Origin of the sequence: Marinobacter koreensis (assembly GCF_023156285.1) — a bacterium.
In the GTDB taxonomy this organism is placed as follows: Bacteria; Pseudomonadota; Gammaproteobacteria; order Pseudomonadales; family Oleiphilaceae; genus Marinobacter; species Marinobacter koreensis.
The window spans coordinates 55,934-171,276 of record NZ_JAKZAJ010000007.1 but is presented as its reverse complement, the minus strand read 5'-3'; the positions used below and the strand labels follow the sequence as shown (position 1 = coordinate 171,276).

The 115,343-nt window shown below is 57.0% G+C and carries 99 protein-coding genes and 1 riboswitch (2 of these 100 running past the window's edge); of the genes, 35 read left to right on the top strand and 64 right to left on the bottom strand.

Translation table 11 applies throughout. The features are described from left to right. The 10 genes from MLD04_RS17530 to MLD04_RS17485 all read left to right on the top strand — a co-directional run. Window positions 1–1,283, top strand: the 3' portion of a protein-coding gene (locus MLD04_RS17530; RefSeq protein WP_248160689.1) for a sensor histidine kinase. The gene continues 355 nt to the left of window position 1, outside the view; only the last 1,283 of its 1,638 coding nucleotides appear in the window; its start codon lies beyond the left edge, outside the window; the stop codon is at window positions 1,281–1,283. Between the two features lie 58 nt (window positions 1,284–1,341). After that, window positions 1,342–2,730, top strand: a complete 1,389-nt coding sequence (locus MLD04_RS17525; protein ID WP_248160688.1) for a sigma-54-dependent transcriptional regulator — start codon at window positions 1,342–1,344, stop codon at window positions 2,728–2,730. Between the two features lie 123 nt (window positions 2,731–2,853). Further along, on the top strand, window positions 2,854–3,426 hold the full coding sequence (locus MLD04_RS17520) for a GspH/FimT family pseudopilin (RefSeq protein WP_248160687.1): 573 nt from the start codon (window positions 2,854–2,856) through the stop codon (window positions 3,424–3,426). A 124-nt stretch (window positions 3,427–3,550) separates the two neighbouring features. Further along, entirely contained in the window at window positions 3,551–4,033 is a 483-nt protein-coding gene (locus MLD04_RS17515) for a GspH/FimT family pseudopilin (protein ID WP_248160686.1), read from the top strand. Next, entirely contained in the window at window positions 4,030–4,509 is a 480-nt protein-coding gene (pilV, locus tag MLD04_RS17510) for a type IV pilus modification protein PilV (RefSeq protein ID WP_248160685.1), read from the top strand. The genes MLD04_RS17515 and pilV overlap by 4 nt, the downstream gene beginning before the upstream one ends. 11 nt (window positions 4,510–4,520) lie before the next feature. Then, a complete protein-coding gene (locus tag MLD04_RS17505) occupies window positions 4,521–5,642 on the top strand; it encodes a PilW family protein (RefSeq protein WP_248160684.1) in 1,122 nt (373 codons plus the stop codon). After that, window positions 5,639–6,148, top strand: coding sequence for a pilus assembly PilX family protein (locus MLD04_RS17500; protein WP_248160683.1), 510 nt, complete (start codon window positions 5,639–5,641; stop codon window positions 6,146–6,148). Before MLD04_RS17505 ends, MLD04_RS17500 begins: the two co-directional genes overlap by 4 nt. A 71-nt stretch (window positions 6,149–6,219) precedes the next feature. Further along, a complete protein-coding gene (locus MLD04_RS17495; RefSeq protein WP_248160682.1) occupies window positions 6,220–9,627 on the top strand; it encodes a pilus assembly protein in 3,408 nt (1,135 codons plus the stop codon). 55 nt (window positions 9,628–9,682) lie between these two features. Next, complete coding sequence (locus MLD04_RS17490) at window positions 9,683–10,057, top strand: hypothetical protein (RefSeq protein WP_248160681.1); 375 nt, start codon at window positions 9,683–9,685, stop codon at window positions 10,055–10,057. Between the two features lie 2 nt (window positions 10,058–10,059). After that, window positions 10,060–10,539, top strand: a complete 480-nt coding sequence (locus tag MLD04_RS17485) for a type IV pilin protein (protein ID WP_282452002.1) — start codon at window positions 10,060–10,062, stop codon at window positions 10,537–10,539. A gap of 13 nt (window positions 10,540–10,552) precedes the next feature. Here MLD04_RS17485 and ispH read toward each other — a convergent pair whose 3' ends face one another. The 6 genes from ispH to murJ all read right to left on the bottom strand — a co-directional run bounded on the left by ispH (window position 10,553) and on the right by murJ (window position 18,012). After that, window positions 10,553–11,506 (bottom strand): 4-hydroxy-3-methylbut-2-enyl diphosphate reductase, encoded by a 954-nt coding sequence (gene ispH, locus MLD04_RS17480; protein WP_248160680.1) that lies wholly within the window; start codon window positions 11,504–11,506, stop codon window positions 10,553–10,555. Between the two features lie 2 nt (window positions 11,507–11,508). Next, window positions 11,509–11,961 carry an FKBP-type peptidyl-prolyl cis-trans isomerase gene (gene fkpB, locus MLD04_RS17475; protein ID WP_008940804.1) on the bottom strand — a complete coding sequence of 151 codons (453 nt, stop codon included), beginning with the start codon at window positions 11,959–11,961 and terminating at the stop codon, window positions 11,509–11,511. 4 nt (window positions 11,962–11,965) lie between these two features. After that, window positions 11,966–12,490, bottom strand: a complete 525-nt coding sequence (lspA, locus tag MLD04_RS17470) for a signal peptidase II (protein ID WP_248160679.1) — start codon at window positions 12,488–12,490, stop codon at window positions 11,966–11,968. Beyond that, window positions 12,490–15,309, bottom strand: coding sequence for an isoleucine--tRNA ligase (gene ileS / locus MLD04_RS17465; protein WP_248160678.1), 2,820 nt, complete (start codon window positions 15,307–15,309; stop codon window positions 12,490–12,492). The genes lspA and ileS overlap by 1 nt, the downstream gene beginning before the upstream one ends. 68 nt (window positions 15,310–15,377) lie before the next feature. Beyond that, window positions 15,378–16,349, bottom strand: coding sequence for a bifunctional riboflavin kinase/FAD synthetase (ribF, locus tag MLD04_RS17460; protein ID WP_248160677.1), 972 nt, complete (start codon window positions 16,347–16,349; stop codon window positions 15,378–15,380). Between the two features lie 82 nt (window positions 16,350–16,431). Further along, window positions 16,432–18,012 (bottom strand): murein biosynthesis integral membrane protein MurJ, encoded by a 1,581-nt coding sequence (murJ, locus tag MLD04_RS17455; protein ID WP_248160676.1) that lies wholly within the window; start codon window positions 18,010–18,012, stop codon window positions 16,432–16,434. A gap of 266 nt (window positions 18,013–18,278) precedes the next feature. On the opposite strand from murJ, the gene rpsT reads away from it, so the two are divergent. Further along, a complete protein-coding gene (rpsT, locus tag MLD04_RS17450) occupies window positions 18,279–18,548 on the top strand; it encodes a 30S ribosomal protein S20 (protein WP_008940799.1) in 270 nt (89 codons plus the stop codon). Window positions 18,549–18,639: 91 nt separating this feature from the next. Here rpsT and proB read toward each other — a convergent pair whose 3' ends face one another. The 4 genes from proB to rplU form a co-directional block, all read right to left on the bottom strand. After that, a complete protein-coding gene (gene proB, locus MLD04_RS17445) occupies window positions 18,640–19,764 on the bottom strand; it encodes a glutamate 5-kinase (protein WP_008940798.1) in 1,125 nt (374 codons plus the stop codon). 35 nt (window positions 19,765–19,799) lie between these two features. Further along, window positions 19,800–20,996, bottom strand: coding sequence for an Obg family GTPase CgtA (gene cgtA, locus MLD04_RS17440; RefSeq protein ID WP_248160675.1), 1,197 nt, complete (start codon window positions 20,994–20,996; stop codon window positions 19,800–19,802). Between the two features lie 141 nt (window positions 20,997–21,137). Next, window positions 21,138–21,398, bottom strand: coding sequence for a 50S ribosomal protein L27 (gene rpmA, locus MLD04_RS17435; RefSeq protein WP_008940796.1), 261 nt, complete (start codon window positions 21,396–21,398; stop codon window positions 21,138–21,140). 35 nt (window positions 21,399–21,433) lie between these two features. Beyond that, entirely contained in the window at window positions 21,434–21,745 is a 312-nt protein-coding gene (gene rplU, locus MLD04_RS17430) for a 50S ribosomal protein L21 (RefSeq protein WP_008940795.1), read from the bottom strand. Between the two features lie 242 nt (window positions 21,746–21,987). On the opposite strand from rplU, the gene ispB reads away from it, so the two are divergent. After that, complete coding sequence (ispB, locus tag MLD04_RS17425) at window positions 21,988–22,956, top strand: octaprenyl diphosphate synthase (protein WP_248160674.1); 969 nt, start codon at window positions 21,988–21,990, stop codon at window positions 22,954–22,956. Here the strand turns inward: ispB and MLD04_RS17420 are convergent. Further along, a complete protein-coding gene (locus MLD04_RS17420) occupies window positions 22,949–23,935 on the bottom strand; it encodes a glutathione S-transferase family protein (protein WP_248160673.1) in 987 nt (328 codons plus the stop codon). The two genes, ispB and MLD04_RS17420, sit on opposite strands and share 8 nt — an antisense overlap. Before the next feature lie 271 nt (window positions 23,936–24,206). On the opposite strand from MLD04_RS17420, the gene MLD04_RS17415 reads away from it, so the two are divergent. Both MLD04_RS17415 and MLD04_RS17410 read left to right on the top strand, forming a co-directional pair. After that, window positions 24,207–25,118, top strand: a complete 912-nt coding sequence (locus tag MLD04_RS17415; protein WP_248160672.1) for a LysR substrate-binding domain-containing protein — start codon at window positions 24,207–24,209, stop codon at window positions 25,116–25,118. Window positions 25,119–25,232: 114 nt separating this feature from the next. Further along, entirely contained in the window at window positions 25,233–26,765 is a 1,533-nt protein-coding gene (locus MLD04_RS17410; RefSeq protein ID WP_248160711.1) for a WS/DGAT/MGAT family O-acyltransferase, read from the top strand. Between the two features lie 28 nt (window positions 26,766–26,793). Here MLD04_RS17410 and MLD04_RS17405 read toward each other — a convergent pair whose 3' ends face one another. Then, window positions 26,794–27,444: a DUF2057 family protein gene (locus MLD04_RS17405; protein ID WP_248160671.1), complete on the bottom strand. Its 651-nt coding sequence runs from the start codon at window positions 27,442–27,444 to the stop codon at window positions 26,794–26,796. Between the two features lie 256 nt (window positions 27,445–27,700). Between MLD04_RS17405 and MLD04_RS17400 the strand changes: the two genes are divergently transcribed. Next, the gene (locus MLD04_RS17400) at window positions 27,701–27,904 is read left to right on the top strand and encodes a DUF6316 family protein (protein ID WP_008940789.1); all 204 of its coding nucleotides are present in this window, start codon (window positions 27,701–27,703) and stop codon (window positions 27,902–27,904) included. Between the two features lie 18 nt (window positions 27,905–27,922). On the opposite strand, the gene MLD04_RS17395 is transcribed toward MLD04_RS17400, so the two are convergent. From MLD04_RS17395 to glyA, 8 genes are all read right to left on the bottom strand, one after another. Then, window positions 27,923–28,450: a phosphatidylglycerophosphatase A family protein gene (locus tag MLD04_RS17395; protein ID WP_248160670.1), complete on the bottom strand. Its 528-nt coding sequence runs from the start codon at window positions 28,448–28,450 to the stop codon at window positions 27,923–27,925. Further along, window positions 28,447–29,403, bottom strand: coding sequence for a thiamine-phosphate kinase (gene thiL, locus MLD04_RS17390; RefSeq protein WP_248160669.1), 957 nt, complete (start codon window positions 29,401–29,403; stop codon window positions 28,447–28,449). The genes MLD04_RS17395 and thiL overlap by 4 nt, the downstream gene beginning before the upstream one ends. Window positions 29,404–29,406: 3 nt before the next feature. After that, complete coding sequence (nusB, locus tag MLD04_RS17385) at window positions 29,407–29,883, bottom strand: transcription antitermination factor NusB (RefSeq protein WP_248160709.1); 477 nt, start codon at window positions 29,881–29,883, stop codon at window positions 29,407–29,409. Beyond that, window positions 29,883–30,359 carry a 6,7-dimethyl-8-ribityllumazine synthase gene (ribH, locus tag MLD04_RS17380; RefSeq protein WP_248160668.1) on the bottom strand — a complete coding sequence of 159 codons (477 nt, stop codon included), beginning with the start codon at window positions 30,357–30,359 and terminating at the stop codon, window positions 29,883–29,885. Before ribH ends, nusB begins: the two co-directional genes overlap by 1 nt. Before the next feature lie 45 nt (window positions 30,360–30,404). Continuing rightward, entirely contained in the window at window positions 30,405–31,520 is a 1,116-nt protein-coding gene (ribBA, locus tag MLD04_RS17375; protein ID WP_008940784.1) for a bifunctional 3,4-dihydroxy-2-butanone-4-phosphate synthase/GTP cyclohydrolase II, read from the bottom strand. Between the two features lie 62 nt (window positions 31,521–31,582). Continuing rightward, entirely contained in the window at window positions 31,583–32,698 is a 1,116-nt protein-coding gene (gene ribD / locus MLD04_RS17370) for a bifunctional diaminohydroxyphosphoribosylaminopyrimidine deaminase/5-amino-6-(5-phosphoribosylamino)uracil reductase RibD (protein WP_248160667.1), read from the bottom strand. Continuing rightward, a complete protein-coding gene (nrdR, locus tag MLD04_RS17365; RefSeq protein ID WP_008940782.1) occupies window positions 32,695–33,213 on the bottom strand; it encodes a transcriptional regulator NrdR in 519 nt (172 codons plus the stop codon). Before nrdR ends, ribD begins: the two co-directional genes overlap by 4 nt. 69 nt (window positions 33,214–33,282) lie before the next feature. Next, window positions 33,283–34,536 (bottom strand): serine hydroxymethyltransferase, encoded by a 1,254-nt coding sequence (gene glyA, locus MLD04_RS17360; protein ID WP_248160666.1) that lies wholly within the window; start codon window positions 34,534–34,536, stop codon window positions 33,283–33,285. Between the two features lie 264 nt (window positions 34,537–34,800). Between glyA and ettA the strand changes: the two genes are divergently transcribed. Continuing rightward, a complete protein-coding gene (ettA, locus tag MLD04_RS17355; protein WP_248160665.1) occupies window positions 34,801–36,462 on the top strand; it encodes an energy-dependent translational throttle protein EttA in 1,662 nt (553 codons plus the stop codon). A gap of 70 nt (window positions 36,463–36,532) precedes the next feature. After that, entirely contained in the window at window positions 36,533–37,909 is a 1,377-nt protein-coding gene (gene radA / locus MLD04_RS17350; protein ID WP_248160664.1) for a DNA repair protein RadA, read from the top strand. 8 nt (window positions 37,910–37,917) lie between these two features. Here radA and MLD04_RS17345 read toward each other — a convergent pair whose 3' ends face one another. The 12 genes from MLD04_RS17345 to MLD04_RS17290 form a co-directional block, all read right to left on the bottom strand. Then, window positions 37,918–38,286, bottom strand: coding sequence for a PilZ domain-containing protein (locus tag MLD04_RS17345; RefSeq protein WP_248160663.1), 369 nt, complete (start codon window positions 38,284–38,286; stop codon window positions 37,918–37,920). 84 nt (window positions 38,287–38,370) lie between these two features. After that, window positions 38,371–39,435, bottom strand: a complete 1,065-nt coding sequence (gene hemE / locus MLD04_RS17340) for a uroporphyrinogen decarboxylase (RefSeq protein ID WP_248160662.1) — start codon at window positions 39,433–39,435, stop codon at window positions 38,371–38,373. Between the two features lie 122 nt (window positions 39,436–39,557). Beyond that, window positions 39,558–40,976: an FAD-dependent oxidoreductase gene (locus MLD04_RS17335; RefSeq protein WP_248160708.1), complete on the bottom strand. Its 1,419-nt coding sequence runs from the start codon at window positions 40,974–40,976 to the stop codon at window positions 39,558–39,560. 83 nt (window positions 40,977–41,059) lie between these two features. Then, window positions 41,060–45,508 carry a glutamate synthase large subunit gene (gene gltB / locus MLD04_RS17330; RefSeq protein ID WP_248160661.1) on the bottom strand — a complete coding sequence of 1,483 codons (4,449 nt, stop codon included), beginning with the start codon at window positions 45,506–45,508 and terminating at the stop codon, window positions 41,060–41,062. Between the two features lie 210 nt (window positions 45,509–45,718). Then, a complete protein-coding gene (locus tag MLD04_RS17325; RefSeq protein ID WP_248160660.1) occupies window positions 45,719–47,296 on the bottom strand; it encodes an AAA family ATPase in 1,578 nt (525 codons plus the stop codon). A 26-nt stretch (window positions 47,297–47,322) separates the two neighbouring features. Continuing rightward, window positions 47,323–48,405, bottom strand: a complete 1,083-nt coding sequence (gene aroB, locus MLD04_RS17320) for a 3-dehydroquinate synthase (RefSeq protein ID WP_248160707.1) — start codon at window positions 48,403–48,405, stop codon at window positions 47,323–47,325. A gap of 4 nt (window positions 48,406–48,409) precedes the next feature. Next, window positions 48,410–48,976, bottom strand: a complete 567-nt coding sequence (aroK, locus tag MLD04_RS17315; protein WP_248160659.1) for a shikimate kinase AroK — start codon at window positions 48,974–48,976, stop codon at window positions 48,410–48,412. Window positions 48,977–49,063: 87 nt separating this feature from the next. Then, window positions 49,064–51,133 (bottom strand): type IV pilus secretin PilQ, encoded by a 2,070-nt coding sequence (locus tag MLD04_RS17310; protein ID WP_248160658.1) that lies wholly within the window; start codon window positions 51,131–51,133, stop codon window positions 49,064–49,066. A gap of 65 nt (window positions 51,134–51,198) precedes the next feature. Then, window positions 51,199–51,747 (bottom strand): pilus assembly protein PilP, encoded by a 549-nt coding sequence (locus MLD04_RS17305; RefSeq protein WP_008940770.1) that lies wholly within the window; start codon window positions 51,745–51,747, stop codon window positions 51,199–51,201. A 2-nt stretch (window positions 51,748–51,749) separates the two neighbouring features. After that, window positions 51,750–52,361: a type IV pilus inner membrane component PilO gene (locus MLD04_RS17300; protein ID WP_248160657.1), complete on the bottom strand. Its 612-nt coding sequence runs from the start codon at window positions 52,359–52,361 to the stop codon at window positions 51,750–51,752. Then, entirely contained in the window at window positions 52,361–52,924 is a 564-nt protein-coding gene (locus tag MLD04_RS17295) for a PilN domain-containing protein (protein WP_248160656.1), read from the bottom strand. The genes MLD04_RS17300 and MLD04_RS17295 overlap by 1 nt, the downstream gene beginning before the upstream one ends. Then, on the bottom strand, window positions 52,924–53,988 hold the full coding sequence (locus MLD04_RS17290) for a type IV pilus assembly protein PilM (protein ID WP_248160655.1): 1,065 nt from the start codon (window positions 53,986–53,988) through the stop codon (window positions 52,924–52,926). The genes MLD04_RS17295 and MLD04_RS17290 overlap by 1 nt, the downstream gene beginning before the upstream one ends. A 196-nt stretch (window positions 53,989–54,184) precedes the next feature. Here MLD04_RS17290 and MLD04_RS17285 point away from each other — a divergent pair, with 196 nt between their 5' ends. Next, window positions 54,185–56,644, top strand: a complete 2,460-nt coding sequence (locus MLD04_RS17285; RefSeq protein WP_248160654.1) for a penicillin-binding protein 1A — start codon at window positions 54,185–54,187, stop codon at window positions 56,642–56,644. 73 nt (window positions 56,645–56,717) lie between these two features. Here MLD04_RS17285 and MLD04_RS17280 read toward each other — a convergent pair whose 3' ends face one another. Both MLD04_RS17280 and rpmE read right to left on the bottom strand, forming a co-directional pair. Continuing rightward, on the bottom strand, window positions 56,718–57,983 hold the full coding sequence (locus MLD04_RS17280) for a malic enzyme-like NAD(P)-binding protein (protein ID WP_248160653.1): 1,266 nt from the start codon (window positions 57,981–57,983) through the stop codon (window positions 56,718–56,720). Window positions 57,984–58,201: 218 nt separating this feature from the next. Then, window positions 58,202–58,423 (bottom strand): 50S ribosomal protein L31, encoded by a 222-nt coding sequence (rpmE, locus tag MLD04_RS17275; protein ID WP_008940764.1) that lies wholly within the window; start codon window positions 58,421–58,423, stop codon window positions 58,202–58,204. Window positions 58,424–58,642: 219 nt separating this feature from the next. Here rpmE and MLD04_RS17270 point away from each other — a divergent pair, with 219 nt between their 5' ends. From MLD04_RS17270 to hslU, 6 genes are all read left to right on the top strand, one after another. Next, window positions 58,643–60,808 carry a primosomal protein N' gene (locus MLD04_RS17270; protein ID WP_248160652.1) on the top strand — a complete coding sequence of 722 codons (2,166 nt, stop codon included), beginning with the start codon at window positions 58,643–58,645 and terminating at the stop codon, window positions 60,806–60,808. Window positions 60,809–61,015: 207 nt separating this feature from the next. Further along, window positions 61,016–62,506, top strand: a complete 1,491-nt coding sequence (locus MLD04_RS17265) for a hypothetical protein (RefSeq protein WP_248160651.1) — start codon at window positions 61,016–61,018, stop codon at window positions 62,504–62,506. Window positions 62,507–62,648: 142 nt separating this feature from the next. Further along, window positions 62,649–64,334 carry an arginine--tRNA ligase gene (argS, locus tag MLD04_RS17260; RefSeq protein WP_248160650.1) on the top strand — a complete coding sequence of 562 codons (1,686 nt, stop codon included), beginning with the start codon at window positions 62,649–62,651 and terminating at the stop codon, window positions 64,332–64,334. Between the two features lie 9 nt (window positions 64,335–64,343). Then, window positions 64,344–64,976, top strand: a complete 633-nt coding sequence (locus MLD04_RS17255; RefSeq protein ID WP_248160649.1) for an SPOR domain-containing protein — start codon at window positions 64,344–64,346, stop codon at window positions 64,974–64,976. Window positions 64,977–65,069: 93 nt separating this feature from the next. Beyond that, complete coding sequence (hslV, locus tag MLD04_RS17250; RefSeq protein ID WP_248160648.1) at window positions 65,070–65,600, top strand: ATP-dependent protease subunit HslV; 531 nt, start codon at window positions 65,070–65,072, stop codon at window positions 65,598–65,600. Window positions 65,601–65,619: 19 nt separating this feature from the next. Beyond that, window positions 65,620–66,951, top strand: a complete 1,332-nt coding sequence (hslU, locus tag MLD04_RS17245) for an ATP-dependent protease ATPase subunit HslU (RefSeq protein WP_248160647.1) — start codon at window positions 65,620–65,622, stop codon at window positions 66,949–66,951. Between the two features lie 55 nt (window positions 66,952–67,006). Here the strand turns inward: hslU and MLD04_RS17240 are convergent, their stop codons facing one another. The 3 genes from MLD04_RS17240 to MLD04_RS17230 are packed head-to-tail and all read right to left on the bottom strand — an operon-like array spanning window position 67,007 to window position 71,108. Next, on the bottom strand, window positions 67,007–68,248 hold the full coding sequence (locus MLD04_RS17240; RefSeq protein ID WP_248160646.1) for a patatin-like phospholipase family protein: 1,242 nt from the start codon (window positions 68,246–68,248) through the stop codon (window positions 67,007–67,009). A gap of 10 nt (window positions 68,249–68,258) precedes the next feature. Next, the gene (ptsP, locus tag MLD04_RS17235; protein WP_248160645.1) at window positions 68,259–70,562 is read right to left on the bottom strand and encodes a phosphoenolpyruvate--protein phosphotransferase; all 2,304 of its coding nucleotides are present in this window, start codon (window positions 70,560–70,562) and stop codon (window positions 68,259–68,261) included. Window positions 70,563–70,577: 15 nt separating this feature from the next. Further along, window positions 70,578–71,108, bottom strand: a complete 531-nt coding sequence (locus MLD04_RS17230; RefSeq protein ID WP_008940756.1) for an RNA pyrophosphohydrolase — start codon at window positions 71,106–71,108, stop codon at window positions 70,578–70,580. Between the two features lie 168 nt (window positions 71,109–71,276). Here MLD04_RS17230 and MLD04_RS17225 point away from each other — a divergent pair, with 168 nt between their 5' ends. Next, a complete protein-coding gene (locus MLD04_RS17225) occupies window positions 71,277–71,933 on the top strand; it encodes a histidinol-phosphatase (RefSeq protein WP_248160644.1) in 657 nt (218 codons plus the stop codon). A gap of 10 nt (window positions 71,934–71,943) precedes the next feature. On the opposite strand, the gene MLD04_RS17220 is transcribed toward MLD04_RS17225, so the two are convergent. The 3 genes from MLD04_RS17220 to MLD04_RS17210 are packed head-to-tail and all read right to left on the bottom strand — an operon-like array spanning window position 71,944 to window position 74,475. Beyond that, window positions 71,944–73,140: a class I SAM-dependent rRNA methyltransferase gene (locus MLD04_RS17220; protein ID WP_248160643.1), complete on the bottom strand. Its 1,197-nt coding sequence runs from the start codon at window positions 73,138–73,140 to the stop codon at window positions 71,944–71,946. A gap of 5 nt (window positions 73,141–73,145) precedes the next feature. Beyond that, the gene (gene gcvH / locus MLD04_RS17215) at window positions 73,146–73,538 is read right to left on the bottom strand and encodes a glycine cleavage system protein GcvH (RefSeq protein ID WP_248160642.1); all 393 of its coding nucleotides are present in this window, start codon (window positions 73,536–73,538) and stop codon (window positions 73,146–73,148) included. Window positions 73,539–73,584: 46 nt separating this feature from the next. Further along, on the bottom strand, window positions 73,585–74,475 hold the full coding sequence (locus MLD04_RS17210; RefSeq protein WP_248160641.1) for a LysR family transcriptional regulator: 891 nt from the start codon (window positions 74,473–74,475) through the stop codon (window positions 73,585–73,587). Window positions 74,476–74,594: 119 nt separating this feature from the next. Between MLD04_RS17210 and metE the strand changes: the two genes are divergently transcribed. Beyond that, the gene (metE, locus tag MLD04_RS17205) at window positions 74,595–76,910 is read left to right on the top strand and encodes a 5-methyltetrahydropteroyltriglutamate--homocysteine S-methyltransferase (protein ID WP_248160640.1); all 2,316 of its coding nucleotides are present in this window, start codon (window positions 74,595–74,597) and stop codon (window positions 76,908–76,910) included. Here metE and cpdA read toward each other — a convergent pair. From cpdA to thiC, 4 genes are all read right to left on the bottom strand, one after another. Beyond that, complete coding sequence (cpdA, locus tag MLD04_RS17200) at window positions 76,904–77,710, bottom strand: 3',5'-cyclic-AMP phosphodiesterase (RefSeq protein ID WP_248160639.1); 807 nt, start codon at window positions 77,708–77,710, stop codon at window positions 76,904–76,906. The genes metE and cpdA overlap by 7 nt on opposite strands. 162 nt (window positions 77,711–77,872) lie before the next feature. Then, window positions 77,873–78,358 carry a DUF1249 domain-containing protein gene (locus MLD04_RS17195; RefSeq protein ID WP_248160638.1) on the bottom strand — a complete coding sequence of 162 codons (486 nt, stop codon included), beginning with the start codon at window positions 78,356–78,358 and terminating at the stop codon, window positions 77,873–77,875. Further along, the gene (locus MLD04_RS17190; protein ID WP_248160637.1) at window positions 78,355–78,975 is read right to left on the bottom strand and encodes an NUDIX domain-containing protein; all 621 of its coding nucleotides are present in this window, start codon (window positions 78,973–78,975) and stop codon (window positions 78,355–78,357) included. The genes MLD04_RS17195 and MLD04_RS17190 overlap by 4 nt, the downstream gene beginning before the upstream one ends. Window positions 78,976–79,154: 179 nt before the next feature. Beyond that, window positions 79,155–81,032, bottom strand: a complete 1,878-nt coding sequence (gene thiC, locus MLD04_RS17185) for a phosphomethylpyrimidine synthase ThiC (RefSeq protein WP_248160706.1) — start codon at window positions 81,030–81,032, stop codon at window positions 79,155–79,157. 86 nt (window positions 81,033–81,118) lie between these two features. Further along, window positions 81,119–81,234, bottom strand: a riboswitch (TPP riboswitch). 171 nt (window positions 81,235–81,405) lie between these two features. On the opposite strand from thiC, the gene MLD04_RS17180 reads away from it, so the two are divergent. Then, window positions 81,406–82,764, top strand: coding sequence for a TolC family outer membrane protein (locus MLD04_RS17180; RefSeq protein ID WP_248160636.1), 1,359 nt, complete (start codon window positions 81,406–81,408; stop codon window positions 82,762–82,764). Window positions 82,765–82,805: 41 nt separating this feature from the next. Here the strand turns inward: MLD04_RS17180 and waaA are convergent, their stop codons facing one another. Then, the gene (gene waaA, locus MLD04_RS17175; protein WP_248160635.1) at window positions 82,806–84,059 is read right to left on the bottom strand and encodes a lipid IV(A) 3-deoxy-D-manno-octulosonic acid transferase; all 1,254 of its coding nucleotides are present in this window, start codon (window positions 84,057–84,059) and stop codon (window positions 82,806–82,808) included. Window positions 84,060–84,158: 99 nt separating this feature from the next. Between waaA and lpxL the strand changes: the two genes are divergently transcribed. Together lpxL and MLD04_RS17165 are read left to right on the top strand one after the other, a co-directional pair. Then, a complete protein-coding gene (lpxL, locus tag MLD04_RS17170; protein ID WP_248160634.1) occupies window positions 84,159–85,121 on the top strand; it encodes an LpxL/LpxP family Kdo(2)-lipid IV(A) lauroyl/palmitoleoyl acyltransferase in 963 nt (320 codons plus the stop codon). A 196-nt stretch (window positions 85,122–85,317) separates the two neighbouring features. Then, on the top strand, window positions 85,318–86,430 hold the full coding sequence (locus MLD04_RS17165) for an O-antigen ligase family protein (RefSeq protein ID WP_248160633.1): 1,113 nt from the start codon (window positions 85,318–85,320) through the stop codon (window positions 86,428–86,430). An 85-nt stretch (window positions 86,431–86,515) separates the two neighbouring features. Here the strand turns inward: MLD04_RS17165 and MLD04_RS17160 are convergent, their stop codons facing one another. From MLD04_RS17160 to MLD04_RS17135, 6 genes are all read right to left on the bottom strand, one after another. Next, on the bottom strand, window positions 86,516–87,493 hold the full coding sequence (locus tag MLD04_RS17160; RefSeq protein WP_248160632.1) for a hypothetical protein: 978 nt from the start codon (window positions 87,491–87,493) through the stop codon (window positions 86,516–86,518). Between the two features lie 56 nt (window positions 87,494–87,549). After that, the gene (locus tag MLD04_RS17155) at window positions 87,550–88,584 is read right to left on the bottom strand and encodes an ELM1/GtrOC1 family putative glycosyltransferase (protein WP_248160631.1); all 1,035 of its coding nucleotides are present in this window, start codon (window positions 88,582–88,584) and stop codon (window positions 87,550–87,552) included. Continuing rightward, window positions 88,581–89,603, bottom strand: coding sequence for a glycosyltransferase (locus MLD04_RS17150; RefSeq protein ID WP_248160630.1), 1,023 nt, complete (start codon window positions 89,601–89,603; stop codon window positions 88,581–88,583). Before MLD04_RS17150 ends, MLD04_RS17155 begins: the two co-directional genes overlap by 4 nt. A gap of 3 nt (window positions 89,604–89,606) precedes the next feature. Then, window positions 89,607–90,413, bottom strand: coding sequence for a polysaccharide deacetylase family protein (locus MLD04_RS17145; RefSeq protein ID WP_248160629.1), 807 nt, complete (start codon window positions 90,411–90,413; stop codon window positions 89,607–89,609). After that, entirely contained in the window at window positions 90,410–91,510 is a 1,101-nt protein-coding gene (locus MLD04_RS17140; RefSeq protein ID WP_248160628.1) for a glycosyltransferase family 4 protein, read from the bottom strand. Before MLD04_RS17140 ends, MLD04_RS17145 begins: the two co-directional genes overlap by 4 nt. A 128-nt stretch (window positions 91,511–91,638) precedes the next feature. After that, a complete protein-coding gene (locus tag MLD04_RS17135) occupies window positions 91,639–92,628 on the bottom strand; it encodes a mitochondrial fission ELM1 family protein (protein WP_248160627.1) in 990 nt (329 codons plus the stop codon). Window positions 92,629–92,722: 94 nt separating this feature from the next. Between MLD04_RS17135 and MLD04_RS17130 the strand changes: the two genes are divergently transcribed. After that, window positions 92,723–93,601, top strand: coding sequence for a lysophospholipid acyltransferase family protein (locus MLD04_RS17130; protein WP_248160626.1), 879 nt, complete (start codon window positions 92,723–92,725; stop codon window positions 93,599–93,601). A gap of 46 nt (window positions 93,602–93,647) precedes the next feature. Here MLD04_RS17130 and MLD04_RS17125 read toward each other — a convergent pair whose 3' ends face one another. From MLD04_RS17125 to typA, 7 genes are all read right to left on the bottom strand, one after another. Continuing rightward, window positions 93,648–94,571, bottom strand: coding sequence for a branched-chain amino acid transaminase (locus MLD04_RS17125; RefSeq protein ID WP_248160625.1), 924 nt, complete (start codon window positions 94,569–94,571; stop codon window positions 93,648–93,650). 79 nt (window positions 94,572–94,650) lie between these two features. After that, complete coding sequence (gene glnE / locus MLD04_RS17120) at window positions 94,651–97,554, bottom strand: bifunctional [glutamate--ammonia ligase]-adenylyl-L-tyrosine phosphorylase/[glutamate--ammonia-ligase] adenylyltransferase (protein WP_248160624.1); 2,904 nt, start codon at window positions 97,552–97,554, stop codon at window positions 94,651–94,653. Between the two features lie 70 nt (window positions 97,555–97,624). Further along, window positions 97,625–98,479 (bottom strand): CYTH domain-containing protein, encoded by an 855-nt coding sequence (locus tag MLD04_RS17115; protein ID WP_248160623.1) that lies wholly within the window; start codon window positions 98,477–98,479, stop codon window positions 97,625–97,627. A 109-nt stretch (window positions 98,480–98,588) separates the two neighbouring features. Continuing rightward, on the bottom strand, window positions 98,589–99,674 hold the full coding sequence (locus MLD04_RS17110; protein ID WP_248160622.1) for a porin: 1,086 nt from the start codon (window positions 99,672–99,674) through the stop codon (window positions 98,589–98,591). Between the two features lie 501 nt (window positions 99,675–100,175). Beyond that, entirely contained in the window at window positions 100,176–100,634 is a 459-nt protein-coding gene (gene dtd / locus MLD04_RS17105) for a D-aminoacyl-tRNA deacylase (RefSeq protein ID WP_248160621.1), read from the bottom strand. Between the two features lie 84 nt (window positions 100,635–100,718). Beyond that, the gene (pip, locus tag MLD04_RS17100; RefSeq protein WP_248160620.1) at window positions 100,719–101,681 is read right to left on the bottom strand and encodes a prolyl aminopeptidase; all 963 of its coding nucleotides are present in this window, start codon (window positions 101,679–101,681) and stop codon (window positions 100,719–100,721) included. A gap of 133 nt (window positions 101,682–101,814) precedes the next feature. Then, window positions 101,815–103,632, bottom strand: a complete 1,818-nt coding sequence (gene typA, locus MLD04_RS17095; RefSeq protein ID WP_248160619.1) for a translational GTPase TypA — start codon at window positions 103,630–103,632, stop codon at window positions 101,815–101,817. Window positions 103,633–103,650: 18 nt separating this feature from the next. Between typA and MLD04_RS17090 the strand changes: the two genes are divergently transcribed. The 5 genes from MLD04_RS17090 (at window position 103,651) to ntrC (ending at window position 109,529) form a co-directional block, all read left to right on the top strand. Then, a complete protein-coding gene (locus MLD04_RS17090; RefSeq protein ID WP_248160618.1) occupies window positions 103,651–104,541 on the top strand; it encodes a GGDEF domain-containing protein in 891 nt (296 codons plus the stop codon). Window positions 104,542–104,650: 109 nt separating this feature from the next. Further along, window positions 104,651–106,054, top strand: a complete 1,404-nt coding sequence (gene glnA, locus MLD04_RS17085; protein ID WP_248160617.1) for a glutamate--ammonia ligase — start codon at window positions 104,651–104,653, stop codon at window positions 106,052–106,054. Window positions 106,055–106,234: 180 nt separating this feature from the next. Continuing rightward, window positions 106,235–106,762 (top strand): DUF4124 domain-containing protein, encoded by a 528-nt coding sequence (locus tag MLD04_RS17080; RefSeq protein WP_248160616.1) that lies wholly within the window; start codon window positions 106,235–106,237, stop codon window positions 106,760–106,762. 242 nt (window positions 106,763–107,004) lie between these two features. After that, window positions 107,005–108,099: a nitrogen regulation protein NR(II) gene (gene glnL, locus MLD04_RS17075; protein ID WP_248160615.1), complete on the top strand. Its 1,095-nt coding sequence runs from the start codon at window positions 107,005–107,007 to the stop codon at window positions 108,097–108,099. Continuing rightward, window positions 108,096–109,529: a nitrogen regulation protein NR(I) gene (gene ntrC, locus MLD04_RS17070; RefSeq protein ID WP_248160614.1), complete on the top strand. Its 1,434-nt coding sequence runs from the start codon at window positions 108,096–108,098 to the stop codon at window positions 109,527–109,529. Before glnL ends, ntrC begins: the two co-directional genes overlap by 4 nt. Before the next feature lie 50 nt (window positions 109,530–109,579). Here ntrC and MLD04_RS17065 read toward each other — a convergent pair whose 3' ends face one another. The 6 genes from MLD04_RS17065 to MLD04_RS17690 all read right to left on the bottom strand — a co-directional run. Further along, window positions 109,580–112,276: a DUF6701 domain-containing protein gene (locus tag MLD04_RS17065; RefSeq protein WP_248160613.1), complete on the bottom strand. Its 2,697-nt coding sequence runs from the start codon at window positions 112,274–112,276 to the stop codon at window positions 109,580–109,582. Window positions 112,277–112,761: 485 nt separating this feature from the next. After that, window positions 112,762–113,184, bottom strand: a complete 423-nt coding sequence (locus tag MLD04_RS17060) for a hypothetical protein (protein WP_248160612.1) — start codon at window positions 113,182–113,184, stop codon at window positions 112,762–112,764. Then, complete coding sequence (locus MLD04_RS17055; protein ID WP_248160611.1) at window positions 113,174–113,944, bottom strand: PulJ/GspJ family protein; 771 nt, start codon at window positions 113,942–113,944, stop codon at window positions 113,174–113,176. The genes MLD04_RS17060 and MLD04_RS17055 overlap by 11 nt, the downstream gene beginning before the upstream one ends. Then, a complete protein-coding gene (locus tag MLD04_RS17050; RefSeq protein ID WP_248160610.1) occupies window positions 113,944–114,438 on the bottom strand; it encodes a prepilin-type N-terminal cleavage/methylation domain-containing protein in 495 nt (164 codons plus the stop codon). The genes MLD04_RS17055 and MLD04_RS17050 overlap by 1 nt, the downstream gene beginning before the upstream one ends. After that, the gene (locus tag MLD04_RS17045) at window positions 114,435–114,890 is read right to left on the bottom strand and encodes a prepilin-type N-terminal cleavage/methylation domain-containing protein (RefSeq protein WP_248160609.1); all 456 of its coding nucleotides are present in this window, start codon (window positions 114,888–114,890) and stop codon (window positions 114,435–114,437) included. The genes MLD04_RS17050 and MLD04_RS17045 overlap by 4 nt, the downstream gene beginning before the upstream one ends. 126 nt (window positions 114,891–115,016) lie before the next feature. Then, on the bottom strand, window positions 115,017–115,343 hold the 3' portion of the coding sequence (locus MLD04_RS17690; protein WP_282451998.1) for a type II secretion system protein. It continues 159 nt past the right edge of the window; only the last 327 of its 486 coding nucleotides appear in the window; the start codon falls outside the window, past its right edge — the gene reads right to left on this strand; the stop codon is at window positions 115,017–115,019.

Here is a 115,343-nt window from a genome sequence, read left to right as displayed (position 1 = left end):
TGTCCGTGGCGGCGGGCAACATCCTGACGCCAAGCCGCCTCGGCATCTTTTACGCTGCGCTCGCCGCCATCTGCTCCCTGGGAATTTCCGGGTGGGCGGTCCTCTCTCTGAACGGCCATGCGGATGACATTGTCCGGGCTGGCTCCCTTGGCATCCTTTACTTCGCCGCCGCCTTCGTACTCCAGAACATTTCCCGGCGCATGATTCGAAGCGAAGCCCTGGCGAATTCCCGCGCCCGAAGCATTGCAGAGCTCGAACAGATCAATCGTCAGATCATCCAGCGGATGAGAACCGGTATCCTGGTGCTGGACCGTTACGGCCAGGTTCGCCTGGCCAACGCCGCTGCGGAAGAACTTCTGTTCGGCACCACCAGTGCGGATACGGACCTGCCCCGCTCACGTACCCTGCCCCAACCGCTCAAACTGGGCCTTGATGCCTGGCTGAAAGATCCACGAATGCGGGTAGCGCCGTTCCAGTCTGCGCCCACCTCTCCACTCCTGCAGGCGAACTTCACACAGCTGGACCAGGAACGGGGCGATCACATTCTGGTGTTTATCGAGGACATGAGCAAAGTAACCCAGCAGGCACAGCAGATGAAACTGGCCTCACTGGGACGCCTCACCGCCGGCATTGCCCATGAGATCCGCAATCCACTCGGGGCCATCAGCCATGCAGCACAACTGATGGAGGAGTCCCCACACCTTGATGACGGTGACAAGCAGATGCTGGATATTATCCGGCGCCATTCAAAACGGGTGAACGGCATTATCGAGAATGTCCTGGACCTCTCCAGGCGCAAGACCGCCGACGCCGAACTGGTGGATCTGCCCATCTGGCTACAGGAGTTTCGCAGGGATTATCTGCAGACCCAGGACGAGCAGGCCGGCCCCTCGTCCATCGAACTGGAAATCGACCCGGACCTGCCTGCCGCGCGCTTTGACAAGAGCCAGATCGAGCAGGTGCTGGTCAACCTTTGCGACAATGGTCTGAGGTACAGTGAACAGCAGACCGGCTCGCGGAAGCTGTCGCTGCATGCCGGGTCCACCGAGGACCGCCAAAGGGCCTACCTGGATGTCCGCGACTTCGGGCCGGGCATTGCCCCCGAAGACCGGAGTTCGGTATTCGAGCCGTTTTTTACCACGGACAAAAGCGGGACCGGACTCGGCCTTTATCTGGCCAGGGAACTGTGCGAGGCTAATCAGGCCCACCTGTCCCTGGTCGAGGATGGACACCAAGGCTGCTGTTTCCGAATTACGTTTGCACATCCCGGGCGGATGATCTGATTTTCGGGCCCGAACACGGGCGGGCGTCTGAAACACGACATGGAACCGATTAGAGACAATGACAACCCACACTGCACTGATCGTTGATGACGAACCGGATATCCGGGATCTTCTGGAAATCACCCTGACCCGCATGGGCATCGAGACATTGACGGCGCCGGACCTCGCCTCCGCCCGCGTTCTGCTCGAAAAACACCGGCCTCATCTCTGCCTGACCGACATGAACCTGCCGGACGGCAACGGCATCGACCTGGTGGGCTGGATACAGCAACACCTGCCCGCAACGCCGGTTGCGGTGATCACGGCTTACGGCAACATGGACACGGCCATCGAATCCCTGAAGGCGGGCGCCTTCGACTTCGTCTCCAAGCCAGTCGAACTGCCTCGTTTGCGGGAATTGGTAAACAGTGCACTCAGACTTTCCGAGCCACAAAAAGAAGATGAAGAATCCCGGGACGAACCCGGCCTGTTGCTGGGCAACTCTCCCGAGATCCGGAAACTCCGTAACCAGACCCGGAAACTGGCCCGCAGCCAGGCGCCGGTGTTCATCAGCGGCGAGTCGGGGAGCGGTAAGGAACTGGTTGCCCGCATGATCCATTTGCAGGGGCCTCGCCGGGGTGGGCCTTTCATTGCGGTTAACTGTGGCGCCATCCCCTCGGAGCTGATGGAGAGTGAGTTCTTCGGTCACAAGAAGGGCAGCTTCACCGGTGCAGTCGAGAACAAGGCCGGGCTGTTCCGCTCGGCTGACGGCGGCACCCTGTTCCTTGACGAAGTGGCCGATCTGCCACTGGCTATGCAAGTGAAACTGCTCCGCGCCATTCAGGAGAAAGCCGTTCGACCGGTGGGCGACACAAAGGAAGTTCCGGTGGACATCCGGGTCCTGAGTGCCACCCACAAGAATCTTCCCGAACTGGTTCAGGAGGGCAGTTTTCGACAGGACCTCTTCTACCGGATCAACGTTATCGAACTCGCCGTTCCGCCCTTACGGGCGCGCCCGGACGACATTCCCCTGTTGGCGGATCACATCCTGGGGCGTATCGCCCGGGAATACGAGTGCGATCCGGCCACCCTGACCGCCGCGGCTATTGAACGCCTCAAACACTACGACTTCCCGGGCAACGTCCGGGAACTGGAGAATATCCTCGAACGGGCATTCACCCTGTGTGACGATGACCGTATCGATGCGGAAGACCTGCATCTTGGCAACGGAGTAGTGCCCACTCCCTCAGGCCAGCCCACAGTCGCGCCTGGCGATGCCGGAGAGCCCGACGGCGCGCCGGTACCAGAGGGTGAGATTGACCTCGAAGGCTATCTGGAATCCATCGAACGACAGGCCATCGAGAAGGCACTGGAGGCTACACGGTGGAACAAGACAGCCGCAGCCAAGCGCTTGGGCATCAGTTTCCGGGCACTACGATATAGGCTGAAGAAGCTGGGGATGGAGTAAGCATTCCCTCGCCGGGATTGAGAAACCGGTTCCGGAGTAGGGTTCCGCAATAATGTAGGATGATCCGCGGTCTGTGGCAGGAAGCCAAGACTAACCGATGCAGAATTGACAAGGACCGTTCGTATGACTGCTTCAAAATCGAAGGCAGGTTTTACCCTGCTTGAATTATTGATTGTTATTTGTATTGTCGCCTTGCTGGCAGGCTTTGCCTCACCTTTATGGACTGAACTCTCCGAATCTAGCTCTCACCGACAAGTCGTCAACAGCACGCACAGAATGTTTGCAACGGCTCGTTCGTACGCGGTAACTCACCATACTCTTATTACCATTTGCCCACTATCTCCGAAACAAACTTGCACCGATCAATGGAACAACCTCATTTCAATCTTCCCGGACCAAGACAACGATAAACAACCGGACGACTCGAGAGTACTTCATGTATTTGATCTGAGCAGTCAAAACACGAGCGTGACCTCCAGAACAGCCGGCAGGGGATATTTTCAGATCGCGCCCAGCGGCATGAGCCATGGAACGATGGGAAGCCTTATTGTTTGTACTACCGCTGACAAACAGTCTTTTTTAATGACGTACTTGGCGCTGAATATTGGGGGGCGCCTACGAAGTATCAGAGATGACGACGACAATGGCGTCATCCGCTTGCCTTGGGGAACAAAGATCCACTGCCCCAAAACGTGAACGGAGTCACAGCCTGAAAGACTAGATACCGTTCATTCCCTCTCTTCTACCGCTTATCTATAACCACATGCTCGGGGTTGCAGCATTTGATTAAATACCATTAAGTTTGCGGGCGAGAGACAGTATGTTCAGAAAAAATTCCGGATTCACCATTATTGAGCTTCTTATTACGCTCGTGGTTTTAGCGATCGTTGCTGCAGTAGCTATTCCTGGATTCGGGAGGCTTATCGATGGCAATCGATTGGTGACCAGCACCAACCTTTTGATGTCATCCATCAGGTTTGCCAGGACCGAAGCGATCAAGCGAGGCACCACAGTCACATTCAGCACCGACGGTGGACTAGCGACTGGCTGGTGCGTTCACTCTGGAGATGCTTCAGGCGACTGTACCAACAACCAGATTCGATCATTTTCTTCTCCGTCAAATGTAACCTTTACCTCTTCGACAACAGACCTCGTCTTTGATCGTCGCGGTTTTCTGGTGCCACAAACTTCGCAAAATTTCACCATTGCCCCCAACAATTGCGCATCCGGAGAACCCAACCTTCGGAGAATACGCGTCAGTCCTGTTGGACGAACTGAAATAGACGATGAGGCCTGCCCATGATTCTGCAGAAGCCCGAGGCCGTCCGGATGGCCTCAATTTTCCATAAACAAGGTGGACTGGGCCTTATTGAAATCCTGGTAACCGTACTTGTACTCGGCATTGGCATCCTTGGCGTGGCATCAACCCAAGTTGTTTCGCTCAAGATGAATGCGCAATCCCAGAGCCGCAGCCAAGCAGTGCTTTTGGCAGATGACATGCTGGATCGTATCAGAGCCAACCCTTCCAATGTCGGTAGCTATGCGCTAACAAATGGTTCAGCTCAGGGCGCCGATAATGGGCAATGTGATACGTCATTTTCTCCAAACAACGGAAGTGTTGCCGCAGATGACATTGCAGCCTGGGACAATAGTCTTGCATGCCTGTTACCCGCAGCTGAACGGACGATTGCGGTCAACGGAAACACAATAACCATTACCATAGACTGGGATCAGGATGATCAATCAATGAATCCGGTCGTCGTAACGACTCAGATATAGGGGGCAGGATTTTGAATATTTTTAAGAAGTTATCAATGCCCACTATGTCGAAGCAACATGGCCTCTCACTAATAGAGCTGATAATAGCGCTTGCTCTGGGATTGTTGTTGACACTAGGTGTTACCCAAATCTATCTCAGCGGGAACCAGACGTACAGACAAACCGAGAGTCTGGCGCGTGCTCAGGAGAGCGCTCGTTTCGTCTCCGCAATTATTCAACCAGATCTTCGATCCGCAGGGAGCTTTGGCTGTTTGGCCCAAATGGGACGTCCATTTGACCAAGTGGTAGACAACAGGCTCAACGGTGGTCTTCCGATCCCCATAACCCAGGCGGTCCAAGGCTGGGAATTTAACAACACGGGCCCCGGAGATACGCTTGCCTTATCTTCGACGCCGTCCACACCGGCGGCCAACAAATGGTCCTCTGGAACCGTGGGCACAGCATTGCCTGCATCACTGACCGGCTCGGTCTTATCCAACTCCGACGTACTGATCATTAACTCCCTTGCCCCGATCAGTGTTCCAGTGAACGCTACCAATCCTCAAAATGGCAATAGCATTAATCTTTCAAGTAACTCAGGCCTGCCGGCGAATCGAGTAGTATTAGCGACTCTCGGAGATTGTTCGGAAGGAGAGCTGTTCCAGAAAAGCAACAACGCAAACTCCAGCTCCATTACTATGGCCGGAGGCAATATTTCTCCCGGTAACAATGGCAACAATTTTAACCTCAACTACGACGCTCAAACTCGCGTTTATGAATTCACGTCGACCGCCTTCTACATTGGCACTGGGACGAATGGCGAGCCAGCCCTTTTTCGACGACTGATGGTCCCTCTGCAAACTCCTCAAGAACTGGTTTCCGGGGTGGAGTCACTGCAGTTTCTTTACGGAGTCAACACATCGGGAAATGAAGCCGCAGATAGCTATCTGCCAGCCGACCAGGTTCAAAATTGGGACAGAGTAGTAAGCGTGAGGTTTTCGGTTATGACCAGAGGTCGTGATGAGGTACTTGAGGCCGCGAATAGCCGGAGCTTTGACATGCTCGGAAGTGAGGTATCTCAAGGCAACAACGGCGATCGCAGGGTTCGCCTTGTGACCGTGGGAACGACCGCAATAAGAGGGAGAATGCAGTGAAAAAGCATCAACTCACATCACCGCGTTTACCTGAATCCAATCCGCCTGCCCGCCAACACGGAGCTACGCTAATCGTCGCTCTGGTTATGCTGCTCCTGATTTCTCTGCTTGCTGTTGGCGGAATGCAAGGCTCTATTCTTCAAGAACGAATGGCTAGCAACACACAGGATGGCGCCATGTCATTTCAGGCGGCTGAAGCAGGTTTGCGCCAGGCCGAAGCCGACCTAATCAACACTCTTGCAACCAGACAGACTGCTTTTAACACCACACTCATTACCCAGCCGTGGAATTGGGATGGTAGCTCACCAACGCCCTCAGGCACCGGAAGCGCTGGAACACATGTAAGTGCTCAGCCAGTCTATCATCAGGCGAGATTGGCAGATGTATGCCCCATTGAACCCGGACAGCCCTGCTTCGAGCGTTTCGAAGTAACTTCTCGCGGCCAGGGCGGCAGCACAACCGCTGTGAGCATCCTTCAGTCAACTGTCCTGTTACCGCCCGAGTAATCGATGGTTACCGTATTCAGTATTCAGCATTCTGATGTTAAAGAATTGAGACTCCGCCGGGAGATATGGTCATGAATAAACTGCTCAGAAAAACCTATAAAAATATCAAAATGTCAAAGCTCGCAGCTTTTACAGTAGGCCTCGCCTTGTCACTCGGCACGAGCCAAGCGGCTTTTGCTCAAGTTAATATCGCTTCTGTTCCACTTTTCCTGAAGGAATCGGTCGACCCGAACCTAATGTTTGTATTCGATGACTCAGGGTCAATGGCGTGGCGATTCATGCCTGACAGTCTCAACGGAGAATCTTACGGGTATTGGTACTACTCCAGTTACGTTAATAAAATTTACTACGACCCGACTGTGACCTATCTCCCCCCGTATAAGCCCGACGGAAGCGGACGGTACCCCAACTCTGATTATTATGATGCCTGGGTCAACGGCTTCGATCACTCTGATGGTAAGGATAACCTAAGCACTTATATTCGATTCGACTCGATTGGCTCTATTGAGGAAGGCTTTTATATGGACTTCAAGGGCACCTCAGGCTGTATCGCCAATCCCAAACAAAACAGTTGCTACACGACGGTACTGCTGAACAATGCGAGCGCAGCGGTCAAGCAGAATTACGCCAACTGGTTTTCTTACTACAGCACTCGGGACAAGGCCGCCAAGTCCGGCATAACGGAGGCTTTTTTCGATCTTCCGGAAAATATACGGCTGGGATACGGTGCAATTAACGTCAACAACAATACCATCGATGGTGTATCAAACACCGATACGATTGTCAGTGGAGTCCGTCCCTACACAAGCTCTAGGCGCCAGCAGTTCCTCAATTGGTTACAAACCAAATATATCAACGGCGGCACGCCCTTGAGAACGGCACTCAAAGATGTAGGGAAATATTACTCCCGGTCAGATAATCGGGGACCTTGGGGCGAAACGCCAGGTACAAACGACACTACTGCGCACATAGAGTGTCGCCAAAGCTTCTCCATTCTCATGACTGACGGCATCTGGAATGGAAGCAACCCAAATGTCGGAAATGTTGACAGCGTATCAGGGCCATCCCACACAAATCCTGATCCGAATGGACAAGACTTCCGCTATTCGGCAGTTTCGCCATTTTCAGACAAACACTCGAACACACTCGCAGATGTCGCCATGCAATATTGGAAAAACGATCTGCGGACCGACTTGGCGGATAAGGTTCCAACCGATGGTAGCGACCCCGCATTCTGGCAGCATATGACAACCTTCACTATCGGTCTCGGAGTTCAGGGTAGCGTCTCGCCAACTGATGCGCTTAATGCAATAAAAACAGGTGACCAGATTAACTGGCCGGAACCCGACGATGATCGCAGTCCTGAGAACATCGACGATCTTCTGCACGCCGCAATAAATGGTCGGGGAGGATTCGCAAGCGCTCAAAACCCGCAGGATTTTTCACAACAAATCCAAGGCTTTTTGGGCGATGTCATCGCTCGCTCCCAAACGTCCGCATCCTCAGCAGCAGTTAGTTCCGCCGTTTTGAGGACCGAGTCACTTGGATTTTTCGCTGGCTTTAGAAGTGAAGACTGGTCGGGAACATTAATGGGATACAGTTTTGATCAAGGAAAAGAGATCTGGAATGCGGAAACGAAACTGGCCAATACGGCTCCCGCCGATCGTACTTTAATCACCTTTAATCAATCGGAAGGCGTAAAGCTTAAGTTCGCAAGTAGTGGCTCTCTTTCAAACCTTTCCACTGCACAACAAGATGCGTTGAATGCAGATCCGACACTATCCTCTTCCCAGGATAACCTCGGGTATCAGAGGCTGGCATGGCTCCATGGCGACACGAACGCCAATACAGCGTTCCGTTCCCGGAAAACCAAAGACAAGTCCGGTGCGTCAGTGACGCGGTTGCTTGGCGACATTATCAATGCGAATCCCCAGTTCGTTGGCAAAACGAACTATGGCTTCGCAAGATTACCCGGTACCGAGGGCAGCTCTTATGGCTCATTCAGGTCCACGACAGATTACCAAAACCGCATTGACGCTCTCTACGTTCCAGCCAACGATGGAATTCTTCACGTCTTCAATAGCGAAACCGGTTCGGAACTTTTCGGCTACATACCTGGTGAGCTTTTGCTTCCCAGAGGGTCCAACACTTATGCCAGAATCTCTGAACTGATGAAACCATCCTACAGTCACAAGTACTTTATGGACGGAACACCGCGAGTTCAGGACGCTTACATTGATAAAGACGGCAATGGTTCCCCAGAATGGCGAACCATTCTGGTCGGCACTATGGGTGCTGGAGGAAGGACCGTTTTTGCACTTGACGTGACAGACCCCGGTTCCTTCTCACCCGCAGATGATGTTCTCTGGGAGTTCACAAACAATAACCTTGGCTATGGAGTTTCCGAACCTCAGATCGCCCGACTGGAAAACGGCCAGTGGGTCGCGATTTTCGGAAATGGCTACAACGGAGCAAGCAATCAATCCAGTCTGTTTGTAGTTGATCTTGCTGACGGATCCCTGGTTAAAGAGATCCAGACCGGCACCGGATCGTCGACCAGTCCTAATGGACTGGCTGCTCCAACGATTACTAGCTTTCCAGAAACTGATGCAATCACCCGGTATGCCTATGCAGGTGATTTACTGGGTAATGTCTGGCGTTTCGATCTGACGGGAACGAAAAATAATAATAACTGGTCCGCAACAAAAGTATTTTCTGCAACCTCACCAAACGGAGACACCCAGCCCATAACGGTAGCCCCACGCGTAGCCCTGAACCCTTCGGCGAATGATGAACTTGTAATAGCCTTCGGCACAGGCAGCTTTATGCGAAGTGGAGACGAGGGAGACTACGGAATTCAGAGTCTCTATGCTATTCAGGATGACCTCTCGGCATCCAATCTCGACAGAGGCGACCTGTTAGAGCAGACAATCACCAAACAAGAAGATATTACTGTCAACAAAGCCTCGGGCAATGGAACCAATAGTTTTACAGTGAGACAAACTTCAAGTAACAAACTCACCAAGGAATCCGGCTGGTATCTGGATCTTGTCTACAGCAACTACAAAGAAGGGGAGCGGGTCATTAGCCGAGCAACCTTCCCCTTCGGAGTCAATCCAGACCGGGTACGTTTTACAAGCGTCATTCCGGACGATGATCCCTGTGGCAGTGGCAGGACTGGTTTCATCATGGATTTGAAGCTGTCGTCTGGGGAACCATCAGACACACCTACCTTCGATTTAAATAGTGACGGAATTTTCAACTCGGGAGATATTACTGGAGGTTACGCTCCAAGCGGGATTCAACAAGGCTATGGCGGCGAAAATCGAACAATCGCGACCGGCAACGGGGACGCAGAAGTTCTGATCCCAGGCCTGGATCCAACCAAATTGAATGGTGGAAATCCATGTGAAGATGGACTTTGCACCCGGTCACTGGATTCCAATATTGGCCGACAGACATGGGAGCAGCTCCGCTAAGGAGCTGCTTCAGTGCAATTATAAGCGATCGTTATTTTCATATTGGAGTTGCATTATGGCGTTATTCTCTATGATCCATCGATATTCAGTTGCACATATTGCCTTCTCAGCACTGCTATTGATCTCGATATTAAATACGCCTTCACTGCGTGCTGAGGAACGCCCTGACTCGGAGATCACCTCGCTAACGCCGGGACAGACTTACGTGGGAACCGTTAACTCCGTGAACCAGGATCAATCTTTACTGATCATAGATGATCAGGCATTTGTTCTGAACAGAGTTGTCCATTTTGAGGGTAGCAGCTGGTCCAGAGAGCAAGTTTTATTGCGCCTGAAACCTGGCAGCACGGTCAGTATCGTGGTAGGTGAAATTGTTGATGAGAGCCGTGGAGCGCGTTCCGTCAGCAGCATTAAGGTTAAAAAGGACTAACTATGGCCGTACGAACAAATAGCTTGAAAATGGCCGAGAGCCAATGCATCAATTATGGGCACAAAATGGAACGTAAAGATGTAAAAGACACCCAGAACGGGTTTACTCTAATTGAATTAATAATTGCGGTTGCGATTATCGGCATCCTAACTGCGATCGCAATTCCAATCTACCAAAATCAGATTGAACAAACTCGAAGAACGACCGCCCAGTCGGATCTGCTTGAACTGGCTCAGTGGATGGAGCGTCAGTACTCCAACGGCTTCGACTATCGAGACAGCGGGAACGACCCGACACTGCCATATACGCAGTCTCCTCAAAATGGCACTGCATTTTACAACATAAGCTTTTCGGGCAACGTGACGCGAGACACCTTCACTTTGCAAGCCATACCGACAGGTGGTCAGGCAAACGATGATTGTGGAACACTGACACTCGACGAACAGGGAAACCGCGGCGCCGCTCAAGCGAACTGTTGGTAATCAACTTAAAAGATCAATTCACCTCGACCACGTCGATCCGCAGCTCCCGGGGCATGGAGAAAACAATATTCTCTTCCCGGCCTGCGATCTCCCGAGGCTCTTCGCCGCCGAGGGCCTTGAGCCTGGCCACCACGTCGTTGACCAGAACCTCTGGCGCCGATGCCCCGGCAGTCACGCCAATCACTCCGACACCCTTTAGCCAGGCCGGGTCGATTTGTGATGCCTCATCGATCAGGTAGGCAGGGGTACCCATTCTCTCGGCAAGCTCCCGCAAGCGGTTGGAATTGGAGCTGTTGGGTGAGCCTACCACCAGCATCAGATCACAGTCGTCTGCCAATTGCTTGACTGCATCCTGACGATTCTGCGTGGCGTAACAGATGTCGTCCTTGCGCGGCCCCTCTATGCTCGGGAAACGCGCGCGAAGGGCATCGATCACACGGGCGGTATCGTCCATCGACAGCGTGGTCTGGGTGACGTAGGACAGACGCTCCGGATCCTTCACCTGCAGTCGCTCGACGTCCTGCTCGTCCTCGACGAGGTAGATATCGCCGCCGTTACTCCGGTCATACTGTCCCATGGTCCCTTCCACTTCCGGATGGCCATGGTGCCCGATCAGGATGCACTCGCGCCCGCCACGGGAATAGCGCATGACTTCCATGTGCACTTTGGTCACCAGGGGACAGGTCGCGTCGAATACCTTGAGGCCACGACGCTCAGCCTCATTCTGCACCGCCTGGGAAACGCCGTGGGCGCTGAATATCACCAGGGTATCATCGGGAACTTCGTCGAGTTCATCGACGAACACGGCACCCCGGTTCCGGAGGTTGTCGACCACAAATTTGTTGTGCACGACCTCGTGTCGTACATAGATCGGGGCGCCAAATACGTCCAGCGCACGGTTGACGATTTCAATGGCGCGGTCCACGCCTGCACAGAAGCCACGGGGGTTAGCGAGTCGAATTTGCATAGTCAGTGCGCCGGTCCAACAGGTTCCACATCCAGAATTTCCACATCGAATTCCAGTGTACGCCCCGCCAGCGGATGGTTGAAGTCCACTTCGACTTCGTCGCCTTCCACCCGACTGATAACACCGGGCAATTCCTGCTGACGCGCATCCGCAAACGACACCACCACGCCCTGCTCCAGCACCATATCGGCACTGAACTCATGACGTTTGAACGTCTGGAGGTTGCTCGGGTTGTGCTGACCAAAGCCTTTTTCCGGAGGCACCTCATAGGTTCTCCGATCTCCGGCTTTCATTCCCATCAGGTAGGCTTCGAAGTTTTCCGGCAGATTGTCATCACCGATTTCCAGCGTGGCCGGCTCCTTTTCGAAGGTGGAGTCCACCACATCGCCATCCTTGATCTTCAGGGCGAAATGAAGAGTGACACGCGTCCCTTTGTCTACGGGCAAGTCTTTCATCGGGTTACTCACTCCTGTCGGCATCCTCGGCCTTATGGGCAGAGTTGCGGAACATGTCGAGAATCATGATACCGGCGCCAATGGTGATGGCGGTATCGGCAAGGTTGAACGCGGGAAAATGCCAGTCATGCCAGTAAAAGTGCAGGAAATCGACCACATAGCCGTGCACCACACGATCATAGACATTGCCAAGCGCCCCTCCGAGAATCAGCGCAATCGCCACGGCCGTCCAGGTTTCATGGCGCTCCAGCTTGCGTAACCAGCCAATCAGAACAACGCTGACCGCCAGCGCAAGGGCGACAAAAAACCACCGTTGCCAGCCATCCGCTTCGGCAAGGAAGCTGAACGCCGCACCGGTATTATGAAGCAGCGTCAGATTGAATACGGGCAGAATCGGCACCGGATCGCCGTAGGACAGCATTGAAGAGGCCAGCGCCTTGGTGCCCAGATCCACCGCGATGACCAGCAGCGCCAGCCAGAGCCATTTCAGATTGGATGCCGGCGCTTTTTCCATCATCGCTGCATCCATCAGGCGAAGGCCCGGCTTTCGCCAGCGCCATCAACGTTGGTAACGCAACGCCCGCACAGATCTGGGTAGTGTTCGTTGGCTCCCACATCTTCCCGATGATGCCAGCAACGTTCGCACTTCGGATTGGCCGCTGGCGTCACCTTTACGAGCAGCCCCTCGTGTGCCGTCTGCTCTGCGCCGTCGGCTTGCGACACCGGCCGAACGGAAGCTTCAGAGGTAATCAGCACAAAGCGCAGCTCCTCACCCAACTGCTTCAGGCGGCTTGCCAGTTCACCCTCGCAGTACAGGGTGACTTCGGCACTCAGGGAGCCCTTGATTTCACCACGCCCGCGGGCTTCTTCCAGACACTTGTTCACCGCTTCCTTGACGCTGTACAACTCGCGCCAGTAATCGCGACCCAGTTCGAAATCCTGCGGCAGCTCAGCCAGCCCCTGGTACCAGGTTTCGTAGAACACGGTGTCACCACGCTCGCCCGGCAGATGCTGCCAGATTTCGTCAGCGGTGAAGCTCAGGATCGGTGCAATCCAGCGAACCAGCGCCTCGGCAACATGGTACAGCGCGGTCTGGCAGGAACGCCGGGCCAGGCTGTCAGCCTGGGTGGTGTACTGCCGGTCCTTGATGATGTCGAGGTAGAAACCACCCAGCGTCGCCTCACAGAAGTTGTACACCTTCTGATAAATCCGCAGGAAGGCGTAGTTCTGGTAGTCCTCGTTGAGCTCATTCTGCAGTTGCAGTGCCCGATCCACCATCCAGCGGTCCAGGGCAATCATATCCGCCGGTTCAACCATGTGTTGGGCTGGATCAAAACCGTTCAGGTTGCTGAGCAGGAACCTTGCGGTATTCCGGATACGGCGGTACCCGTCGGCGGTCTGCCTAAGGATGTCCTTGGAGACGGTCATCTCGCCGCTGTAATCGGTGGCGGCCACCCACAGACGCAGGATATCGGCACCGAGCTCGTTCATGACCTCCTGGGGCGCAATCACGTTGCCCAGGGACTTGGACATCTTCCGGCCTTTGCCGTCCACCGTGAAACCGTGGGTCAGCACCTGCCTGTAGGGCGCCACGCCATTCATGGCGATGGAGGTCTTGAGCGACGACTGGAACCAGCCACGATGCTGGTCCGAGCCCTCAAGGTACATGTCGGCCGGGAACTGGCCCAACTCCTCACGGACGCGCAAAACGGATTCGTGCGTGACGCCGGAATCGAACCAGACATCGAGGGTGTCGAGCACCTTTTCATACTGGTCGGCATCATCACCCAGCAGTTCGTTCTGATTGAGTTCGTACCAAGCATCGATACCACCGACTTCGATCGCCTGGGCGACCTTCTCGATGAGTCCCTGGGTGTCCGGATGCAGCTCCTGGGTTTCCTTGTGGATAAACAGGGTGATGGGCACCCCCCAGGTGCGCTGGCGGGAGATACACCAGTCCGGGCTCTGCTCGAACATCGCTTCGATCCGGTTCTGGCCCCAGGCCGGAATCCAACGAACACCTTTGATGGCTTCCAGCGCATTCGCCCGGAGGTGGTGCTTGTCCATGCTGATGAACCACTGGGGCGTGGCCCGATAGATCAACGGAGTCTTGGTCCGCCAGCAGTGCGGATAACTGTGGCTGAACTTCTCGGAGCGCACCAGCTTACCCTCGCGCTCGAGGGCGGCGCAGACCGGCTCGTCCGCCTTGTACACATGGACTCCGGCAAATTCTCCGGCCGCTTCGGTATAGGTGCCGTCGGCCTTGACCAGATTCAGGGTGCCGATGCCGTATTCCTTGCCTACCTCAAAGTCTTCCATACCATGATCAGGCGCGGTATGAACCGCACCGGTACCAGCGTCGGTGGATACGTGGTCGCCCAGGATCAGCGGCACCTGCTTGTCGTAGATCGGGTGGTTCAGCTGCAGATTTTCCAGCGCTGAACCGGCAACATTCGCCAGGACTTCGTAATGCTCCACGCCCCAGCGGGCCATGATGCCTTCGACCATATCGGTCGCCAGGATCAGCCGCTCCGGGCCCTGCCCCACATCCACCTGGACCAGGGCATATTCCAGATCCGCACCAAGCGATACCGCCTGGTTGGCCGGGATGGTCCAGGGGGTGGTGGTCCAGATCACGACAGACACATCGCCCTCACCCTGGTCGGTGCCGAACAGCGACAGCGCTTTTGCCTGATCAACCGCCGTAAACCGGACATCGATCTGGGTAGACGTCTTGTCCTGGTACTCGACCTCTGCCTCGGCGAGTGCAGACTGACCTACCACACTCCAGTAGACAGGCTTGTAACCGCGAACCAGGTGACCCTTGGCGACAATCTTGCCGAGAGCACGAACGATGCCAGCCTCTACCTTCGGATCCATGGTGAGATAGGGCTTGTCCCACTCGCCCATCACACCCAGGCGGATGAAATCGGCCTTCTGGCCCTCGATCTGCTTGGCGGCGTAGTCGCGACAGGCCTGACGGAAGGTCTTGTAGTCCACTTTGAGCCCGGCCTTGCCAATCTCCTGTTCAACCTTGTGCTCAATAGGCAGACCGTGGCAGTCCCAACCCGGCACGTAGGGTGCGTCGTAACCCATGAAGCTGTGGGATTTGACGATCATGTCCTTGAGGATCTTGTTGACCGCATGACCAATATGAATGCTGCCGTTGGCATAGGGAGGGCCGTCGTGCAGGATGAACTTGTCCCGACCGTCACGCTGCTTGCGCAGGGTGCCGTAGACGTCGAGATCCTGCCAGCGCTTGAGCATGTCAGGCTCGCGCTTGGCCAGGTTACCGCGCATGGGGAAGGCGGTTTCCGGCAGATTCAGGGTATGCTTGTAGTCGCTCATGGTCTCTGTGCGTACTCTCTGGTCAGTGTTGGTCAGTAACTGTGTCTTGGGGGTTCCGACCGGGGCTTTCAACGGGCCCCGGCGGCCGACCCATGGGTACGGAGCCAGGCCCTGGCGTTCTCCATATCCCGTGCGATCTGTGCCTTGAGGGCATCAACCGATTCAAATTTTTCTTCATCCCGGAGGCCATGGCGGAACACCACCTCCAGATGCTGGCCATAAAGTGTGCCAGCAAAGTCAAACAGGTGCACTTCCAGCGACGGCCGCTTGCCATCCACGGTGGGCCGCACACCGATATTGGCGACGCCGTCGAAGGCCCGGCCATCATCCAGCACCGCCTTGACCACGTATACGCCCCGCAAGGCCGGCATGCGATGGAGCAGGAGATTTGCCGTGGGCGCGCCGATCTGGCGACCCAGTTGCCGACCGTAGACCACCCGTCCACGAATACGATAGGGATGGCCAAGAAGCGCTTCCGCCTGTTCCAGACCGTTGACGTTCAACAGATCCCGTACTCGCGTACTGCTCACCCGCTCGCCATCCACCGTCACCGTGCGCGTGTTCTCGACGGTATAGCCCGCGGTTTCACCGACCGTACGAAGCAATGAAAAATCACCGGCCCGGTCACAACCGAAACGGAAATCGTCTCCCACCACCAGATGCCGAATGCGCAGGCCGCGGATCAGAACATCCTCTATAAAACCCATGGCGGAATAGCTCCGGAAGGCCTGATCAAAGCGCAGGCAGAGCACGATGTCGACGCCCTCCGCCAGCAGGGCCTCGAATTTCTGCCGGAATCCCATGAGTCGTGGCGGTGCGTCCGTGCCCTGGAAAAATTCACGGGGCTGGGGTTCAAACACCATCACGAGGGAGGGAACTCCCAGCTGCCGGGCCTTGGTTCTCACCTGATCGATAATGGTTTTGTGCCCGAGATGCACACCATCGAAATTACCAATGGTCGCCACGCACCCCTGCGCAAGCGGAGAATCGGCTTGGCGCGAGAGCCGCTTCAGGTTGGTCAGGCCTCGAATCAGACGCATGCAATGCGAACCTTGTGTTGCCAGCTGGCTTTCAACGCTCCTGCGCCGCAGGAGCACTGGTGAGAAAACGCGCGATTATACCTTACCTCTGCCGGAAATGTCTTATCCGGACCCCGGCCAGCGCGAGCGCGGAAAAATAGACGGCCACTCCCACGCCAACCAGAATCGCCATATCCATCGCCCGGTCCACACCGCTGGCAGCCAGCCATTCCGTCGCCGGCGCTCGTAGCCAGAGGATGGCGGCGGCCAGCGCACCGTTTGCAATCAACAACCGCACCAGGAAGAGAGGCCAGCCAGGCTGGCTGACCCAGGCACCCTCTTTTTTCAGCCCGCGCCAGAGCAGGAAACCGTTCAGCCAGGCCGAAAGAGACGTCGCAAGTGCCAGACCCGCGTGTGCCAGGGGAAGAATCAGCGCCAGATTGAAGACCATATTGGCCACCATCGCGATCACACCGATCTTGACCGGAGTTGATGTATCCTCGCGGGCAAAGAAGCCGGGAGCGAGCACCTTGATCAGCATGAACGCGAGCAATCCCAACGAATAGGCCCGCAGGCTTTGGGCCGACATGGAGACATCGCGCCCGGTCACCTCGCCATAGCCGAACAGGGTGGCGATCAACGGCTCGGCCAGCAGCAATAACGCAAGCGCCGCTGGAAGCCCGATGAGCAGCACGGCCCGGACGGCCCAGTCCAGGGTCGCTGCGAACTGATCGGCCGAGGCCGCAGCGTGTTTGCGGGACAGGCTCGGCAGAATCACGGTGGCGATGGCAATACCGAACACGCCCAGGGGCAGTTCCGATAGCCGGTCCGAGTAATACAGCCAGGACACACTTCCCGTCTGGAGGAACGATGCCAATACTGTGTCCAGCAACAGATTGATCTGACTGACGGACACCCCGAACAACGCCGGCGTCATCAGCTTCAGGATCCGGATCACGCCCTCATGCCGGTAATCGACCTTCGGCCGGGGCAACAGACCAAGCCGCATGAGAAACGGCAACTGGAAAAACAGCTGCAATGCTCCGGCAATCAACACCCCCCAGGCCAGGGCCATTACCTTTTCTGTCATCAGCGGTGCCAGCCAGATCGCGGCAGCAATCATGGAGAGATTGAGCAATACCGGTGTAAAGGCGGGAACGGCAAACCGGTCGTAACTGTTGAGGATGCCCCCGGCGAACGCCGTCAGCGAGATCAGCAACAGATAGGGAAAGGTGATGCGAAGCATCTCGCTGGTCAGCGCAAACTTCACATCGTTGTCCAGAAAGCCCGGGGCAAACACCGCTGTCAGCAGGGGCGACCCAAGGATCGCAGCCAGGGTGACCCCGAGCAGCACAAGCCCCAGTGAGCCCGACACGGCATTGACCAGACGCCGCACTTCCGAGATGTCCTGCCCTTCTCGGTAGGATGACAGCACCGGCACGAAGGCCTGGGAGAAAGCGCCCTCGGCGAAAAGTCGCCGGAGAAAATTCGGAATCTTGAAGGCAACGAAGAAGGCATCCGCTCCGGTTCCGGCGCCGAAATAGCGGGCAATGACCATATCCCGAACCAGGCCCAGCACCCGGGAGAGCATGGTCATCATGCCGACAACGCCGGATGAACGGAGCAGGCCCGGCGCTTGGGCGCGTGGCGTTTTCGGGTTGGAGGAATCCGGTTCCGACGACATTCTGGCTCTGGTCTTTGACTTGGGATATGGACACCGGAATTTACCCACACACGCGGGAGGCGGTGGGGTTCCGGCCGGCGAGCGGCGAGTTTAGCACAGGCCCGCTGTACGGGCGCATGAAATGGGTTTTAGTCTTGACATTTCGGGCGTTGAGCGGCATAGTTCCGCGTCATTTATTTCGACGCGCTGGTGTTTGGCGCGCCCGCGATGTACGAATTCACCAGAATTCATTCAGTAACGAATTTCAGATTTTCAGGAGTTTTACGGTGGCAAATTCCCCGCAAGCCAAAAAGCGCGCTCGTCAGAACGAGAAGAACCGCAAGCACAACGCAAGCCTGCGCTCCATGGCGCGCACCTACGTGAAAAAAGTTCAGGCCAAAATCGAGGCTGGCAACTACGAAGAAGCCCAGGCCGCTTTCCAGAAGGCCCAGCCGGTCATGGACAGCATGGTCAACAAAGGCATCTTCGCGAAAAACAAGGTTGCTCGCCAGAAGAGCCGCCTGAGCGCCAAGATCAAGGCTCTGAAAAGCGCATAAGCGTTTTCCAGAATCAGAAAAACCGGCTTTCGAGCCGGTTTTTTTGTATCTTCGCAAAAGGTAGCGGCGAGCAAGGAAAAAGTTCGCCCGCTCAGATGATGACCAGATTATCCCGGTGAATCATTTCCTCGTCGGAAATGTAGCCAAGCACCTCGGTAATCCGGTGACTGGATCGACCGGCAATGGCTCGGGCCTCGTCGGCGTCGTAATTCACCAATCCCCTGGCAATCTCGCGGCCACTCTCATCGATACAGGAGACCATTTCTCCGCGACGGAACTGTCCTGCCACACTCTTCACCCCAACCGGAAGCAAACTTCGCCCACCAAGGCAAAGCACCTTTACGGCCCCGGCATCCAGGGTCAGCGTGCCTCGCGTCTGAAGATGCCCGGCAATCCACTGCTTGCGCGCAGCCACCCGACCCTGCTCGGGGAGCAGCAACGTACCGATCACCTCCCCCTGACGCAGACGTGTTATCGCTCGCTCTACCCGTCCACCGACGATCACGGTAAAGGCGCCTGACCGGGCGGCCAGACGGGCCGCTCTCACCTTGGTCTGCATGCCACCACGCCCGAGAACACCGGCACCACCTCCGGCCATGGCGTCGAGCTCCCGATCGCTCGCCTTACGCTCGGTGACAAGCCTGGCATCAGCGTGCTTTCTCGGATCCCGGTCAAACAACCCCAGCTGGTCAGTGAGAATGATCAGTCCATCTGCCTCGATCAGGTTGGCCACCAGAGCGCCGAGGGTATCGTTATCACCAAAGCGGATTTCGTCGGTGACCACCGTATCGTTTTCATTGACGATGGGAACCACGCCGACATCCAATAGCGCCCGTAACGTACTACGGCCATTCAGGTAACGCTTGCGATCGGACAAGTCGTCATGGGTCAGGAGAATCTGTGCAGTGTGAACATCGTGGCGCTTGAACTGGGCTTCCCAGGACTGCACCAGCCCCATCTGCCCTACAGCTGCCGCAGCCTGCAGCTCGTGCAGCTGATCCGGCCGACTTACCCAGCCCAGCCGACTCATCCCCACCGCCACGGCACCGGACGAGACAACGACCACCTCGACGCCTTCATCAATGAGCCCGGCAATCTGGTCCACCCACAAGCTCAGGGCGGCCTCATCCAGACCTTTGCCATCATTGGTCAGCAGGGCGCTTCCGATCTTGATGACCAGACGGCGGGCCTGGCGCAACTGGCTGCGTGTACTCATGATTCCGGAATCAATCCATCAGTGGCGTTATCGGTTTATTCGGGGGCGTAAACGACTTCCACGTCCCCGTCGTCATCATCATCAAAATCGTCATCGTCATCGTCAGTCCGGGCCGCCCGGCGAGCCTGGCGATCGGCCTCGATCTTCGCGCGAGCCTCTTCATCCATGCGCTGGCGACGAACGGCTTCCTCCTCGGCAAACTCCGGATTCTGCGCTTCCTCTTCCGCCTGCTCTTCAATCCAGCGCATGACCGCCTGGGTCAGAGCCTTGGTACCTTCACCACTGAGGGCCGATATGCGGAACACAGGCCCATCCCAGCCAAGCTCATCCACAATGGCCTGACAGTGGGCATCACGATCCTGCTCGGGAATCATATCCACCTTGTTCAGTATCAGCCAGCGCGGACGATTGGCCAGCGTCTCACTGAACTTTTCCAGCTCGTGCACGATGGAACGGACGGACTCAGCGGGAGACGAGCCGTCAAAGGGCGCCACGTCCACCAGGTGCAACAACAGCCGGGTGCGGACGAGGTGCTTCAGGAAGCGGATACCCAGGCCAGCTCCCTCTGCCGCCCCCTCAATCAGGCCGGGGATGTCGGCGATCACGAAACTCTGGTGCGCCTGGACACTGACCACCCCGAGATTGGGCACCAGCGTGGTAAAGGGATAATCGGCGACTTTGGGCCGGGCCGCCGACACCGAACGGATGAACGTGGACTTGCCCGCATTGGGCAACCCTAACAACCCCACATCCGCCAGAACCTTGAGCTCCAGCCGCAGGTTACGGGCCTCACCCACCGATCCTTTGGTGGTCTGGCGTGGCGCACGATTCACCGACGACTTGAAACGGGTATTGCCGAGGCCGTGAAAGCCGCCCTGAGCCACTTTCAGGCGCTGACCCGGATGGGTCAGATCCCCCAGCACCTCGTGGGTGTCCATGTCTACGACCGTGGTACCCACAGGCACGGGCAGAGCCAGATCCTCACCCTTGGTGCCGGTACAGTTGCGGCCGGAGCCCGGCTCGCCGTTCTGAGCCTTGAATTTACGCTGGAAGCGATAATCGATCAGCGTGTTCAGCGATTCATCCGCCTCCAGATAGACGGAGCCACCGTCCCCGCCGTCACCGCCGTCGGGGCCACCTTTGGGGACGTATTTTTCACGACGGAAGCTCAGACAGCCGTGACCGCCCTTGCCGGCTTCCACAATGATGGTGGCTTCATCCACAAATTTCATGATTCAACCCTTTGCGCCTTGCGCATAAACTAAAAAGCCCCGCAGCCTCGAGGAAGCTTTGCGGGGCTCTGGATGCTCCGGCACTGAGCCTGTCAGCAACCGGACAACATCCGAGGTTCGAAAGAACCGGCTCGCCGCTGCTTACGCAGCCGGAACGATGCTCACGAACTTGCGATTCTGCGGGCCTTTGGTTTCGAACTTCACCTGGCCGTCCGCTTTCGCAAACAGAGTGTGGTCCTTGCCAATACCAACGTTGGAACCGGCGTGGAAACGGGTGCCACGCTGGCGAACGATGATGCTGCCTGCAGATACGGTCTGACCGCCGAAGCGCTTCACACCAAGTCGTTTCGACTCGGAATCGCGACCGTTACGGGTACTACCTGCTGCCTTTTTATGAGCCATTACAAGCCTCCTTAACTAAGGGGTTACTCAGGGGCTTAGCCCTTGATACCCGTGATCTTGACTTCAGTAAACCACTGACGGTGGCCCTGACGCTTCATGTGGTGCTTACGACGACGGAACTTGATGATCTGAACCTTGTCGTGACGACCGTGGCTGACCACTTCGGCAGTGACCTTGGCACCGTCTACAACCGGAGCACCGACCTTCACGTCGTCGCCATCAGCAACCAGCAGGACGCGATCGAACTCGACGGCACCGCCGGTCTCGACTTCCAGCTTTTCCAGCTTCAGGGTTTCGCCTTCTTTTACGCGGTGCTGCTTGCCACCGCTCACAATTACTGCGTACATTCTCTTGTCTCCGCGATTGACCCATCCCTGCTCTTATCCACCTGGTTCTAAGGGAAGCGCTCTGGCAACCCTATAGCAGGGAGCGCAGGTTGGGATGAGTTGGGCGCGTGATTGTACGAAAAGCCGCCGTATAACACAAGCCAAGTTGACACTGTCTGCGGCAATACCTAGCATTGCCGCGACCTGCCCGAATTATCAACAGAAACAGCAACGAAACCACCAGCAAGGGATCCTTGAGCCGCATGACAGCCCAGCGAATCTACGACACCGTGGCGGACGACTTCAGCCGCGTTAATGACCTGATCGTCCAGCGGCTCGCCTCGGACGTTCCCCTGGTGGAAAAGATCGCCCACTACATCATTGAAAGTGGGGGCAAACGCCTTCGCCCCCTGCTGGTTCTTCTGGCCAGCCGGGCGGTGGGCTACGACCGGCAGGACCACCTGAAACTCGCAGCGGTCATTGAGTTTTTGCACACAGCCACCCTGCTCCACGATGATGTGGTCGACACCTCGGACCTTCGCCGCGGGCGCAGTACCGCCAATGCCAAGTGGGGCAACGCACCCAGTGTGCTGGTAGGGGATTTCCTCTACGCAAGGGCCTTCGAGATGATGGTCGAGCTTGAAAGCCTGCCGATCATGAACGTGCTCTCCCACGCCACGGCGGTCATCGCCGAAGGCGAGGTCATGCAGCTGATGAACGTGAAGAACCCGGACCTGACCGAAGAGCAGTACATGACGGTCATCCACAACAAGACCGCCATGCTGTTCGAAGCCGCTTCACACACCGGAGCCCAGCTGGCGGGCGCCAGCGCTGTCCAGGAGCAGGGTCTGAAGGACTATGGCAAACACCTCGGCCTGGCCTTCCAGCTGGTGGACGACGTACTGGATTACCGGGGCGATGCAGAGGCCATGGGCAAAAACGTGGGCGACGATCTCGCCGAAGGCAAAACTACCCTCCCCCTGATTCACGCCATGGCACACAGCTCAGACGAAGAAAGCCAGCTGATCCGCCAGGCCATCCGCAAGGGCGGCCTGGACGACCTGGACCCGATTCTTGAGATTGTGGAACGCTCCGGAGCAATTGAATACACCATGACCAGGGCCCGGGAGCAGGCGGAAAAGGCCAGATCGTGCCTGGAAGCCCTGCCCGCCTCGGATCACAAAGAGGCCATGGAACTGCTGACCGAGGTCGCTGTCGCCCGGGTCAGCTGAGGGTTTCGCGTCCGTGAGGGGCGCTGAAGTCCAGCTCCGGGCCCACCGGTACAATCTGGGTGGGATTCACCGTCCTCTGGCTGACGTAGTAGTGACGCTTGATCTGAGCAATATCGACAGTGCCTGAGACCCCGGGCACCTGATAGAGATCCCGCAGGTACGCGGACAACGCGGGAAAATCACCGATTCGCTGCCGATTGCACTTGAAGTGACTGAAATAGACGGCGTCGAACCGAATCAGCGTGGTAAACAGACGCCAGTCCGCCTCCGTCAAATGACCACCCACCAGATACCGCTGTCCCGACAAACGCTCCTCAAGCCAGTCGAGCGATTCGAACAACGCCTCATAGGCCTGCTCATACTTATCCTGGGCGGTGGCGAAACCGGCCTTGTAGACCCCATTGTTGACCGTGTTGTAGACCCGCTCGTTCACCTCATCAATCTCGCCCTGCAGGGCGTCCGGATAAAAATCCAGATCCTCACGAACACCGTCGAGCCCGTTGAAGGCGGAGTTGAACATCCGGATGATTTCAGCAGACTCGTTGCTGACAATGGTCTCCCGCTGCTTGTCCCAGAGCGTCGGAACCGTCACCCGCCCGGAATAATCCGGGGCCGCCTTGGTGTAGATCTGGTGCATGAACTGGAAACCATAGAGGTGATCCCGGTGCTGCTCACTGTCCGGACGAAACTCCCAGCCATTTTCCACCATGTCCGGGTGCACCACGGACACAGAGATATGCTTTTCCAGCCCCTTGAGCTTCCGGAAAATCAACGTGCGATGCGCCCAGGGACAGGCCATGGATACATAGAGATGATAACGCCCGGACTCCGCCTTGAAACCGCCCTCGCCGGCGGGTCCCGCCGAGCCGTCGGCCGTCACCCAGTTCCGGAAACGCGCCGCCTCCCGCTCAAACTTGCCACCGGTCTTGTCGGTGTCATACCACTGGTCATGCCATTTGCCGTCGATTAAAAGACCCATAGAAAGCTCCTCAGAAAATCTGAATCATGAAAATCCTGCCCTCAAGGGTATTACGCAAAGGTAGGCGTGGAGGTCGGGGCAACCCTCTGCAAACCGTGCATTGCCAGGGATGGCAATGCCGAGCCCCCATGGATGGGTCCACGGCGTGTTTGCAGAGGGTTGCCCCGAACTCCACCTCCCCCAGGACAAACTAATTAACAGGCAGAATACCGGCGACCCTGCTACCCTCTCAAACAAGCATTTCTGGCCAACAACCTCAGATATTTCGAACATGCACACTGCCATCACCATCGACGCCCTTAAGGTTCTTGACGCTATCGATCGAAAGGGAAGCTTTGCCGGAGCCGCCGCTGAGCTGTTCCGGGTACCCTCTGCCATCAGCTACACCGTCCAGAAACTAGAAGAGGACCTGGATGTCGAGCTCTACGATCGGTCCGGGCATCGGGCGTCCCTGACCCCGGCAGGACGTTATCTGCTTGAAGAGGGACGCGCCCTGCTGGAGGCGGCGGAAAACCTCGCCCACACAACCAAACAGGTAGCCCAGGGCTGGGAAACCCGCCTTCGGATCGGCTTTAACTCCCTGCTACCGGCGGAGTGTTTGTTCCCGGCAATCCGGGACTTTTACGAACTCGGTGTACCGGTCGACGTTCAAGTGGTGGAGGAAGTCTTTGCAGGTGCCTGGGATGCGCTCCAGAGCCGGCGGGTGGACCTGATTATCGGCGCCGACCAGTCAAGCAAACCCGCCGGGCAGTTCACAACCCACGCCCTGGGGGACATCGCCTTCGTGTTCGCAGTATCGCCGGACCATCCCCTGGCGGCGACAGAGGCCCCGCTATCGGAGTCCGATATCTCCCGCTATCCGGCAGCCGTAGCCGCCGACACGTCACGATCCCTGCCCCCGGGGCACGCGGGGATCTTCAGGCGCCAACGGACATTGACGGTCACCAACATCGACCAGAAAATTGCCCTCCAGGCCGCCGGTCTTGGTGTAGGCTGGCTGCCGCGGTCGCGGATACGGGACCACCTGGCACAGGGCACCCTCATCGAAAAGCCGGTGCATGAACCCCGCCCCCCCATCATTCTTCACCTGGCCCGCCACGCCGAGGACCAGGGCAAGGCATTGACCTGGTTCTGGGATCGACTGAAACAGGATAGTGCCATCCAGTCCTGGCTAAGCGATTGAGAAAGCGAGAAAACATCATGCCCCATCGACGGCGGCCCTGGTGACAAATGGGTCAACCCGCTGCAGACCGGGTTCGTATATACTGCAGAAAATCCCGCGCAATGGAGTTCAATGATGCGGCAGCTGTCGGAACTGGATGCCTCGTTCCTGTACCTCGAATCGGACACCAGCCCCATGCACATCGGGGGAATCTACCTTTTCGACGCGAGCAAACGGGAAAAGCCTCTGGCTTTCAGCACCTTCGTCGCCTATCTCCGCTCCCGACTGCATGTGGTGCCTGTTTTCCGGCAGCGGCTCAAGGAAATCCCGCTCCGGCTGGGCCGGCCGTACTGGATCGACGATCCGGATTTCAGTATCGAACGCCATCTCGCCTACGTCAGCCTGGGTGAGCAAGGCACCCAGTCCGGGCTCATGTCCCTGGCCTCCAGAATCCTCGAAGAGCCTCTGAAACGGGACCGGCCTCTCTGGCACATTACCTTTGTCGACGGATTCACACTGGATGAAGACGGGGAGTCTGGCAAAAATGCCTTTGCCCTGATTGTGAAATTGCACCACGCTGCCATTGATGCGTTCAGCGGCGAGGAAATCATGGGGAAACTGCTGGAGTATACTCCGGAGCCCAGACCCATTACCGCGCCCAGGCCCTGGCAACCCTGTCCGGAACCGTCCGAGGAGCGGGTGATGCTGCAGGCAGGCGCCAACCTGCTCCGAACACCGCTGCAGTTTACTTCTCTGGCGGTCAATGCCGCCGAGGCAACGGCACGGGGCCTGATTCACAAGCAGCTGAGAAAGCTGCCACTGCCTTTTCCGCTCTTTTCGGCGCCCAACAGCCCTCTCAACCGACAAATCACGGCGAATCGACAGATCGTTGCCAAGACCGTGGATCTGTCTCGTCTGAAAGCGATCAAGGCGACACTCGGGGACGTCACGCTTAACGATGTGGTGCTGGGGGTATGCGCCGAGACCCTGAGGCGCTACCTGGCATCGCAGGGCACCAATATGGACCGCTCTCTGGTGGCCATGACGCCAATTTCGGTGCGATCAAACAGCCTGCGCCTCGCGACCGGCAATCAGATGTCTGCCATGCTGCTGGATCTGGCGACCAATGAGCCCGATCCAGCCATGCGGATTCGCCGGATCCATCGCAACGCCGTGGCCTCTGAGCCTTACCGGGAGGCGATTGCAGCAGATCGCCTGACCGAGCTTCTGCCATCGACCATGCTTGCCCTGTCGGCAAGACTGTATTCCGAATTACAGATCGCCCAGCGCTATCAGCCAGTGTTCAACCTGCCAATCACCAACGTGCCGGGGCCCCAGGTACCGCTTTACCTGCAAGGCGCGCGACTGGTGCGCCAATACAACACGGCACCGCTGTTCGACACCATGGGACTGGTGATTGTGGCAGTCAGCTACCAGGGACGGCTAACCCTGAACTTTACCCTTTGCCCGGATGTGGCCGCCAACGGTGACTCTCTGACCGAGCTTGTGGAAAGCAGTCTGGCCAGTATTGAGGAATGCGCCTTGAAGCTCCCGGCCTGCGAACCGGATGAGCTGCCCGAAGCGACGTCCGGGCACACGCTGGGTGACGAGCTGCTGACAGCCCTGGAGGGAATCATGCAGAAGACCCTGAAGCGCTTCCGGCACTGATCAGGGCCTTATCGGTGTAGGGCTTAGCTTACTCGAACGCCCAGCGAAGGAAGGCCCGCTTCTCTTCCTCGGTTGCAGTCGGCCAGATGGCCTTCAGACGGTCCAGGGCTGAACCTGATTCTGCATCAGCGGCGTTTCCGGTCGCAGAAGGCACCGGCGTTCTGGCCGCCTGCGCCTGCTTCTCCGTCCAGACCTGGGAACGGGCAACTTCCTGACCGGTATCGGAAACAATCGCAGCGGAGAAATTTTCCATCTGTGCCTGAGCTTCGGTTCGGGAGGCCGGTTTCTCGAATGCGAATCGATAAACGGAATCGGGCTTCACCTCAAAGCGCACCACCTGGGGCTTGCTCTCGACCACGTGTACCTTGGACTCCCCATTATCCACGACGCCCTTCTTGGCCCAGATAGTCTTATAGGTAAATACCACCTGGTTCTCGCCCGGCAGCAGCGCGTAGTCGAGTGCAATATCGTCCATCAGGAAATTGGTCATGGATCGGCCATTCACCTTCAACACGCGAATTGCTCCCGGTGCTTTCAGGGTTGCAGCCTGCGCAGCCTCGTCAGGATTGCCCTCCCAGGTCGTCACCCTGCTCATGGTCGAAGCACAGCCGGTAATGGCAAGGGCCATTACACACGCGAGCGCGAACTTGAAAATGGCAACTACGCGACAGTCACTCATGTCATCTCCTCTGGCACAAACAGAAAAAAGGGTAGGCATTCCTTATGAGGTCCCGGCATTCTGACCGGCACCCGTTACAAGCGCAAGACACACCAATCCCACGGATTCGGAGCGTCGTAGACTATATTCTGCGACTCACCACAAATAAATGTAAAAAAATGTTGAATTTGTTGGCAGTTGGATTAGTTTTAAACCTATCGGCTGAATGAACTTGGCGCCCAAGAACGAAAACCATAATCGGGCTCAGGAGAATCCCATGGATACCCATCGCAGGTACGGAGAAGAAGGCCCCATACCCTTTCGCAGCAGTCGCTTTTTCTGCGTCGGCAGCAAATGGTATTTCACCACGCGTGAAGGCTTTGACAGCGGCCCGTTCGATTCAAAAGCGCGGGCGGAAGTCGGACTGAAGCGATTCCTGCACGTGGTTCGCTTGCTACCGGAAGAGCAACGGGTCCACTGATCCAGAAAGCCGGATGAGTCAGACAATGACCGGCATCAGCCAGGCATCAATGACGTAAAGACTCGCCAGGGCAAGGAAGCCCGCCACCACATCATCCACCATGATGCCCAGCCCACCCGGCAAGTGCTGGTCAAGCCAGCCAATCGGCCAGGGCTTTGCGATATCAAACAGTCGAAAGAGCGCGAACGCCATCAGAACACCGTAGATCTGATCCGGAAACAGCCCCAACGCGATCCACATCCCGACGAACTCATCCCAGACAATGCCACCGTGGTCATGCACCTTCAGGTCGCGAGCCGTTTTGCCGCACAGCCAGACCCCCACCAGGAAAGCCAGTCCCACGACCAGCCAGTAGGCCGCCCCGGGCAACCACGCAAAGGCGTACCAGATCGGGATAGCCGCCAGACTTCCCCAGGTTCCCGGTGCGCGGGCCGCGGCGCCACTGCCAAACCCGAAGGCCAGTAAATGAACGGGATTGCGCAGAAAACCCGGAGGCAGGATGGCCCGCGGGATCTCAGGTTCATCGGTGTCCTGATCGTGGTTCATAGATCCTTTCCAAAGTGATCGTATCCCTGCGAGGCGCCATCCTCGCGACCGTTGCCATCACTCAGGCGCAATCCGGCGCCCTCTTCTATGCAACCGATGGCTGTCAGCTGGTCCCGAACGGATCCGGGAAGATCCTGCCAGCGTTGCCTGGGGATCGTCACACACAACTCGTAATCGTCACCTGCATGCAGCGCCAGCTGGACGGCATTCGCGCCCTTGAGCTGTTTGAGAGCACCAGACAGAGGAATCCGGTCAAGATCGATAGACGCGCCCACGCCAGACGCTTCGAGGATGTGCCCCAGATCGCTCGTCAGACCATCGGAGATATCGATGGCACTGGACGCAACTCCAGCCAGCGCCTGACCCAGCTCAAGACGGGGTGCCGGATAATGATAGCGGGCCAGCAAGGCGTCCTCCAAAGGACCCGGCGACGGGACATCAAGATAGTCCAGTGCCGCGCCGGCATCCCCCAGCGTACCGGAGACCGCCACGATGTCGCCGGGCCTGGCCCCGGACCGACGCAGCGCCCTGTCCCTCGCCACGGTTCCGTGCACCTGAATCGTAATCGACAGCGGCCCCCGGGTTGTATCCCCGCCGGCAAGAGCCAGCTCGAAACGGTTGGCGGTCTCCGCGAGGCCCTTGGCAAATTCCGATAGCCAGGTGGACTCAGCCTGAGGCAACGTCAGAGCCAGGGTAAAACATACCGGGGTTGCCCCCATCGCTGCCAGGTCACTGGTAGCGGCCGCCAGGGCACGCCCGGCGATCCGCCGGGGCGCATAGTGATGCGGAAAATGGACACCTTCGATCTGGGTGTCGATCGAGAACACCAGGTCTCGATCGTGAGGCACCCGTTCGATCGCACAGTCATCGCCAATCGCCAGCAGCAGGTCGGGGTGGCCCCGACGCTGCGACAAGGGCGCAAAGAAACGACGGATCAGATCGAACTCGCCCATTCCTTAGCGGGAACGTGTCTCGGCCAGGCGCAGCCGGCCACTGAGCTTGTCGAGGATGCTGTTCACGAACTTGTGACCCTCGGTGCCGCCAAAGCGCTTCGCCAACTCGATACCTTCATTGATAACGACCCGATAGGGCACGTCCAGGCGATTCTTGAGCTCATAGGCCCCGAGACGGACAATCGCAAGCTCAATTGGATCCACTTCATCGAGAGGACGGTCGAGATACGGTTCCAGCAACGCGTCAAGCTCGCCCTGTTCCCGATGGATACCGCGTAGCAGGTCGCGGAAGTACAGCACATCTACCTTGGTCATGTCGTTATCGACCATGAACTCGGCTTCAATGTCGGAAACAGCGCTTCGACTGAAATGCCGCTGATACAGAGCCTGCATCACCAGAACCCGGGCCCGGCGACGATCACCGGCCTTGGGCTGACCGGAGGAAGGAGGCTGCGGGGATGTGTCGTCAGTTGATGTCATCACTCACCCAGTTTCTTGAACAAACTGACCATTTCCAGGGCAGTGATGGCGGCTTCCGCGCCCTTGTTGCCAGCCTTTGTGCCGGAACGCTCGATGGCCTGCTCAATGGAGTCCACTGTCAGCACCCCAAAGGTGACAGGAACATCTGTCTCCAGGCTGACGGCACCAAGGCCACTGGACGCTTCGCCTGCCACATATTCGAAGTGTGGCGTCCCACCGCGAATAACGGCGCCCAGAGCAATAATCGCGTCGTAATTGCTGGTCTCTGCGACGCGCTTGACCGCCAGCGGCATCTCATAGGCGCCCGGTACCCGGATAATGACAATGTCATCGTCGGAAATGCCATGCCGACGCAGGGTATCGACCGCGCCTTCAACGAGGCTCTCTACCACGAAACCGTTAAACCGCCCCACAACAAGCGCGTATCGACCGCTGCACTGGGTAAAATCACCTTCAATCACTTTAATCTCTGCCATTGGTGGCTCCTTCGCTGGCCGCCTGATTATGGGCGACCGGGGTTCTCATTCAGGGGTATAGGGTACGTACTCCACCACTTCCAGGTTGAAACCCGAAATGGCGGAAAACTTGATGGGCGGGCTCAACAGGCGCATTTTGCAGACGCCGATGTCCCGAAGGATCTGGGAGCCGGTTCCAACCGTGAAGTACACGCCAGAGCTGCCTTTGCCCGCCGAGGCCTGACCCTGGTCGAAGAACTCGTGAATCCGGTCTTCCAGGTTGTAGCTGTCTTCGGCGCTGTTCAGCAACACCACCACGCCGCGACCTTCCTCGGCCACCTTCTCCAGCGCATGGTGCAATGGCCAGCTGCGGGAGTCCTTGCGCCGCGCACCCAGCAGGTCACGCAGGGTGTCTGTGATGTGCACGCGCACATAGACGGGATCATCCGGAGTAATATCCCCCATCACCATGGCTAGATGGGTTGCGCCCTGGATGTTGTCCCGATAGGTCCGCAAATTGAAGACGCCGTATTCGGTGTCCAGTTCGTTTTCTTCCACACACTCGATGGTGCGCTCATTCATGGTGCGGTAGTGAATAAGATCGGCGATTGTACCGATCTTCAGATCATGCTCCTGCGCAAACCGCTCCAGGTCCTCCCGGCGCGCCATGGACCCGTCATCATTCATGATTTCACAGATCACACCCGCCGGTTCACAACCGGCCAGCGCGGCAAGGTCGCAGGACGCTTCGGTATGACCGGCACGACTGAGAACACCGCCCGGATCCGCCATCAATGGAAAGATGTGGCCAGGCTGGACCAGGTCCGATGCCGTGGCATTGCGGGCAACGGCCGCCTGAACGGTGCGGGCGCGATCCGCCGCTGAAATGCCGGTGGTTACACCCTCCCTGGCCTCGATGGACAGGGTGAACTTGGTACCGAATCCGGACGCATTCTGCTGAACCATCAGAGGCAGACCGAGCTGCTCGCAGCGGTCGCGGGTCATCGGCATACAGATCAGACCGCGACCGAACCGCGCCATGAAGTTGATTGCCTCAGGCGTGCAGTGTTCCGCTGCCATGACAAGATCGCCCTCGTTTTCGCGATCCTCGTCATCCATGAGGATGACCATCTTGCCCTGCCGGATATCTTCGATAATGTCTTCAATACTGTTCAGTGCCATACGGTATCGCACCCTTTTGGCCGGCACAGAGACGGGTCGTGTGCGGGCCGTGAATTTAAACGTCAGCGGCGAGCCAGAATCAGGCGCTGGTCCTCACCCACCTGACGCCGATCCAGCACTTTCCATTGCACTTTGTCCGCCATGGTTTCCAGAGGCAGCTTGGCAGTCGGCCGGCCGGTACTGCCCAGAAAAACCGGCGCCTGGTACAGCCACAATTCGTCCACAAGGTCTTCGCTGATAAACGTGCCCGCCAGTGTCGGCCCGGCTTCCACCAGCAATTCGTTGATTCCCAGTTCTCCGAGGGAATCCAGAAGTTCGGCAACATCCACACCGTTATCTTTCCACGCGACCCCGGTCAGACTGATGCCGAGTGCCGCCAGGTCCTGTGCCGGAGCGGACGCGAGTGTCGACGAGGCACAGAAAATCTGGACGTTGCCGCCCTGCAAAATCTGCGAGTCGGCCGGCGTGCGGGCGTCCCGGTCAGCAATCACCTTCAGGGGCTGACGGGACGGTTCCGTCGCATCTCCGATATCGCCGAGTTCCTCCCGGCGAACGGTCAGCGACGGATTGTCCGCCAACACTGTCCCAACCCCCGTCAGAATGGCATCGCTCATCGCCCTGAGGCGCTGGACATCCCGCCGCGCCTCGGCTCCGGTGATCCACTGGCTCTCGCCGGAAGCCATGGCCGTGCGCCCGTCCAGGCTCGCGGCCATCTTGAGACGTACCCAGGGACGCCCTGTTTTCATTCGTTTCATGAAGCCGGGATTCAGACGGGCCGCCTCGTCCGCGAGCAGCCCCTCTGTGACGCGGATACCGGCCTCCCGAAGGAGGTCGAGCCCCCGTCCGGAGACGGAAGGATTGGGATCCTTGGTCGCGGCAAACACATGGGCCACGCCCGCCTCGATCAGCGCCCGTGCACAAGGGGGCGTCCGTCCGAAGTGACTGCAGGGCTCCAGGGTGACATAGGCTGTCGCATCCCGGGCATCTGCGCCGGCCTGACTTAACGCCCGCACTTCCGCGTGGGCTTCTCCGGCGCGCTCGTGCCAGCCCTCGCCCACAATCCGGTTACCCCGGGCGATGACACAACCCACCCTTGGATTTGGGTGCGTGGAGTAACGCCCGCGCCAGGCCAGCTGCACTGCCCTGGCCATCATCGCTCGGTCCCGCGCTTCGCTCATGACCGGTCTTTCTCGGAGTGGTTATCGGCAAGCGCCTTGGCAACATCGACTGCGTTTTCGCCATTGGTGGCCGAAAGCCGCTCGATCTCTTCCTTGAACTCGTTGATATCCTGAAAACTGCGATATACAGAGGCGAAACGCACGTACGCCACTTTATCCAGCTGGCGTAATTCCGTCATCACCTCTTCGCCCAGCTGCATCGACTTTACTTCCCGCTCCCCGGTGGCACGAAGGCGGTACTTGATCCGATTCAGTGCCGCATCGATTTCCTCGATGCTGACCGGGCGTTTCTCAAGCGCTTTCATCAGACCGGCCCGGAGCTTGTCCTCATCGAAGGGCTGACGCGTTCCGTCCTGTTTTACGACCCGGGGCATGACCAGTTCGGCCGTCTCGAACGTCGTAAAACGCTCGTGGCAGGACAGACACTCCCTGCGGCGACGGACCTGATCACCCTCGGCGACCAGCCGTGAATCGATCACTTTGGTATCGGCTTCACCACAGAAAGGACAGTGCATAATCGGAGACTCCGGAAAGGCACCGGGCCGGCGTTATTCACCGGCCCGGCAGGGTCTGTTGCCTGATATTCAGCCGTAGACGGGGAAGCGGGCACACAGGCTTTCGACCTGCTCGCGCACGCGGCTGTTGACCGCCTCGTCATCAAGATTGTCGAGGATGTCACACATCCAGCCAGCCAGATCGCGACACTCGGCTTCGCCGAAACCCCGCGTGGTGACCGCCGGCGTACCGATCCGCAGACCGGAGGTCACGAACGGTGAACGCGGGTCGTTCGGAACGGCGTTCTTGTTGACGGTGATATGGGCGCGCCCCAGAGCCGCATCCGCGTCCTTACCGGTAATATCCTGTTTGATCAGGCTGACCAGGAAAAGATGGTTCTTGGTGCCACCGGAAACCACGTCGTAGCCGCGATCGACAAATACCTCAGCCATGGCTGCGGCATTCTTGATCACCTGCTGCTGGTAGGCCTTGAACTCATCGCTCATGGCTTCCTTGAAGCAGACCGCCTTGGCAGCAATGACATGCATCAACGGACCACCCTGACCACCCGGGAAGACCGCCGAGTTCAGTTTCTTCTGCAGGTCCGCGTCGTCACAGGCCAGGATCAGGCCGCCGCGAGGACCGCGCAGGGTCTTGTGTGTGGTAGTTGCCACCACGTGGGCATGAGGCACCGGATCCGGGTAAACACCGGCCGCAACCAGGCCCGCCACGTGAGCCATATCGACGAACAGGTACGCACCCACCTTGTCGGCAATCTCGCGGAAACGGGCAAAATCCAGCTCCTGGGAATAGGCCGAGAAGCCGGCGATGATCATCTTCGGCTTGTGCTCAAGGGCCAGGGACTCCACTTCGTCGTAGTCGATGAGACCGGTTTCCGGGTTCAGGCCATACTGGACGGCGTGATAGATCTTGCCGGAAAAATTGACGCTGGCACCATGAGTCAGGTGGCCGCCGTGGGCCAGGCTCATACCAAGCACGGTATCGCCCGGCTTGAGCAGCGCCATGAATACCGCGGAGTTAGCCTGTGAGCCCGAGTGCGGCTGCACGTTGGCGTAGGCGGCTCCGAACAGTTCTTTTGCGCGATCAATCGCCAGGGTTTCCGCCTTGTCGACGAATTCACAACCACCGTAATAACGCTTGCCGGGATAACCTTCGGCGTACTTGTTGGTCAGCACACTGCCCTGCGCTTCCATGACCCGCGGGCTGGTATAGTTCTCGGAAGCGATCAGCTCGATATGGACTTCCTGACGGTTCCGCTCCGCTTCCATGGCGGTCCAGAGTTCGTCGTCGTAGCCGGCGATTTTCATATCACGATTAAACATGGATGTGCTGCCTCTGTGTGCTTGGCTGGCTCCGGAGCACCCGAACAATGCGCCCGCTCCGAAGACCCTGAAAAATTGGGCCGCTATTCTATCTCGAAATCGGGTGAAAAATCATCCTTTAAACGGTCCGCAGATACCGTCACACCGCGATCTGAGGATGGCACTCAATTGCTATCGCCCCCTTGTTTCGATACCTTACCCGATCAAAACGACTGAGCCAGATTCCGCATTCACGAACCTGTTTTCATACGAGGTCTATCCGACATGGCCCAATACGTATATACCATGAACCGCGTGGGCAAGGTGGTTCCGCCCAAGCGGGAGATTCTGAAAGACATTTCCCTGAGCTTTTTCCCCGGCGCCAAGATCGGCGTACTCGGCCTGAATGGCGCAGGTAAGTCCACCCTGCTCCGTATTATGGCGGGCGTAGACCAGGATTACATCGGCGAAGCCCGCCCCCAGCCGGGCATCAATGTCGGCTACCTGCCACAGGAGCCGGAACTGGACGAGACCAAGACCGTCAAGGAAATCGTCGACGAGGCGGTTTCCGGCGTTCACGACGCACTGGCGGAACTCGACCAGGTCTATGCCGCCTATGCCGAGCCGGATGCAGACTTTGACGCGCTGGCCAAGAAGCAGGGCGAACTGGAAGCCTATATCCAGGCGACGGACGGCCACGATATCGAGCGAAAGATGGAAGTCGCCGCCGATGCACTGCGCCTGCCACCCTGGGACCAGAAAGTGAACGTACTGTCCGGTGGTGAGCGCCGCCGTGTGGCCCTGTGCCGTCTTCTGCTGTCGGGTCCGGACATGCTGCTGCTGGACGAGCCCACCAACCACCTGGACGCCGAATCCGTGGCCTGGCTCGAACGCTTCCTGCACGACTACGAAGGCACCGTGGTCGCCATCACCCACGACCGTTATTTCCTGGACAACGTGGCTGGCTGGATCCTGGAACTGGACCGCGGCCACGGCATCCCGTTCGAAGGCAACTACAGCCAGTGGCTGGAAGCCAAGGAGAAGCGCCTGGAAATGGAGGCCAAGCAGGAAGCCTCTCACCAGAAGGCCATCAAGCAGGAACTCGAATGGGTTCGCAGCAACGCCAAGGGGCGCCAGTCCAAGAGCAAGGCCCGTCTCGCCCGTTTCGAGGAGATGAGCTCCCAGGAATTCCAGAAGCGTAACGAAACCAACGAGCTGTATATCCCACCCGGACCACGCCTGGGCAACAAGGTGATCGAGGTGGACGGTATCAGCAAGTCCTTCGAAGACCGGCTGCTCTACGAAGACGTATCCTTCAGCGTTCCGCCGGGCGCCATTGTGGGCATCATCGGTGGTAACGGGGCCGGTAAATCCACCCTGTTCCGCATGATCGCCGGCAAGGACCAGCCCGACTCCGGGACCATTACCGTGGGTGAAACCGTTGAGCTGGCCTATGTGGATCAGATGCGCGATCTCGATGGTGACAAGACGGTCTGGGAGGAACTGTCAGACGGCCAGGACATCATCAAGGTCGGCAACTACGAAACCCCGTCCCGCGCTTACGTCGGCCGGTTCAACTTCAAAGGCACGGATCAGCAGAAGCGTGTGGGCGACCTGTCCGGCGGCGAACGCAACCGGCTTCATCTTGCGAAGCTGCTGAAGGAAGGTGGCAACGTACTGCTGCTGGATGAGCCGACCAACGACCTCGACGTGGAAACCCTCCGGGCCCTGGAAGAAGCCCTTCTTAACTTCCCGGGCTCCGCGCTGGTCATCTCGCACGACCGCTGGTTCCTGGACCGGGTCGCGACCCACATTCTGGCGTTTGAGGATGACGGGGACGTGGTCTACTTCGAAGGCAACTTCAGCGAATACGACGAAGACTTCAAGAAGCGCAAGGGCGATTCCGCCATGCAGCCCAAACGGATGAAATACAAGAAACTCGCGTAAGCAGAAGGGCAGCTCTGCATGAGCTGCCCTTCTCCCGCCCCTCACTGCACAACAGAAGATCTGACGGATTATGGCCAAAGCGAAGACCGCCTTTGTCTGCACCGAATGCGGGGCGGACTACTCGAAATGGCAGGGGCAATGCTCCGCCTGCCAGGCCTGGAATACCATCACGGAAGTCCGTGGCGCCGGATCTTCGGCCAAAGGGGCCAGGGGCGCAAGGTTCGAAGGCTTCGCGGGGAGCCTCTCCGAGGTCCAGAGCCTGGATTCGGTCAGCCTCGCCGAACAGCCCCGCATCGGCACCGGCATGCAGGAATTTGACCGGGTACTGGGCGGAGGCCTGGTGGAGGGCTCCGCCGTTCTGATGGGTGGCCATCCGGGCGCAGGCAAGAGCACCCTGCTTCTGCAAGCGGTCTGCCACCTGGCGGCCAGCGTACCGGCCCTGTACGTGACCGGCGAGGAGTCACTCCAGCAGGTTGCCATGCGCGCGAAACGCCTTGGCCTGCCAACGGGCGATCTGAACATGCTGTCGGAAACCAGCGTGGAGCGCATTCTCCAGGTCGCTGAAGCAGAAAAGCCCCGAATTCTGGTGGTGGACAGTATCCAGGTCATGCATGTAGCCGACATTGAATCCGCCCCTGGCAGCGTCTCTCAGGTTCGCGAGAGCGCCGCCTTCCTGACCCGTTTTGCCAAGCAGACCGGGACCATTCTGTTCCTGGTCGGGCATGTGACCAAGGACGGCAGCCTGGCGGGCCCCAAGGTGCTGGAGCACATGATCGACTGCTCCATTCTGCTGGAAGGCTCCAGTGACAGCCGATACCGCACTCTCCGGGGCATCAAGAACCGCTTTGGTGCTGTCAACGAACTGGGCGTATTCGCAATGCTCGAACAGGGCCTGAAAGAAGTGAAGAACCCCAGCGCAATTTTTCTCAACCGTGGCGAGGATGCTGCACCGGGAAGCGTGGTGATGGTGGTCTGGGAAGGAACCCGCCCCATGCTGGTCGAGATCCAGGCGCTGGTGGATATGGCCCAGGGCGGCTATCCGCGGCGAGTGGCGGTGGGCCTGGACCAGAATCGCCTGGCGATGTTACTGGCTGTACTTCACCGCCATGGCGGCCTGCACGTGTCAGATCAGGATGTCTTTGTGAATGTGGTGGGCGGCGTCAAAGTGAACGAGACCAGTGCCGATCTGGCCCTGCTGGCAGCCATTGTCTCGTCATTTCGGGATCGTGCCCTGCCACAGGACCTGGTGATCTTCGGGGAGGTGGGACTTTCCGGAGAAATCCGGCCGGTACCCAGCGGCCAGGAACGCATCTACGAGGCGGCCAAGCATGGGTTTACCCGCGCCCTGGTACCGAAAGCCAACGTGCCACGCAAACCAGTGGAGGGCATGACGATTATTCCGGTCAACAAGCTCAGCGATGCCCTGACGGCGCTGGAAGATCTCTAGACTGGTGGTCAGTCGATCAGGTGAGCGAACTCGCGCTCAAGCAAGGCCTGGTCGCCGAGGTTGAGCTCCACCAGCCGCTTGAGGTGGGTGACGCTCTCCAGGTCGATATACTGGCATTTGAAGCCAAGCCGGTGCGTTTCCACGTGCTTCAATTCCACGGCCATGACAATCGCCGTCATCTGATCATCCAGGTGGATCACCACCTCACACGGATCATTCAGCGATGCTGTCCAATGATCGGGACGCCTGACCAGAACCCCCTTCAGGGAAATATCCAGTACCTCGGTAGTCCAGACATTGTCCCGACAATGCAGTTCGCAGGGCGCATCGAATTCGATTCGGTGAAAACGGCGTTTCTCTGGCGCTTGTGATGACAAAAGGTAACTCCTGCTGACCGGTCCGACTCACTGTGACTATAGCGGGGACCGGCCAACTCGGCCAGTGGCAGTGCGCAGGGGCGCCTACCGGTGGTACTCGGGACTGAGCTCGACAACCGCTTCGATGAACGCTTTGGCGTGCTCAGGGTCCACATCCGGCGTAATACCATGCCCCAGGTTGAATATGTGCCCGGTCCCGCTTCCAAAGCGGCGCAAAATATCGGCAACCTCCTGGCGGATCCGCGCCGGCGGCGCATACAGCATCGCCGGATCCATATTGCCCTGCAGGGCCACCCGATCCCCGATCCTGGCCCGGGCATTGCCAATGTCCGTGGTCCAGTCGAGACCAACCGCATCGCACCCGGAATCGGCAATCGATTCCAGCCACTGACCACCGTTCTTGGTGAACAGGATGACCGGAATGCGGCGTCCGTCCCGTTCACGGATCAGGCCATCCACGATCTTGGTCATGTAGCGGAGCGAAAACTCTTCGTACGCCCAGCTGCTGAGTACGCCGCCCCAGGTATCAAAAATCTGCACAGCCTGTGCGCCGGCGCGAATCTGACCGTTGAGATAGTCGACAACCGCGTCCGCGAGGTGGTCCAGGAGACGATGCATGACCTCTGGCTGGCCGTACATCAGCTTTTTGGCTTCCCGGAAATCCTTCGATGAGCCCCCTTCGATCATGTAGGTCGCGAGTGTCCAGGGGCTGCCCGAGAAACCGATCAGGGGTACCCGACCACCCAGCGCATCGCGGATGGTCGATACGGCGTTCATCACATAATCCAGATCGGCTTCCGCCTTGAGCTTCGGCAGCGCAGCGACATCCGCCTCAGAGCGGATCGTATGCCGGAACTTCGGGCCTTCGCCGGTTTCAAAATACAACCCCAGACCGAGCGCATCCGGAATCGTCAGGATATCCGAGAACAAGATGGCGGCATCAAGGGGAAAACGCTCCAGCGGCTGCAGCGTGACCTCACAGGCCAGTTCCGTATTTTTGCACAGGCTGAGAAAATCCCCGGCCTTGGCACGTGTCGCCCGGTATTCCGGCAGATAGCGGCCAGCCTGGCGCATCATCCATACCGGTGTGCGATCGACGGGTTGACGCATCAGGGCACGCAGGAATCGGTCGTTTTTCAGCTCTGTCATAGCAAGTCCGGCCTTCAGGTCTGATAGAGAATTCGATGGCGGCAATGATACCCGGATCAACGGAATAAAAAAGGGCGGCTTCCACCTAGAAAGCCGCCCTTCTGATCCGTATCAACCGGACATCAGACGTCCAGGTAGTCGAGGATACCCTCGGCAGCCTGGCGACCCTCCCAGATGGCCGTTACGACCAGATCGGAGCCACGGACCATGTCACCACCGGCAAAAATCTTGGGGTTGCTGGTCTGGAAGGCATACTCCGATTCCTCCGGCGCGTGAACCCGGCCCGAATCGTCGGTGCTGACACTCAGCTCATCGAACCAGTCCGCGGGGCTGGGGCGGAAACCAAAGGCCACCAGCACGGCATCGGCGGGAATCACCTCTTCGCTGCCGGGAACCACCTCGGGACGACGGCGACCGTTCTCGTCCGGCTCGCCCAGCTGGGTCTGGACCACCTTGACGCCCTCGACGCGGTCTTCGCCAATGATGGCGATAGGCTGACGGTTGAACAGGAACTTCACACCCTCTTCTTTGGCATTGGCGACTTCACGGCGGGAACCCGGCATGTTCGCTTCATCCCGGCGATAGGCACAGGTCACACTCTCCGCCTGCTGTCGGATCGAGGTACGGTTACAGTCCATAGCGGTATCGCCACCGCCGAGTACCACGACACGCTGACCTTTCATATCGATAAAGTCGTCGGCATCCTTTTCAAAGCCCAGGCGGCGATTGACGTTGGACACCAGGAACGGCAGAGCATCGTAGACGCCCGGAAGGTTTTCGCCCGGGAAGCCACCCTTCATGTAGGTGTAGGTCCCCATGCCCATGAACACGGCATCAAACTCATCGATGATGTCCTGGAGCATCACATCCTTGCCCACTTCGGTTTCCAGACGAAATTCAACGCCCATCTCCTCGAAGACCTGGCGACGGCGGCTCATCACGCTCTTCTCCAGCTTGAACTCCGGGATACCGAAGGTGAGCAGGCCGCCAATCTCGGGATAGCGGTCGAACACAACCGGCTTGACGCCGTTGCGCACCAGGATGTCGGCGCATCCCAGACCGGCAGGCCCGGCACCGATCACTGCGACCTTCTTATCCGTCCAAGTCACCTGGGACATATCAGGCTTCCAACCCAGAGCAAAGGCGGTATCGGTGATGTATTTTTCCACCGAACCGATGGTTACGGCGCCATAGCCGTCGTTCAGGGTACAGGCACCTTCACAGAGCCGATCCTGGGGGCAAACACGGCCACAGACCTCGGGCAGGGAGTTAGTCTGGTGACACAACTCCACCGCTTTCATGATGTTGCCTTCCGATACCAGCTTCAGCCAGTTCGGAATGTAATTGTGTACCGGACACTTCCACTCACAATAGGGATTGCCGCAAGCCAGGCAGCGATGGGCCTGGGAACCGGCGGCATCGGCGGTGAAGGGTTGGTAGATTTCACCAAACTCTTTCTTCCGTTTCCTGGCCGGTACCTTCTTCGGGTCGACCCGCCCAACTTCAACAAACTGGAAGTCGTTATTCAGTCGTTCTTTCATCATGGTGCTCTCATCAGCTCAATTTCGACACGGAGAAGCGAGCTGTTCAGACGTCGCTTCCCGAACCCATTCCGGCCCGACGCTTATTCCGGACGCGCGCGGGTGCTGGCCAGCAGACTGCGCAAGCTGGCGGCCTTGGGTTTCACCAGCCAGAAACGGCCGATGTAATCGTCGAAATTCTCAAGAATGTGCTCTGCCCACTCACTACCGGTTTCCGCGATATGCTCGCGGATCACGCCGCGCAGGTGGTTTCGGTAAGACTCCATGTCCTCGCTGGAGATACGCTGGATTTCCACCAGTTCATGGTTGTACTTGTCCACGAACGTGTTGTGTTGGTCCAGTACGTAGGCAAAACCACCGGTCATACCGGCGCCGAAGTTGTGTCCGGTATTGCCCAGAACCGTCACCAGGCCCCCGGTCATGTACTCACAGCAGTGATCACCGGCACCTTCCACGACGGCGGACGCACCGGAGTTGCGAACGGCAAAACGCTCTCCGGCTGTTCCCGCGGCAAACAGCTTGCCGCCGGTGGCGCCGTACAGACACGTGTTACCCATGATCGAGGTTTCCTGGGTCTTGAACTCACTACCACGTGGCGGCTTGATCACCAGCTTGCCACCGGTCATCCCCTTGCCCACGTAATCGTTGGCATCACCCTCGAGGATCAGGTTCAGACCACCGACGTTCCAGACCCCGAAGCTCTGGCCGGCCGTTCCGGTCAGATCCAGGGTGATAGGCGCATCGACCATCCCCTGGTTGCCATGCTTCTCGGCGATTTCACCCGACAGTCTCGCACCGATGGAGCGGTCACAGTTGGTTACCCGGTAAGACCAGGCACCGCCGGACTTGTTGTCGATTGCCGATGCGATGTCCTTGACCATTTGCTCCGCCAGGGTGCCGCGGTCGAACGGATGGTTGCGCTCTACCTGGCAGGTCTGGGGCTTGTCCGCCGGAATGCTGTCGTTCTGCAGCAGGCGTGTCAGATCCAGCTTCTTCTGACGTTCGGTATCACCGGGAAGGCGCTCAAGCAAATCTACGCGACCGACCAGTTCCTCCAGGCTGCGCACACCCAGCTTCGCCATCCACTCACGGGTTTCTTCCGCCACGAAACGGAAGAAGTTCATGGCCATCTCAACGGTACCCTTGAAATGCTCTTCCCGCAGATGGTCATTCTGGGTGGCTACGCCGGTCGCACAGTTGTTCAGGTGGCAGATACGCAGGTATTTGCACCCCAGCGCAACCATAGGTGTGGTCCCGAACCCGAAACTTTCCGCGCCGAGAATGGCACCCTTGACCACATCGAGGCCGGTCTTGATCCCACCGTCTGTCTGCAGCCGGATCTTGCCACGAAGATCGTTCGCCCGCAGCGCCTGCTGGGTCTCGGTCAGACCCAGCTCCCAGGGGGAGCCTGCGTAACGGATCGACGTCAGCGGACTGGCCGCGGTACCGCCATCGTAACCGGAGACGGTAATCAGATCGGCATAGGCCTTGGCAACACCGGCGGCGATCGTACCCACGCCGGGCTCGGACACCAGCTTGACCGAGACCAGTGCCTTCGGGTTGACCTGTTTGAGGTCAAAGATCAGCTGCGCCAGATCCTCGATGGAGTAGATATCATGGTGCGGCGGCGGAGAAATCAGCGTCACGCCCGGCACGGAATACCGCAGACGCGCGATCAGCTCATTGACCTTGCCACCCGGCAGCTGGCCACCCTCGCCCGGCTTGGCACCCTGGGCAACCTTGATCTGCATGACGTCCGCACTGCGCAGGTACTCTGCCGTCACGCCGAAGCGTCCTGAGGCCACCTGCTTGATCTTGGAACGTTTCTCGGTGCCGTAACGCGCCGGATCCTCACCGCCTTCACCAGAGTTGGAGCGACCGCCAAGGGTATTCATGGCAACCGCCAGCGCCTCGTGTGCCTCCGGAGAAAGCGCCCCCAGGGACATGGCGGCGGAATCGAAACGCGGGAATATGTTCTCCACCGGCTCGACTTCCGAGACATCAATCGACTTCAGATCCTTACGGAAGGTCAGAAGGTCGCGAAGCGTCGCTACCGGGCGCTCGTTCACCAGCCCGGCATATTCCCTGTATTGCCCATAGTCACCACTGGTCACGGCTTCCTGGAGTTTACCGACGACATCCGGGTTGAAGGCGTGGTACTCCTGACCGTGGACATACTTCAACAGGCCACCCTGGGAAATAGGCTTGCGAGCTTTCCACGCGACGCTCGCCAGCTTTTCCTGGTCTTCCTGGAAGTCAATGAACCCGGCACCCTGGATGCGGCTGGGAACGCCCTTGAAGCACAGGTCGACCACATCGTCTGCCAGACCGATCGCCTCAAAAAGCTGGGCGCCCCGGTAAGAGGTGATGGTGGAAATGCCCATTTTGGACAGGATCTTCAACAGACCTTTGTTGATACCTTTCCGGTAGTTGTTCTTGGCGTCGATCGGATCAATCAGGACCTCACCGGTGCGGATCAGATCATTGAGGATCTGATAGGCAAGATAAGGGTAAACGGCGGTCGCGCCAAACCCGAACAGCACGGCAAAGTGATGCGGATCCCGCGCCCAGCCGGTCTCGACCACAAGGTTCGAATCGCACCGCAGCCCCTGCTTGACCAGGTGATGGTGAACCGCACCGGTCGCCATCAGGGCGTTGACCGGCAGCTCTCCCTCACTGAGATCCTTGTCGGTGAGAATCAGGATGACCTTGCCATCCCGCACGGCCTGCTCGGCCCGGTCACAGACATTCCTGATCGCCTGCTCCAGCCCCTGCTCCGGGCGATAGCTCATGGAGATTCGCGCAACCTCGAATCCCGGACGGGTGTTGTTGGAGATCTTGAGGAACTTCGCCGGCGACAGGACAGGCGTAGTCAGGATGATCCGATCCGCGTGTTCCGCGGTTTCCTCGAACACATTGCGCTCGGCGCCGATACAGGTTTCCAGCGACATGACGATCGACTCCCTCAAGGGGTCGATCGGCGGGTTGGTTACCTGGGCAAATTTCTGACGGAAGTATTCAGCAACGTGCCGCACCTTGCTGGACAATACGGCCATGGGCGTATCATCACCCATCGAGCCAACCGCCTCCTGACCGTTCTCCGCCAGAGGCCGGAGGACCTGGTCCCGCTCTTCAAAAGACACATTGAACATCTTCTGGTGAACGAGAAGCTCATCACCAGACATTAATTTGAATTCAGGTGTGTCCTGATTCAGCGTGGTTTCCACACGCAGGGCGTTTTCTCTCAGCCACCGCTTGTAGGGCTGCGCCGTCTTGAGACGCTGATCCACATCGCTGGTATGCAGGACTTCGCCGGATTCCGTGTCAATCGCGAGGATCTGTCCCGGACCGACCCGGCCCTTGGCGACAACGTCGTCAGGCTGATAACCGTAGGTGCCGATCTCGGAAGCCAGAGTGATGAAGTCATCCTTCGTGATGACCCACCGGGCAGGACGCAGGCCGTTGCGGTCGAGCATGCAGACGGCGTAGCGACCATCCGACATGACCAGGCCCGCTGGCCCATCCCACGGCTCCATGTGCATGGAGTTGTACTCGTAGAAGGCGCGAAGCTCGGAATCCATGGTATCGACGTTCTGCCATGCGGGCGGAATCATCATGCGAACCGCACGGAACAGATCCACCCCACCGGCAAGAAGGACCTCCAGCATGTTGTCCATGCTGGAAGAATCTGATCCCGTCAGGTTTACCAGCGGCTGCAGTGTCTGAAGATCCGGCAGATCCGGCGAGCTGAACTTTGCCGCCCGGGCAATGGCCCAGTTCCGGTTGCCGTCAATGGTATTGATCTCGCCGTTGTGGGCAAGGTAACGGAAAGGCTGTGCCAGCGGCCATTTGGGCATGGTGTTGGTGGAAAATCGCTGGTGGAACACACAAATGGCCGTCTGGAGATCCGGATCGCCCAGATCCTTATAGAAGTTGGCCAGATCCGCCGGCATCATCAGGCCCTTGTAGGCAAGAGTCCGGTGCGAAAGGCTGCAAATGTAGAATTCCGAGTCTTCTTCCATGTCGCGTTCGGCATGCCGACGGCCAACGAACAGACTGATTCCGAATTCTTTCTCCGACTTGCCTGCTGGCACAACGAAAACCTGCTCAATGCGCGGCAGGCAGTCCAGGGCCATGGGCCCCAGGCAACTGTCGTCAACCGGGACTTCACGCCAGCCCATGATTTCCAGGCCTTGCTCTGTCAGGCGCTTTTCGACGGCCGCACGTCCGGCCGCTGCCTTGTTATCGTCCGGGCTCAAGAAAACCTGACCGACAGCGAACAGGTCGCCAGGTTCACGGCCGAAGGCCGTCTTGGCTGCCTTTTTCAGGAACGCATCCGGGCTCTGAATCAGAAGGCCACAGCCATCGCCGGTCTTGCCGTCTGCAGCGATACCACCTCGGTGGGTCATGCAGGTCAGGGACTCGATGGCAGTTTGCAACAACTTGTGGCTGGCCTCGCCCTTCATGTGGGCGATCAGACCAAATCCGCAGTTGTCCCTGAATTCTTCGGGATGATACAAACCTGTCATCATAAGCGTTCTCTCGCGTAGAAATGCTTTTCAATCAGAGGGTTAGCAATAAAGCAGCCTGAAGGGCACCCTCTGACACTGAAAATGGGGGCTGGCCATTTTACACACGTAGAAATACGTACTCAAATCAGAGTTGAATTATTGTTAGGGTCTGCCACCGTTGAGGACCGGGCTGCCAACAGGCCTGACGGGCTGCCGGCATAACGATGGTGGTCAGAGATCTGCGCTGCGACGGACCCAGGGCGATTGTTTCCGGAGGGCCTCTGGCAGCGACTGGACAGCCTCGTGAGCAGCACCGCTACTCACAAAATCGCCATATACTACCATAAACCAGGGCTTGTCATTCAGCTTTGACCGGGTGTAAGCCAAACCGTCCAGGTCGGGATATTGGCGAATCAGATTCAACGCCGTCGATTCCAGGTGGCCCGCAATCAACTGTACCGTCCATCCCTTACGATCACGAAGCCGATCCAGATCGACAAAACGTGCCGGCAAGGCTGGAGTAAAGGCCGGCTCAGCGGGTTCAGGTTCGGACTCAGGCTTGATCCTGTCCTGCTCCGGAACCGAAGCCGGCTCAGTCACACCACCATTGTCAGTCACCGCATCCGCCGTCTCTACCGGCACGGAATCCGCCGGGCCATCCGTCGTTTCTGGTGCCTCCGGCTCGCTGGCCCGTGCTTCCCCGCTCAGGGGCTCAGCACGTGCGGAAGCACTCGATTCGGACACCACCGGGGGCGGTTCGGTACTGATCGTGGGTTCAGGCTTGTCCGCTGCTGGCAATGGAGCCGGCTCAACAGCTTCCTTTTCAGGCTCGGGCTCTGGCGCCGACTCTGCATCAGGCCCGACCGTTACGCTTTTCCGCACCGGCTCTGGCTTTGTCTTGGGCACAGACTGGTCAGCGACGGAATAATCGTACTGCAGAGACACCAGCCACCAGGAACCCGCCAGAATGATCAGGGCAAGCGCCGGCCAGGCAAATTGGCGCCAGGATAAGGCCGTCCGTTTTCGGGAGCCGGGTTTCTCCGCCACCATGTCCAGCCAGACGCCGGGGGTGATCCGTTTCAGCCTTCCAAAACTGCCCTGGCTCAGCGTATGCAATCGCTCCAGTTTCGAGTTACTGAGCAGTTCAGGGACCGGACCACCGGCGCGCTGGATTCGTGGCTCAAGATAGGCATAGATGTCCGATTTTCCCAGGGGACGAAGATGCAGGTGATGAACCGAAAGCGTGTCCTCATCAACATCCAGAAGCGGCAGCAAAGCCTCGGTGCCCGAAAAAACCGGGACCGCAGCCATTGCCCGCTCGGACGAGAGAAAGCCCGACAAAATCAACCGGGAGACCTCAGGCGGCACCTTGTCGGCGTCGTCAATCAGCAGCACCATCCGCTGCCCCTTACGAACTTTTGCCTGCGTCCACCGGAAAAATTTGAACACGGCCTCTCTCGGGCCATCGTCCGGAGCAATCGCCGAACGGGCCACGCTCCGCAGGTCCCGGGCCAGCGCCTGCGGGCTGGTGAGCGCCGCCGTCGGAAGCCGGTGAAAATCCAATCTGGCGGCCTCACTACGGATGAGCTCGCCAAGCAGACGGGTTTTCCCGGAACCCACGGCTCCGGTCAGGACAAGAGCCATGTCACCGAAGCCGCAGAGGTGTCTCAGCGTCTCAAGAGCGTGCTGCCGGGAAGCATCCGGGAAAAATGGCGTATCCATATCCAACGGATCGGCCCTGAGACCATAGCGATGCTGCAACCGTGGAAACAGCCCGCCGTCCTCAACACTGTTCAATCCATCGACCATCGTCGCTTCCAGGCCTCCGACCCTGACTATTGCTGGCCACAGAATGCCAAAAGGGTTGCCGCCAGGTGCTCTTTCGAGGCGTCTGCGGTTACCTCAGCCTCACCAACCGACCGAAGCAGGACCAGTCGGAGCTGACCATCCACATTCTTCTTATCGACCGCCATCAAAGACATGAAATCATCCGGAGTCATATTCCCTGGTGGCAACTGGGGCAGACCGGCTGACTGAATGATCCGAATCACGCGCTGGTAATCAGCCGGAGTGATCATTCCTTCCCTGACCGAGAGATCGGCAGCCATTATCATACCGGTGCCAACCGCCTCACCGTGCAACCAGTGTCCATAACCGGCGAAGGTTTCGATGGCATGTCCAAAGGTATGACCAAGGTTCAGAATAGCTCGCAGCCCACCCTCTTTCTCGTCCTGAGCCACCACATCCGCTTTACAGGCGCAGGAACGATAGACCGCTTCGGCCACCGCATCGGTGTCCAGTCGGGTCAACCGGTCCATATTGGCTTCAAGCCAGCTGAGGAACACCGGCTCACGGATCAGACCGTACTTTATGATTTCCGCAAGGCCTGCAGAGACCTCCCTGGGAGGCAGCGTCTTGAGGGTATCCGTGTCGATAAGAACCACGCTCGGCTGGTGAAACGCGCCAATCATGTTCTTGCCCAGAGGGTGATTGATGCCCGTCTTCCCCCCTACTGAAGAGTCAACCTGGGAAAGCAGGGTCGTCGGAATCTGGATAAAGGAAACGCCGCGCTGGTAGCAGGCTGCAGCGAAACCTGTCATATCGCCGACGACCCCGCCACCCAAAGCGACCAGGGTAGTCTTGCGGCTATGGCGCTCCTCGAGTAGCGCATCAAACACCCGGTTCAGAGTTTGCCAGTCTTTGTATTTTTCGCCATCCGGCAGAACAACCGAACTGACCGATTTGCCCGGGAAGCTGGCCTCCGCGTGCTTCAGATACAACGGCGCAACCGTGTCATTGGTCACGATCATGACCTGAGAACCTTCCACCCAGGGCGACAGATCCACGGAACCCAGCAGGCCCGCGCCGATCAGGATGGGGTAACTCCGCTCACCCAGATCAACCGATAGCCGATGCAGAATTTCAGACATGATGGCGCCCCTCCTTACGAACCTGGCGGCGATGGCGTGGAGTTCTTGGATTAATTCGGTTAACCAGTTGCCGGACGACAAGACGGGGACTTTTACGGTCCGTATGCATCACGATATCGGCCAGCTCGCGATAGATAGGGTCGCGAATGGCAAACAGGTTCCGAAGGATCGACTCCGGGTCGTCGTTTTGCAGTAGTGGACGATTACGGTCCTTCCTGGTCCTCTCAACCTGCTGCTCTATTGAGGTTTTCAGATAGACAACCACCGAATCCTGCTTCAGCAAAGGGTGGTTTTCCGGGCGCATTACGGCTCCGCCTCCCGTCGCCAGAACCGTCTGGGGCTCGGAGGCCAGCTCGGTCAGCATCGCAGTCTCTCGCTGCCGGAACCCGTCTTCACCCTCAACATCAAAGATCCAGGGAATGTTGGCCCCGCAGCGCTCTTCAATAATCCGGTCGGTGTCGAGGAAGCGATAGCCCAGCTCGCGGGCCAGCATCCGACCGATAGTACTTTTTCCCGCCCCCATGGGGCCCACCAGAACGATTCGCTTGGGCAAAGACATAAGACACGCTCAAAAGCTTTCAGGCGGGTGAGAATAGCACAAAAAAAGCCGCCGGTTTTACGCGGCGGCTTTCGTTACACCCGACGATTACTGGATCAGATCGTTCTTGATGATTTTTGGTGTGATGAAGATCAGCAACTCGCTGCGCTCATCGACATTTTCGGTCCGCTTGAACAGGGCTCCCAGGTAAGGAATATCCCCGAGGAACGGCGTTTTAGTGGTCTGGGTAGAGACCTGGGACTGGAAGATACCACCCAGGACCACAGTTTCGCCGTTACCAACGAGCACCTGCGTGGTGACCTGGTTGGTGTTGATCGACGGAATGCCGGCAGTTACTTCACCCCGGGAATCCTGATTCACCACCAGATCCATGATGATCTTGTCATCCGGCGTGATCTGGGGAGTGACTTCCAGAGAGAGCACCGCTTCCTTGAAGGAAACCGAGGTCGCACCAGAGGATGACGCCTCCTGATACGGAATTTCTTCACCAGACTTGATCGATGCGGTCTGGCGATCCGCCGTCACAACGCGAGGCTGAGACACGATCTCGGCCTGGCCGTCACTCTCAAGCGCTGACAGTTCGAGATCGACGAGGAAGTCATCGCTGCCCCAGCCGATGGCCAGCGAAGAAGTCCCCTCACCTGAGACCCCAAGATCAACCGCAAGCGCGCCAGGGAAAGTGATCGTATTATCATTGCCCGCTGCCGCGTCCCTGGCTTCTTGCAGGGTTCCCTGAGATCCACCAACGGTAAATACATTGTTGCCGCTGACATCGTAGGCTGCACCACCCCAGCGAATACCCAGGTTCTCGGCCACGTTGGTCTGCGCCCGCACAATGCGTGCCTCAATCGAAACCTGACGGACGGGAACGTCCCAAGTGGACACCAGTCTGCGGATTTCTTCGAGCTTGGCAGAAGTTTCTCGGACACTGATCGTGTTGGTGCGCGCATCGGAAGACACGAAGCCCCGATCAGAGATCAATTCCTTGTCGGCCTTGATCAGATCAACGATGTCAGATGCCTTGGCATAGTTGACCTGGATGATATCCAGCCGAACCGGTGCCAGTTCTGCGATCTGCTTGTTGGTTTCAAGTTCCAGCTTCTCCCGGGCTGCAATCTCGTCAGCCGGGGCCACCAGCAATACGTTACCGATCTGGCGCTTGTCGAGGCCCTTGGTCTTCAGGATGAGATCCAGAGCCTGATCCCAGGGCACGTTTTGCAGTCGCAGGGTAATGCTACCGGTGACCGTGTCACTGGCGACAAGGTTCAGGCCGGTAAAGTCGGCAATCAACTGCAGAACCGACCGCACTTCGATGTCCTGGAAATTCAGCGACAGCTTCTCACCCGTGTACGGGAATTTTTCTTCCTTACGGGCCTGAGCTTCCTGCTCAGTCAGCTTCTCGACGCTGACAGTAAACTGACTGCCCGACTGGTAGGCAATATAGTCGTAGTTACCTTCGGGGCGGATCTCAACCACCGCGTTGCCATCGGAAACGTAGGTATCGATTCGGCTGACCGGTGTCGCAAAGTCAGTGACATCAAGCCGACGACGGAGGTTTTCGGGCACCGAAAGCTCCGGCATGGTCAGTCGGATCTTGCCACCCAGTTCGGAGAGGTCGACCGGCGTGCTGCTGGAACCCAGATCGACAATGACTTTGCCCTCGCCATTCTTGCCGCGGCGGAAATCGACACCTGCCAGCGTATTCGGCGCGTTCGTCGTGGTTGAGGAGGCACTGCCGGAAGACGAACTGGACATCGCGGCGGCACTTGCAGGCTCGCCGTCACCGCCGATGGTCATTACCAGGGCATTCCCGTTCCGGACCGTCGTGTAAGGCACCAGGTCCACCAGGTTGAAAATGAGGCGCGTCCGGTCAGGCGTCTCGACAACCGTCATGCTCTGGGCATTACCACCACCCAGAGGAATACTGCGACTGTCCAGACCGCTTTTGGTGTCGCGCAGATCCACCGCAATGCGGGCAGGACGCTCGATCGTATAGCCCGTAGGCTCCGGGGGCTGCCCGTCAAACTGGAGTTTAACCTCGAGCCGATCCCCCGGTAGCGAGGAAAACGACACGTCGTCCAGCGTGACCGCGTTGGCCAGGCCGGAGAACAACCCAAAAGCAATCACGCCGACGTACACTGTGAGTTTTCTGAACATCGCTAGCCTCGACCCTAAAACTTTTTGTTCGTGCATGTTTCTTTCAATCTTCATTGTGCCGCTCCTTAGCCCTGTCCCTCATTCAATGTCAGGGAACGAGGACGCTCGACCCAGCCGCCCCGGCCATTGGGAACGATTTCAATCAACTCGATTCGCGTTTCACTGACTCCGACAATGCGGCCATAGTTCTGCCCCATGTAATTGCCGGTTTTAACCCGGTGAATACCGCCTGTACTGTCTTTCACCAGGGCATACAGATCGCCGGAGGGCCCTTGCAGGGTTCCGACCATACTGAGCGCCTTGATATCGAAATTCTCCAGTACTTCACGGGGCCTATCCAGGTCCGGTTCGACCTCACTCACCGGCTGTTGCTCTACCATGGTGAGCTGAACATCGATGGGCGGCTCGAACGGAGACCTCCGGTCCGCGGCCGAATAACTGAAGGCTTCATAGGCCTTGAACTCCGGCAAGGGCTCGACATGCCCCCTCGGCTTCGCCCGGGCCTCCGCCATGAACTTGTCCAGATCCGAAAAACCACCGCCCTGGGAACACGCCGTCAACAGCGACACCAGACACACTCCCAGCCAGGCCTTACCTGCATGATATCCCGCCATGCTCACTCTCCAGCCCGGTAGCGGTAGGTACGAGCGACAACCTGCATATCAAGCTGCTCTCCGTCTCCGCTGGTTGGTTTGATGGTGAAATCGTGCAGTGTCACGATCCGTGGAAGGCTGGCCACACTGCTCACGAACGACGCCAGCTCGTGATAGGAACCCGACACCTCGATATTGATGGGCAGCTCGGCATAGAAATCACGCCGCTGCTCCTGCTGGAGCTTGATCTGCTTCAGGGACAGGCCACTGCCCAGGGCCGTATTGGTGATATCTTCGAGCAGGCCGGGCACCTCAGTTTCGCTGGGGAGCTGCCGTACGAGTGCGCCGAAAGTCTCTTCCATCTCGGCCATCTGCGCCTTGAACACGTCCAGATTGGCCACCTGATAGGCCTTCTTTTCATATTCCTTGCGCTTTTCCTGCTCCTGTTTGGTCACTCGATCCAGCTGTGTGTACTGGTCCTTGATGAAGAACCAATAACCACCACCCAGAATCAGGCCGAACACGATCAGCACCACGATAGCTTTGATCGGAGCGGGCCAGATGCCAGCGTTATTGACATCCAGATCGTTTATATCGAATTCATTCAGGCTTTTGAGAGAGTCCGCGAGGCTCATTACTTATCCTCCCCTTCGGGCTCGGGGGTTTTCTGTTTAACCGTCAGATTGAACTGGCTGTACCCAGCACGACGGCTATCGGCTGCCGATACGTTGGAAAGATTGGGATCGGCAAACCAGTCGGACTCGTCAAACGAGCGCATCAGGGTGGAAATCCGGTTGTTGGATTCCGCCATACCCACGATTTGCAGGGTGTCACCGGTTCTCTTCAGATCCGTGTAGAAAAGACCGTCCGGCAAGGTTCGCACCAACTCGTCGAATATCCGCACGATGACCGGACGCTTGCCTTGAAGATCCTGGATGACCTTCATCCGGGCCAGAAGCTCGTCGCGCTTGCGCTTGAGATTCTCGATCTCCTTGATCTGGGCATCCAGTTTCTTTGCGGCGGTTTCGATGTAGGCATTCCGGGATTGCTGGTAGGCGATCCGGCTATCCATATCGGACTTCCACAGAAATACAAGGCCGGCTGCGATGATCATGGCGCCAAGCAACATCACAACAAATTGCTTCTGCTTCTCCGCGCGAAGTTCTTCACGCCAGGGTCTGAGGTTAATCTTTGCCATCAGTCGAAGCTCCTCATCGCCAGGCCACATGCAATCATCAGTGAGGGGGCATCGTTACCCAGGGCCGAAGCATTGACCCTGGATCCTACCGACATGTCCGCAAATGGGTTCGCAACCAGCGTGGGCGTCCCGGTCTTCTCCTCCACCATTTCCGTAAGACCCTGGATTGAAGCGGTTCCACCGGCAAGGACAACATAATCAACCGCGTTGTACTGGCTCGCACCGAAGAAGAACTGGAGCGCCCGGGCCACCTGCTGGACCACGGCTTCCCGGAACGGCATCAACACTTCGGTTTCATAGTCGTCCGGCAGGCCACCCTGCTTTTTCGCAAGCCCTGCCTCTTCGAGGGAGAGCCCGTAACGACGCTGAATTTCCTCGGTAAGCTGTTTGCCACCGAAGATCTGCTCACGGGTGTAAACCGTCTTGCCGTCGGCCAGAACGCTCAGGGTGGTCATCGTCGCCCCGATATCCACGATGGCAACGACCAGCTCCTCACCCTGCGATTCCAGTTGCGGCTCGATGAGCGAATAGGCACGTTCAAGCGCATAGGCCTCGACATCGACGATCCTGGTCGTCAGCCCGGCAATCTCGAGTGCATCTTCCCGGATATCGACGTTCTCTTTCCGGCAGGCGGCCAGCAAAACATCCACCTGATCCGGATTCGATTCGGAAGGACCCTGAACCTCGAAGTCAATGGCAACCTCGTCCAGGGGATATGGAATGTACTGATCTGCCTCGAGCGCGATCTGGTCTTCCATCTCGAACTCATTGAGACCGCTATCCATCTGGATCAGCTTGGTGATGACCGCAGAACCGGACACCGCCACTGCGACCTGCTTGACGCTGGTACGTGATTTGGACGCGACGCGTTTGAGGACTTCCCCGACCGCTTCGACATCCGTGATATTTTTCTCGACCACAGCGTTAGCTGGCAATGGCTCTACCGCATAGCTCTCGACCTTGTACCGGCTGCCCTGTTTCGACAGCTCCAGAAGCTTGACGGAGCTTGAGCTGACATCCACGCCCAACACTGCACTGGATTTCTTTCCAAACAATCCGAACACGCGCTCACCCTATACCTGGTTACATGCACCCGGTTAAATAACTTAGTGTTTTTTATGTAAGAGAATTTCTTTGTCTTTCCGTCTACAATGCCATTTCTTGTTTTACCGAGAAGCATTGCTTAACAGACGAGTGCCTCATTCTTCCTAAAGCAATTTCTCAAATGATAGACCTATATCCAACAGTTGTCAGAAAAAAATGTCTCATTTGTTGCGCACATCTCGCCTTTTCGCCTGGTTCTTTCTTACCGGACTGAGTGTCGCTGTTATCACAGTCTCAGGATTTTACCTTTATCTTCGCCCGGGCCTTCCGCCCGTACAACAGCTGCTGGACGTCAAGCTACAGACGCCCCTCAGGGTGTTTAGCGAAGACAACAGATTAATAGCAGAATTCGGTGAAAAGAGAAGGACCCCAATCACAATCGAACAGATCCCTACAATTCAGTTACAAGCCTTCATGGCGGCTGAAGACTCCCGCTTTTACGAGCACTTCGGGATCGACATCAAAGGCCTGGCGCGGGCTGCCGTGCAACTGGTATCCACCGGAGAAATCCAGTCCGGGGGCAGTACCATCACGATGCAGGTTGCAAAAAATTACTTTTTGTCACGCGACAGGACCTTCATCCGCAAGTTCAACGAGATACTGCTCGCTCTTCAGATCGAGCGTGAACTCGACAAAAACAAGATTCTTGAGCTCTATCTGAACAAGATCTACCTGGGCAACCGGGCCTACGGGCTTGCCGCCGCAGCGAGCGTCTATTACGACAAGCCAGTCAATGAACTGTCGCTGGCGCAGATGGCCATGCTGGCCGGATTGCCCAAAGCACCCTCAGCCTACAATCCGCTTGCAGATCCCGAACGCGCCATGAGCCGCCGTAACTGGATACTGGGCCGGATGCGCGACCTTGGATACATCACGGACGATGCCTACAGCCTGGCCGTCAAAGCGCCCCTTACCGCCAGCTATCACAGCATCGAGCCAGAAGTGGATGCCGATTACGTTGCAGAAATGGCACGCGCGGATATCGTCCGGCGTTTCGGTGACGGCGCTTACAGCGACGGCTATACCGTCACCCTCACCGTGAACAGCGAGAAGCAGCAGGCAGCAACGGAGTCCCTGCGGGACGGCCTTGAGGCCTATGATCGGCGACACGGTTTCCGGGGACCGATCGGCCATCTGGACAAGGCAACGCTGGACAGCCGCGGCGCCGACACACTGGTCAAGAATTACCCGACCGTCGAGGCACTTCGCCCTGCAATTACCACCGCCGTAAACGACGAGACCGGCCAGGTAAGCCTGTTCGCACGGGGGCTTGGCAACGTGGTGATGCCCTTCGAGACGATGACCTGGGCCAGACGTTACAAGACCGAGGACCTGAAAGGCGCCGCACCGAAGGCACCGTCGGACGTTCTGACTGTCGGCGATGTGGTCTACGTGAAAGCATTGGGCGACCAGCCATCCGAAGTGGATCAGCCAACACGAGTTGGCCTTAGCCAGGTGCCGCAGGTCGAGGGCGCCCTGATTTCACTCAAGGCGAAAAACGGAGCCATAGAGGCACTCAGTGGCGGCTACAGCTTCAACCAGAGCAAGTACAACCGGGCCACTCAGGCGGCCCGCCAGCCCGGATCGAACTTCAAGCCATTCCTCTATCTTATGGCGCTTACCAAGGGCAAGACCCCGGCCACCATCTACAACGACGCCCCCATCGTTTTCGATGACTCCAAGCTGGAGACGTCCTGGCGGCCCCAGAACTCTTCAGGCCAGTTCTATGGCCCGACCCGGCTGCGGGAAGCGCTCTACACATCAAGGAACATCGTTTCGATCCGGCTTCTGAGGGATCTGGGTATCGAGAATGCCCTGGACTTCCTCAAACAGCTCAAAATCCCCACAGACAAGATGCCTGACGATCTCTCCCTGGCACTGGGAAGCGGCCTGCTGTCCCCGATGGACGAGGCCCGGGGCATGGCCGTGATTGCCAATGGAGGTTATGACGTTCAGCCCTACCTGATCAAAACGATCCAGGATGTAAACGGCAAGGTCGTCTACCAGGCACCGGAGACCATTCTCTGTGACGAGGAGTGTGAGGCTAAAGAGCGTAACCCGGAGACACCCTTGCCGGAAGAAGCCGGCACCGAGGATGCCGCACAACCGGCGCCCCGGATCATGCATCGTCTGGTCGACAAGCGTTCGGTCTATATTCTCCACTCGATGATGAAAGACGTCATAAGAAAGGGAACCGGGCGGCGGGCCCTGAAACTGGATCGCTCTGATATCGCCGGGAAAACGGGAACCACCAACGATCAGCGCGACACCTGGTTCTCAGGGTTCAATCATCAGCTTGCAACCACGGTATGGGTCGGGTTCGATCAGCCTGCGCCCCTGGGCCGTGGCGAGTACGGGGCGAGCACGGCGCTTCCGATCTGGATTGACTACATGCGGGTTGCTCTGAAGGACACCCCCCTATCCAACATGCCGCGCCCCAACGGCATCGTTAACATCCGGATCGACCCGGAGACTGGTCAACGGGCGCGCCCCGGAGAAGACGGCGTGTTCGAAGTCTTCAAGGAAGAGGACGCACCCGCCCCTCTCGCGCCCGAGAAAGAGAGCCAGAAGAACGAGGAGCAGGAAGACAGCGGGCTCTCCCGACAGATTTTCTGACAACAGCTCAGATCCTCAGACACAAAAAAACCGGCGGAATCACCGCCGGTTTTTTTGTTGCACTTTTCGCCGCTCAGATAATGTCCTCCATGGACTTGAGCGGATAGTGCGCCGGGTACGGATTGCGGGCAACACCTGAATCCACGGCAGCACGGGCGACCGCAGCTGGAACGACCTCCAGCAGACGGACATCCATCGGCTTGGGAATAATGTATTCCCGACCGAATTCGAATTTGTCTACACCATACGCCTCGCAGATCTCCTGCGGCACCGGCTCCTTCGCCAGCTCACGAATGGCATGCACTGCAGCCACCTTCATTTCTTCGTTGATTGCTGTTGCCCGCACGTCCAGGGCCCCACGGAAGATGAACGGGAAGCCAAGAACATTGTTCACCTGGTTCGGATAGTCCGAGCGCCCCGTTGCCATAATCAAGTCATCGCGAACCGAGTTGGCCAGCTCCGGGCTGATTTCCGGATCCGGATTGGAACAGGCAAACACGATCGGGTTCGGCGCCATTTTCTTCAGCTGCTCGCCGGACAGCAGATCCGGACCGGAAAGACCAACAAACACATCGGCGCCGTCAATGGCATCATCGAGGGTGCGCTTGTCAGTGTCATTGGCAAACATGGCCTTGTACTGATTCAGGTCGTCACGCCCTGAATGGATGACACCCTTGCGGTCCAGCATGAAGATGTTTTCGGAGCGGACGCCACAGCTGATCAGCAGCTTCATGCAGGCATTCGCGGCAGCACCAGCGCCCAGGCAGACCACGGTCGCTTCCTCGATCTTCTTACCCTGCAACTCCAGGGCGTTGATCATCCCGGCTGCAGTTACGATCGCAGTACCATGCTGGTCATCGTGGAACACCGGAACACTGCATTTTTCGATCAGCGCACGCTCGATCTCAAAACATTCAGGCGCCTTGATATCCTCGAGATTGATTCCGCCAAAGGTATCCGCGATACGCTCGACCGTTTCGATAAAGGCCTGCGGACTCTCCGAGTCGACTTCAATATCGAACACATCGATCCCGGCGAAGCGCTTGAACAGCACGCCCTTTCCTTCCATGACCGGCTTGCTGGCCAGCGGTCCAAGATTACCCAGACCCAAAATCGCAGAGCCATTGGAAATCACAGCGACAAGGTTGCCCTTCCCTGTGTATTTGTAAGCATTCTCCGGGTCTTTCGCGATCTCGCGGACCGGCTCGGCAACCCCGGGACTGTACGCCAAAGAAAGGTCGCGGGAGGTTTTGGTCGGCTTGGTGATTTCAACACTCAGCTTTCCCGGCCGCGGTTTGGCGTGATATTCAAGGGCTGCTGCTTTCAGATCTTGAGACATTGCCACTGTTCCGTTTGTCACGTTTAAAGGTAATGATCCACCGATGCTCCGGCAGAGCGCGCCATTATGGCCCGCCGGACCCAAAACGACAAGTAGCCCATGCACAACTTTCGTGCCGTCAATACGTCCATTTGCTTATATCGCACCACGCTACATACTTTCAGCGAGCCACAAAAAAAGCGCCTGAAGGCGCTTTTTTCAATAACATCTCGACTGGATTACGACTTTTTGCCGCCGATCCGACCGCCGAAACGCTTGTTGAACCGGTCAATACGACCACCGGTATCCATCACTTTCTGCTTGCCAGTGTAGAACGGGTGGCACTGGGAGCATACGTCCAGCTGCAGATCGTGACCAACGGTTGAGCGGGTCTGGATAACATTACCGCAAGAGCAGGTCGCGGTAATTTCTTCGTACTTCGGGTGGATACCTTCTTTCATGACGAACCTCTATCGGTCATGCCGCTACCCGGTCACGGGCACTCAGCCCGGCGCCAGGCACCGCATGTTTGAATCAAAGTAAAAGGCAAGGCAAAATCAGCCCTCGCCCAAAATCAGACCGCGAATCATACTTGCAAAGCCGAATCCAGGCAAGCCTTCAGGGTGTCCCGAAACCCGATGGTAGGTAAAATCCGCAGGCCTGACACCAATGGAGTTCCAGTGCCCAAAACTGTGCGAATTGCCTTGAACAGGCCACTCCGTCGACTGTTCGACTACACGGTACCGGAAGGACTGGCACTCACCCGGGGACAACGGGTCCAGATCCCGTTCGGTCGTCAGCAGTTGACCGGACTGGTGGCCGAAACCGATTCTCCCCCTCCGGAAGGCATTCCCCTGAAACCGGTTACCGGCGCTCTTGAGAGCTGGCCAGCCTTACCCCCCGAAACAGTCGACCTACTCACGTGGGCCAGCACCTATTATCAGCACCCCCTCGGAGAATGCCTGTTTACGGCCCTACCGCCGGCTTTGCGTAAAGGTCGGAGCGCCGAAGTCGCCGAGGAACGCTTCTGGACATCAGCCCAGTCCGGCGAGCCGTTGCCGGCCAACGCCCATCGTCAGAGGGCGTTACTGGACTGGCTCTCAGATCAGCCGGCCCCTGTCAGCGAGCGCGCGATCCGGGATGCCGGCTTCACCCTGAATCAGATCAAGGCATTGGCGGATAAGGGCCGGATCAGCCATGCAGTTCCGGCGGCAAAACATGCTATCGAGCCATCGCCTGTCGCTCCGCCGCGCCTGACCCCGGTACAACAGCACGCAGCCGAACAATTGCAACAGGTTCGAACGGGCTTTGACGCCTGCCTTCTCTACGGCATCACCGGCAGCGGGAAGACCGAACTGTATCTTCATTACCTGAAACATCAGTTGGCGTCATCCGATCAAGCCCTGGTGCTGGTGCCGGAGATCAACCTTACCCCCCAGACCGTGGCCCGGTTCCGTCACTATTTCGGCGACCGGGTCGTTGTCTGGCATTCGGCCCTGAACGACGGCGAACGCCTGGCAACCTGGCTGAAAGTCCGGAACGGGGACCCCATTGTCCTGATCGGGACGCGTTCGGCGGTGCTGCTCCCGTTCGCGAGACTGAAAACCATCATTGTCGACGAAGAGCACGACACATCCTACAAACAGGGAGAAGGCTTTCGTTATTCTGGCCGGGACCTTGCCGTGTACCGTGCCCACCTCAATGAATGCCCGGTCATCCTCGGCTCGGCGACACCATCGCTGGAGTCCTACAACAATGCCCTTCAGGGCAAATACCGGTTAGTCAAACTGGAACAGCGAGCCAAAAAGGCGTCACCGCCCACCCTGAAGCTGCTCGATATACGAAGCCGCCCCCTCGAGGGCGGACTGTCCCGACCGGCACTTAAGGCAATCCGAGAGACTCTGGACCGCGGCGAACAGGCCCTGGTGTTCGTGAACCGGCGCGGTTTTGCACCAATCATGATGTGCTTCGACTGCGGACACATCGTCGAATGCCCGCGGTGCGATACCCGACTCACCTACCACCGAAGGGATCGGGCCATGCGCTGCCATCACTGCGATTACCAGACCGCAGCAACCAGCCACTGCCCCCAATGCCAGAGCGAAGCGTTCAAACCCGTCGGACAAGGCACCGAACGCACCGAAGATGTCCTGACGCAGTCACTGCCGGACATCCCCATCGTTCGGGTCGACCGTGACAGCACTCAACGCAAGGGGAGCATCCAGTCGATCCTTGATCGGGTAAACAGCGGCGCACCCTGCGTGCTGGTGGGCACCCAGATGCTTGCCAAGGGGCACGATTTTCCGAAAGTCACCCTGGTGGTCGTGGTCAATGCCGATGGCGGACTCTTCAGCGTCGATTTCCGGGCCCCCGAACAGCTGATCCAGACACTGCTTCAGGTCAGCGGGCGAGCCGGCCGCGCCGAAAGACCCGGAACCGTGCTGATCCAGACCTGCCACAGCGATCACCCGTTGCTCAAATCCCTGTGCAACGACCACTATCTAAAAATCGCTGATCAACTGCTCGCGGAACGGGAGGCCAACCGATTCCCTCCCTTCAGGCACATGGCGATCTTCAGGGCCGAAGCCGATACCATGCAGGCCAGCCTGGAACTGCTGGACTCCATCAAACCCCTGGCGCTGCGCCCCGGCATCGAAACCTGGGGGCCGCTGCCGGCCATGATTGCACGTCGGGCCGATCGCCACCGGGCCCAGCTGATCCTTCTTTCGGAACATCGAGGGCGCCTTAACACGACGCTATCGACAATCTGCCAGGCACTGGATCAGCGCAAGCTCTCCGCCCGGCTCCGATGGATGATCGACGTCGACCCACAGGAAACGGGCTAAGTGCAAGAAAAGACAAAGCTCACAGTCTTTCAATCTATAACATTCTTTTGCAGAAAAAGCTGGCCGCAATCATTGCAGTTTTTTCATTTGTGCTATTATTTTCAGCAAACTAACCAACCTACTTAGGAAAACACCTGAGCTTGCGTATCTCATGCAGGGATTGCGCAGTGAAAAGGCTTTTGCTGTAAACAAAACTGGAGACGAAAAATGTCAGGGAAAATCATTGCGCGTGCGACTGCGTTAACACTAACGGCGTTATTGGCGGCTTGCGGAGGGGACAGTGGCTCTTCCTCACTTGCAGATACTGGGACCAGCAGCTCATCTGGAGGAACAACTTCAACAAATGCAGGAGACACAACCCAGGAAGTGACTGTTGGCCTCGGAACAGGTTCGGGCGATTCTTTCGTTGAAGGACAAATCGAATCCGATATAACTAGCCTGGCAGCCGGGGGCCAAACCAAGCTCAGAGTCTATGTAGTAAACAAATCCGACGGGAACTCGCTAATCACCGGAAGCGATAGCGAGGTTCGTTTTTCATCCACGTGCATTTCGCTAAATACAGCAATAATTAACTCCCCGATTACCACTTCTGATGGCATTGCTGAAACCACATACACTGCTGCAGGGTGCAGTCCAACCGACCTGATTGAAGCAACATATGGATCCGCAACAGCCAGCGTAAAGCTCAATATCGCAGCTCCCAGCGCTGATCGAATTGTTTCAGTGCCACTCACCACCAACTCGATTGCTCCGAGCGGGTCAGGCTCGACTTCTCGACCATCCGAAGCACGAGTCACTTTCAATGTTGTTGACCAAAATGGTGACGGGGTAAAAGGCGTCGATGTCAGCTTCAGCTTGTCAGGTGACGATCCAAATGCAACGACTCCTGTGACTCTCGGTACCAACAAAGCAGTCTCATCAACTGGCGGGGAAGTTTCCACACTTGTTGTAGCAGGATCGTCATCAACAGTCGTTCGAGTAATTGCTTCCATCGAGACAGATTCAGGTACTCGAAATACAGAATCTCAGCCAATAGCTATAAATTCATTAATCCCAGTAGATACGGGCTTTACGATATCTGCAGACAATTTCATTCCGGACGCGCAATTTACCGCCGGAGTGCCAGTATCCTTATCTGTATATGCAACCGACAAAAATGGTCAAAATATTAGGGGGAACACCATTGTAAATTTCACTACAGATGGGGGATCCGTAATACCTGAATGCACCTTGGACGATCAAGGAACCTGCACAGTTCAATGGCGAAGCCAGGCTCCATGGCTAACCAAACCAACGATTACAGCATCGACAATTGGCGAGAAAAAAAGCACTGGCGAAGTGGCAACAATATCTCAAAATTTAACTTTGTTTGTATCAAGTTCGCGTGACCCGATTGTATCTCTTAATCCAGGTCCAGAGGCAAATCAGTACTGCGCCAATGCATCGGTTGCCGCTCAAGACGGTAGCCGGATATATCCGGCTGATGGCACGACAATATCTTTCAGCGGCGATGGTGTCACAATCCTGTCTGCCAAATCCACTTTGGAAATCAAGGGAGCCAACGGCACACCTTCAAATGAAAGCGCGTTCCAAGGCTGCATCTTCGCTAAACAAGAGGTATCAGGCACCCCCGGCTCGCTGAACGTGACCGTAACTACACCTGGCGGAGAGATCGCTGAGGACATCATAGACATTTAAAGCCCTTACCCGCTTAGCAAAACGCCCGGCTCCTGCCGGGCGTTTTGCTTGCAGGGGCACTTTCCGCGATAATACGCGTCTTTATTCCTCCGGCGATCTCCGCCGCGCTCAAACTTTCATTTAATCCGAGTCGTCCGACAGCATGAAAGAGACCGTTTCCGAGCTGCTACAATCCGCACTGGCCGCCCTTCAATCCGAGGGCACCTTACCCGCAGACCAGACCTTCACGCCCCAGATCGGCAACACCAAGGACAAGGCACACGGCGATTACGCCTGCAACATTGCCCTGGTCGCCTCCAAGGCTGCGGGATGCCCACCGCGACAGCTGGCGGAAGCCCTGGTCAGACATCTGCCGGACAGCAATGCGGTCGCCAAGGTGGAGATTGCGGGTCCCGGGTTCATCAACTTTTTCATGAGCACCGAGAGTGCATTCGAAATCGTCAACACGATTCTCGCCGATGGCGAACAGTTTGGCCGAAATGATCATGGTCAGGGCCAGAAAGTTCAGGTTGAGTTCGTTTCGGCCAACCCGACTGGCCCACTGCATGTCGGGCATGGCCGGGGAGCCGCCATCGGCGACTGTCTCAGCCGCCTGCTGGAAGCCAACGGTTTTGATGTCACCCGCGAGTTCTACTACAACGACGCCGGCGCGCAGATCAATAACCTGGCATTGTCTGTTCAGGCAAGAACCAAAGGACTGACACCGGACGATGCCAGCTGGCCGGCGGATGGTTACCGCGGAAACTACATCCTCGATGTAGCGAACGCCTACCTGGCCGGCGAAACCGTGACAGCCGATGACCGTGAGGTGACCGGCAAGGGCGACCCGGACGACCTGGATGCGATCCGCGAGTTCGCCGTCGCCTACCTGCGCCGGGAACAGGATCTTGACCTGAAAGCCTTCGGGGTCGAGTTTGACGTATATTTCCTTGAATCATCGCTCTACGAAAACGGCAAAGTAGAGGCCACCGTCGAGCGGCTGAAGGAAAATGGCTACACCTATGAAAAAGACGGAGCCATGTGGCTGCGGACCACGGAATTCGGCGATGACAAAGACCGGGTCATGCGCAAGAAGGACGGCGGTTACACCTATTTCCTGCCAGACGTTGCCTACCACCTGAACAAGTGGGAACGTGGCTTCACCACCGTCATCAATGAGCAGGGTGCTGACCACCACTCGACCATTACCCGGGTTCGCGCCGGACTTCAGGCCTTGAACGCTGGAATTCCGAAAGGCTGGCCGGACTACGTTCTGCATCAGATGGTCATGGTGACGCGCTCGGGCCAGGAAGTGAAAATTTCAAAACGGGCCGGTAGTTACGTGACCGTTCGCGACCTGATCGATGAAGTGGGCCGGGATGCAACCCGGTTTTTCCTGGCCGCCCGCCGGGTGGACTCCCAATTGACCTTCGATATCGACCTGGCCCGCTCCCAGACCAATGAAAACCCGGTCTACTACATTCAGTATGCCCATGCCCGTATTTGCAGCGTCCTGCGCAAGCTGGCAGACGAAGGCATCAAGCGGGATCGCAATGAATGCGTGGGCGACCTGTCGCTACTCACCCTGGACGAGGAGAAGGATCTGGCAAACCAGCTCGCGAAATACCCTGAACTGATTGCCAACGCAGCGGCCCAGCGTGAACCGCACCATGTAGCGCACTATCTCCGGGAGCTGGCCGGGCAATTCCACACCTACTACAACGCCCGCAAGGTGTTGATTGAAGATGCAGCTGTCAGGGATGCCAGAGTGAGCCTTTACCTGGCGATCCGTCAGGTGCTGGCAAATGGCCTGGACATTCTGGGCGTCGGCGCACCGGAAGAGATGTAAAACGACACAATGTCCCGAGATTACGCCCGAAAAGAGCGGCCAACCCGCTCGTCTGCTACCCCCCGGAAATCCTCATCCGGGGGAAGCCGCGCCAAAGCCCGCCCGCGGACACCGGCACCTGCAAGGCGACAGGGCGGCGGTCTGTCACTAAAATGGATTCTCTCCCTCGCGGCGGTGGGCGGTTTCATCGGGTTCATCGTTTACCTGAATTCACTGCCGGCCGGATCTCCCGGGCCTGCCGCCACGACGGTCGTCGAAAAAACCGCGCCGAAGGCCCCGGAAGCAAAGAAAGAACCTGAGAAAAAGCAGGAATTCCGTTTCTACGAAATGCTGCCGGATTCAGAAGTGGTGCCACCGAAGGTGGATGAATACAGTCCACCGAAATCCATGACCGAATACGACTATGTCGTCCAGTCCGGTTCCTTCAGGCACCGTGAGGATGCGGAACGACAGCGCGCCCAGATTGCCTTCCAGGGGTTGCGGGCAAGCATCCAGAGAATCGACCTTGAAAGCGGTTCCGTCTGGTACCGGGTCAACGTTGGCCCCTTCACCTCGAGAAGCGAGATGAATGCCGCCGTCGACAAACTGGTCTCATTGAACATATCTCCGCTGATACGGAAAATCCCCAAGAAAGAAGGGTGAGCGCCGTTTTTTCCTGCGCCGCCACCCTTGAAAATGCCTCCGAAGCCTCCATAAAACCCGAATACCGATTCTATTCAGGCAATTGGAGCCCACATGACTACCATTCTTTCCGTCAGACGAGACGACGAAGTCGCCATGGGTGGCGACGGCCAGGTTTCTCTCGGCAATACGGTGATGAAGGGCAATGCACGGAAAGTGCGCCGGCTCTACAACGGCAAAGTTATTGCCGGTTTCGCCGGCGGTACGGCGGACGCTTTTACGCTCTTTGAGCGATTCGAGGCCCAACTCGAGAAACACCAGGGCAACCTGACCCGGGCTGCGGTCGAGCTGGCGAAAGACTGGCGAACGGACAGGGCCCTGAGAAAACTCGAAGCGCTTCTGGCCGTCGCGGATAAGACAGCCTCCCTGATCATCACCGGCAATGGCGACGTGATTGAGCCGGAACAGGGGTTGATCGCCATCGGGTCCGGCGGTCCCTTTGCCCAGGCATCAGCAAGAGCCCTGCTCGAAAACACCGAACTGTCCGCCCATGAGATCGTGGAGAAAGGCCTCGATATCGCGGCCGACATCTGCATCTACACCAACCACAATCGCACCGTCGAAGTGCTGCCCATCCAAGACTGATCAACGATCCGGAGCGACCATGTCTGCAATGACACCCCGTGAAATTGTCCACGAACTCAACAAACACATCGTGGGCCAGGAAGACGCCAAACGGGCTGTAGCCATTGCCCTGCGCAACCGCTGGCGTCGGATGCAGCTGGACACCGGGCTACGGGAAGAAATAACCCCGAAAAACATTCTCATGATCGGCCCGACCGGTGTTGGCAAAACAGAGATCGCGCGGCGCCTGGCAAAGCTCGCGGATGCGCCCTTCCTGAAGGTAGAGGCAACCAAGTTCACCGAAGTTGGCTACGTCGGCCGTGATGTCGAATCCATCATCCGTGATCTGGCCGATATGGCCATCAAAATGCTTCGGGAACAGGAAATGAAGCGCCACGGAAATCGGGCGCTTGATGCTGCCGAAGAACGGATTCTGGACGCACTCCTGCCCCCGCCCCGCGACTTTCAGGAAGACAGCCAGCGAACCGGCAATGATTCCAGTACCCGCCAGCTGTTCCGGAAAAAACTGCGTGAGGGCGAGCTCGACGACAAGGAAATCGAGATCGATCTCAGCAACGCCGGGCCCGGCGTTGAAATCATGGCGCCTCCCGGCATGGAGGAAATGACCAGCCAGCTGCAGAGCATGTTCTCCAACCTGTCCTCCGACAAGCGCAAGACCCGCAAGATGAAGGTTTCGGAGGCACTGAAGCGCGTGAAGGACGAGGAAGCGGCCAAACTGGTCAACGAGGAAGAGATCAAACAGAAGGCCATCCAGGCGGTCGAGCAGAACGGCATCGTATTCATCGACGAGATCGACAAGGTCGCCAAGCGTTCCGAGAACACCTCATCGGACGTTTCCCGCGAAGGGGTTCAGCGGGACCTGCTTCCTCTGATTGAGGGCAGCACCGTCAGCACCAAGTACGGGGCTGTCCGGACCGACCACATCCTGTTCATCGCGTCCGGGGCATTCCACCTTTCAAAGCCTTCCGACCTTATCCCGGAACTGCAGGGTCGACTGCCCATACGGGTGGAGCTGCAGGCCCTGACACCAGAGGATTTCAAACGCATCCTGACGGAGCCGGATGCCTCACTGGTGCAGCAATACGAAGCGTTGATGGCTACCGAGGGTGTCAAGCTGACCTTTGCCGAGGACGCCATCGCCCGTATCGCCGAAGTGGCATGGAAGGTGAACGAAACCACCGAGAACATCGGTGCTCGCCGCCTGCACACGGTACTGGAAAGGCTGCTGGAAAGCCTCTCCTACGATGCCGGTGACAAGGTCACCGAGACCTTTGAGGTCACGGCAGCGTATGTAGACGAGAAGCTGGGCGAACTGGCGGAAGACGAAGATCTGAGCCGCTATATTCTCTGAGGCGAAGTCGGGGTCAGATGAAAGAACCATCTGACCCTTTTTTGCTCAGCAGACCTTATTGGGCACGGGAAAAAAGGTGGGTGACGTTGTCCAGGCTCGCCGCCAGCCTGCCCTTCTGGGCCTGCTTCTTGCGCCCTTTGGCCACGTAAAGCGGCAGCATTTCTCCGTAGAGACTCGTGCTGATGGTGCGCTGCTCATCTTCCAGCCGATCCCGACGGAGCCGAATCCCATATTTGGCCAGTCTTGGCTCCAATTCATCAGCCCGATTCAGAAGATCCCGGCGGGTCATCTGATAGGCATGTTCGCAGACCATTCGCCGGCTCTGGAAACTGAACACATTCGAGAAAAACAGCTTGGCGTCATCCCGGGTGGGCTCGAACAGGAGAATGTCCTTGTCCGGATAATCCCTGGCGTACTGGGCAATGCCGGACTGCATCCGCGAATACACCATGGTGCGGAACATCTGTGACAACAGGTTGGGCAATCCGGACCGCGTCAGCTCACCCGGCTGCATCGATCCGGCGCGAACCGCGGCACTGGCGTCAATCGGCACCTGGGGATTCACCGCAAAGACCAGATCGGCACCGTCCTCAAACGCCACCGACGCGTGCAGGCCCTTGCGGAGGGTTCCGTCCACGTAGTAACGCCCGTCGATCTCCACCGGCACATACAGACCCGGGGACGCTGTGCTCGCCTGGATCGCCTTTGAAATAGGCACATGATCGAATCCCGGGGCACCAAAGCACACCGCCTCGGTACTTTCCACATCAGCGGCAACCACATACAGGCTATGCTTCAGCTGTCGGAAATCGTTACTGCGTCCGAGCATCGTAAATGCCCGCTTCAGATATTCATGCAGGCCTTCATTATCAAACAGACCAGCCGGAGCCGCCTGTGCCAGAATCGTCAGCGCCTCCAGGAAGCTTTGATCGTAAGGGTTGTTGATAAATCGGCTCAGGGCCGTCGCCATCAACCCGGGCACGGCCATCAGCCGGCTGCCGATTTCCCCGAAAGCCGGGCGATAGAAGACTTCCGGATGAAAGGGATGGACCTCGGCCTCGTTACGGACAAAGATGCGACAGAGTTGCGCTGTGGTCATCTGATTCGCCAGATTGGCCGCCGCAAAGGACCCTGCGTTGACGCCTACATAGACATCCAGGTTGTTGAAATCCAGGCCATCCAGCGCCTCGTCCAGAGCCCGCAGAGCACCGATTTCGTAAATACCGCCCAGCGGACCACCGCCGCCCAGGGCCAGACCGATCCTCGGCCCGGATGTTCGCTCCGTAGAAGATGCCATTCTCTGCTCCTTAGACCGCCTGTTCCGCAAATGCGGCAGATGAGGTTTTACCCGGACGCAGGTAGCGACCGAATCCGGCGTTTCTGAGGGCAAGATCGACGCAACTCTTGATCACATGCGGCGAGTCCAGCAGGAGAACGTCTTCCAACAACTGCATGGCCCATTCCCGCCCGACGCTGCGAATGACCGACTTGACCTTTGGCAGACTCGCTGCGTTCATCGAGAGCGAGTCGTAACCCATCGCCATCAGCAACAACGCGCCTCCCGGATCACCGGCCAGCTCACCACAGATCCCCACGGGCTTGCCAACGGCATGGGCATCCTGTGCAACCCGTACCAACGCCTGCAGCACCGCGGGATGGTAGGAATGATAGAGTTGCGCGACCCGGGGGTTGTTTCGGTCCACCGCCAGCAGATACTGGGTCAGATCGTTGGACCCCACGGACAGGAAGTCGACGCGATCGGCCAGTTCACGAATCTGGTAGACCGCGGCAGGCACCTCCACCATAACGCCGACCTTTGGCATATGGATATCGTAGCCCTCTTCCCGCACCTCGTGATACACCCGGTAAATCAGGTGCAGCGACTCTTCCACTTCCGAAATATTGCTGATCATGGGCAACATGATCTGCAGGTTGTTGAGCCCTTCGCTGGCCTTGAGCATCGCCCTAACCTGCACCAGGAAAATCTCGGGATGATCCAGGGTTACCCTAATGCCGCGCCAGCCAAGAAACGGGTTTTCTTCCTGGATGGGGAAATAGGTCAGCGCCTTGTCGCCGCCGACATCCAGCGTCCGCATGGTAACCGGACTGGGCGCAAAGGCTTCGAGCTGTTCCCGGTAGTATTCCCGCTGCTCCTGCTCTGACGGAAACCGGTCCTTGATCATGAACGGCACTTCCGTGCGGTACAGACCAATGCCCTCCGCCCCGTGGGAAAGGGATCGCACCACATCGGTCATCAGTCCGGTGTTGACCAGCAGGGAGACACGGTGACCATCGGTGGTCTCGCAGGGCTTGTCCCGAAGCACCTCGAGCCCCTTGATAAGCTCGTCTTCCTCATCACAGATGGCCTGATAGAAGGCTCGCAGATCCGAGGACGGTGAGGCAAAGATCTGCCCTTCGAATCCGTCGACAATCAACTCCTTGCCATCGAGCTGATTCACCGGGATATCCACCAGCCCCATGACCGTGGGCACGCCCATGGCCCGGGCAAGGATCGCCACGTGGGAGTTGCTCGAGCCCTTGACCGACACCAGTCCGACCAGTTGACCCTTGGGCACTTCACCCAGCATGGCTGGCGTGAGTTCCTCGCTCACGAGGACGGTTCTTTCGGGATAAATCAGATGCTTCTGCTCACCTTCCTGCAGGTGGGACAAAACCCGGCGACCGAGGTCACGAACATCCACCGCCCGCTCCTGCAGGTAGTGGTCATCCATCCGCTCGAAATGCCGGACGTACTGTTGAACCACCTGTTTCAGCGCACCCTGGGCCCAGATCCCTTCGCGAATGCGGTTTGCGACCTCTCCGGGTAATGCCTCATCGCCCAGCATACGCAGGTAGACGTCGAATAACGCCTGCTCTTCCGGGCGGAGTTGACTGGCCAGACGATTGGCGACCCGCTCGATATCCTCTCGCACAGCTTTCACCGCCGCCTGGAACAGGGCCAGCTCACCGTCAATGTCTTCAGTGGGCTTCTCGGGGACCACATCAAGGTCCGCAGCCGGATAAACCACCACGCCACTTCCGATCGCCACGCCGGGTGCACCAGGAACACCGTTGAAGCTGACATCCCGTGCCTCCTCACCGGTCAGGGACATCCCACTGATGGCGCCAGTCGCCTCACTATGGGCTATCACTCCTGCCAGCTGGGCAGAAACGGTGACCAGAAAAGCCTCTTCGCCTTCGTCAAAGCAGCGTGAACTCTCGCGCTGCTGGACGACCAGAACGCCGAGAACCCGGCGGTGGTGAATAATGGGCACGCCCAGAAAGGAGCGGAAACGTTCTTCACCCGTTTCCGGGAAGTAGCGGTAGCGAGGATGGGAAGGGGCATCTTCCAGATTGATGGGCTCTTCGCGGGAGCCCACCAGACCGACGAGCCCCTCCGAGTAACCCAGGCTGACCTGACCGACGGCCTTGCGATAGAGCCCCTCGGTCGCCATCAGGATGTAGCGATTGGTGGCCGGATCCAGCAGGTAGACGGAACACACCTCGGTGCCCATGGCTTTTTGCACCCGCGATACGATGATATCCAACGCCTCCTGCAGGTCGCGGGCGCCGTTTACCTCTTGTACAAGACTTCGCAGTATGCTCAGCATGGCCGGGTCATTCCGTCATTTCGAGTGATCCTTCAGGCGCCGGCTCTGCTCGGCTTTCCGCCACTGTTCCATGTGGTAAAACAGCCGGGGAGCCAACTCCCGTAACGCACGTCTGTATACTTCTCTCTTGAATGAAACCACCTGTCCCAACGGATACCAGTAGCTGACCCACTGCCACCCATCGAATTCCGGTGAATCGGTGCCGTCCACACACACTTGTGCGTCCGGCGATAACATCCTCAGCAGGAACCATTTCTGTTTTTGGCCCACACACACAGGGTGCGAGTTCTGGCGCACCATCCTCCTCGGAAGACGGTACCTCAGCCAGCCCCGGGTACAGCTGATGATTTCCACATCGCTGGCTGTGAGGCCGATTTCCTCTCCAAGCTCCCGGTACAACGCTTCCTCAGGTGATTCGTCAGTTTTAATGCCACCCTGAGGAAACTGCCAGGAATCCTGCCCTATTCGCCTTGCCCACAGGACTTCACCCCTGTGATTGGCCAGAATGATTCCGACATTGGGTCTGAAACCGTCTGAATCGATCACGGCACAGTCCTCGCAAAAGTCGGTCGCCGCTCAAATTTTGATCGGCGAAAATTGTCCAAGTTGCTCTCATTCTTACAGAATCCCAAGGGTTCGGCAAACGGAGCCGATGCCGACAGGTCATGGTAAACTGAGACCCTCTCACAACGCCCCGAAACCCTGGAGGACACTTTGACGCTCGCACTTTTTGATCTGGACAACACTCTGCTGGCCGGCGACAGCGATCACGCCTGGGGCGAGTTTCTGGTGGAAGAGGGACTGGTGGACGCCGAAGAGTATCGCCGGGCGAACGATCGCTTCTACCAGGAATACCTGAACGGTGAGCTCGATATTTTCCATTACCTTCGCTTTGCCCTTCAGCCACTGGCACGTCACGACATGGAGGAGCTTCTGGGCTGGCGCAGAACCTTCATGAGCAAGAAAGTCATGCCCATGATGCAGGACAAGGCGCGGGAGCTGATTGAGCGGCACCGCCAACAGGGCCATACCCTGATGATCATTACCGCCACCAATCGCTTCGTGACCGAGCCAATTGCCGAATACCTCGGCATCGAGCACCTGATCGCGACCGAACCAGAGCTGGTGAATGGACGCTTCACGGGCGAGGTAGCCGGGGTTCCCAGCTTCCAGGATGGCAAGGTCACTCGCCTCAACGACTGGCTGCAATCCTGCGATCAATCGCTTGAGGGAGCCTGGTTCTACAGCGACTCCCACAACGACGTGCCACTGCTCAGAAACGTGGCCCACCCGGTGGCTGTCGATCCGGATCCGACGCTCGAGCAACTTGCCCGAGACGCCGGCTGGCCGGTGATTTCACTGAGAGCGTAAGCAGGGTTGGCTAGAAGAATCCGGTCAACGACCGGACGAAGCACGCCTTGATGTAGTCCGTCTCCGGGATGCCGGGAACGACCGGATGATCCGGCGCCTGGTGCCCCTGTTCCAAAAGCTGAACGAAACGGTCGATCTTCCGACCGCTGGCGCGGATGATGTCGGTCAGCCGTTCCTGGGACAGATGCATCGAACAGGAAGCGGATACCAGCAGCCCATCCCGCTCGAGGAGCCGGAGTCCGAGCTGATTCAGCCGCGCATAAGCCTGTTCGCCAGCCTTCTGGTCCCGACGGCGCGGAATCAGGGCCGGCGGATCCAGCACCACAATGTCGAACTTCTCTTTCTCATCCGCCAAAGCCTTGAGCGCCTCGAAGGCATCGCCTTCAATGGTCTCCACGTTATCGAGGCCGTTGAGGCCGGCGTTGTGGTGCACCGAATCGATCGCAGCGGCGGACGCGTCCACACAGGTCACCTGCGACGCACCCGCACAGCCCGCCTGAAGCCCCCAACCACCGGCATAACTGAACACATCCAGCACGCGTTTACCCGGCGCATAGGCCTGCAGGCGCTGCCGGTTCATCCGGTGATCGTAGAACCACCCGGTTTTTTGCCCGCCTGTAATCGGCACCTCAAACCGGACGCCATTTTCTTCCACGCGCAGGCGATCGGTCTCCGGGCCGTGAGCCTGTTCAACGTAGGCTTCAAGCCCCTCGATCCGGCGCATCTTGCCATCGTTCTTGAGAACGATCGCGCGGGGCTGCACAAGGCGCTGGACGGCCCGTACGACGGCGTCTTTCAGTTGCTCCATACCTGCCGTGGAAATCTGGATCACCACGGTGTCGTCGAAACGGTCGACAACCAGCCCCGAAAGACCGTCACTGTCGCCGAAAACCCAGCGATAAAACGGACGATCAAACAGACGATCACGAAGCGCCAGGGCTGCTTCCATCCTCTGGGTCAGCCGCTGCGGAGTCATTCCATGGCCCGGATCCCGGCTGATCAGGCGCCCACAGATCAGGGCATGCGGGTTAACGAACAGAGTACCGAGGGGCTTGTCGTTGGCCGCACGAAGTTCGGCCTGGTCGCCGGGTTCGAAATCGGTCAGAGTCGTACGGCGGGAATCCACTTCGTTGCTGTAGACCCAGAGATGTCCGGAACGAAGCCGACGCTCCGCTCCTTTTCGAAGGTACAGAGGGGGAAGATTCATCCGGGTTACTCTTCCGCCGCCACATGCTCCGCATAGGAGGTCGCATCCATCAGTCCGTCCAGCTCCCCGGCGTCAGAGAGCCTGACGCGGAACATCCAGCCCTCGCCGTAGGGATCTTCGTTGACCAACTCGGGTTCGTCCTCAAGCGCGTCATTGATCGCAATGACTTCACCGGTGACCGGACTGAATACATCCGATGCGGATTTCACCGATTCGGCGACGCCCGCCTCTTCACCGCCGTTCACGGTCACGCCAAGGTCTGGCACCCCGATGTAGACAACATCGCCCAGTTGCTCCTGGGCAAAATCGGTAATGCCGACGGTAGCGGTACCGTCATCGGCCACACGCACCCACTGGTGGGTCTCGATGTATTTGAGGTCTGAGGGAATCTCACTCATGTCGTTTGCTTCCTGTGGAATTTTTCGCGCAGTTTAACGCAAGAGCCTACCGCCAGCGAACCTCGCGAGCGAGGTTCATGAACGAAGTCAGGTAATCCACACGTCGATCCCGTTCACGAAGGCCTAAAAAGATCTGTTTGTGAATTCCCTCGACCCCCAACCGGACCGGCACCACGGGAAGCCGATGGCCATATTCGGCGACCATCCAGCCCGGCAAGGCAGACACGCCCCGACCGGAGGCCACCATCTGCAAAAGGATATCCGTGGTCTCGATGGTCTTGTGCCGCGCCGGTGCACGCTGGGCCGGCAGAAAGAACCGAGTATAGATATCCAGGCGTTCAAGCTCGACGGGATAGGTGATCAGGGTTTCCCGTTCGAGCTCTTCCGGCAGGACAAAATCCTGATCCGCCAGTTTGTGCCCCCGAGAAACCACCAGCACCTGTTCGTAATCGAATACCGGCTCGAAGATCAGGCCCGGTCGCCGCAAGGGGTCGGGGGTTACCAGCAGATCGATATCATGCCCGAACAAGGCCCCGATACCGCCAAACTGGAATTCCTGTTTGACGTCTACATCCACATCCGGCCACGCTTCCAGATACGGGCCCACCACTTTCAGCAGCCACTGATAACAGGGATGGCACTCCATACCAATCCTCAGCATCCCGCGCTTACCCTTCGCAAACTGCGCCAGCACTGCCTCGGCGTGCTCCATCTGCGGCAGGATGCGATTGGCCAGCGACAGTAAATACTCGCCGGCCTGGGTCAGCCGCAACTGCCGCCCCTCCCGCGTCCACAATGCCGTTCCGCTCAGGCGCTCCAGCTTTTTAACCGAATGGCTGAGCGCCGACTGGGTGAGATGAAGCGCCGCCGCAGCGGCCGTGAGAGAGCCCTCCCGATCAACTGCCCGGAGAATTTCAAGATGATGTCGATCCAGCATAGGTCCCGCTATTCGTGAATCTTATTCATGGATTAGTGAAATAATACCATTATTTTTCATCATCAGGCCTCGCTATCCTGCCTCGACTCATCAAACAACGGACATGCAGGAGAGACAGGATGGTTACCACACATACATTGGGCTACCCCCGAATCGGTGCTGACCGGGAGCTCAAATTCGCCCTTGAAGCCTACTGGGCAGGATCGATCAGCACCGAGGCACTGGAAACGACGGCTGCAGAGCTGCGCCGCCAGAACTGGCAGGACCAACAGGACCTGACCCTCGTACCTGTGGGAGATTTTTCTCTGTACGATCAGGTCCTCGACATGAGCGCCACCCTCGGCAATCTCCCGCCGCGCACAGAGGTGAAGGACGGAGGGGAGCTGGAGCAGTACTTCCGCGCCGCCCGCGGCCAGGGAGGCCCGGACACGGCCTGCTGCGGAACCCAGGCGGGAGAAATGACCAAGTGGTTTGACACCAACTATCACTATATTGTCCCGGAGCTGACCAGCGACACACGCTTTGAACTCAATGCCCGGCGGCTGCTGTCCCAACTGGAAGAAGCGCGGCAGAATGGTCACCCAGCCAAACCGGTCGTCATCGGACCCGTTACCTATCTCTGGCTGGGCAAAGCCAGGGACGGCATCGACAAACTCGAGTTACTGGAGTCCCTGCTCCCGGTCTATGGGGAACTTCTCAACCAACTGGCCACCGCAGGCGCCGACTGGGTACAGATCGACGAACCGGCCCTTGTTACGGAACTCGACGAGGGGTGGCAGCATGCATTCCGGGTTGCCTACCACCACCTCAAGGCGGCCCGTCCGAAACTGCTGCTGACAACCTACTTCGGCCAGCTTCGTGACAACCTGCAGCTCGCCTGCGACCTGCCTGTCGCCGGCATACACCTGGATGCGGTCAGCGCTCAACCCGAAGCCAGTCGACTCGCAGACTGGCTACCAACGCACAAGGTGCTCTCGCTGGGCGTCATCAGCGGCCGAAACGTGTGGAAATCAGACCTGAGCGGAACACTCGACTGGCTGGAGCCCCTGTATGGGAGACTCGGTGAACGGCTCTGGCTCGCGCCTTCGTGTTCATTGCTTCACGTCCCCCTCGATCTGGACAGGGAAACTGAACTGGACCCGGAAGTTGGACAATGGCTGTCCTTTGCCAGACAGAAACTGGAAGAAATTGGTGTCCTCGCTCGCGCCCTGACCACAGGACGCGAGTCAGTCAGCCACGAACTGGACGAAAACCGATCCTCTACCGAGGCACGACGACGTTCGCCAAAGACCCGCAATCCGGCGGTTCGCCGGGCCCTTTCCCGGGTGACGCCGCAGCTCGGACAACGACGCAGCTCCTTCACCCATCGGCGCCGGCTTCAACACCAACGCCTGGAACTGCCTCCTCTGCCTACCACCACGATTGGCTCCTTTCCGCAGACACAGGATATCCGGACCACACGGCGACAGTATCGTAATGGTCTCCTCAGCGATCAGGCGTACCGGCAACACATGCGTGAGGCCATTGCCCACTGCATCCGGGAGCAGGAAACGCTGGGGCTGGACGTGCTGGTTCATGGCGAAGCCGAACGCAACGACATGGTTGAGTACTTTGGTGAACAGCTGGAGGGCTATCTCTTCAGCCGGTTCGGTTGGGTGCAGTCGTACGGGTCCCGATGCGTAAAACCTCCCATCCTGTATGGCGATATCCATCGGCCCAGGGCCATGACCGTCGAATGGATCCGGTACGCCCAGTCGCTGACCCGCAAACCCGTGAAGGGCATGCTCACCGGACCGGTAACCCTGTTGAACTGGTCCTTCGTCCGCGACGACCAGCCGCGCTCCGAGACCGCCTTCCAGTTAGCCCTTGCCGTCAGGGAGGAGGTTCTGGATCTTGAGCAGGCAGGAATTCCTGTCATCCAGGTGGATGAAGCAGCACTGCGAGAAGGTCTGCCACTGCGCCCGTCGGATTGGCGCAACTACCTGGACTGGGCCATCGAAGCGTTCCGGATTGCGGCAAACGGTGTCAGGGACGACACCCAGATTCATACTCACATGTGCTATTCCGAATTCAACGATATTCTCGCTGCCATTGCACACATGGACGCGGACGTCATCACCATTGAAGCGTCCCGATCGGACCTCGAGCTCCTGGATGGCTTTCGGGATTACGAGTACCCCAATGACATCGGGCCGGGTGTCTACGACATCCATTCGCCGAATATCCCGAAAACCAACGAAATTCTGGAAACACTTGAGAAGGCATCCCGGCGCATACCAATGGACCGACTCTGGGTAAACCCGGACTGCGGCCTCAAAACCCGACAGTGGCCGGAAGTACGGGAGGCCCTCAGATCAATGGTGGATGCAGCGAAACAGTTACGTCAGGCGCGAGGAGAAAGAGCGCCACTACGCGATACTGAAGTATCTCAATAGCCAGAGCTGTTCTCATCCAGTTCGAATTCAAACGCGGAGGCACGACGAATTTCCGTCGTGAACTCCCCGTTGCTTTTGAATTCGAACCAGCGATAGCCAGGGGCCAGGGGCTCAACGGAAAACCCACTGGAACCGGCAGTAAACTGGATACAGGTTGAGGGAGTAGCGAACAGCTGTATGCCGTTACGTGTCCGCTCATACTCCTGATGAACATGCCCCCAGAGCACGACACGGACCTGGGGATGCCGATCGACAATACGCCAGAACGCGTCCCGGTTCTTCAGACCGATTTTTTCCATCCAGTCAGAACCGATATCAACCGGGTGATGGTGCAATGCCACCAGCGTGGGGGTATCCGGATACTCGGAAAGGGCAGACTCCAGGAAATCCAGCTCGGTCTCAGCCAACTCGCCGAAGACCTTACCAGGCACCGACGAATCCAGAAGCACAAAATGCCAACCGGACTGCAAAATCTGCCGCCTGTCGGCCTGATACTCCCCGGCGATTTCCCTGAGAACCGGCGCATTATCATGATTCCCCGACATCCATGCGGAATCACCACCGAGGCGAGACAGACTCTCGCCGAATACGCGATACGCGGTCTCGGAACCGTCCTGGGCCAGGTCGCCCGTGGCCAGAACAAGATCTGGCTGACCGTGAACAGAAAGAACCTCATCGATGACCGCTGACAGGCTGTCCCGGGTAACGACGCCCAGCAAGGCTCCATCCTTGTGGGCCATAAGATGCGGATCTGTAATCTGGAGCACCCGCAGGGGGCGGGCCTCTTCCGGACTAGTCATGGCGTACCTGTTATGCCTTTTTCGAACACCTGGAAACAGGAACAAGTGTACGACGGGCACCAGCAGATTGATCGTCCACAAATGCCACCGGAGTCACATTCTGGCGAGCCACCGGGGACATATTGCATTTTTTGACAACTATGGCACAAACAGAAGGCCCAGTCAGTCGATGCCTTCCTTTGCAGACCACGCCGCGTGCTCCATTGGCAGGTGACCAAAGCGCAGGCAGTAATCGAGCCAGTCGGCCAGGAAGCCGTTGACCTGGGCCTTTTCGTCCGGGTGATGCATAAAGCGGTTGGGATAGTCGTTGACCGGGGCGATCTGGCGATCACGGTAGCAACTGATGACCTCGGCCATCGCCGCGTCATGATAGACCCGCACGGTCATCTGAGGATTGTTGAGCCACCGGCCAGAATTATGGATCTGCTCAAGCAGGATGGTTTCAGTAAACTTGGCGGTCTGGAGTACCGTGATCCGGACCCGTCCCAGATACTGGTTCTCCCGGTGCAATTCGAATTCGCACACAGGCTGACCGTCCGCTTCAAGTTGGCGAAGCTTGCCCAGGCGCTGATAGTTACCGTCACACAAAGCCCCCAACTTGCGAAGGTCCGGGACGTAACGCCGGGGTTTCATGGTCCACTGGGTCATTCTGACAGTCCCTCAAGCAGCCTCGGCCGGTTCAGCTCCAGCCATTGGAGCGCAATAATAGCGGCCGCATTATTGATGGTGCCATCGTGGATCATGGCTATTGCCTCAGCTGCGGGCATTACATGGGCACGAATATCCTCGTGCTCATGCTCCACCCCGAACAGCCCTCCTGCGTTGCGGGTGCTGATATGGCCACAATACAGGTGGATCATTTCGGTGCTGCCACCCGGTGAGACGAGGTAGTCACAGATCTTGTCGAGCCGGCTGAACGTCAGGCCAGCTTCCTCCTGCCCCTCTCGCTGGGCCACTTCTTCCGGTGTTTCACCGTCCTCGTTCATACCCGCGACCAGCTCGAGCAGCCAGGGCGACTGCGTGCGGCCCAATGCGCCCAGCCGAAACTGTTCCAGCAGAACCACTTCGTCGCGCTCGACATCGTATGGCAATACGCAGGTGGCATCACCGCGGATGAAGAGTTCGCGGGTGAAGACCGGCATCTCACGGCCATCAAAACGAGCGTGGGTCAGCCAGAGCTTGTCCATGCGGAAAAAGCCCTGGAAGACGGTTTCGCGTTTTTCGATGGTTACATCGCTTTCGGTAAACTGAAACGGTTTCGGCATGAACACTTCCGGTTAAACGTCGATTTTGAACGATAGCCGGAACTCGGTCGGGACTGCAAGTTACGCTCCCGAGATGGCGGAGCCCAAGCCGCACAGGGACGTCCTGAGGCGTCTCCTGAACAGGGGCTCCAACCTGCTTCCTGCACCCAAGTGAGGGACAGACAGCGACTCAAGCAGCGTCAGACCTTGTCGTAGAGCTTCCCTCCGGACTCGACGAATTCCCGGGATTTCTCCTCCATGCCCGCATCAATCGCCGACACCTCGTCAAGACCATGCTCTGCGGCGTAATCCCTCACCTCCTGGGAGATCTTCATGGAGCAGAACTTCGGCCCGCACATGGAGCAGAAATGCGCCACCTTGGCCGATTCCTTGGGCAGGGTCTCGTCGTGGTAGGCACGTGCCGTGTCCGGATCAAGCCCCAGGTTGAACTGGTCTTCCCAACGGAACTCGAAACGGGCCTTGGACAAGGCATTGTCCCGAATTTGCGCGCCGGGATGACCTTTGGCCAGGTCGGCGGCATGGGCTGCGATCTTGTAGGTGATGATGCCAGTCTTCACATCGTCCTTGTTGGGCAGACCGAGGTGCTCTTTGGGTGTCACGTAGCAGAGCATGGCGCAGCCGTACCAGCCGATCATTGCGGCGCCAATGCCCGAGGTAATGTGATCGTAGCCCGGCGCGATGTCAGTGATCAGCGGCCCCAGGGTGTAGAACGGCGCCTCGTCGCAGCATTCCAGCTGCTTGTCCATGTTCTCCTTAACCAGGTGCATAGGCACGTGGCCGGGCCCCTCGATCATGCACTGGACATCGTGCTTCCAGGCAATCTTGGTGAGTTCGCCCAGGGTTTCCAGTTCGCCAAACTGGGCCGCGTCGTTGGCGTCGGCAATCGACCCCGGACGCAAGCCGTCACCGAGACTGAAGGACACATCGTAGGCCTTCATGATCTCGCAGATGTCCTCAAAGTGTTCGTACAGGAAGCTTTCCTTATGGTGGGCCAGGCACCACTTGGCCATGATGGATCCACCGCGGGACACAATCCCGGTGGTTCGCTTGGCGGTCAGCGGTACGTGGTGCAGACGAACACCAGCGTGGATGGTGAAGTAGTCCACACCCTGCTCGGCCTGCTCAATCAGCGTGTCCCGGAAGATTTCCCAGGTCAGGTCCTCGGCCACACCGCCGACTTTCTCCAACGCCTGATAGATGGGCACGGTGCCGATGGGCACCGGCGAGTTGCGGATTATCCACTCACGGGTCTCGTGGATGTTCTTGCCGGTGGACAGATCCATCACCGTGTCCGACCCCCAGCGGATGCCCCAGGTGAGTTTCTCCACTTCCTCTTCAATCGAAGAACTGACTGCCGAGTTTCCGATGTTGCCGTTGATCTTCACCAGGAAGTTGCGGCCAATGATCATCGGCTCGGTTTCCGGGTGGTTGATGTTGGCGGGGATGATGGCGCGGCCCCGGGCCACTTCGTCACGCACGAACTCCGGGGTGATTTCCGGCGGCAGGTTGGCACCGAACGACTGCCCCGGGTGCTGCTCGTCCAGCAGGCCGTTTTGCCGGGCCTCCTGCAGTTTCATGTTTTCCCGGATCGCGATAAATTCCATCTCCGGGGTAATGATGCCCTGGCGGGCGTAGTGCATCTGGCTGACATTCTTACCCGGCTTGGCGCGCAGCGGTTTGCGCTCATCCATGAACCGGAGCGGGTCCAGAACCGGATCTTTCATGCGACGCCGGGTAAACTCCGAGGTGTAGCCGTCCAGTTGTTCGGTGTCGTCGCGCTCGGCAATCCAGGCAGCCCGGAGAGGCTTAAGCCCCTTACGCAGGTCGATGGTGGCGTCCGGATCGGTGTAGGGGCCGGAGGTATCGTATACCACGACCGGCGGATTGGTTTCGCCTCCCATCTCCGTGGGCGTATCCCCCACGGTAATTTCCCTCATAGGCACCCGCAGATCGGGCCGGCTACCCTGTACGTATATTTTTCGTGAGCTTGGTAACGGTTTTATGGCGGCAGAATCCACCTTGGCGGAATCGCTGAGGTAGGACGGAAAATCGTTCATCATTCGCTCCCGGATCTGAAGAAGGGTTCGGGTCGCGTATGACGGAGCGTCGGGACGATAGACGAGGCCGAAAACCATGGCGCCTGTTATCGTCGTGTCTTAATCCCTACGCCGGCATTATCCGGATCAGGTTGCGGGTTCTGCTTTGCAATCTCAGCCGGTTTCCCGTGATTCAAGGAAACCAGCACCCCGTCAAGACGCGAGTGAATTCTCGTTTGCACACTGAATGTGTGACCTTTGCAAGTGTAGAGCCAGGGGCAATTATTGTCCATAATGGCCAACCAAACGCACACTGACAGCCGCTCCGGCAGCGAACAGCCGTCATCAAGCGTCCCGGATCGACGCCCTTGAGCACAGGTATTCAGGAGAACCAATGAAAAAACGACTGCTTTCCGGATTGATCGGCCTCATGGCGGCGCAGCCCGTGCTGGCCATGGACCTGATGGGAACCTACAAGAAGGCCCTGTCCTACGATTCCGGCATTGCCGCTGCACAGGCCAGCTACGAGGCCCAGAAGGCCGCAAGTGACGTCAGCAAGAGTGCGCTGCTGCCACAGATCGGCGCCTCGGCAGATGCCAAGCACACCGATATTGACGGCGAGATTCAGGACGAGAGCTACAAGTCGACCAGTTACGGTGTCCAGCTGACGCAGCCCCTGTTCCGGGCCGATTCCTGGTTCAGCTACGATGCGAGCAAGTTCCAGACCGAATCCGCCCGCGCCCAGTACAACCTTGCCCAGCAGCAGCTCATCCTCGACGTTGCCACTGCTTACTTCAATGTGCTTCGGGCCCAGGATACCGTCACCACTGCGCGGGCTACAGAAGCCGCCATCCAGCGCCAGTACGAGCAGGCGCAGGAACGTTTTGACGTGGGGCTGATTGCCATCACCGCCGTCTACGAGGCGCGGGCCAGTTATGATGACAGCAAAAGCCAGCGTATTGCCGCCGAAAACCAGTTGAACGTGGCCCGTGAACGGCTGGCGCGACTGACCGGTGAGTACCCGGAAGGCCTGGAGAATCTCCAGCGCACGTTCCCGCTGGATCGGCCGGAACCCATGGATCCGTCAGCCTGGGAAACCACCGCACTGGCGCAGAACTGGTCCATTCAGTCCTCCCTCTACCAATTGAATGCCAGTGAAGCAAATCTCAAAGTGGCCAAGGCCGGACACTACCCGACGGTCAACCTGACGGCCTCTTACGGCGATACCCAGATATATGGGGGCAGCCCGCAACAGTTTGACGGCACCCAGGGCGTCATCGGCGTGGAACTGAAGGTTCCCCTCTACACCGGCGGTGGAACACAGGCCGGCGTCCGCCAGCAGCGCTCCCTCGTCAACGTGGCCGAACAACAGTTGAACACGGTGCGGCGGGACGTTCGCGTCAATACCCGCAGCCTGTTCCTCACCGTTAACAACAACATCGAAACCGCGTCGGCGCTGGCACAGACGATTATTTCCCGTCGGAGCGCCCTGGATGCAACCCGCGCGGGTTACGAAGTAGGGACACGCAACATCGTCGAAGTCCTGGACGCCGAGCGGGCCTACTACGTAGCGCTGCGCGACTATGCCAATGCGCGTTACGACTATGTGATCAACAGCCTTCAGCTGAAACAGGCGGCAGGCACCCTCAGCCCACAGGATCTGGTAGACCTGAACAACTGGTTGAGCGAAACCGCACCGGGCATCGAGGCACTCGCCAACGAGCAGAAAACGCTTCAGGACCCCACGCAGTAGCGGTTGGCTGGCATCGGCGACCACCCGGTTGCCGATGCCAGTCACAGCCGATCGATAATTCCGTCTACGACCCGCTCCAACGCCCCACGATTCTGGTTTACCACATTCAGCGCCCTCCGCCCCGTTTCAAGACGCGCCGCAGGCTGACTGAAAAGATGAACAAGGGACGTCGCCAGTTCTTCCGCGCTGGACACAAAGCAGACACCAGCCCCTTCAAGCAATCGATCGTAGATCGTCTCAAAATTGAAAACGTGCTTGCCTGAAAACACCGGAATGCCCCAGCCGGCAGGCTCCAAAGGATTGTGCCCACCGCGCTCGATCAGAGAACCGCCCACAAAGGCGATATCGCTGGCACCATAGAGCATCATCAGCTCCCCCATCGTATCCCCCAGATATACCTGGGCCGGCGCCGGATCCTCATCGGAGGACCGACGAGCCAGGGCAAGCCCACGGGCGTGGACTTTGGCGGCGACGGGATCAAACCGCTCCGGATGACGGGGAACCAGTATCAACATGGCGTCGGGATGCACGGCCAGCACCTGTTCATGAGCCGTCAGCAACTGGGCATCCTCGCCCGCATGAGTACTCCCGCCGATCCAGATCGGCCGCTCCCCCAGGCGCTTTTTCAGTTCCCGCGCCTGCCGACGGATGTCCTCCGGAATATCCACATCAAATTTCACGCTGCCTGTCACTTCCACACTGTCGGGCGCCACACCAATACGGCGAAACCGCTCGGCATCCGGCTCTGCCTGGGCCGCAACCCAGCTGATGCTTTTGACAACAGGTGCGACCAGCCGACTCACCCGCTCATACCCTCGTGCAGAACGCTCCGACAGACGCGCATTGATCAGAAATACAGGAATATCCCTCGAGCGACTCTGACGAATCATGTTGGGCCAGATCTCGGTTTCCATAATAACGAGAATGCTGGGACGGACCCGGTCCAGGAAGCGGCGGATTGACCCCGGGGTGTCGTAGGGTGCATAGGCGTACTGGATCCGGTTTCCGAACATTTTCCGCGCCTGGGAAAGGCCGGTTTCCGTCATCGCAGTCATGAGGATGGCAGCTTGAGGATCACGCTCCAGCAACTTTCCGATCACAGGCCCTGCAGCAATTGCCTCGCCAACCGAAACGGCATGTACCCATACAACCCGACCTTCCATCTGTGGCACAATTCCCAGCCTGTGCCGCCAGTCCAGCCGCAATGCGGGATTGCTTCGCCCACGCCACCACAACCGAAAAAAAATAAGTGGTAGAAACAATCTTATGAGTTGGGAATAAATGAACATCAACACGCGGGACTCCCTGCGAAACGATGCGTTATTATGCGCAATTAATTTTTACGACGGCATCTTGCCCTCGGATAAACAATTTGTCGATCCAGGACCGCGATTTTGAAGAAGACAGACCACAAACATCCGAGAAACACTGACTACTCGGCTTATCTTTCTCCCAGATGGTGGGCAACTTGGCTGGTTATCGCGCTAATGTGGCTGGTTGCACAACTACCTATTCGCTGCCAATGGGTGCTGGGGAAATCTATCGGCCTATTGGCCTGGAAACTGCTCAATAGACGCCGCCATATTACCGAAACCAACATTCGCCTGTGTTTTCCGGAATTATCGGATGAGCAGAAAGCCTCCCTGGTACGGAAAACCTTTATAGCTAACGGGATTGGTCTGATGGAGCTTGGAATAGCTTGGTTTCGCGACCCCGCCAAACTTACCAACATCACTTACATTCATGGTTTGAACCACTTCAAAAAGGCCTTGGAAGGAGGTAACGGAGTCATTCTGCTAGGGGGCCATTACAGCACTCTGGACCTCGGCGGAAGCCTTGTTACCGAGTTTATTGAAGCCGACGTTATGCAGCGCGACCATAATAACCCATTGCTGAATGCAGTGATGACGAGAGCTCGCGAGCGCCGTTACGGAACGGTTCTGGGGGCACGGGATTTGCGAGGCCTGTTTCGTAGCCTGCAACAAAATCACGCTGTCTGGTATGCTACAGATCAGGACTATGGCAGAAAGGACATTGTATTTGCACCATTCTTCGGAATTGAGGCAGGCACTATCACAGCGACCTCACGTATTGCAGAAAGAAGCAAGTGCGCCATAGTCCCCTTTAGCCATTTCCGACGAAAAGGCAAACCAGGCTACGATATCTATTTCCATCCACCACTGGAAAACTTTCCCAGTGGCGACGACCTCGAAGATGCCACTCGCATCAACACCATTATCGAGAAAGAAATTCGCAAGGCTCCAGAGCAATACTTATGGATGCACCGGCGTTTCAAAACTCGGCCCGATCCTGAGGACTCCGGCTTCTATGCGGGAACGCCAACCAAAGATGCCTGAACAGCAACATTTAGTAGGCCGTGCAAATCACCTCCCGCAATCGTTTTACTATTGAACTAGAATAGTGCCACTCAAATATCCTGAATCAGTTCCCAAAATGAATCGATCAAACACTTTTCATACCATTAATTCGCTCAACTTATTAATACTGATTTTCGGCGCGTGCTCTCTTATATTTCTATACGCACCCTTCTCTTTGAGTAGTGGCGCCGCTCTTCTGGCATTGGCACTGATTTTTCGTTCCGATTTTAACTTTCCAGGTCGACTATGTAGCCAGTATAAAGCCCCAATAATTCTACTTTTTACAACTTTCTTCATAGCAATCGTCTTTTCAACTTTACCATCAAAAGGCCTCAAACCCCTTTACGACCTTTTGAGAGCTTTTACTCTTCTTCTGACTTTTTCTTATTTAGGAAAAAATTTCCATTCCGCATCAATATTACGTGGCACTAGCATGGTCTCCGTAATTTTTTTAACCGCTATTTTTTTATACCTATTATGGAACTCAAAGTCCGTTGACTTTGCCGTCCAATCAAATAATTGGCCAAAAATTTTCGGACTATCTTACAGCAGAAATATTATTGCTACGGAAATCGCTATTGCATCCATTCCGTTAATTTGCATTTTATTAGATCGAAAAATTTATTTAACAAAAACTGAAACCTACATTTATAGCACAGGCCTTACAATATATTGCATTATCTTAATCCTATCCCTTTCTCGAGGAACCTTGCTAGCGATCGCCGTGACTGCATTTTCAGCAGGCATGATATTTCAGAGAAAAAAACTAATAACATTAATTTTTTTGTTTATATTCCTTTTACTTTTCGCCGGAAACCTGATTTCTGATAATTTCATACTTCATAGCATTTTTTCAGGAATCTATAGAGGAGGTGATATTCTGAGTGGTCGGAATGCAATTTATTCAGCCACACTGGATTTCATTGCTCAGAAGCCTTGGTTTGGCTATGGGCCAGGCACCTTTAAGCATCTCAATGTAGTAGATCACTTTTTGCATCCACACTCAATGTACCTTGAGTTAGTCTTTTCGTTCGGACTTCTAGGCAGCGCAGCTCTAATATCGAGCATTTTATGGATTTACATTAGAGCCTCAAGAACTTTGGAAAAAGATGATCCATTAGTTAAATTTTCAATACTTCTACTCATTTTTTTCACAACGAGAGGAATCTTCGATATTCATCTTTTTGTATACGAGCCTTGGGCAATAGTTTTTATAGCGTTAGGAGCCTTTTGCGGGAAAAATGCCCCCCAAAATCGTCCACATAAAGAGCGCACGCCTTATTATTGAATGAAAGCCATCTTCTATCAAAAGGAAATCCTGCTTATGGCGGCAATCTTATTAAATACTCGGGTAGCGCGCTTTTTTTACAGCATCAGGCCCGTTTAACCACAAGCGGAGTTATGGATACGCCATCTTGTTCCAACTGCTTATATATCAGACGGCAAATATCCTTTCGCTTTGGGGGAATCCAGTCATCTGGAACTCGGAATGCCGTCATAGGAATGTCGTAAATTAAACCGAGGTTTACTAGAGCTGAGGAAAACAACGAAACGGCAACTCTCGGCTTAAAGCCATCCAAAGCAAATTGAAGCTCCACTAGCGTTGAACAACGAATAACTTCGAAGTTCAACCCTTTTAGCAAACGACGCAAATAATCGACATTTTCATATCGGTGCGCTAAATAGCGAATTCTCTGCCCGCAAAAATGTTTTGACACCTGCGTCATCACCGCCAAAAACTGAGACTCCGTAGATACAAGTGCTCCAATCACAGGACTTCCTATAAAAGCTACTCCTTCAGCTTGACGCACTTCTTGAAGAGTAGCCTTTATGCCCCTAAAGTCATTGCAAATAACTTCATGACTCTTTTTCTCCAGCAACGGATAAGCAGTGAAGAATCCCGCACGTTTCAAGTATTCCGTACTAACTCGCCGCCTGAGCAGACGATCCATAAGTGAAGGAGCACGCCAAATTTCGCTTTTTTGTTTATCGAGTTGCTCAAACAGCCACACCGAATAATTACCATCATCCACAATCCAAACCCGAGCATCGAGACTGTTTGCAAAATGCGCACGAATATTATAGGGATATCCGAGGTAAAGACTTTCTGCTGTTCTAAAGCGCTTCAAATATGAACGCAAGGTGAACCCATACAACAGACGTGAAAATTTAGTCCACTTAAAAAATGCTTTCGACGCCCAGCGATCATCAAGCAAAGGGCGAGCCTGCTCAAGATCAATCGTCTTCTTATATACAAATAATAAATGGTTATCTTGATTCTGGTGAAATCGATTCCTCGCTTCAACGCAATTGAATAATTGCAGTGGTGAACTGGCAATAAAAACGTTCACATATCACCTAAAGTTTTGTTTGATTTCTCTAGTACTGCCCGGAACATATTTGGAGATCATGTTCCAGAAACTCGGTAATCTGCCAATACCGGCAACAATTGTTCAAGTTCGCAAAGAAAGTGATCTTTGATGTCCCGCAGGTGTACTGGAGAGATAGAGCACGGCCGTGGATCAATCAAATCAGATTTGACAGCCAACTTTGCATTAAAAAACTTGTCAAGAGCCTCTTGATAACGTTCCGTCGGGCACGCTCTTTCCGGCACAAGCACAACGGAGGGCTTTTCGCTCGCAATGGCTTCCGCAATCATAGACATGCTGTCTGCTGTAATAAAAACCTGATCTGCGGCGCCCAAGTAGGCTGACATGGCTTTACGGGGGTTTTCTGACCACCATACACTGTCTGCTAAGATAGTAGGCGGTATAGATTGTCTGAGCTGCTTCTCTAAGTCTGCTCCCGTCCTCCGAGAAGTGGTTAATAACCAGCGCTTGCCAGTACGCTCATGCTCCCAGATCAATAACTGGGCTAACTGCTGTACGGCTTTACTGTCATACTGATACCCGGCACCATCGCCGCCGACTGCCAGCATATTGAGTTTTTCATCGGCCGAGAGATTCAAAGCAAGGCGGAGGTCTCGGCCTTTTTGTCTCAGATCCTCAGGGTTAACGAGTGTAGGAGCCAACATCATCACAATGTTGTTTGGCTCTCCGGTCGGCTCTAGCGTTAAATGCGCAGCGAAATCGTCTGACCGCAACCGTCGCTTGGAGCCTAGGAACACGTTTGGAACTCGCCACTTCCGGCCTAAAGCGACATTCAAAAAGGAGGTATTTCCACCAGCGGATACAATAAGCTGTGACCTGGGCAATGGAGCCTTAAAGGACTTGTAAAGTCCCACAATTAGTCCAGACGCCCATCGTACATTTCGCAAGAGGGACGGAAAAGACAATCTCGCTATAGCCCGAAAACGCAAACGTACATCAACCTCAACACACTCGATAGCATACCGTTCTGATAACCACGCTACGAGCCCACGAGCCTGATTTACATGTCCATCCAGTCCGTCGGATAATAGCAATACGTGCAAGCGCCTCATGCTATTCCCAAGACCTCCCGATAGATCCGTTCCGTTGCGGAAACCATATGCTCAACAGTGAGGGTCTCAGCGGCCCAGCGAAAAAGTTCCGCTTGCGATTTTTGGGCTGCTGGCAGATCGGCGATTGTATCCGACAGAGCTTGTTTCAAGGCGGCGATATCGTTTGTGGGAACCAAGTATTGATCTGGCAAGACCTCCTCAGCTCCAGGCACACGGGTTGAGAGGACAGGCAGACGACAGAGTAACGCCTCAGCCAAAGCATAGCTGAAACCTTCACGGTGAGATGCAAATATCAACAGATCTGCTCCACTCATCATACCACGGACATCAGGGCAAAACCCCGCTAAAACAACACGCCCATCCAGTCGCTCGTACCGAATCTGCTCTTGCAACCGACCTCTTTGCGGGCCCTCACCCACTATAATGAGCTGCCCATGTTGGGGCTCCCAAGCACTTACGAGGTTATCGAACGCCTTGGTGGGCACGAGGCGCCCTACAGACAAACTGATTGGTAGCTCAGGGTCCAACGCGAAATGCTTCGCCAAGGCATCCTTGTTCCATGGTTTTCCCGAGTAGGCTTGAACTCCATTGTATACTACTCGTACATGGGGGTGATCGAGGTTGGCCACTACCCCCTTACTCACACCGATAACGGTATGCATCGCCGCATACATGCCTATCGTTTTTTTTCTACTATGAAGCGTGCCGATGCGATAACCCGGCACGAACGCGCTTATGCGAGCCAGCATATCCACAGCCTTGTTAGCCTGGGCATGGACAATGTCCGGGGACTCACGCCTCAAAATAGTGATCAAGCGTGCCAGCTGTAGCAGATTCCGACGACCTCGACTCAAATCAAGAGCAATAAATTTCACTCCCGGGGCGAAACGAGACCTGTATTTCTCATGTCCAATTGCGACAACTGAATCCACGTGATCAAGCAGGCCATTACTGAGTTCGACAAAGTGGTTTTCCAGACCACCCTCTTCGTCACCGGCCATTATCTGACATACTTTCATGTCTTACCCTCTTCTGCCGATGCGCATCCGTATACGAAACGCCAATTTATTATCCTTGCCCGAGATCTTTATGCGTCGCAACTCAAAACGATTCAGGGCGTAGTCAGTCGTTATGCCCTCTATCGTAGTCACGGCGTTCAGAAAGCCAGATTCTTCAGCCACTGAAAGATCAGCTTTGTCATAAATGCCAAATGGGTACGCAAAGCTCGATATGGGAACACCGAATCGAGCCTCAAGCTGCTCTCGGCACCCCTTTACCTCAGCCATTTTTTGCTCCGTATCCAGACGCGAGAGATTGACATGTGTCAGTGTGTGCCCCCCCAGTTCCCAGCACCCACTGGCAAGCATTTCGGCCACTTGCTCATCAGTCACCTTGGGCTCATACATCAATTCACCACTGTTATGGTGAGCTTTCTTTTCCGTGGACCAGTCACGATCAAAGCGATCCACTACAAGATAAAGAGTCGCCCTGGCGCCATACTTTTTTAAGACAGGATGGGCATTGTCAAAGTTGTCAGCAAAGCCATCGTCAAACGTCAAGAATACCGTTTTCGTTGGCAGCTTTTTCGCATCTGACAACTCTGACATTAATGCGAAATACCAACCGTTGTTTCTGAGCCAACGTATCTGCCACTCAAATGCCTCTGGTCTTACCCGCAACTTGTTAAATTTTGCCCCCGCCCGATGCTCGCTCACCATATGATACATGAGGATACGAGGATACTTCTCATCAACAGCATGACGCCACCACGCATAGCGCCTGCTCAGTATCAAGGCACACACCACTAACACCGCAGCAGTCCAGATCACCTTAATAACTCCTGGTAGCACTCCAATGTATCCTGGACCATACGGCTCAAAAAAAAGCGATCATTGCATGGACTTTGCGTCTTATCCTGAAGGACCCCTATTACGGCGTTTCTGAGAGCGTCCTTGTCCCCTAGAGGTACCCGCCCTTGAGGATACAGAGCGGCAAGAACCTCACCCACCCCTCCGTGATCATAGCCCACAACCGGAACCCCCAGACCAAGCGCCTCCACAACCGTACGGCCAAAGGATTCGGGCTTTGTCGAGAGAGACAGCACCAGATCAGAGACTGAAAATACCTCCCGGATGTCCTGCCTTGCGCCAGTTAAAAAAACTCTGTCGCTCAACTGCTCCCGTTCAATCCTTTCCCGGATTTCTGCCGCATAGGCCTTACGCTTTGGATCTTCGCCACCAACGATCAAACCGCACACCGGCTCGCCCTGTTGAGACAGTTGCTTGATAAGATCAATAAAATCGTGATGCCCCTTCAGGCGAGTAAGCCGCCCAGGCAAAGTCAGCACCATCCGCTCGGCCAATTGAGGGTATTGCCTGTACCATTGCGTCAACCATTCCTCGGACGGACGGTATTGAGGGGGAAACTCTTCGGGGTCGATCCCTCTGGGAATAACACGCACCTTGCCCATGTCGGTTCCCGGATAGTTACATCGAATATATTCACGGACGGTATCCGACACTGCAATAACACGCTCACCACGACACATAATCGAGCTATAACTGCTGACCGAGTATAGACCGTGTACCGTCGTGACCAAATGGGGGCGATTATCTACAGGCAACCCTTTCCACGCAAACCAGCAAACCCATGCAGGCATCCGCGAACGAAGATGCAAGATATCCGGCTTCTCACTCACCAACCAACGTCTGAGAGCCCTGACGTGGCGAAACGTAAGAGGAGATTTCTTACCAAGGTCCCATAAAACATGCCGGCTTCCCTCTTTCTCAAGCTTGAGAGTCATTCCCCCACCGGCCGAAATAACAACTGACTCATGCCCGGCCTTAACCAATCCCCGGGCTATTTCCAAGGTTCCCCTCTCTACGCCTCCCCCTTCAAGGGCTGGCAATACCTGAACAACTTTCATAAGAAAATACCGAAGTCAGTCACAAATGAAGGTCTACACAAATAGCTGAAAGCGGATTCTTGAATTCGTGGGCTTCCTGCTTTTCTATGCATGAAATCGGAATTACCGGAGCACCGGAGGCGTAAGAATCATAACCAGCCTCTTTCAATAATCAGTTGAGCGCAACGCTTCGATTCATTCAGCCTCTCGCAAGATCGAGCCAAAGCTCCGCCAGACCAGCTCGAAAAAGAGGTAACCATATGGCGTTTTTTCAGCTCAACTATACCTTGCAATAATCGGGACTTGCCCCTCGTCCAGGGAACCTCAAAAACTCCTACGGCGCAGCCAGCGGATAAGGCCTCGTATATCATCGAGACGCTGTCTTCCGTAACCCAACACTGCTCCGTGATAGCCAATTGCCGTGGCAGCCAGTCCTGAGCCGTCTCACCAACGGGAACGACCTCCACGCCTGCGAGGGACTTCAGCTTCTCGAGGGTTGAATCCGGCGTTCGCCTGGAGGTCGTCAACTGCCAGCGGCGAGGATCTGAATGGACCAGTTCCTTAATGCCTCCCAATAGTAGTTCCTCGTCCCAGCCACTATCCTGGGACGGCCCCCCGACCAGGATCATTCCGGTTCCCGGTTTTTTTGCCCCGGGCTGCATCCGATTGAGTGCACCGCGAGTAGCTATTACATTCGATCTACTAGGTGGACTATCGTGCTCCGGAACAAGACACAGATCAAACAACCTCAGGGGCAAACTCGGCTTCATGACTACCACGGCGGGAACATTCAAGCATCGACGGAAGGCCAGCAGCGTTAAATGGGTACCATGGCCTGCGCCAATTATAACAGCGGGCCTTCGTTTACAGGGCATCTGCCCACCCATAACCAACATTGCCAACGCCTTGGCCAGCGATAGCGGCTCCATTTTCTCAACAACCGTTCCAGGGCGCAGCCTTACGAGAGCGTCGGCAAGCCCTAGTGACTGATTCAAATGGCCCGCCTTGCCGTCGCTGATAATAAGAATGCTACCCAAATCTGGCCCAACCTCTTTTGTATTTCCATCGGCACGACACCCAAAGGCGACCGTAGTTTCGTTTCGACGAAGCAATGATATCAGCAAGCAATGGGACACCATAATCGGGCAAAGCCTCAGAGTCGCACCAGGCCTTGTGCGCCTGTTATGACAGTGGTAGGTTTTGGGCCCTCCTTTGCCCCTAGTGGAAGTTATCGTGACAAGCAAACTCATCAAGCTGACTCTTCACCTGCTGTCATTCCTAAGCCTTGGGAGAGCTCAGCGCCTAGGTCGATTGCTAGGTAAGATCTACTGGCAATTCGGAGGGCGCGCCGTTGAAACAACCCGAAAAAATCTGCGTGCGTGCTACCCGAACCTCGGCACAGAGGAAATCGAAAATCTCGGTCGTCTGAGCCTTCAAGAGACAGGCGCTACCGCGTTCGAAATTCCGCTGATGTGGGAATGGCCTGTAGAACGATGTCTGGGTCTAATTCGCGAAGTTGAGGGTGAACATCTTTTAGAAGACTACCAGAACGGTCATAAAGGACTACTTCTCCTCGCACCGCACCTCGGAAACTGGGAACTGGCAGGGCTTTTCTTTGCTTCCCGCTACAAAATGGCGGCACTTTATAGCCCCCCGAACCAACCGGGGCTGGAAGACTATATGAAGGAGGTTCGAGGCCGAAGCGGCTCCGAACTGGTAGCCACCAACAGGCGAGGCATAATGCGTCTGTTTACCATTCTACGAGAAGGTGGCGTCGTCGGCATCCTTCCGGACCAAACGCCAATACGCGAAGGCGGCGAATTTGCACCGTTTTTTGGCATCCCAGCGCTAACCATGACACTTGCCTCGAAGCTCATACTGAAGACCGGAGCAAAGCCACTTATAACTTACGCAAAAAGGCTACCAGATGGGCAAGGATTTAAGATTGTTATTCGGGAGGCGGAGGCAGGGATGTCTTCAAGTGATCTCACGCTATCGTTGGCGGCCCTGAATCAATCTGTAGAAAAGTGCATTGCCGATATTCCCACTCAATACCAGTGGGAATACAAGCGGTTCAGACGTACAGCTCCGGGGGAGAAGCCTATCTATTGAACGGCATTCCCCCGGAGCCGAGAGCTAAAATCGTCCTATTAAACCTTTACTTCACCGGTGTGAGCCAGTTAGCGTGCTTCGCTGATTTGCCTTTGACCGCATCGAAGTACATGGCCTGAAGCTTTTCGGTAACCGGTCCACGCTTGCCAGCACCAATCACCCGGCCATCAAGCTCCCGGATAGGCAGGACTTCAGCGGCGGTCCCGGTAAAGAAGGCCTCTTCCGCGATGTAAACTTCATCCCGCGTAATACGGCGCTCACGCACCTCCAGACCCAGTTCTTTTGCAAAGGTGATGATGGTCGCCCGGGTAATACCTTCCAGGCAGGAGGTCAGCTCGGGGGTGTGGAGCACACCGTCCCGCACAATGAAAATATTTTCCCCGGAACCTTCGGCGACATAGCCCTCATTATCGAGCAACAGGGCCTCCTCTGCGCCACCGGATATCGCCTCGTTCAGGGCCAGCATCGAGTTGATGTAGTTACCATTGGCCTTGGCCTTACACATCGTGATGTTCACGTGGTGGCGGGTATAGGACGAGGTGCGAACCTTGATACCCAGTTCCTTGGCTTCCGGAGACATGTAGGACGGCCAGCTCCAGGCTGCGACCATCACGTGTACCTTCAGGTTATCGGCGCGCAGCCCCATACCCTCGGAGCCCAGAAAAACCATTGGACGCAGGTAGGCTTCATCCAGGTTATTCTCCCGGACAGACGCCCTCTGAGCCTCATTGAGTTCTTCTTTGCTGAACGGCATCTTCATGTTCAGGATATGCGCGGAGCGGAACAGCCGATCAGTGTGTTCATTGAGACGAAAAATGGCGGGGCCGTTGTCTGTGCTATAGGCTCGCACACCTTCAAAACAGCCAAGACCGTAATGCAGGGTGTGGGTCAACACGTGGGTTTTGGCATCCCGCCAGGGAACCATTTCACCATCGAGCCAGATAAGGCCATCACGATCAGCCATCGACATTCTTCATTGCTCCTAAAAAAGCGGTTTTCGGGGAATCGGCATTCTAGCAGGAAAGCTCTCTGAAAATAAATTTAGGTTACTAACCAATCATCACTTTCTTCCACATCGACCGGATGTAGTGACGCTCTTCGGGGAATGCATCGCCACTCACCTGGCTGTTGAGATTCTGCAGGGCCCGGCGATGTATGGTCGACCTGAGCGTAATAAAAGCTTCCCGCAGACCTTCCGCATCTTCCGTCGATAACACACCAACCTGCCCCAGGGCCTCCATCTGGCGAATGTTATCCGACCACTGGGTCAATTCAGGGTATTCGGAACACCAGGCCAGCATCAGGTATTGAACCAGGAACTCGATATCGACGATGCCGCCGGCATCATGCTTGATATGAAACGTTTCCGATCTCCGATTTTCAGGCGTCCCCAAACTGGCCCGCATCTTTTCCCGCATCTCGACGACGGCCTGCCGAAGAGCCTGCCGATCCCTGGGTTCGCACAGAATAGCGTGCCGAATATCTTCAAACGCGCGCAGTGCGTCGGCACAACCTGCGACACCGCGGGCACGGGCCAGGGCCTGATGCTCCCACGTCCAGGCGTCGTTTCGTTGATACTTTTCGAACGCTCTCAACGTTGTCACCAGCAACCCGGAGTTGCCCGACGGGCGCAGGCGCATATCCACCTCGTACAACTGGCCCGAAGGTGTCTGGGTACTGAGAATGTGGACAATCCTCTGGCCCAGCCGGGTGTAGAACACCGCGTTGTCGATCGGTTTGTCACCGTCGGTCGACAACTCGGGGTCCGCATTGTGAATGAACACAAGGTCGAGATCCGAGGTGTAACCCAATTCGATACCACCGAGCTTGCCATAACCGATGATGCCAAAATCCGTCTCACAGGCGGAGCCGTCCTCACGGCGCGGGTAACCGTGCCGGCTGACCAGATTTGCAAACGCGACATCCACGACATGATCCAGCACCACCTCGGCGATCCAGGTAAGGTAATCGCTCACTTTCATCAGAGGCAGGGTGCCCTTTAGCTCGGACGCGGCGACCCGCAGGATATGCGCCTTCTTGAAATGCCGCAGGGATTCCATCTGCTCTTCCAGGTCCTCAAAGGGAATCCTCAGCATCTGCTGCCGGAGGTCATCCTGTAGCTCTTCTTTGGCCGGCGGAGAATAGAGACTCTCGGCGTTGAGCAGTTCATCGAGCAACAGCGGCGTTTCTGCCAGCTGGCGAGCAATCCAGGGGCTCTCGCTACACAACCCGACCAGCTGAGTTCGCGCCCCGGGATTTTCCAGCAGGAGCACCATGTAGGCTGTCCGCCGGAGAATCGCATTGACAAGCTGGAGAACCCGCACCAGCGTCTCGGAGGGATTGTCGACCTGGGTCAATGCCTCGAGCAGAACAGGCATGAACTGGTTCAAGCGCTTGCGTCCCTGGGTCTGCAGGGTCTCAACCGTCCGGCTGTCGCGCAGATCGGCCAATGCCTGGAGCGAGCCCTCAGGGTCCTCATATCCCTGAGAGGACAGCCAGGCTCTGCCCGAATCGGCGTCAGCTTCAGCCAGCCAGATTTCATGCCACTCTTCGTCGAAATCGGCGTCGCTTCCTACGTCATCCTCTTCCGTCGCGATGATGTTGGCAAAGTGCGTTGCCACTTTTTCACGGTGCCCTTCCAGTTCCGTCAGACACGCCTCCCAATCAGCAAACCCCATGATGCTTGCCACCCGGGCACGATTCAGCGCATCGTCCGGAAGAGTCTGTGTCTGTTTGTCCTCGATCCCCTGCAGGGCGTGCTCGAGATTGCGCAGAAACACGTAGGCCTCTCGCAATTCGGAAACCACGTCCGGAGGAAGGAGTTCCAGAGTCTCAAGCTCACCAAGGATGACCAGAAGCTCCCGCTGCTGCAGCTCGCGATCCCGCCCTCCGCGGATAAGCTGGAATGCCTGGACCACAAACTCGATTTCCCGAATACCCCCGCTACCCAACTTGATGTTGTTTTCCAGCCCCTTGCGCCGGACTTCCCGGCTTATCATCGCCTTCATACTGCGTAGCGATTCAAACGCGCTGAAATCAATGTACTTGCGATAGACGAACGGACGCAGGGTCTCCATGAGAACCTCACCGGCCGCCTGATCACCAGCTACGACACGGGCCTTGACCATGGCATAGCGCTCCCAGTCCCGCCCCTGGTCCTGGTAATAGGTTTCGAGCGCCGAAAAGCTCAGCGCAAGCGCGCCACTCTGACCATACGGCCGCAAGCGCATATCCACTCGAAACACAAAACCGTCTGCGGTGATCTGATCGAGCGCCTGAATCAGACGCTGACCCAGACGGATAAAAAACTGCTGATTGTCCAGGGAGCGGCGCCCTCCCCGGGTCTCGCCTTTTTCCGGGAATGCGAAGATCAGGTCAATGTCCGACGATACGTTCAGTTCGTGACCACCCAGTTTCCCCATGCCCAGAACAACCAGCGGCTGCGGCACATCGTCTCCGGAGACAGGGTCGGTTCCGTAAGGGGTGCCAAACTGTTCGCATGCGTCCTGATAGAGCCATGCCAGCGCTCCATCAATACAGATGTCGGCAAAAGCACTGGCCGATGCCATCGTCTCTCGCAGATCCGCCCACCGAAGCAGATCGCGCCAGATAATACGAAACTGGGTTTCCCGCCGGAACTGGCGAAGGGCCTTGTGGAGATCGGGCTCAGCGTTCACACGGGCCCGGAACTCCTGCCAACGCTCAGCCAGATAGGCCGTCGTAGTAGGCTCAGCCAGCGAGCGAGACGCCATCAGTTCCTGGACCTGCTCCGGATGACGCTCCAGGGTTTGCCGGATAAACAGACTGCGCCCGATCGCGTCAGCGATCGTCTGCTCCGAAAGATGCTTGTCTGCCACTAGCCAGCCCGGCACGCCGTCCGGAAAGACGCTTCCCCAGCAACTCGATACATCGTCAGCGATCAGCGACGGCAATGCACTCCATGGCTCGGACATAAATCAGCCCCCTGCAACGGCGAAATAGTGTTTTCTCAAATATGGAACAACATCCAAAAGAGCGGCGATCTCACGCACGGGCCAGAGCCAGTTGCAACTGCCCCAGATCCGGAGCGGACGCAAGCGAGCGGATCGGTGTACCGGACTTGATCGCGTCGAAGACCGAATCAGGATTCGAAGGGGTCTGAAACGTGTGACTGATACTCCTGAGCCCCTTGAGTTCATCTTCCCTGACTTCGGGCGACGCTCCGGTCAACCATGCCAGGCTCAATCGCCGGAGAAATCCCTCAACCGTCAGAGGCCCTGTCCCCGTCTCAACCCGCGGGTGATACAGTCCCGCCAGATGGTAGCCCTGCTCCGCTTTGCTGACGAGGTTCAGGAAAACCGGGACCGTGGCCGCCAGGATCTGAGCATAGGACATCAGGGCCCCCGGATCTCCGGCTTTCAGCTCGAACTCAACCTCGTGCAACGGCAATATGTGATCACCATTGACGACCTGACCGGAATCCAGCGCTACTTCAATTTCAGCGTCATCAGTGACGATCCACCAGGTACGACGCTGAAAATTGGTCTCAAAAATGGCTGACAGCTCCGCCAGGTTAACGCGTTCCGCCAGCGGCGAATCCGCAAGTAGTCCCAGTTGCAGATTCGGCCCCGGCAATGGCCACTCCCACTCCTGTCGACGGTGTGCACCGGCAACGAAATCGCCCCGGGTTTTCAAAGTCTGGATAAAGTGATCGCCTGCCTGCCGTACTCTCAGGGCAGCCTTTTCGCGATTCAGATCGGCCGTTGGCGTATCGAAATAGCGGTTGACCAGGCGTTTCTCCTCACCGAAACGAGCCTCCGGGAGCGTCGATACCCACTGCGCCACCGCGGGAACGTTTTCTTGCGATATAGTCAGTTTGATTTCAAGCTCTTCTGCCACACGGCCTTCTCCTGAGGGGTTTGCCTGAGAATACATAAAAAAACCGGTGACCCGAAAGTCACCGGTTTTTCTGGTACTACTTTGATTAGCTGTTCAGAGAATCAGCGGATCAGAAGTAGTAAACAGCGCCTACAGCAGCGATAGAACGCTGGTCGGTGTAATCGAAGGTATCGTTGAAGCCATTACCGGTAGTGTCACGACCATTGTACGCGTAAACACTGTCACCACCGTACATGTAACCTTCAACCCAGACATACATGTAGTCGGACAGGTTGTGAAGGGCCTGAAGAGCCCAGACATCACTCTTCAAGCTTTCAGACGTATCATAGTCTTCTACTTGATAAGAAGCTGAGAAATTATTCGCACCCATTGTGTAAACACCCATTACTCCGTAGACGTCTGAGACGTCCTTGCGAGTTTGGTATTCACCGGTTACACGGAGATTTTCCAAGCTATAGCTAGCACGCAAGCCATAGGTATTCTCGTTGTTTATGCTACGTTCGCTAGCTTTTTTGAGAGGATCATCGTTTTTCCCATCTTGGGAATAGGCGAGAGAACCGTCGTTGGAGTCCATAGCGAATGCCAGCTCCAAACCGCCCATCTGGTATATGGCCGCCAACTGATACGGGTAGCTTTTGCCACCAGTAGTGCTATCACCATTGATCTGAACGGCTGCACCAACAGTCAGACCGCCAAAAGACGGAGACCGGTACTGAACCAGGTCACCCTCACCGGTGTCATAGCTGCCACCGATAAAAGAACCGTACTCATAATGGTTGTAGATTTCGTCAATGGCAGTTTCGTAGGTGGAGTCGTCAGAGCCCGCCCAAACTTGACCGAAACGGTCGCCTTTCACACCAATGTAGGCTTCATCAAAACCGTTCAGGCCGCCGTTGCCAGCTTTCTGGTCAGCGTCAAATTCCAGTTCGGCCTTGAAGAAACCGGTGATACCCGGAGCGATTTCGTGGTCGTGCTTGAAACCAATAGTGGAACCATTATCGGCAAAGTCCAGAGAAGACGGACCATTGTCGAAGTTGTCGTGAACAATCGCCAGCTGGATGTTACCGTAGACAGTCGGCATAGAATCCATGCGCGCTGCCAGATCGTCGGCAGTCATCGTGGCGGTATTCTGGGCCAGCGCGGCTCCAGAGAACGTTGCGGCTGCAATAGCAGATGCGATGAGCGTCTTTTTCATGTTGCGCCTTCCTTTTTGAGTTAACTCAGGTTTTAGCGACGGGTTCTAATCCCGATTTTTAGGGCGTCACCAGCCAGGCTGGATGAGCCGGATTCTGCATTATCTGCATGTCATTTTTGTGACAATTCGATAACTTTTCTTCTTTTTCTGAAAAATCTACGCATCGGCAGATCTTTATAGTTCAATCACTTACAAGATCTTCTTAAAGCCTTTCGTGATGAAACTGTTTTAATACAAAGCCGCCGATTTTGCAAATTTCAAACCGCGCCTTTTTAGCTTGTTTGGCACCTGAAACGCAATCTTTTATAGCGTTTCATTTCAAAGGTCTTGATGGACCTCTCATTACAAGTATGAGGCCAGCCCTTTAATTTTTCTTTGGTATCAGTCAATTACAAAAATATCACTGGCTTTGATGCTCAGAACGAACCGCCAGAGCCTGTAATCTCACGCACCAATGTGCAGCATGCTGGCCGAGCCCGCCTGATTTGGGTGCAGGAAAGCTCAGGTCTCCGTACCGGACACCTCCAGAAGAAACGTAACAGGGCCATCGTTAATCAGCGCGACGTTCATATCGGCACCAAAGCGCCCTGTGGCTACCCGGCCCGCATCCATCGCACCTTTGGCACTGTCAACAAAGCGGAGGAAAAGGGTATTGGCAAGGTCGGGGCTGGCCGCCGACGAAAAACCCGGGCGAGTACCGGAGCGGGTATCGGCAGCCAGAGTGAACTGGGGAACCACCAGCAGCTCGCCGTTAATGTCCAGGAGACTGCGGTTCATTCGCCCCTGGTCATCAGGAAAAATTCGGTAGGAAAGGATCTTCCGGCACAGCTCTCCTGCGCACCGGACATCATCGCCTCGCTCAACGCCAAGCAACAGAAGGATACCACTCTGGATGGAGGCAATCTCTGCACCGTCAACAGTGACACTGGCTTCGGATACTCTCTGGATCAGCCCTTTCATTCGCTTCCTGCAAACTGGCTCGAGTCATAAACGCGCGAAAGTTTATAGAGGCCTGTCACTGACCGCAACCCATCCCGGGCCACTTTAATCCGAGATCTGTTCCGCCCTCGCGGCTACTTCCTCAACACCGCGGATCAGAGCATCCACGATCGCCGGTTCCGACGCCGAATGACCGGCGTCCCGAATGATACGAAGCTCGGCCTCTGGCCAGGCCTTGCTCAATGCCAGGGCATTATCCAGAGGACAAACCATGTCGTATCGACCGTGCACAATAACGCCCGGGATGGCGGCCAGTTTATGGGCATCCCGGACAATCTGGTCTGGCTCCAGAAAAGCGTTATTCATGAAGTAGTGACATTCGATTCTCGCCAGGGCAATGGCAACATGGGGATGGCCGAAATGCTCAACGACCCGTGAATTCGGATGCAACGTTGCACAACGCCCCTCCCAGACAGACCACGCCTTGGCCGCCTGAATCTGCTCAAGTTCGTTGCTGCTGGTTAGCCGGCGATAGTAGGCAGAGACCATCTCGCCCCTCTCATCCAGGGGGATCGGGGCCAGGAAGTCGTCCCAGTAGTCCGGGAACACACGGCTGGCACCCTCCTGATAAAACCAGTGGATATCCCGGGGCCGGCACAGGAATATTCCTCGCAAAACCAGGCCAAGCACCCTTTCCGGATGGGTCTGAGCGTACACAAGACTAAGTGTGGACCCCCAACTGCCACCAAAAAGCATCCACCGGTCAATCCCGAGAAACTGGCGAACGGCTTCCAGATCCTCAACCAGTTTATCGGTGCTGTTACCCTCGAGCTCAGCCAGAGGCGTCGAACGACCGGCCCCACGCTGGTCAAGCAGGATGATGCGGAACCGCTCCGCGTCAAAGAAACGCCGGTGATAATCCTCACAACCACCTCCCGGCCCGCCATGCACAACGATGACCGGAATGCCGTCGGGATTACCACTTTCCTCGACATAGAGTTCGTGAGGAGGATCCACGGCGAGTCGATGCTGGGCATTTGGCAGGATTTCAGGGTAGAGGTTGAGCATGGGCGAGACTCCGGCGCAAGGACTTTACCGGAGTTTGGCTGAACATCGGGCGAGAAGAAAGTTCTCTGCCAGGTCAGAAAAATAAAAAAGGGCAGATGAAACCTCATCTGCCCTTTTTTGCGATCATTAGTGCTTACTTCTTGGCGCGCTTCCGCTCGTTCTCGGTCAGCAGCTTCTTACGCAGCCGGATCGATTTGGGGGTCACTTCCACCAGTTCATCATCGTCAATGAACTCCAGCGCCTGCTCCAGGGTGTGCTTGATGGGCGGCACCAGGCCAATCACTTCGTCTTTACCGGAGGCCCGCATGTTATCGAGCTTCTTGGCCTTGGTGGGGTTGATCACGATGTCATTCTCACGACTGTGAATACCGCACAGCTGTCCTTCGTAGATCTCGTCACCGGGCGCGAGGAAAAGCTTTCCACGACTTTGCAGGGTTTCCAGCGAGTATGTCATCGCCGTACCTTTGGCCATGGAGATCAGCACGCCATTCTGACGACCCGCCATGGCCCCTTCTTTCACAGGACCATAGTGACTGAATGTCGACGTCAGGATGCCGGTACCGGACGTCATCGTCAGGAAGGCATTCCGGAAGCCGATCAGGCCGCGGGCCGGAATGATGTATTCCACACGCATGCGACCTTTACCGTCCGGAATCATGTTGGTCATTTCACCCTTGCGAAGACCAAGCTGTTCCATGACCGGGCCCTGGTGCTGCTCTTCGATATCCACGATGACGTTTTCGTACGGCTCCTGCTTGACCCCGTCAATTTCGCGGATCACGACTTCCGGGCGACCTACCGCCAGCTCGAAGTTCTCACGACGCATGTTCTCGATCAGCACCGACAAGTGAAGCTCACCACGACCGGAAACCTTGAACTTGTCGGCAGAGTCACCCTCTTCGACCCGCAGCGCCACGTTATGCAGAAGCTCCTTTTCAAGGCGCTCCCTGATGTTTCGGCTGGTGACGTACTTGCCTTCTTTACCGGCGAACGGGGAATCGTTTACCTGGAAGGTCATGGAAACGGTCGGCTCATCCACAGTCAGTGCCGGCAGAGCTTCAACATTGTTCGGATCGCACAGGGTGTCGGAGATGTACAGCGGATCCAGACCACTGACACAGACAATGTCGCCCGCCTGCGCTTCGTCCACTTCAACACGCTGCAGACCGGAGTGCCCCATGATTTTAAGAATCCGTCCATTTCGCTTTTTGCCGTCCCGGCCGATGGCGACTACGGGCGTATTGGTCTTGACCGCACCGCGCATGATGCGACCGATACCGATGACGCCGAGGAAACTGTTGTAGTCCAGCTGGGAGATCTGCATCTGGAACGGGCCATCCATATCGACGGCCGGCGCGGGCACGTGGTCGACAATCGCCTGGAACACGGCGTCCATATTGTCGTCCAGATCCTCGTGCTCCATACCGGCAATGCCGTTCAGTGCGCTGGCGTATACGATGGGAAAGTCCAGCTGTTCGTCAGTGGCACCCAGGTTATCGAACAGGTCGAAAACCTGATCCACGACCCAATCCGGGCGAGCGCCGGGACGGTCAATCTTGTTCACCACCACAATCGGCCGAAGACCCGCCGCGAACGCTTTCTGGGTTACAAATCGGGTTTGTGGCATGGGGCCGTCAATAGAATCTACTACCAGCAGCACACTGTCGACCATGCTCATTACGCGCTCGACCTCACCGCCGAAGTCAGCGTGCCCCGGTGTGTCCACGATATTGATGTCGTAGTCGTTCCACTTCAGGGCGGTATTCTTGGCCAGGATGGTGATGCCCCGCTCCTTTTCCTGGTCGTTGGAATCCATAACGCGCTCGCTTTCAAGCTCCTTGCGATCCAGGGTTCCGGACTGACGGAGCAGCTGGTCAACCAGGGTCGTCTTGCCGTGGTCAACGTGAGCAATAATGGCGACGTTTCTTAACTTGCTGATATCATTGGACATAAAAAAGATTTCACTTCATTGGAAAAGAGCTTTTCTGGCTTGAATGCACAAAGCTCGGAATACGCGTCCAGCCTGCCGGGGCTGGAGCCTGCAAATAAGGGGTGCGAAATTGTACATGGTTTAACCTCTCAGTTATATGTATTTCTTTCTTCAGCCCATGGCCACCAGAGCCCGGTGGACCTTCTGGCCAACCGGGCGAGGCTGGCGGACGTATTCGAGCGGGAAAAGCGCAGGAGTCTCAGACAGGGAACACCATTGACGGTAATGATTCTGGACCTGGATCATTTCAAAGCTGTGAATGACCGGTTTGGCCATGAGATGGGCGACAAGGCGCTGCAGCATGTCTCCCGGATATTGCAAAAATCCCTTCGCCGGACTGACCTTGCGGCACGGTTGGGCGGGGAGGAATTTGTACTGCTACTGACCGAAACGTCTGAAACACAGGCCAAGGCGGCGGCTAACAAAATTCGCGAAACCATTGAACACTCTCCGCTGATGTACTCTGGTGAAACCATCAGCTTGACCATCAGCGGCGGTATCGCCGAATATGGCGCCCATGGTGACTCGCTTCAAGCCCTGATTCGCCAGGCAGACCGATGCCTCTACCATGCCAAACAGACGGGCAGGAATCAGATCATCCATCTTGAGGATGCGCCAGACGCCTCACCCGCTCATTCGCAGATGTCTGACGACGGCACAAAACATCGAGCGCACCACAAAAAGGCGTCAACGGCAATAATGCACTATTTTAGCGCACCCATATGCCGCCTTCTGGCCCATAAAGAAGGGGTGGAGCGCCCCGAACCCGCGCGGCTGCGCCTTTGTGGCGCAGAGAACCAAAACTGGCAAGCGCCTTGCTTTGGATCCCGCAGCCGCACAAATTGTCAGGTAACGGACCCGAGCTTCTGATAAGCTTCCGATACCCAAAACAATGATCGGACCTCAGACTCTCTGAACGATCCGGCATCGCGAACATGAAACAGGCCCGCGCAGCGGGATAACTTACGGAGCATGCACAATGTCCAAGACGATTGATTTGATCAAAGAACACGAAGTCAAATGGGTTGACCTGCGCTTCACCGACAGCCGCGGTAAAGAACAGCACGTCACCCTGCCCGCGACCGAAGTCGACGAAGATTTCTTCACCGAAGGTAAGATGTTCGACGGCTCCTCCATCGCTGGCTGGAAGGGCATCAACGAATCCGACATGATCCTGATGCCGGACGACCAAACTTCCGTCCTGGATCCGTTCACCGAAGAAACCACCGTCAACATCACCTGCGATATCGTGGAACCGTCCACCATGCAGGGCTATGAGCGCGATCCCCGCTCCGTTGCCAAGCGTGCTGAAGAGTATCTGAAGTCCACCGGCATGGCGGATGGCGCCCTGTTCGGTCCGGAGCCGGAATTCTTCGTATTTGATTCCGTCAAGTGGAAGACCGACATGCAGGGTTCCATGTACGAAATCTACTCCGAAGAAGCCGCGTGGGTTTCCGGCGAAGACTTCGACCGTAACAACATCGGTCACCGCCCGGGCGTAAAAGGCGGCTACTTCCCGGTTCCGCCGGTTGACAGCCTGCACGACCTGCGTGGCGCCATGTGTGCCGCCATGGAGTCCATGGGCCTGGAAATCGAGGTTCACCACCACGAAGTAGGTACTGCCGGCCAGTGTGAAATCGGCGTTGGTGCCAACACCCTGACCCGCAAGGCCGACGAAGTTCAGATCCTGAAGTACTGCATCCACAACGTGGCTCACGCCTACGGCAAGACCGCCACCTTCATGCCCAAGCCGGTTGTTGGTGATAACGGTTCCGGCATGCACGTTCACATGTCCCTGAACAAGGACGGCAAGAACCTGTTCGCCGGTGACGGCTATGCCGGCCTGAGCGAAATGGCGCTGTACTACATTGGCGGTATCATCAAGCACGCCAAGACCATCAACGCCTTCACCAACAGCTCCACCAACAGCTACAAGCGTCTGGTTCCGGGCTTCGAAGCACCGGTCATGCTGGCCTACTCCGCCCGTAACCGCTCCGCGTCAATCCGTATTCCGTACGTGAGCAGCCCGAAAGCACGTCGTATCGAGGTTCGTTTCCCGGATCCGTCCGCGAACCCGTACCTCGCATTCGCGGCATTGATGATGGCTGGCCTCGACGGCATTCAGAACAAGATCCACCCGGGCGATGCCATGGACAAGGATCTGTACGATCTGCCGAAGGAAGAAGCACTGAACATTCCGACCGTCGCCGAGACATTCCAGGAAGCCCTGGACTGCCTGGAAAACGACCACGAGTTCCTGACCCGTGGCGGCGTGTTCACCGAGGACATGATCGCTGGTTATATCGATCTGAAGCGTGCCGAGGTTGAGCGTCTGAACATGACCACTCATCCGGTCGAGTTCGATCTGTACTACTCCTGCTAATCCGGCACCTGCCGATTATCGGAGACCCCCGAAAGCCCCGCACCATGCGGGGCTTTTTTGTGCACAACCGCACACTCTCCCGCTCTTAACGATATGTAACGAATATCGCCGGGAACCGGCGTTGAAAACCCGACAAAGGCCGTTGATAATCAACCGGAAACAATATGACAGGTTGCACTTATGAACGCGATGCACGGAATAGCTGCGGCAATGTTGCTGGTGACTCTGACCACGCCGGCTCTTGGCGAAGTCTACAGGCATGTCGATGCCCAGGGTAACGTCACCTTCTCGGACGAGCCCATGGACGGAGGCGAAGCGATCAAGGTCAAGCCTGTCACCACGGTTACCCTGCCAAAGCCACAAACCGTGGAGGAGACCGACAAGCTTCGTGAGGAAGTGAAACGGGAAGGCGCCCTCTACGATTCCGTATCCATCGCCTCGCCCCGGGATGGACAGGCCTTCAACAGCGGCAGCGGAGACGTCCGGTTCGAAGTCACCAGCAATCCGGAACTCCAGTCGGGACACAAGTACGAGGTCACTCTGGATGGCCAGCCCGTTGGTCAGTCAACCTCCAGCTCCATCGTCGTCAACAACGTCTATCGCGGAACCCACGAAGCCCGGGTCTACATCATCGATGACAAAGGTGTGCAGGTAAAAGCCGGCTCACCCATCAGTTTCACGGTACACCGCCCCTCCGTTCTGAACTGATCCGCCGCCCCATCGTGGTGCATTCGCACCAGAAAGCAGCCATACTCTGATCAGCAAGAGGGCGAAAGCCCAGCGCTGTATCGGTTGGCCATCCCGCGTTGCACCAGTAAACGGCATGCCACAGAGCCGTTTGGGGCTCCTGCCCGGCTGTCGCCCACCGCCGTACCGATAATGGTGCAAGATGGTTCGCTTTTTGCAGCTTACCTCCCGTCACTTTCTGAACGACTCAACAGGATGGGTTCATGGCCGCATTACCCGCCACCGTCAACGGTTATAAAAGCATTCTCGACAGCCTGACTACGGCGGTCCTGGTGCTTCAGGACAACCTGAAAATCCAGTACCTGAATCCAGCCGCGGAAAGTCTTTTCGAAACCAGCATGACCCGCAGCCAGGGCCAACCGTTTGCAGACAGCCTGGTGGACTCCGAGGATGCCCTGAAGACCCTTTACGCTGCCTTGGAAAACGGCCAGTCCTACACCCGCAGGGAAGCCGAGTTCCTGCTCCCCAGCGGTGCACGACTCACCGTCGACTACTCAGTCACCCCCATCTCGCTGGACCCCACAGAGTTGTTGATTGAAATCCAGCCACGGGATCGCCTCCTGCGGATCAGCCGGGAAGAAGACATTATTTCCCAGCAGGAAACCACACGCATCCTCGTCCGGGGCATGGCTCACGAGATCAAGAACCCGCTCGGAGGAATACGTGGCGCAGCTCAGCTTCTGGACCGGGAACTCAACGACGAGGAGCAAAGGGAATATACCCGGGTGATCATTGATGAGGCGGATCGCCTCAGAAGCCTCGTCGATCGGATGCTTGGACCGCACAAGGCACTGCAGCTGGCCCCCACCAACGTCCACGAAGTTCTGGAGCGGGTACGAACGCTGCTGGAGGCGGAAAGTAAAGGTCGTGTGACCTTCTGCAGGGATTACGATCCCAGTCTGCCTGAACTGATCGGAGACAAGGAACAACTCATTCAGGCCTTTCTGAACATTGCCCGTAATGCCATGGAAGCGGCGTTCGAGAACCAGATCGACCAGACGAACAGCCAGCCTCCAACCATCACATTCCGGACTCGGGCCTTGCGACAGTTCACCATCGGCCACCGCCGATATCGCCTGGTATGTCGGGTGGACATCATCGACAACGGCCCCGGCATTCCACCCGACCTGCTGCAGAACATTTTCTATCCAATGATCAGCGGACGCGCCAGCGGAACCGGTCTCGGGCTGTCCATCACCCAGAGCATCATCGGACAGCACCATGGACTGGTCGAGTGTGAAAGCGAACCCGGACAAACCGACTTCATCATCTTCCTGCCCCTGGAGGAAAACTCATGAGCCAACCGGCAAACGTCTGGATCATAGACGACGATAAAAGTATTCGCTGGGTGCTGGAGCGCGCCCTCAGCCAGGCCGGTATGAATCCCCGCGTCTTCGACAGCGGCGACAGTATCATGACCCGACTGGAGCACGAACGGCCGGATGCCGTTATCAGTGACATCCGCATGCCGGGCGTGGACGGAATCACCCTGCTGTCACGCATTGTCGAAGGCTACCCCGACGTGCCCGTCATCATCATGACCGCCCATTCTGATCTTGAGAGTGCGGTGACCAGTTATCAGACCGGTGCGTTCGAGTATCTGCCCAAGCCCTTCGACGTGGACGATGCCGTTGCCCTGGTCAAACGCGCGGTCGCCCACGCCCACGAAAAGCGGGCCACGTCGGAACCTCCGGCCGAGAGCAATCAGCGCAACACGGAGATCATCGGTGAGGCGCCGGCCATGCAGGAGGTCTTCCGGGCGATCGGACGACTCTCACACTCCAACATCACGGTTCTGATCAACGGCGAAAGCGGGACCGGCAAGGAACTGGTCGCCCAGGCCCTGCACAATCACAGCCCCAGGGCCAAGCACCCGTTTATTGCGCTGAATATGGCGGCCATTCCCAAAGACCTGATCGAGTCCGAGCTGTTCGGTCATGAAAAGGGCGCCTTCACCGGGGCCGGGGCCGCGCGCCAGGGCCGTTTCGAGCAGGCTAATGGCGGCACGCTGTTCCTTGATGAAATCGGCGATATGCCAGCCGATACGCAGACCCGCCTGCTTCGGGTCCTCGCCGATGGCGAGTTTTACCGGGTGGGAGGAACCACGCCCATCAAGGTGGATGTCCGCATCATCGCCGCCACTCACCAGGATCTCGAGAAACTGGTCCAGGCCGGGAGCTTCCGGGAAGACCTTTTCCATCGCCTGAACGTCATCCGCGTACACCTGCCCAAGCTGGCCGAACGCCGGGAGGACATTCCACGGCTGATGCAGCACTTTCTCAAGCGGGCGGCCAAGGAACTCTCGGTTGAGCCCAAGATTCTCCGGCCGGAAGCGGAAGAATACCTGACCACACTGCCCTGGCCCGGAAACGTCCGCCAGCTGGAGAATACCTGCCGGTGGTTGACCGTCATGGCCAGTGGCCGCGAGATTCACATCGACGACCTGCCCCCAGAACTGCTGCACCAGGCCGAGTCAGAAATGGCGGCAACCGGGCTGACCTGGCAGGAAGGCCTGCGCAATTGGGCGGAGCAAGAGCTCAAACGGGGCAAAAAGGGCATCCTGGACACAGCGGTGCCGGAGTTCGAACGGATCATGATCGAAACCGCCCTTCGCCACACCGGGGGCCGCAGGCGGGATGCCTCCATCCTGCTCGGTTGGGGGCGCAATACCCTGACCCGCAAAATCAATGAACTGGGACTGGACCACCCCGAAAACGACGACGATTAACGAACCGCATGGTTCGTAAGCGGTTTGGCGGGGCCCTGGCCTCGCCTTTTTTATTGCTCCTGCCAGTAGATCACGCGGTCATGTCCCCGATAGACCCCGAACGTTGCCAATGCCGACGGGTCCTCGAGTGTGCCATCGCCATCCTGATCAAACTCCAGCCAGTCCGCCACATTCCAGACCAGGGAATCGGTGCCTTGTGTGCCATCCGGCACCAGGGTCAGCGGGCCTCCCTGCCCGGCACTCAGGGTGCCACTGGCCGCATCCAGTGAATGATAATTTTCGGTATCGGTGATGTCCGTGGTCGACCAGGCGGTGCAACTGTCTGCCGTGTTGGTGACAAAGCCCGAGCCATTCCAGTACTCCACTCGGAACGGCATCGGAAGCGCGGACAGGGTTTCCGGGCCATAGGCGTTTTCCAGGAAAAGGCGGCCGTAGCGGATGTCGAAGCCTGCGCCTGGGGTAAAACTGTAGGGCGTTGCACTTGCAGACACACCGTCGGAATCCGTCATGTCCGAAATCTGGAATGCAATATCCGGAACAAATGGCGATATCCTCTGCCCGACAGATTTATCGAATGCCATCTGATCTGCCATGGAGAACTGATAAGACATCAGTCCCGGCTGCACTACAGCCAGATTACCTATCGTGGGTGTGCTGGTCAGGGGCATCAATGATCCGGACGTATCAACTGCCGTCGAATCAGTGCTCGGGAAAACACGATCGACATCACTGGCAACCAGTTTTCTGAATCCCGGGGCGGTATAATTCAATGTTGGCACCCCCTGAACCGACACCGGCTCGATGCTCAAGGACGCGGGGACCTTCCAGCCAAACGGCTCGCCGGTATAGGTAAAGGGAGAACCGCCGGCGGTACACTCGGCCTGTAATTCGCCGGGATCTGTAGTCACCTCGAAACGGTCCGGATAGAAGCGACCAATCGGCGCACTGGTGCCCCCGGGAACCGTTCGTCCCAGATAACTTCCAGAAGCCGGTGTTGCCAGGAACCGGAATACGCCGACTTCGGAAACCCGAGTGGCCACCGTTTGCGTTGCCGTCGATGATGCACCATGTGAATAGGTGGCTGGCACAACCGTTCCCGGAGCCCCGCCAGACGGCGCTACCAGGTTGGCGGCTAACGGGATATCCGAAAGCGTGAAATTCGGCGTAGACGGATTGCCCTGGCAAAGATCGGTATCGCCACTGCCCTCCCAACCGACGGCCTGAATGTTCAGGTCAAAGGACTCCCCGGCTTTCCGGAACGTCGGGCAGGTTGAGTCGCCGGCCAGACATTCTCCTGCCGACCGGACGCACAGGCCGGCCGGAATGCTGACAAAACCGTCGGCACCGGGCATCTCCAGACCACTGTCGCCAGTTGCCGTGGACCCGAGGTAACGCGCATTCAGGTTCATCCGCCCCGCATCCGGATACATCACATCAATCTGTGCGACGCCACCAACACCGAAGTCCAGGTCCAGCGTTGTAGCAGCGGTCTGGCTTCCACCGATCGCCGTACCATTCACCGACAATGGACGGCTAGCCGGACGCCCTGTGGCACCGGGGTCGACGTAGGTGGACCAGAAGGAAACGGGCTTACGCACGTTCTCGAATGCCGGCACACAGGCATCCGTCTGGTTGTCCCGCCGGACAGCCCGGACCTGTATCGCGTTTTCCGGCTTGTGCGAGGTGAGGTCCGGCACATCAAAAGCCAAACCGGAATCATAGAATGGCAAAGTGCAGTTGCTACTCGAAAGTCCCCCGTTTCCGTTATCGCACAAAGTGACGGACTGAGGCCGGGTAGAGGGTTGCGAGCCCACAACGTTGAGCGAAACATTTCCAGCGGTGGTGTGCTGCAGTGACGCCAAGCCCGTTCCTCCGGTAATCGACAAGACATTGCCCCCGGACCACCCACTGCTCGGTGCCAGCGTCGCAGCCACCGGATCGGTGAACAGCTGGTCACAGGCCGCATTGGCACAGGCCCGCACGGTAACAGTCTCCGGCTGGCAGGTTAACGCGACGCCATCGTGAACAATTTCGAAGTGGTCGACCTGCTGACCGACCGGGTTCAGCTTCAGGGCGCACAACTGAACATTGTCCAGCTCATGGATGTTATTGGAGCCACCCGTCGATCCAGTCAGCGACAGCAACAGGTTTTCCGGAATGGCACTCTGGGAAGAAACCGCTCCAAGATCAATTCGCACCAGTTCGGAGAAATTATTGCCGGTTCCGCTGGTGTCCCTCTCGACGGTAGCAATGGGCCCGACACCAGCTCTGGAGTCCACGGTAATGCGGTAGCGGTGGGGACTGAACTGCCCCGTTGCGTCCACGCCGGGATTGAGCCGTCCAGAGTCGGCCAGATACTGATAACTAGGCGCAGAGCCTCTCAACGTAACTGCGTCTGGCACCGCGCCTTTTCGATTGCCTCCGGACCTTCCTTCACTTTCATTTGCAAAGTTTCCGAACTCATCAAGACCAACGCCAAGCCAGCCGCCCGCAAACCCACTGTCACCATTGTTTCTCTGAGCGTAACCAAGCGACCCACCGTAACTGCCGGGCTGAGGTGTGATCAGCGCATCCGACAAAACCACTGCGACACCATCTGCCCCGCTGCCACCGTATGCGTAATAGTCGAATTCCAGAACAATGAGGTTATCTGCACCAGGGATCTCGCGCTGTAAAGTGGCGGCCGTGGCCTGGTTACTGGCAGCTTCGGTCATTCTTAGCCGGCCATTGCTCGTAACGCCGGGCACAAAGTTTCCACGCGAAACGGAAGTCACCCAATCACTAGTACTTAAACCCCCAGCAGAAAAATCATCATCAAAACAAGTCAGGGCATTCGGATCCCGAACTTCAACGACAATGGAGTCAGACTGATCCGTTTGCCAACCGGAAAAACAAAGGCCAAACCGGTAGTTGCGACAGTATTCGGAAATATACTCCACCTTATATGAGCCAGGGGAAGCAAACGTTGTTTGCCGACCCAAAGAGGGTACGGTGCACGGACTTGAACCAAATATTTGACTTTCAGCTTGCCCACCGACCACCCAAGTGTCTCTCCAAGCACCACCGTATCCATTAATGTTCGAACAATTTGTAGCGCGAACTACAAAATCAACGGTATCACCAACATTTACTGTTACAGGACCCGCTACATCCCCGTTGGCTGACAAAACAACTGTTCCGAATGCTGTTTGTGTGAGCAGCCCCAGAAGAATGAAGCAGGAGAGCAACAACCTCATCGTACCCGTACCTCCACAACTCGACGGGCAGCCTCTTGCCCCATCCCGCAGCGACCTTCACTGAGGATGGTATAAAGCCTGTCGCCACCATTTCCATTCACGGCAGTGGCATCCTCCTGTGAACACTGGAGCCGGGCCTCACATCCGGAAAGCGCCTGTTTGGTAAAGGCTATAGTCCAGCTCGAGCCGCTCGCAGGACAGACGCGGCCCTCGTATAACACATCCGTCACACCCACCTGAGCGCCACTCTCAGCGGCAAAAAATGCCCGCTGGGACTGGATCTGGAGACTCAGCGATTCGCCGGACTGCTGCTGCAACTGGGCCATACCGAAGACCAGCAGCGACAGCACCGTGATAACAAATATCGCAATCGGCAAACCCGCACCATTCTGATACTTACCGGGAGATCTAGGGTACATTCCGGATCTGGACCTCCTGCCGTGTGGTGGTGGTTTCGTCACTACCGGTATCGAAATCCTTGAGGGTAAGCGCAAATTCGACAACGGCCGCTCTCTGATAGGTTGGCGGGGTAAACCGGAAATCGACTGGCCCTGAAAGGTTTGCCGACATCACTTCCCGCACACCGCCTGTCGGGGGCGATGGTTGAGAAGTTGCGCGTCCATATCCCGAATACCGGTAAAGCATACGTCCGTTCTGGCACACACTGACCGGGCTTCCGATGACATACAAACGGCGCACCGGGGACTGCTGACGAAACCGATGGGCACTGCTGAGGGTGATTGTTCCACCGGCTATACCGGCAATGGGCGTCGAGACCGGACCCGGATTGGCTGTTCCGTACAGCTCCGACGTTGTCGCACCATAGCCATAGATCAGAGCCCGGTTTCCCACCGCAGGCACCTGGCTGAAAGGCACGATGTCGATCTTGTCGAACCCCGGCCCCTGCGGCCGGTGAATGTAGTTGGTCGCCGCCAGCACTGGTAGCCACTCCAGGCACTGGCCACTGACCCGTATAGACAATGGAAAGGCTTCCCGCAACTGGCGTGAAAGCTGTTCGCTGATGACCACGCCCTGCAGTGCCCGTTGCTGCCGGGCACTAACATCCAGGGCACCCCGGGTGGACAGCGATACGAACTGGACCGAGATGGTGGCCACGATGGCGAGGATGACAATCACCATGACCAGTTCCACGAGCGTGAATCCCCTGGCGCGACGCATCAGAAATTGGCCCTGTAGAACGTAAAGGCGTACGTTGCATTGCCTGGATCCCGAATCGTGATATCGATCCGTTTGGCGTCGGCTGCGGGCAGACCAACCTCGCTACCGGCGCACTGTACGCTGACACTGACCTGAAACCCGCTGTACGAGGTCGGATCCAGAGCCGCTCCTGATGCATCACGGGGAGGATCGTTCGATATCGCATCGTAATCGTCCACGTCATCGTAGGAGGCGCGACCGGCTTCTTCCGTGTTGATACTGCACCCGGAATGCCGGGGGACTCCACCCGGCGGGGTATTTTCATCATACTTCCGCGACAGAATTTCATCCGCATAAAGCTGGGCCAGTGCCACCGCTCGGGTCTGGTTGAGCGGATCGGCGCTGCGACCGCTGATCAGGGCAAAGGCACCCACCACACCGGCCACAGCTACACTGATAATCACAATGGTGATGACCAGCTCCACCAGGGTCGCGCCGCGCTGCAATGCCTTCACTGACAGGCCCCCTGATACACGGCGCCCAGAGAACTGATGCAGGTTTGGAAGGTACTCTCACCGGTAAAGGTCAGAGCCACATCCGATCCGGACGCGAGCGCCCCCAATGACGTGAAGTTCAGGGTAAGAGGCAGTGATGCCCCGTTCAAAGAGGTACCGTTTCGATTGATTGAAAAGGTTCGAGATATGGAGGTGCCGCTGCCGACCGTAAACCGGAACTCATCGGATGTCTGATCGATCGTCAGACTCCCGGCGGGATTGCCTGCCAACGCTGCCTGCTGGGCAAGCAGCGTGGCGGAGGCAAGTTGCTGGGTAGCAACCAGAGGAGAGAAGGCGGAGCGGCTGGTGAATAGTCCAACACCAACCGCTGAAATAACGCCGATCAGAACGAGTACCATTACCAGCTCGACCAGAGTGAAACCGGACGAGCAAGGGGCATCTCGAATCATCATCCGCTCTCCCACTTCATTCAAATACCGCCCAAGCTATGCTTATATATGAGAAACCCTAGAGAACTCTGAGGGATATCCCCCAACAAACTTATTTGGTGCTAAACCGGAGCAGTATTTTTCGCTACGTTACGGACATCCTTTAGTGGCGCCTCCAAACTTAGGAGCGCCAGTTGCGGCGGAGGGTGACTGATAGGTCACGGTGCATGTGGAATCCTTGTCAATGGTGACCGTAAGGGTCTCACCTGCACCACTTGTGCCACCATCGCTTAGTGCAGTGTCAATTTGTGCAGCAGCAATGATTCCACTATCCGTCGCATCAGGATAGCCGTAAATCATGTCTACATCGGCTCCATCCAGAGCAGCCGTTTCGATAGTAGACGCAGACGTATTACAGGCGTTATCAGCAAGACACTTCGAATGTGCAATTGAAGAAGCAGATTTCATCGCACCGAG

Coding starts and splice junctions, on each gene's coding strand:
- MLD04_RS17525 (WP_248160688.1), top strand. CDS start 1,342: ATGACAACCCACACTGCACTGATCGTTGATGACGAACCGGATATCCGG.
- MLD04_RS17520 (WP_248160687.1), top strand. CDS start 2,854: ATGACTGCTTCAAAATCGAAGGCAGGTTTTACCCTGCTTGAATTATTG.
- MLD04_RS17515 (WP_248160686.1), top strand. CDS start 3,551: ATGTTCAGAAAAAATTCCGGATTCACCATTATTGAGCTTCTTATTACG.
- pilV (WP_248160685.1), top strand. CDS start 4,030: ATGATTCTGCAGAAGCCCGAGGCCGTCCGGATGGCCTCAATTTTCCAT.
- MLD04_RS17495 (WP_248160682.1), top strand. CDS start 6,220: ATGAATAAACTGCTCAGAAAAACCTATAAAAATATCAAAATGTCAAAG.
- MLD04_RS17490 (WP_248160681.1), top strand. CDS start 9,683: ATGGCGTTATTCTCTATGATCCATCGATATTCAGTTGCACATATTGCC.
- MLD04_RS17485 (WP_282452002.1), top strand. CDS start 10,060: ATGGCCGTACGAACAAATAGCTTGAAAATGGCCGAGAGCCAATGCATC.
- ispH (WP_248160680.1), bottom strand. CDS start 11,506: ATGCAAATTCGACTCGCTAACCCCCGTGGCTTCTGTGCAGGCGTGGAC.
- fkpB (WP_008940804.1), bottom strand. CDS start 11,961: ATGAAAGACTTGCCCGTAGACAAAGGGACGCGTGTCACTCTTCATTTC.
- lspA (WP_248160679.1), bottom strand. CDS start 12,490: ATGGATGCAGCGATGATGGAAAAAGCGCCGGCATCCAATCTGAAATGG.
- ileS (WP_248160678.1), bottom strand. CDS start 15,309: ATGAGCGACTACAAGCATACCCTGAATCTGCCGGAAACCGCCTTCCCC.
- ribF (WP_248160677.1), bottom strand. CDS start 16,349: ATGCGTCTGATTCGAGGCCTGACCAACCTGAAGCGGCTCTCGCGCCAA.
- murJ (WP_248160676.1), bottom strand. CDS start 18,012: ATGTCGTCGGAACCGGATTCCTCCAACCCGAAAACGCCACGCGCCCAA.
- proB (WP_008940798.1), bottom strand. CDS start 19,764: ATGAGTACACGCAGCCAGTTGCGCCAGGCCCGCCGTCTGGTCATCAAG.
- cgtA (WP_248160675.1), bottom strand. CDS start 20,996: ATGAAATTTGTGGATGAAGCCACCATCATTGTGGAAGCCGGCAAGGGC.
- rpmA (WP_008940796.1), bottom strand. CDS start 21,398: ATGGCTCATAAAAAGGCAGCAGGTAGTACCCGTAACGGTCGCGATTCC.
- rplU (WP_008940795.1), bottom strand. CDS start 21,745: ATGTACGCAGTAATTGTGAGCGGTGGCAAGCAGCACCGCGTAAAAGAA.
- ispB (WP_248160674.1), top strand. CDS start 21,988: ATGACAGCCCAGCGAATCTACGACACCGTGGCGGACGACTTCAGCCGC.
- MLD04_RS17420 (WP_248160673.1), bottom strand. CDS start 23,935: ATGGGTCTTTTAATCGACGGCAAATGGCATGACCAGTGGTATGACACC.
- MLD04_RS17415 (WP_248160672.1), top strand. CDS start 24,207: ATGCACACTGCCATCACCATCGACGCCCTTAAGGTTCTTGACGCTATC.
- MLD04_RS17410 (WP_248160711.1), top strand. CDS start 25,233: ATGCGGCAGCTGTCGGAACTGGATGCCTCGTTCCTGTACCTCGAATCG.
- MLD04_RS17405 (WP_248160671.1), bottom strand. CDS start 27,444: ATGAGTGACTGTCGCGTAGTTGCCATTTTCAAGTTCGCGCTCGCGTGT.
- MLD04_RS17400 (WP_008940789.1), top strand. CDS start 27,701: ATGGATACCCATCGCAGGTACGGAGAAGAAGGCCCCATACCCTTTCGC.
- MLD04_RS17395 (WP_248160670.1), bottom strand. CDS start 28,450: ATGAACCACGATCAGGACACCGATGAACCTGAGATCCCGCGGGCCATC.
- thiL (WP_248160669.1), bottom strand. CDS start 29,403: ATGGGCGAGTTCGATCTGATCCGTCGTTTCTTTGCGCCCTTGTCGCAG.
- nusB (WP_248160709.1), bottom strand. CDS start 29,883: ATGACATCAACTGACGACACATCCCCGCAGCCTCCTTCCTCCGGTCAG.
- ribH (WP_248160668.1), bottom strand. CDS start 30,359: ATGGCAGAGATTAAAGTGATTGAAGGTGATTTTACCCAGTGCAGCGGT.
- ribBA (WP_008940784.1), bottom strand. CDS start 31,520: ATGGCACTGAACAGTATTGAAGACATTATCGAAGATATCCGGCAGGGC.
- ribD (WP_248160667.1), bottom strand. CDS start 32,698: ATGAGCGAAGCGCGGGACCGAGCGATGATGGCCAGGGCAGTGCAGCTG.
- nrdR (WP_008940782.1), bottom strand. CDS start 33,213: ATGCACTGTCCTTTCTGTGGTGAAGCCGATACCAAAGTGATCGATTCA.
- glyA (WP_248160666.1), bottom strand. CDS start 34,536: ATGTTTAATCGTGATATGAAAATCGCCGGCTACGACGACGAACTCTGG.
- ettA (WP_248160665.1), top strand. CDS start 34,801: ATGGCCCAATACGTATATACCATGAACCGCGTGGGCAAGGTGGTTCCG.
- radA (WP_248160664.1), top strand. CDS start 36,533: ATGGCCAAAGCGAAGACCGCCTTTGTCTGCACCGAATGCGGGGCGGAC.
- hemE (WP_248160662.1), bottom strand. CDS start 39,435: ATGACAGAGCTGAAAAACGACCGATTCCTGCGTGCCCTGATGCGTCAA.
- MLD04_RS17335 (WP_248160708.1), bottom strand. CDS start 40,976: ATGAAAGAACGACTGAATAACGACTTCCAGTTTGTTGAAGTTGGGCGG.
- gltB (WP_248160661.1), bottom strand. CDS start 45,508: ATGATGACAGGTTTGTATCATCCCGAAGAATTCAGGGACAACTGCGGA.
- MLD04_RS17325 (WP_248160660.1), bottom strand. CDS start 47,296: ATGGTCGATGGATTGAACAGTGTTGAGGACGGCGGGCTGTTTCCACGG.
- aroK (WP_248160659.1), bottom strand. CDS start 48,976: ATGTCTTTGCCCAAGCGAATCGTTCTGGTGGGCCCCATGGGGGCGGGA.
- MLD04_RS17310 (WP_248160658.1), bottom strand. CDS start 51,133: ATGTTCAGAAAACTCACAGTGTACGTCGGCGTGATTGCTTTTGGGTTG.
- MLD04_RS17305 (WP_008940770.1), bottom strand. CDS start 51,747: ATGGCGGGATATCATGCAGGTAAGGCCTGGCTGGGAGTGTGTCTGGTG.
- MLD04_RS17300 (WP_248160657.1), bottom strand. CDS start 52,361: ATGAGCCTCGCGGACTCTCTCAAAAGCCTGAATGAATTCGATATAAAC.
- MLD04_RS17295 (WP_248160656.1), bottom strand. CDS start 52,924: ATGGCAAAGATTAACCTCAGACCCTGGCGTGAAGAACTTCGCGCGGAG.
- MLD04_RS17285 (WP_248160654.1), top strand. CDS start 54,185: ATGTCTCATTTGTTGCGCACATCTCGCCTTTTCGCCTGGTTCTTTCTT.
- MLD04_RS17280 (WP_248160653.1), bottom strand. CDS start 57,983: ATGTCTCAAGATCTGAAAGCAGCAGCCCTTGAATATCACGCCAAACCG.
- rpmE (WP_008940764.1), bottom strand. CDS start 58,423: ATGAAAGAAGGTATCCACCCGAAGTACGAAGAAATTACCGCGACCTGC.
- MLD04_RS17265 (WP_248160651.1), top strand. CDS start 61,016: ATGTCAGGGAAAATCATTGCGCGTGCGACTGCGTTAACACTAACGGCG.
- argS (WP_248160650.1), top strand. CDS start 62,649: ATGAAAGAGACCGTTTCCGAGCTGCTACAATCCGCACTGGCCGCCCTT.
- MLD04_RS17255 (WP_248160649.1), top strand. CDS start 64,344: ATGTCCCGAGATTACGCCCGAAAAGAGCGGCCAACCCGCTCGTCTGCT.
- hslV (WP_248160648.1), top strand. CDS start 65,070: ATGACTACCATTCTTTCCGTCAGACGAGACGACGAAGTCGCCATGGGT.
- hslU (WP_248160647.1), top strand. CDS start 65,620: ATGTCTGCAATGACACCCCGTGAAATTGTCCACGAACTCAACAAACAC.
- MLD04_RS17240 (WP_248160646.1), bottom strand. CDS start 68,248: ATGGCATCTTCTACGGAGCGAACATCCGGGCCGAGGATCGGTCTGGCC.
- ptsP (WP_248160645.1), bottom strand. CDS start 70,562: ATGCTGAGCATACTGCGAAGTCTTGTACAAGAGGTAAACGGCGCCCGC.
- MLD04_RS17220 (WP_248160643.1), bottom strand. CDS start 73,140: ATGAATCTTCCCCCTCTGTACCTTCGAAAAGGAGCGGAGCGTCGGCTT.
- gcvH (WP_248160642.1), bottom strand. CDS start 73,538: ATGAGTGAGATTCCCTCAGACCTCAAATACATCGAGACCCACCAGTGG.
- MLD04_RS17210 (WP_248160641.1), bottom strand. CDS start 74,475: ATGCTGGATCGACATCATCTTGAAATTCTCCGGGCAGTTGATCGGGAG.
- metE (WP_248160640.1), top strand. CDS start 74,595: ATGGTTACCACACATACATTGGGCTACCCCCGAATCGGTGCTGACCGG.
- cpdA (WP_248160639.1), bottom strand. CDS start 77,710: ATGACTAGTCCGGAAGAGGCCCGCCCCCTGCGGGTGCTCCAGATTACA.
- MLD04_RS17195 (WP_248160638.1), bottom strand. CDS start 78,358: ATGACCCAGTGGACCATGAAACCCCGGCGTTACGTCCCGGACCTTCGC.
- MLD04_RS17190 (WP_248160637.1), bottom strand. CDS start 78,975: ATGCCGAAACCGTTTCAGTTTACCGAAAGCGATGTAACCATCGAAAAA.
- thiC (WP_248160706.1), bottom strand. CDS start 81,032: ATGAACGATTTTCCGTCCTACCTCAGCGATTCCGCCAAGGTGGATTCT.
- MLD04_RS17180 (WP_248160636.1), top strand. CDS start 81,406: ATGAAAAAACGACTGCTTTCCGGATTGATCGGCCTCATGGCGGCGCAG.
- MLD04_RS17155 (WP_248160631.1), bottom strand. CDS start 88,584: ATGAGGCGCTTGCACGTATTGCTATTATCCGACGGACTGGATGGACAT.
- MLD04_RS17150 (WP_248160630.1), bottom strand. CDS start 89,603: ATGAAAGTATGTCAGATAATGGCCGGTGACGAAGAGGGTGGTCTGGAA.
- MLD04_RS17140 (WP_248160628.1), bottom strand. CDS start 91,510: ATGAAAGTTGTTCAGGTATTGCCAGCCCTTGAAGGGGGAGGCGTAGAG.
- MLD04_RS17135 (WP_248160627.1), bottom strand. CDS start 92,628: ATGGTGTCCCATTGCTTGCTGATATCATTGCTTCGTCGAAACGAAACT.
- MLD04_RS17125 (WP_248160625.1), bottom strand. CDS start 94,571: ATGTCGATGGCTGATCGTGATGGCCTTATCTGGCTCGATGGTGAAATG.
- glnE (WP_248160624.1), bottom strand. CDS start 97,554: ATGTCCGAGCCATGGAGTGCATTGCCGTCGCTGATCGCTGACGATGTA.
- MLD04_RS17110 (WP_248160622.1), bottom strand. CDS start 99,674: ATGAAAAAGACGCTCATCGCATCTGCTATTGCAGCCGCAACGTTCTCT.
- dtd (WP_248160621.1), bottom strand. CDS start 100,634: ATGAAAGGGCTGATCCAGAGAGTATCCGAAGCCAGTGTCACTGTTGAC.
- pip (WP_248160620.1), bottom strand. CDS start 101,681: ATGCTCAACCTCTACCCTGAAATCCTGCCAAATGCCCAGCATCGACTC.
- typA (WP_248160619.1), bottom strand. CDS start 103,632: ATGTCCAATGATATCAGCAAGTTAAGAAACGTCGCCATTATTGCTCAC.
- glnA (WP_248160617.1), top strand. CDS start 104,651: ATGTCCAAGACGATTGATTTGATCAAAGAACACGAAGTCAAATGGGTT.
- MLD04_RS17080 (WP_248160616.1), top strand. CDS start 106,235: ATGAACGCGATGCACGGAATAGCTGCGGCAATGTTGCTGGTGACTCTG.
- glnL (WP_248160615.1), top strand. CDS start 107,005: ATGGCCGCATTACCCGCCACCGTCAACGGTTATAAAAGCATTCTCGAC.
- ntrC (WP_248160614.1), top strand. CDS start 108,096: ATGAGCCAACCGGCAAACGTCTGGATCATAGACGACGATAAAAGTATT.
- MLD04_RS17060 (WP_248160612.1), bottom strand. CDS start 113,184: ATGTACCCTAGATCTCCCGGTAAGTATCAGAATGGTGCGGGTTTGCCG.
- MLD04_RS17055 (WP_248160611.1), bottom strand. CDS start 113,944: ATGCGTCGCGCCAGGGGATTCACGCTCGTGGAACTGGTCATGGTGATT.
- MLD04_RS17045 (WP_248160609.1), bottom strand. CDS start 114,890: ATGATGATTCGAGATGCCCCTTGCTCGTCCGGTTTCACTCTGGTCGAG.